The 114,652-nt window shown below is 72.9% G+C and carries 99 protein-coding genes and 1 pseudogene (1 of these 100 only partly in view); 56 read left to right on the forward strand and 44 right to left on the reverse strand.

What is annotated here, in order from left to right; all coding sequences use genetic code 11:
• Positions 1–32: 32 nt before the first annotated feature.
• Entirely contained in the window at positions 33–758 is a 726-nt protein-coding gene (locus tag ACFQRF_RS01845) for a 3-keto-5-aminohexanoate cleavage protein (protein ID WP_379868242.1), read from the reverse strand.
• A 103-nt stretch (positions 759–861) separates the two neighbouring features.
• Between ACFQRF_RS01845 and ACFQRF_RS01850 the strand changes: the two genes are divergently transcribed.
• Positions 862–1,914 carry a hypothetical protein gene (locus tag ACFQRF_RS01850; protein WP_379868244.1) on the forward strand — a complete coding sequence of 351 codons (1,053 nt, stop codon included), beginning with the start codon at positions 862–864 and terminating at the stop codon, positions 1,912–1,914.
• Positions 1,915–1,934: 20 nt separating this feature from the next.
• Here ACFQRF_RS01850 and ACFQRF_RS01855 read toward each other — a convergent pair whose 3' ends face one another.
• From ACFQRF_RS01855 to serC, 3 genes are all read right to left on the reverse strand, one after another.
• Positions 1,935–2,564, reverse strand: coding sequence for a Uma2 family endonuclease (locus ACFQRF_RS01855; protein WP_379868245.1), 630 nt, complete (start codon positions 2,562–2,564; stop codon positions 1,935–1,937).
• A 245-nt stretch (positions 2,565–2,809) separates the two neighbouring features.
• A complete protein-coding gene (locus tag ACFQRF_RS01860; protein ID WP_379868246.1) occupies positions 2,810–3,802 on the reverse strand; it encodes a glycerophosphodiester phosphodiesterase family protein in 993 nt (330 codons plus the stop codon).
• 99 nt (positions 3,803–3,901) lie between these two features.
• Positions 3,902–5,023: a phosphoserine transaminase gene (serC, locus tag ACFQRF_RS01865; protein ID WP_379868248.1), complete on the reverse strand. Its 1,122-nt coding sequence runs from the start codon at positions 5,021–5,023 to the stop codon at positions 3,902–3,904.
• 600 nt (positions 5,024–5,623) lie between these two features.
• Here serC and ACFQRF_RS01870 point away from each other — a divergent pair.
• Complete coding sequence (locus tag ACFQRF_RS01870) at positions 5,624–8,878, forward strand: type 1 periplasmic-binding domain-containing protein (RefSeq protein WP_379868249.1); 3,255 nt, start codon at positions 5,624–5,626, stop codon at positions 8,876–8,878.
• A 137-nt stretch (positions 8,879–9,015) separates the two neighbouring features.
• Here ACFQRF_RS01870 and ACFQRF_RS01875 read toward each other — a convergent pair whose 3' ends face one another.
• Positions 9,016–10,122 carry a citrate synthase 2 gene (locus ACFQRF_RS01875; RefSeq protein WP_379868250.1) on the reverse strand — a complete coding sequence of 369 codons (1,107 nt, stop codon included), beginning with the start codon at positions 10,120–10,122 and terminating at the stop codon, positions 9,016–9,018.
• A gap of 141 nt (positions 10,123–10,263) precedes the next feature.
• Between ACFQRF_RS01875 and pdxH the strand changes: the two genes are divergently transcribed.
• From pdxH to ACFQRF_RS01890, 3 genes are all read left to right on the forward strand, one after another.
• Positions 10,264–10,941: a pyridoxamine 5'-phosphate oxidase gene (pdxH, locus tag ACFQRF_RS01880; RefSeq protein ID WP_379868252.1), complete on the forward strand. Its 678-nt coding sequence runs from the start codon at positions 10,264–10,266 to the stop codon at positions 10,939–10,941.
• A 278-nt stretch (positions 10,942–11,219) separates the two neighbouring features.
• Positions 11,220–11,930, forward strand: coding sequence for a metal-dependent transcriptional regulator (locus ACFQRF_RS01885; protein WP_379868253.1), 711 nt, complete (start codon positions 11,220–11,222; stop codon positions 11,928–11,930).
• 194 nt (positions 11,931–12,124) lie between these two features.
• Entirely contained in the window at positions 12,125–14,395 is a 2,271-nt protein-coding gene (locus tag ACFQRF_RS01890) for a SpoIIE family protein phosphatase (protein ID WP_379868255.1), read from the forward strand.
• An 88-nt stretch (positions 14,396–14,483) separates the two neighbouring features.
• Here the strand turns inward: ACFQRF_RS01890 and ACFQRF_RS01895 are convergent, their stop codons facing one another.
• On the reverse strand, positions 14,484–14,642 hold the full coding sequence (locus tag ACFQRF_RS01895; RefSeq protein WP_379868256.1) for a hypothetical protein: 159 nt from the start codon (positions 14,640–14,642) through the stop codon (positions 14,484–14,486).
• A gap of 378 nt (positions 14,643–15,020) precedes the next feature.
• On the opposite strand from ACFQRF_RS01895, the gene ACFQRF_RS01900 reads away from it, so the two are divergent.
• Positions 15,021–16,163 carry an acetyl-CoA C-acetyltransferase gene (locus tag ACFQRF_RS01900; protein WP_379868257.1) on the forward strand — a complete coding sequence of 381 codons (1,143 nt, stop codon included), beginning with the start codon at positions 15,021–15,023 and terminating at the stop codon, positions 16,161–16,163.
• 260 nt (positions 16,164–16,423) lie between these two features.
• On the opposite strand, the gene ACFQRF_RS01905 is transcribed toward ACFQRF_RS01900, so the two are convergent.
• From ACFQRF_RS01905 to ACFQRF_RS01915, 3 genes are all read right to left on the reverse strand, one after another.
• A complete protein-coding gene (locus ACFQRF_RS01905; protein WP_379868259.1) occupies positions 16,424–17,221 on the reverse strand; it encodes a phosphotransferase family protein in 798 nt (265 codons plus the stop codon).
• A 101-nt stretch (positions 17,222–17,322) separates the two neighbouring features.
• Positions 17,323–17,775, reverse strand: coding sequence for a lamin tail domain-containing protein (locus ACFQRF_RS01910; protein WP_379868260.1), 453 nt, complete (start codon positions 17,773–17,775; stop codon positions 17,323–17,325).
• Between the two features lie 273 nt (positions 17,776–18,048).
• Positions 18,049–19,269 carry a winged helix-turn-helix domain-containing protein gene (locus ACFQRF_RS01915; protein ID WP_379868262.1) on the reverse strand — a complete coding sequence of 407 codons (1,221 nt, stop codon included), beginning with the start codon at positions 19,267–19,269 and terminating at the stop codon, positions 18,049–18,051.
• A 302-nt stretch (positions 19,270–19,571) separates the two neighbouring features.
• On the opposite strand from ACFQRF_RS01915, the gene ACFQRF_RS01920 reads away from it, so the two are divergent.
• A complete protein-coding gene (locus tag ACFQRF_RS01920; RefSeq protein WP_379868264.1) occupies positions 19,572–19,886 on the forward strand; it encodes a hypothetical protein in 315 nt (104 codons plus the stop codon).
• Between the two features lie 558 nt (positions 19,887–20,444).
• Here the strand turns inward: ACFQRF_RS01920 and ACFQRF_RS01925 are convergent.
• The 3 genes from ACFQRF_RS01925 to ACFQRF_RS01935 form a co-directional block, all read right to left on the reverse strand.
• Complete coding sequence (locus ACFQRF_RS01925; RefSeq protein WP_379868265.1) at positions 20,445–21,074, reverse strand: hypothetical protein; 630 nt, start codon at positions 21,072–21,074, stop codon at positions 20,445–20,447.
• Positions 21,075–21,260: 186 nt separating this feature from the next.
• Positions 21,261–22,664 (reverse strand): sensor histidine kinase, encoded by a 1,404-nt coding sequence (locus ACFQRF_RS01930; protein WP_379868267.1) that lies wholly within the window; start codon positions 22,662–22,664, stop codon positions 21,261–21,263.
• Complete coding sequence (locus tag ACFQRF_RS01935) at positions 22,665–23,396, reverse strand: response regulator transcription factor (RefSeq protein ID WP_379868268.1); 732 nt, start codon at positions 23,394–23,396, stop codon at positions 22,665–22,667. It lies immediately after the preceding gene.
• Positions 23,397–24,270: 874 nt separating this feature from the next.
• On the opposite strand from ACFQRF_RS01935, the gene ACFQRF_RS01940 reads away from it, so the two are divergent.
• Both ACFQRF_RS01940 and ACFQRF_RS01945 read left to right on the forward strand, forming a co-directional pair.
• Positions 24,271–25,059 (forward strand): exodeoxyribonuclease III, encoded by a 789-nt coding sequence (locus ACFQRF_RS01940; protein ID WP_379868270.1) that lies wholly within the window; start codon positions 24,271–24,273, stop codon positions 25,057–25,059.
• A 68-nt stretch (positions 25,060–25,127) separates the two neighbouring features.
• Positions 25,128–26,036, forward strand: coding sequence for a ribokinase (locus tag ACFQRF_RS01945; RefSeq protein ID WP_379868271.1), 909 nt, complete (start codon positions 25,128–25,130; stop codon positions 26,034–26,036).
• Positions 26,037–26,053: 17 nt separating this feature from the next.
• Here the strand turns inward: ACFQRF_RS01945 and ACFQRF_RS01950 are convergent, their stop codons facing one another.
• On the reverse strand, positions 26,054–26,668 hold the full coding sequence (locus ACFQRF_RS01950; protein WP_379868273.1) for a YceI family protein: 615 nt from the start codon (positions 26,666–26,668) through the stop codon (positions 26,054–26,056).
• Positions 26,669–27,052: 384 nt separating this feature from the next.
• Between ACFQRF_RS01950 and ACFQRF_RS01955 the strand changes: the two genes are divergently transcribed.
• The gene (locus ACFQRF_RS01955; protein ID WP_379868275.1) at positions 27,053–27,754 is read left to right on the forward strand and encodes a hypothetical protein; all 702 of its coding nucleotides are present in this window, start codon (positions 27,053–27,055) and stop codon (positions 27,752–27,754) included.
• Positions 27,755–27,764: 10 nt separating this feature from the next.
• Here the strand turns inward: ACFQRF_RS01955 and argS are convergent, their stop codons facing one another.
• Together argS and plsX are read right to left on the reverse strand one after the other, a co-directional pair.
• Positions 27,765–29,498, reverse strand: a complete 1,734-nt coding sequence (argS, locus tag ACFQRF_RS01960; RefSeq protein WP_379868276.1) for an arginine--tRNA ligase — start codon at positions 29,496–29,498, stop codon at positions 27,765–27,767.
• Between the two features lie 333 nt (positions 29,499–29,831).
• Positions 29,832–30,923: a phosphate acyltransferase PlsX gene (gene plsX, locus ACFQRF_RS01965; RefSeq protein ID WP_379868278.1), complete on the reverse strand. Its 1,092-nt coding sequence runs from the start codon at positions 30,921–30,923 to the stop codon at positions 29,832–29,834.
• 538 nt (positions 30,924–31,461) lie between these two features.
• On the opposite strand from plsX, the gene ACFQRF_RS01970 reads away from it, so the two are divergent.
• From ACFQRF_RS01970 to ACFQRF_RS02010, 9 genes are all read left to right on the forward strand, one after another.
• Positions 31,462–32,739: a KamA family radical SAM protein gene (locus ACFQRF_RS01970; RefSeq protein ID WP_379869002.1), complete on the forward strand. Its 1,278-nt coding sequence runs from the start codon at positions 31,462–31,464 to the stop codon at positions 32,737–32,739.
• A gap of 225 nt (positions 32,740–32,964) precedes the next feature.
• Positions 32,965–33,915: a hypothetical protein gene (locus ACFQRF_RS01975; protein WP_379868280.1), complete on the forward strand. Its 951-nt coding sequence runs from the start codon at positions 32,965–32,967 to the stop codon at positions 33,913–33,915.
• Between the two features lie 34 nt (positions 33,916–33,949).
• Positions 33,950–35,035, forward strand: a complete 1,086-nt coding sequence (locus ACFQRF_RS01980) for an ROK family glucokinase (protein ID WP_379868282.1) — start codon at positions 33,950–33,952, stop codon at positions 35,033–35,035.
• 144 nt (positions 35,036–35,179) lie between these two features.
• Positions 35,180–36,190 carry a Gfo/Idh/MocA family protein gene (locus ACFQRF_RS01985; RefSeq protein WP_379868284.1) on the forward strand — a complete coding sequence of 337 codons (1,011 nt, stop codon included), beginning with the start codon at positions 35,180–35,182 and terminating at the stop codon, positions 36,188–36,190.
• A gap of 54 nt (positions 36,191–36,244) precedes the next feature.
• Positions 36,245–37,120 (forward strand): sugar phosphate isomerase/epimerase family protein, encoded by an 876-nt coding sequence (locus tag ACFQRF_RS01990; protein ID WP_379868286.1) that lies wholly within the window; start codon positions 36,245–36,247, stop codon positions 37,118–37,120.
• 27 nt (positions 37,121–37,147) lie between these two features.
• On the forward strand, positions 37,148–38,143 hold the full coding sequence (locus tag ACFQRF_RS01995; protein ID WP_379868287.1) for a substrate-binding domain-containing protein: 996 nt from the start codon (positions 37,148–37,150) through the stop codon (positions 38,141–38,143).
• Positions 38,143–39,582, forward strand: a complete 1,440-nt coding sequence (locus ACFQRF_RS02000; protein WP_379868288.1) for an ABC transporter permease — start codon at positions 38,143–38,145, stop codon at positions 39,580–39,582. The genes ACFQRF_RS01995 and ACFQRF_RS02000 overlap by 1 nt, the downstream gene beginning before the upstream one ends.
• Positions 39,583–39,605: 23 nt before the next feature.
• Positions 39,606–40,379, forward strand: coding sequence for an ATP-binding cassette domain-containing protein (locus ACFQRF_RS02005; RefSeq protein WP_379869003.1), 774 nt, complete (start codon positions 39,606–39,608; stop codon positions 40,377–40,379).
• A 105-nt stretch (positions 40,380–40,484) separates the two neighbouring features.
• Complete coding sequence (locus tag ACFQRF_RS02010; protein WP_379868290.1) at positions 40,485–41,258, forward strand: SDR family NAD(P)-dependent oxidoreductase; 774 nt, start codon at positions 40,485–40,487, stop codon at positions 41,256–41,258.
• An 81-nt stretch (positions 41,259–41,339) separates the two neighbouring features.
• On the opposite strand, the gene ACFQRF_RS02015 is transcribed toward ACFQRF_RS02010, so the two are convergent.
• Complete coding sequence (locus ACFQRF_RS02015; protein ID WP_379868292.1) at positions 41,340–41,867, reverse strand: LPXTG cell wall anchor domain-containing protein; 528 nt, start codon at positions 41,865–41,867, stop codon at positions 41,340–41,342.
• Positions 41,868–42,232: 365 nt separating this feature from the next.
• Between ACFQRF_RS02015 and ACFQRF_RS02020 the strand changes: the two genes are divergently transcribed.
• From ACFQRF_RS02020 to ACFQRF_RS02035, 4 genes are read left to right on the forward strand one after another with little or no spacing between them, the layout of a single operon-like run.
• Positions 42,233–43,426: an ABC transporter ATP-binding protein gene (locus tag ACFQRF_RS02020; RefSeq protein ID WP_379868293.1), complete on the forward strand. Its 1,194-nt coding sequence runs from the start codon at positions 42,233–42,235 to the stop codon at positions 43,424–43,426.
• Positions 43,426–44,691 (forward strand): polyamine ABC transporter substrate-binding protein, encoded by a 1,266-nt coding sequence (locus tag ACFQRF_RS02025; protein WP_379868295.1) that lies wholly within the window; start codon positions 43,426–43,428, stop codon positions 44,689–44,691. Before ACFQRF_RS02020 ends, ACFQRF_RS02025 begins: the two co-directional genes overlap by 1 nt.
• Before the next feature lie 5 nt (positions 44,692–44,696).
• Entirely contained in the window at positions 44,697–45,551 is an 855-nt protein-coding gene (locus ACFQRF_RS02030; RefSeq protein WP_379868296.1) for an ABC transporter permease, read from the forward strand.
• Positions 45,548–46,378, forward strand: coding sequence for an ABC transporter permease (locus ACFQRF_RS02035; protein WP_379868297.1), 831 nt, complete (start codon positions 45,548–45,550; stop codon positions 46,376–46,378). The genes ACFQRF_RS02030 and ACFQRF_RS02035 overlap by 4 nt, the downstream gene beginning before the upstream one ends.
• A 51-nt stretch (positions 46,379–46,429) precedes the next feature.
• On the opposite strand, the pseudogene ACFQRF_RS02040 reads toward ACFQRF_RS02035, so the two are convergent.
• A pseudogene (locus ACFQRF_RS02040) lies at positions 46,430–47,314 on the reverse strand (sporulation-delaying protein SdpB family protein); the annotation flags it as partial.
• Between the two features lie 4 nt (positions 47,315–47,318).
• Positions 47,319–47,939 (reverse strand): SdpA family antimicrobial peptide system protein, encoded by a 621-nt coding sequence (locus tag ACFQRF_RS02045; protein ID WP_379868298.1) that lies wholly within the window; start codon positions 47,937–47,939, stop codon positions 47,319–47,321.
• Positions 47,940–48,589: 650 nt separating this feature from the next.
• Here ACFQRF_RS02045 and ACFQRF_RS02050 point away from each other — a divergent pair.
• The 4 genes from ACFQRF_RS02050 to ACFQRF_RS02065 all read left to right on the forward strand — a co-directional run bounded on the left by ACFQRF_RS02050 (position 48,590) and on the right by ACFQRF_RS02065 (position 52,435).
• Positions 48,590–49,579, forward strand: a complete 990-nt coding sequence (locus tag ACFQRF_RS02050) for an ABC transporter ATP-binding protein (RefSeq protein WP_379868300.1) — start codon at positions 48,590–48,592, stop codon at positions 49,577–49,579.
• Between the two features lie 52 nt (positions 49,580–49,631).
• Complete coding sequence (locus ACFQRF_RS02055; RefSeq protein ID WP_379868302.1) at positions 49,632–50,477, forward strand: ABC transporter permease; 846 nt, start codon at positions 49,632–49,634, stop codon at positions 50,475–50,477.
• A 117-nt stretch (positions 50,478–50,594) separates the two neighbouring features.
• A complete protein-coding gene (locus tag ACFQRF_RS02060; protein ID WP_379868304.1) occupies positions 50,595–51,833 on the forward strand; it encodes a sensor histidine kinase in 1,239 nt (412 codons plus the stop codon).
• The gene (locus ACFQRF_RS02065; protein ID WP_379868305.1) at positions 51,830–52,435 is read left to right on the forward strand and encodes a response regulator; all 606 of its coding nucleotides are present in this window, start codon (positions 51,830–51,832) and stop codon (positions 52,433–52,435) included. Before ACFQRF_RS02060 ends, ACFQRF_RS02065 begins: the two co-directional genes overlap by 4 nt.
• A 9-nt stretch (positions 52,436–52,444) precedes the next feature.
• On the opposite strand, the gene ACFQRF_RS02070 is transcribed toward ACFQRF_RS02065, so the two are convergent.
• The 3 genes from ACFQRF_RS02070 to ACFQRF_RS02080 form a co-directional block, all read right to left on the reverse strand.
• A complete protein-coding gene (locus ACFQRF_RS02070; RefSeq protein ID WP_379868307.1) occupies positions 52,445–52,660 on the reverse strand; it encodes a type II toxin-antitoxin system HicA family toxin in 216 nt (71 codons plus the stop codon).
• Positions 52,657–52,887, reverse strand: coding sequence for a type II toxin-antitoxin system HicB family antitoxin (locus tag ACFQRF_RS02075; protein ID WP_379868308.1), 231 nt, complete (start codon positions 52,885–52,887; stop codon positions 52,657–52,659). The genes ACFQRF_RS02070 and ACFQRF_RS02075 overlap by 4 nt, the downstream gene beginning before the upstream one ends.
• A 136-nt stretch (positions 52,888–53,023) precedes the next feature.
• Positions 53,024–55,267 (reverse strand): SpoIIE family protein phosphatase, encoded by a 2,244-nt coding sequence (locus ACFQRF_RS02080; protein WP_379868309.1) that lies wholly within the window; start codon positions 55,265–55,267, stop codon positions 53,024–53,026.
• 433 nt (positions 55,268–55,700) lie between these two features.
• Here ACFQRF_RS02080 and ACFQRF_RS02085 point away from each other — a divergent pair, with 433 nt between their 5' ends.
• Genes ACFQRF_RS02085 through ACFQRF_RS02095 form a run of 3 tightly spaced genes read left to right on the forward strand, consistent with a single transcriptional unit; the run spans position 55,701 to position 60,889 of the window.
• Positions 55,701–59,972 (forward strand): HAMP domain-containing protein, encoded by a 4,272-nt coding sequence (locus ACFQRF_RS02085; protein WP_379868311.1) that lies wholly within the window; start codon positions 55,701–55,703, stop codon positions 59,970–59,972.
• 53 nt (positions 59,973–60,025) lie between these two features.
• The gene (locus tag ACFQRF_RS02090) at positions 60,026–60,667 is read left to right on the forward strand and encodes a response regulator (protein WP_379868312.1); all 642 of its coding nucleotides are present in this window, start codon (positions 60,026–60,028) and stop codon (positions 60,665–60,667) included.
• Between the two features lie 57 nt (positions 60,668–60,724).
• Entirely contained in the window at positions 60,725–60,889 is a 165-nt protein-coding gene (locus ACFQRF_RS02095; RefSeq protein WP_379868313.1) for a hypothetical protein, read from the forward strand.
• A gap of 1,055 nt (positions 60,890–61,944) precedes the next feature.
• On the opposite strand, the gene ACFQRF_RS02100 is transcribed toward ACFQRF_RS02095, so the two are convergent.
• Positions 61,945–63,195 carry a GAF domain-containing protein gene (locus ACFQRF_RS02100; RefSeq protein ID WP_379868314.1) on the reverse strand — a complete coding sequence of 417 codons (1,251 nt, stop codon included), beginning with the start codon at positions 63,193–63,195 and terminating at the stop codon, positions 61,945–61,947.
• A gap of 594 nt (positions 63,196–63,789) precedes the next feature.
• Here ACFQRF_RS02100 and ACFQRF_RS02105 point away from each other — a divergent pair.
• Both ACFQRF_RS02105 and ACFQRF_RS02110 read left to right on the forward strand, forming a co-directional pair.
• Positions 63,790–64,542: an ANTAR domain-containing protein gene (locus tag ACFQRF_RS02105; protein WP_379868316.1), complete on the forward strand. Its 753-nt coding sequence runs from the start codon at positions 63,790–63,792 to the stop codon at positions 64,540–64,542.
• Between the two features lie 226 nt (positions 64,543–64,768).
• A complete protein-coding gene (locus ACFQRF_RS02110) occupies positions 64,769–65,119 on the forward strand; it encodes an STAS domain-containing protein (protein ID WP_379868318.1) in 351 nt (116 codons plus the stop codon).
• Between the two features lie 100 nt (positions 65,120–65,219).
• Here the strand turns inward: ACFQRF_RS02110 and ACFQRF_RS02115 are convergent, their stop codons facing one another.
• Together ACFQRF_RS02115 and ACFQRF_RS02120 are read right to left on the reverse strand one after the other, a co-directional pair.
• Positions 65,220–66,179: an anti-sigma factor RsbA family regulatory protein gene (locus ACFQRF_RS02115; protein WP_379868319.1), complete on the reverse strand. Its 960-nt coding sequence runs from the start codon at positions 66,177–66,179 to the stop codon at positions 65,220–65,222.
• 311 nt (positions 66,180–66,490) lie between these two features.
• Complete coding sequence (locus ACFQRF_RS02120) at positions 66,491–67,735, reverse strand: glycosyltransferase (protein ID WP_379868321.1); 1,245 nt, start codon at positions 67,733–67,735, stop codon at positions 66,491–66,493.
• Between the two features lie 937 nt (positions 67,736–68,672).
• Here ACFQRF_RS02120 and ACFQRF_RS02125 point away from each other — a divergent pair.
• Entirely contained in the window at positions 68,673–69,569 is an 897-nt protein-coding gene (locus tag ACFQRF_RS02125; protein WP_379868322.1) for an SDR family oxidoreductase, read from the forward strand.
• 216 nt (positions 69,570–69,785) lie between these two features.
• Entirely contained in the window at positions 69,786–70,553 is a 768-nt protein-coding gene (locus tag ACFQRF_RS02130) for a PP2C family protein-serine/threonine phosphatase (protein ID WP_379868324.1), read from the forward strand.
• A 166-nt stretch (positions 70,554–70,719) separates the two neighbouring features.
• Here the strand turns inward: ACFQRF_RS02130 and ACFQRF_RS02135 are convergent, their stop codons facing one another.
• The 3 genes from ACFQRF_RS02135 to ACFQRF_RS02145 form a co-directional block, all read right to left on the reverse strand.
• A complete protein-coding gene (locus ACFQRF_RS02135; protein WP_379868326.1) occupies positions 70,720–71,397 on the reverse strand; it encodes a copper resistance CopC family protein in 678 nt (225 codons plus the stop codon).
• On the reverse strand, positions 71,394–72,020 hold the full coding sequence (locus tag ACFQRF_RS02140; RefSeq protein WP_379868327.1) for a hypothetical protein: 627 nt from the start codon (positions 72,018–72,020) through the stop codon (positions 71,394–71,396). The genes ACFQRF_RS02135 and ACFQRF_RS02140 overlap by 4 nt, the downstream gene beginning before the upstream one ends.
• 77 nt (positions 72,021–72,097) lie before the next feature.
• Positions 72,098–72,361: a WhiB family transcriptional regulator gene (locus tag ACFQRF_RS02145; protein WP_379868329.1), complete on the reverse strand. Its 264-nt coding sequence runs from the start codon at positions 72,359–72,361 to the stop codon at positions 72,098–72,100.
• A gap of 846 nt (positions 72,362–73,207) precedes the next feature.
• Between ACFQRF_RS02145 and ectA the strand changes: the two genes are divergently transcribed.
• The 8 genes from ectA (at position 73,208) to ehuA (ending at position 80,151) form a co-directional block, all read left to right on the forward strand.
• Positions 73,208–73,693, forward strand: a complete 486-nt coding sequence (ectA, locus tag ACFQRF_RS02150) for a diaminobutyrate acetyltransferase (RefSeq protein ID WP_379868330.1) — start codon at positions 73,208–73,210, stop codon at positions 73,691–73,693.
• A gap of 114 nt (positions 73,694–73,807) precedes the next feature.
• The gene (gene ectB / locus ACFQRF_RS02155; protein ID WP_379869005.1) at positions 73,808–75,073 is read left to right on the forward strand and encodes a diaminobutyrate--2-oxoglutarate transaminase; all 1,266 of its coding nucleotides are present in this window, start codon (positions 73,808–73,810) and stop codon (positions 75,071–75,073) included.
• Between the two features lie 107 nt (positions 75,074–75,180).
• Positions 75,181–75,585, forward strand: a complete 405-nt coding sequence (locus tag ACFQRF_RS02160; RefSeq protein WP_379868332.1) for an ectoine synthase — start codon at positions 75,181–75,183, stop codon at positions 75,583–75,585.
• Positions 75,586–75,694: 109 nt separating this feature from the next.
• Positions 75,695–76,603 (forward strand): ectoine hydroxylase, encoded by a 909-nt coding sequence (gene thpD, locus ACFQRF_RS02165; protein ID WP_379868334.1) that lies wholly within the window; start codon positions 75,695–75,697, stop codon positions 76,601–76,603.
• Between the two features lie 388 nt (positions 76,604–76,991).
• Complete coding sequence (ehuB, locus tag ACFQRF_RS02170; protein ID WP_379868336.1) at positions 76,992–77,903, forward strand: ectoine/hydroxyectoine ABC transporter substrate-binding protein EhuB; 912 nt, start codon at positions 76,992–76,994, stop codon at positions 77,901–77,903.
• Positions 77,904–77,934: 31 nt separating this feature from the next.
• Positions 77,935–78,657: an ectoine/hydroxyectoine ABC transporter permease subunit EhuC gene (gene ehuC / locus ACFQRF_RS02175; protein WP_379868338.1), complete on the forward strand. Its 723-nt coding sequence runs from the start codon at positions 77,935–77,937 to the stop codon at positions 78,655–78,657.
• A gap of 29 nt (positions 78,658–78,686) precedes the next feature.
• Positions 78,687–79,307: an ectoine/hydroxyectoine ABC transporter permease subunit EhuD gene (gene ehuD, locus ACFQRF_RS02180; RefSeq protein WP_379869007.1), complete on the forward strand. Its 621-nt coding sequence runs from the start codon at positions 78,687–78,689 to the stop codon at positions 79,305–79,307.
• A complete protein-coding gene (gene ehuA / locus ACFQRF_RS02185) occupies positions 79,294–80,151 on the forward strand; it encodes an ectoine/hydroxyectoine ABC transporter ATP-binding protein EhuA (RefSeq protein ID WP_379868339.1) in 858 nt (285 codons plus the stop codon). Before ehuD ends, ehuA begins: the two co-directional genes overlap by 14 nt.
• 72 nt (positions 80,152–80,223) lie before the next feature.
• Here the strand turns inward: ehuA and ACFQRF_RS02190 are convergent, their stop codons facing one another.
• Positions 80,224–81,504, reverse strand: a complete 1,281-nt coding sequence (locus ACFQRF_RS02190; protein ID WP_379868340.1) for a DUF418 domain-containing protein — start codon at positions 81,502–81,504, stop codon at positions 80,224–80,226.
• A 269-nt stretch (positions 81,505–81,773) separates the two neighbouring features.
• Here ACFQRF_RS02190 and ACFQRF_RS02195 point away from each other — a divergent pair, with 269 nt between their 5' ends.
• The 7 genes from ACFQRF_RS02195 to ACFQRF_RS02225 all read left to right on the forward strand — a co-directional run bounded on the left by ACFQRF_RS02195 (position 81,774) and on the right by ACFQRF_RS02225 (position 89,097).
• Positions 81,774–82,238, forward strand: coding sequence for a flavodoxin family protein (locus ACFQRF_RS02195; RefSeq protein WP_379868341.1), 465 nt, complete (start codon positions 81,774–81,776; stop codon positions 82,236–82,238).
• A gap of 139 nt (positions 82,239–82,377) precedes the next feature.
• A complete protein-coding gene (locus ACFQRF_RS02200) occupies positions 82,378–83,286 on the forward strand; it encodes a CPBP family intramembrane glutamic endopeptidase (RefSeq protein WP_379868342.1) in 909 nt (302 codons plus the stop codon).
• Between the two features lie 70 nt (positions 83,287–83,356).
• Positions 83,357–84,292, forward strand: coding sequence for a CPBP family intramembrane glutamic endopeptidase (locus ACFQRF_RS02205; RefSeq protein ID WP_379868343.1), 936 nt, complete (start codon positions 83,357–83,359; stop codon positions 84,290–84,292).
• A gap of 182 nt (positions 84,293–84,474) precedes the next feature.
• On the forward strand, positions 84,475–85,134 hold the full coding sequence (locus tag ACFQRF_RS02210; RefSeq protein ID WP_379868344.1) for a GOLPH3/VPS74 family protein: 660 nt from the start codon (positions 84,475–84,477) through the stop codon (positions 85,132–85,134).
• A gap of 232 nt (positions 85,135–85,366) precedes the next feature.
• A complete protein-coding gene (locus ACFQRF_RS02215) occupies positions 85,367–87,433 on the forward strand; it encodes an RNA degradosome polyphosphate kinase (RefSeq protein ID WP_379868345.1) in 2,067 nt (688 codons plus the stop codon).
• A 2-nt stretch (positions 87,434–87,435) separates the two neighbouring features.
• Entirely contained in the window at positions 87,436–88,431 is a 996-nt protein-coding gene (locus tag ACFQRF_RS02220) for an NUDIX hydrolase (protein WP_379868346.1), read from the forward strand.
• Positions 88,432–88,644: 213 nt separating this feature from the next.
• The gene (locus ACFQRF_RS02225) at positions 88,645–89,097 is read left to right on the forward strand and encodes an SRPBCC family protein (RefSeq protein ID WP_379868347.1); all 453 of its coding nucleotides are present in this window, start codon (positions 88,645–88,647) and stop codon (positions 89,095–89,097) included.
• 472 nt (positions 89,098–89,569) lie between these two features.
• On the opposite strand, the gene ACFQRF_RS02230 is transcribed toward ACFQRF_RS02225, so the two are convergent.
• The 5 genes from ACFQRF_RS02230 to ACFQRF_RS02250 all read right to left on the reverse strand — a co-directional run bounded on the left by ACFQRF_RS02230 (position 89,570) and on the right by ACFQRF_RS02250 (position 94,190).
• Entirely contained in the window at positions 89,570–90,703 is a 1,134-nt protein-coding gene (locus ACFQRF_RS02230) for a hypothetical protein (RefSeq protein WP_379868348.1), read from the reverse strand.
• A 333-nt stretch (positions 90,704–91,036) separates the two neighbouring features.
• Positions 91,037–92,173, reverse strand: a complete 1,137-nt coding sequence (locus ACFQRF_RS02235; protein ID WP_379868349.1) for an ABC transporter ATP-binding protein — start codon at positions 92,171–92,173, stop codon at positions 91,037–91,039.
• Entirely contained in the window at positions 92,155–92,985 is an 831-nt protein-coding gene (locus ACFQRF_RS02240) for an ABC transporter permease (RefSeq protein WP_379868350.1), read from the reverse strand. The genes ACFQRF_RS02235 and ACFQRF_RS02240 overlap by 19 nt, the downstream gene beginning before the upstream one ends.
• The gene (modA, locus tag ACFQRF_RS02245; RefSeq protein ID WP_379868351.1) at positions 92,972–93,787 is read right to left on the reverse strand and encodes a molybdate ABC transporter substrate-binding protein; all 816 of its coding nucleotides are present in this window, start codon (positions 93,785–93,787) and stop codon (positions 92,972–92,974) included. Before modA ends, ACFQRF_RS02240 begins: the two co-directional genes overlap by 14 nt.
• A complete protein-coding gene (locus tag ACFQRF_RS02250; protein ID WP_379868352.1) occupies positions 93,780–94,190 on the reverse strand; it encodes a TOBE domain-containing protein in 411 nt (136 codons plus the stop codon). Before ACFQRF_RS02250 ends, modA begins: the two co-directional genes overlap by 8 nt.
• A 258-nt stretch (positions 94,191–94,448) precedes the next feature.
• On the opposite strand from ACFQRF_RS02250, the gene ACFQRF_RS02255 reads away from it, so the two are divergent.
• On the forward strand, positions 94,449–95,417 hold the full coding sequence (locus ACFQRF_RS02255) for a DUF4097 family beta strand repeat-containing protein (RefSeq protein WP_379868353.1): 969 nt from the start codon (positions 94,449–94,451) through the stop codon (positions 95,415–95,417).
• A 56-nt stretch (positions 95,418–95,473) separates the two neighbouring features.
• On the opposite strand, the gene ACFQRF_RS02260 is transcribed toward ACFQRF_RS02255, so the two are convergent.
• Positions 95,474–96,010, reverse strand: a complete 537-nt coding sequence (locus tag ACFQRF_RS02260) for a hypothetical protein (protein ID WP_379868355.1) — start codon at positions 96,008–96,010, stop codon at positions 95,474–95,476.
• An 81-nt stretch (positions 96,011–96,091) separates the two neighbouring features.
• Entirely contained in the window at positions 96,092–97,084 is a 993-nt protein-coding gene (locus ACFQRF_RS02265) for an endonuclease/exonuclease/phosphatase family protein (RefSeq protein WP_379868356.1), read from the reverse strand.
• A 145-nt stretch (positions 97,085–97,229) separates the two neighbouring features.
• Between ACFQRF_RS02265 and ACFQRF_RS02270 the strand changes: the two genes are divergently transcribed.
• Positions 97,230–97,940, forward strand: a complete 711-nt coding sequence (locus tag ACFQRF_RS02270) for a M50 family metallopeptidase (RefSeq protein ID WP_379868357.1) — start codon at positions 97,230–97,232, stop codon at positions 97,938–97,940.
• A 22-nt stretch (positions 97,941–97,962) separates the two neighbouring features.
• Here the strand turns inward: ACFQRF_RS02270 and ACFQRF_RS02275 are convergent, their stop codons facing one another.
• The 5 genes from ACFQRF_RS02275 to paaI form a co-directional block, all read right to left on the reverse strand.
• Positions 97,963–98,328 carry an STAS domain-containing protein gene (locus ACFQRF_RS02275; RefSeq protein ID WP_379868358.1) on the reverse strand — a complete coding sequence of 122 codons (366 nt, stop codon included), beginning with the start codon at positions 98,326–98,328 and terminating at the stop codon, positions 97,963–97,965.
• A 498-nt stretch (positions 98,329–98,826) separates the two neighbouring features.
• Entirely contained in the window at positions 98,827–101,148 is a 2,322-nt protein-coding gene (locus ACFQRF_RS02280; protein ID WP_379869009.1) for a hypothetical protein, read from the reverse strand.
• A gap of 144 nt (positions 101,149–101,292) precedes the next feature.
• A complete protein-coding gene (locus ACFQRF_RS02285) occupies positions 101,293–101,940 on the reverse strand; it encodes a TetR/AcrR family transcriptional regulator (protein WP_379868359.1) in 648 nt (215 codons plus the stop codon).
• 80 nt (positions 101,941–102,020) lie between these two features.
• Positions 102,021–103,373 (reverse strand): AMP-binding protein, encoded by a 1,353-nt coding sequence (locus tag ACFQRF_RS02290; protein WP_379868360.1) that lies wholly within the window; start codon positions 103,371–103,373, stop codon positions 102,021–102,023.
• A gap of 66 nt (positions 103,374–103,439) precedes the next feature.
• Complete coding sequence (paaI, locus tag ACFQRF_RS02295; RefSeq protein WP_379868361.1) at positions 103,440–103,907, reverse strand: hydroxyphenylacetyl-CoA thioesterase PaaI; 468 nt, start codon at positions 103,905–103,907, stop codon at positions 103,440–103,442.
• A gap of 229 nt (positions 103,908–104,136) precedes the next feature.
• Here paaI and paaN point away from each other — a divergent pair, with 229 nt between their 5' ends.
• Positions 104,137–105,819: a phenylacetic acid degradation protein PaaN gene (paaN, locus tag ACFQRF_RS02300; RefSeq protein ID WP_379868362.1), complete on the forward strand. Its 1,683-nt coding sequence runs from the start codon at positions 104,137–104,139 to the stop codon at positions 105,817–105,819.
• Between the two features lie 215 nt (positions 105,820–106,034).
• Here the strand turns inward: paaN and ACFQRF_RS02305 are convergent, their stop codons facing one another.
• On the reverse strand, positions 106,035–107,348 hold the full coding sequence (locus ACFQRF_RS02305; RefSeq protein WP_379868363.1) for an aminotransferase class I/II-fold pyridoxal phosphate-dependent enzyme: 1,314 nt from the start codon (positions 107,346–107,348) through the stop codon (positions 106,035–106,037).
• A 61-nt stretch (positions 107,349–107,409) separates the two neighbouring features.
• Complete coding sequence (locus ACFQRF_RS02310; RefSeq protein WP_379868364.1) at positions 107,410–108,366, reverse strand: bifunctional helix-turn-helix transcriptional regulator/GNAT family N-acetyltransferase; 957 nt, start codon at positions 108,364–108,366, stop codon at positions 107,410–107,412.
• Between the two features lie 167 nt (positions 108,367–108,533).
• On the opposite strand from ACFQRF_RS02310, the gene ACFQRF_RS02315 reads away from it, so the two are divergent.
• Positions 108,534–109,307 carry an SDR family oxidoreductase gene (locus ACFQRF_RS02315; protein WP_379868366.1) on the forward strand — a complete coding sequence of 258 codons (774 nt, stop codon included), beginning with the start codon at positions 108,534–108,536 and terminating at the stop codon, positions 109,305–109,307.
• A gap of 450 nt (positions 109,308–109,757) precedes the next feature.
• Here ACFQRF_RS02315 and ACFQRF_RS02320 read toward each other — a convergent pair whose 3' ends face one another.
• Complete coding sequence (locus ACFQRF_RS02320; RefSeq protein ID WP_379868368.1) at positions 109,758–110,531, reverse strand: class I SAM-dependent methyltransferase; 774 nt, start codon at positions 110,529–110,531, stop codon at positions 109,758–109,760.
• A gap of 488 nt (positions 110,532–111,019) precedes the next feature.
• Between ACFQRF_RS02320 and ACFQRF_RS02325 the strand changes: the two genes are divergently transcribed.
• From ACFQRF_RS02325 to ACFQRF_RS02335, 3 genes are read left to right on the forward strand one after another with little or no spacing between them, the layout of a single operon-like run.
• Positions 111,020–112,045 (forward strand): FecCD family ABC transporter permease, encoded by a 1,026-nt coding sequence (locus ACFQRF_RS02325; RefSeq protein ID WP_379869010.1) that lies wholly within the window; start codon positions 111,020–111,022, stop codon positions 112,043–112,045.
• Positions 112,042–113,139, forward strand: coding sequence for a FecCD family ABC transporter permease (locus ACFQRF_RS02330; protein ID WP_379868369.1), 1,098 nt, complete (start codon positions 112,042–112,044; stop codon positions 113,137–113,139). The genes ACFQRF_RS02325 and ACFQRF_RS02330 overlap by 4 nt, the downstream gene beginning before the upstream one ends.
• Positions 113,140–113,190: 51 nt before the next feature.
• Positions 113,191–114,087, forward strand: a complete 897-nt coding sequence (locus ACFQRF_RS02335; RefSeq protein ID WP_379868370.1) for an ABC transporter ATP-binding protein — start codon at positions 113,191–113,193, stop codon at positions 114,085–114,087.
• Positions 114,088–114,107: 20 nt separating this feature from the next.
• On the opposite strand, the gene ACFQRF_RS02340 is transcribed toward ACFQRF_RS02335, so the two are convergent.
• Positions 114,108–114,652, reverse strand: partial view of a molybdopterin-dependent oxidoreductase gene (locus ACFQRF_RS02340; protein ID WP_379868372.1) — the final stretch only. The gene runs 1,804 nt beyond the window's last position; 545 of the gene's 2,349 nt are visible here — the last part of the coding sequence; the start codon falls outside the window, past its right edge — the gene reads right to left on this strand; the stop codon is at positions 114,108–114,110.

Genomic DNA, 114,652 nt, shown 5'->3' on the forward strand with positions numbered 1-114,652 from the left:
GCGAGGCGGTGAGCGCGACCAGGTGATCGCGCTCACGCGTGGGCGGATATCCGCGCCACCGCCGCCGAGACCAGCGCCGCGTTGTCCTCGGTCTCCGTTCCGTCCGGGCCGAGTAGGGTGTCCTCCAGCCCGATGCGGATGTCCCGGTCCGCGGCGATCGCGGTGTCCAGAAGCGGCCACGCCGTGCGCTCGGTCCCGTGCAGGAGGCGGGGCAGCGTCACGCCGGCCCGGTCCAGCACCGCCTCGATCGCGGTCACCGTTTCCAGCGCCTGGGCCACCGTGGGTTCTCTCGGCTCGATCACCACGTGCGTGAACTCCTCGGCCAGCCCGCTGACGGTGAGGATCCGGGCCGCCTGCACCGAGCGAAGGGCCGCTTCGAGGTCCACCTGCCGGTCGATCAGCAGCCGGGCCACCTCCATCGCGCCCGGCTCGTCCAGGTGGACCGTGGCCGAGTCCGGAAGCGCGCCCCAGCGTTGCACGAGGTCGTAGCGCCGCCAGGGGTCCGGCTCGGCCGACAACCCCGTGGTCACGCTGATCGGCACGCCGGGGACCGCAGCCCGCAGCTTCTCCAGCAGCGGGGTGAGCACCTGCGGCTCCAGTGCCTGGTCGCCCCGGCCGTCGCGCGGGTGGACGTGCACCTCGGTGGCACCCGCCGCGACCACCCACCGCGCGTCCGCGGCCACCTGGTCCGGTGACACGGGCAGCGCGGGGTGCGCGCCCGGCCGCCGGTCGCCGTTGAGACAGGCGACGATTCTCATGGAGTTCCTCTCGCCTCGGGGGCGTTCGCTTGTGCGGAACATGCCCACCCGGCGTGCGCGACAAGCGCTCCACCGCGAGAGACCGGGTGGCACGATGGCGTCCATGACGAGCGCACGCACGGTCCCGGCGGGCCGAGATGGCGTACTGGCGGTGCTGCTGATGCTGCTGCCGGTCACCCTGGGCGCCACCCCGTCGCCGGACGAGTCGGCGGCCGCGGGCGCGCCGGAGGGGTCGGAGGTCGCGTTCCGGCTGAGCGATCCGCGGATCGCCGAGTCCAGCGGGCTCGTGGCGTCGCGGCTGCACGACGGCGTGTACTGGACGCACAACGACAGCGGGGACCAGTACGGCCCCGACGTCTACGCGGTGAACGAACGCGGGGAGACGCTGGCCGTCGTCCGGTTGACCGGGGCCGGGGTCGAGGCCCGCGACTGGGAGGCGATCAGCATGGGTGCCGACGACTCCGGGGCACCGGCTGTCTTCGTCGGCGACATCGGGGACAACCTCGACGGCGGCTGGCCGGACGTGCGGGTCTACCGGTTCGCCGAGCCCGCGGTCCTCACCGATCAGACGGTGGCGGCCACCACCTTCACGCTCCGCTACGCCGACGGCGCCCGCAACGCCGAAGGCATGATGATCGACCCGCGCGACAACCGGCTGTACGTGACCAGCAAGGAGGTCGGCGGGGGGCTCTACGCGGCCCCGGAGCAGCTCACGCCCGACGGCGTGAACGAGCTGACCCGTGTCGCCTCGGCCCCGTTGTACGTCACCGATGCCGCCTTCTCCCCCGACGGCTCCCGGTACGCCATCCGTACCTACTGGAACGCCAACGTCTACGACGCCACCGACGGCGTGCCCGGCCGCATGGTGGAACGCGTGACCCTGCCCCGGACCGACCAGGGAGAGTCGCTGGCATTCACTCCCGAGGGAACGGCGCTGATGGCCGGCACCGAGGGCGGCGACAGCCCGGTGTGGCGGGTGCCGCTCCCCTCAGCGCCCGAACCGAGCCCGGCCCCGAGCCGCGAACCGGCCCCGGTCACCGCCTCCCCGGACCGCCCGTCCGCGGAGGAGGGCAGCGCCCTACCCCTCATCCTGGGTGGTGGACTCGGCGCGGCGGTGGTCATCGGCGGAATCGTGTGGTTGGCGAGGCGGGGGTGACCGGCATCAGGGGCGTGGGGTCAGAGCCACTTCTCCACGGGGGGCAAACTGGCGGTGTCGAACTCCACGTCGAACGGCTCGGGCAACCGAATCGACTTACCGAACGGCACCGTGGTGGTCTTCATGTATCGCCCGTTCTCTGGCTGCTCGTACAGGGTGACGGAGGGTTCAGGCCGAGCCCACCGGTCCACGAGCAGGTAGAGAGGGACTTGGCCATGAACGTAGCCGCGCAGCTTTATGACGCGGTCGCGGTAGGCGTTGTTTTTTGCGGCAACCTCTACGGCGAGAAGCGCGTCCTCCGCACGGGCGGGATCGGCCGATCCGTCGAACGCCAAGTCCTCAGGCATGACCACCAGACCAGGTGTGTACACTTCGTTCAATTGCGCGATGATAATCCCGGGCGTTGGGTAGCAGAGCCACTCGTCGGGGATGACCCGCTCTAGGGCCCGGGCGATACGGGCGACGGCAACGTTGTGTGCTTTGGACGGCGGGGCCATAAGCCTGATTTCCCCATCGATGATCTCGGCCCGCCAGCCGTCGGGCACATCCAGCTCTTGCCAGGTGCGCAGCAGGTTCCCGTTCTGTCCCGCCGTGGGAGTGGGCTCGCCGGTCTCGGGAGTGGAATCGGCTTCCATCACAGCGACGCTCACTTCGCTACGTCACCTCCAGAACCGGAAGTGTGATCAATTTTTTTCAGGTCGCGCGCCGTTTTTCAAGAGTAGGGAGATCTTCGGAGTCTGAGTGGTTCACGCGGCCGGTGTCGGATAAATTCCGGGTCAACCTGCTTGAAATTCGGCGGTCAGGTTGCTGTTTCCCGGTCGACGTCCGCATTCCGCGACTACTGTCCGAAAAATAGGTGAATTCCGCAAATATTGGTGTTTCGGGCTGGTATTAGTCATTCTGCGAAGAAGATCTCCCGAGCCAGGAACGCGTGCCGCGAGTGGTCGGTGAACACCCCGTCCACCCCCAGCGCGAAGAACGCCTCGTACTCCGCCGCGAAGTCGCCGTAAGCCGTGGGGTCGTCACCCGACCGCAGCGTGGCGGGCAGGTAGTGGTTCTCGCTGCGGAAGGTGTACGGGTGCACGAGCAGCCCCAGCGCGTGGGCGTCCGCGACCAGCGTCGTGGGTTCCACGAGGTCGCCGTCCTTGTCGCGGGGGATGATGCGTGCCTTGTCCGGCCCGATCGCGTGGGCGTACTCGGCGACTTCGGCCAGGCCGTCCGGTGTGGCCACCGGATCGAAGGCCGGTCCGCCGTGCATGAGCTGCACCAGGGGGAGCTCCAGCTCGGTCAGCTTGCGGAGGCTGTCGGCCTCGAAGGACTGCAGGTAGACGGGTACCTCCGGCTCCGGGCCGGCCAGGCCGGTGTCGCGGAGCAGAGCGATGAGCGGCGGCTCCAGCTCCAGGCCGGCCGCCGCGTGGTAGGCGGGGTGCTTGGTCTCGGGGTAGACGCCGATCGGCCGGCCCAGCTCCGCGGTGAGGCGCTTGGCGAGGTCGATGATCTCCGCCATGGTGGGGATCTGGTACCTGCCGTCGTGCGGCGCGTTCTCCGGGCGGATGTCGGGTATCCGCTCGACCGCGCGCAGGGTTTTGATCTCGGCCAGCGTGAAGTCCTCGGCGAACCAGCCGGTGACCTCCCGGCCGTCGACCGTGCGCGTGGTGCGGCGGTCGGCGAACTCGGGGTGGCCGGCGACGTCCGTGGTGTGGCCGATCTCGTTCTCGTGCCGCGCGATCAGGTGGCCGTCGGCGGTGGCCACCAGGTCGATCTCGATGAAGTCGCCGCCGTGCCGTGCGCCCAGCTCATAGGAGGCGAGCGTGTGCTCGGGCCGGTGCCCCGAGGCGCCGCGGTGCGAGATGATGGTGACCGGGTGTTTCCGCTGCTTTCTGCGCACTTGGAGGATCCGTCCAACCGGGTCGGTGGGTCTGGGCACGAAACGGGCCGGTCCGGGAGCCGGACCGGCCCTGAGGTCGTCGCGGCGACAGGCGGCGGGTCAGGCGAGCTGCGCGACCACGTGGTCGATGCACGCGGTGAGCGCCTGCACGTCGCCCGGCTCGATCGCGGGGAACATGCCGATGCGGAGCTGGTTGCGGCCGAGCTTGCGGTACGGCTCGGTGTCGACCACGCCATTGGCGCGCAGCACCTTGGCGACCGCCGCGGCGTCGACGTCGTCGGCGAAGTCGATGGTGCCCACCACCTGCGAGCGCTGGGCGGGGTCGGCCACGAACGGGGTGGCGAACGCCGACTTCTCGGCCCAGGTGTACAGGGTGCCGGCGGACTCGGCGGTGCGGCGCACGGCCCAGTCGAGGCCCCCCTGCGTGTTCAGCCACTCGATCTGCTCCGCGAGCAGCAGCAGCGTCGCCACCGCCGGGGTGTTGTACGTCTGGTCCTTGCGGGAGTTGTCCACCGCGGTGGGCAGGGAGAAGAACTCCGGGACGTAGCGGTCGCCCGCGGCGATCTCCGCGACGCGCTCCAGCGCCCTGGGCGACATGACGGCGATCCACAGGCCGCCGTCCGCCGCGAAGCTCTTCTGCGGGGCGAAGTAGTAGACGTCGGTCTCGGCGATGTCCACGGGCAGGCCACCGGCTCCGCTGGTGGCGTCGACGAGCACGAGGGCGTCGCCGTCGGCACCGGCGACCCTCCGGATGGGTGCGGCGACACCGGTGGAGGTCTCGTTGTGGGTGAGCGCGTAAACGTCCACACCGGCCTCGGCGCGCGGGGTGCCGTGCGTGCCGGGCTCGGAGGTGATGACGGTCGGCTCGGCCAGCCACGGGGCGCCTCGCGTGACCTTCGCGAACTTCGAGGAGAACTCGCCGAACGAGAGGTGCTGCGACTTCTCCCGGACCAGGCCGTGTGCCGCGATGTCCCAAAAGGCGGTGGTGCCGCCGTTGCCGAGCACCACCTCGTAGCCGTCCGGCAGCGCGAACAGCTGGGACAGCCCGGCGCGCACGCGGCCGACCAGCGACTTGACCGGCTTCTGGCGGTGCGAGGTGCCCAGGTAGCCGGATCCGGAGGCGGCGAGGGCGCTCAGCTGCTCGGGACGCACCTTCGACGGTCCGCAGCCGAAGCGGCCGTCTGAGGGCAGCAGGTTCGCGGGAATCTGGATGTCGGTCACCTGGCCAAGCGTACTCAAGTCGGGGACACGTGCGCTGGTGGAGGGCGGAGTTGCGCGGAGCGCGAGCCGCCGAGCGTCCGGAGCCGCCGACGCCCTTGCGCGTAGCGCCTTTTGCGTTGGCGGTGGAGGGGAGTGAGGTGGTGAGTGCGACCAGGGGCACAGGGCGCGAGCCGCCGAGCGTCCGGAGCCGCCGACGGCACGGCCGAAGGCCCACCGCGTTGGCGGTGGAGGGGAGTGAGGCGGTGAGTGCGACCGAGTGGCACAGGGTGCGAGCCGCCGAGCGTCCGGAGCCGCCGACGCCTGCCGTCGGAGGCCGATCCGCGTTGGCGGTGGAGGGGAGTGAGCCGGTGAGCGCGACCAAGGACATGGGGACGGGTGGCGCCCGGTACGGCCGGGGGTGCGGTGTCGCGAGGGACTCGATTCTGTGGTTAGTCGAATCTGACCGGTTCGTCATAGTTGGTGGCCACTTCGGGTCTTCGTGTGGTTGAAGCGGCCGGAAACCGGTGGGTAATGGCATTTTGGCGCAAAAGAGTGGCGCTGAGCCACGAGTGACGGTCCCCCGGTCCCCCCGACCGGCCCGATTCCGACAGCGGAGGACCCATGAGCAGCCAGCGCACCGGCGCGTCGGCCGAGGAGTTCCTGACGGAGTTCCTGGACGCGTTCGCGCGGTTGCGCGAACGTCCCAGCGCCCACCGGATCCGGGAGCAGCGCCGATTCGCGCGTCGTGCCGCCCATCGCCGGTTGTACCGGTTCGACGACGGTGGCGCACCGGAGGACCTGGCCGCTCCGCCGCCGGTACTGAACGTCCGGGTCACCGATCAGCGCGAGGCGGAGGAACTGACGGAACTGCTCCGCAGGAGATCCTGGCCGCACCCCTTCGCGGTCCTGCACGACTGCGAGGACAGGGCGGCGGAGCGGCGGGCGCGGTCCGTCGCGGACGCGGGCGGGCGGCCGGGGGCGAACGCCTCCTGGAGGGGCAGGGGAGCCGAACGGCGGGCGAGTGACGCGGCCACCACCGCCGAGGTCTACGACGTGGTGGGCGAACTCGCCGCCACCATCCAGCTGGATCGCGGCCCGGAGGGCGGTCCGGCACGGGCCGCCGACGTGGCGGCCGGCCCGGAGCCCGGGACGGACGGGCCGCGCCGATGGGCCGCCGGTGTGCGCGCGTGGGCGTCCGGGCGCCGGCCGCCGCACCCGCCGCGCCTGCCGAGGTGGGACTCGCTGGAGGCGCTGGCGGAGATCGACGTCCAGGACGTGCTTCAGAGGCTCAACCCCGAGCACGGCGGCGAGCGCGGGACGCTCGTCGCCGAGCCGCGCACCCACCTGTACGTGACCGAGAAGCTGCGCGAGCACCGCGCCCGGCGGCGGCGGGGCGGCCGGAAGAGCGTCACCGACCGGCCGCCGCCCGCCTTTCTGCGCAAGGCCAAGGACGAGGCCTACAGGTTCATCGCGTTCTGCTCGCGCAAGCTCAACTTCAGCTGGCTGGACCACAGGATCCTCACCCCGGTCGGATTCCTGCTCTCGACCGTGCCGCTGCTCGGCTTCCCGCTGCTCGCGATCCTCGCGGGGTGGCTGGACAACGCGCTGACGTTGACCATCTTCGGGCTGCTGGCCGTCGCCTACGGGCTGGGAGCCCTTTTCTACCTGCCGTGGCGGCGCTACCTGTGGCTGCTCCGCCAGCCCTACCAGCCGACGCCGGGCGACCCGTCCTCCAGTGTGCCGCGGCGAATCCGGGACATCGGCATCGCGACGATCAACGCGGTCTCGGACGCCCGGTCACGGACGGAACCGCTGTCGCGGCAGGAGCCGCCGATCGTGCACCTGCTGGCCGTGAACGCGCTGCTCGACGACCTCAACGCGAGCTACGGGACGAGTCTGGTGCGGCACCGGCTGCGGTACGCCTGGCTGCCCCAGCGCGGACGGACCCGGCTCCCGGTCCTGGTGGTGAACGAGTGGCGGCTCCGCCGGGTGGGCCGGCACGTCGTGGCGCTCATCGAGGACATCCGCCGGAAGCACCGGTTCCCCGACCCTCTGGTGGTCGTGCGGATCGGTCCGCGCTCGGCCGCCCGGAAGCCGCGGGCGGAATCGCCGCCGGAGCACGCGCTGAAGGACTGGCTGCACACTCGCTTCGAGGTCGGTCGGCTGGGACCGAGCCGAGAGGTGCGGTTCGAGGCACCGGCACCTCTGAAGTGGGACGAGAACGTGCGGCGGGAGCCGGAGCTCGCCGAGGCGGACACCGTCCTCACCACCCGGGCGCTCGCGGTCCGCTGGCTGGTGGGGATGGCCGCCGCGGCGGCGCTGCTGCTGACGGCCGCCTCCGGTGTGGTGGCGCTCGCGCACGTGGTGGACCCCTGTGTGCAGGGCGCGAGGGCGCTCCCGCCGCAGGGCATCGTCACCGAGGACGGGCAGTGCGTCGGCTACACGGACGGCTCGTTCATCTTCGACGAGCGGCTGAGGCCGGTGCAGCGGCGCATCGCCGAGCAGAACGCCGACGCCGAGGAGGCCGGGGGCCCGGTCGTCACCGTGGTGTACTTCGGCGCGCTCTCGGTGCCCGCCGGGTCCGGGGACTCCGTGAGCTCGGGCGTGTACGGGGAGCTCGTCGGGCTCGCGCACGGCCAGAACGAGTACAACCGGATCTATCCCGACCAGGGCTACGCCGCGATCCGGATTCTGATGGCGAACACCGGGGCGTCCTGGCGGCATGCCGTGCGCACGGCCGGGCTGGTCGCCGGCGAGATGCGGCGCGACCCCACTCTGCTGGCGGCGGTCGGGTTCGGCAGCAGCCTCGGGGAGACGCGCGCCGCCATCGGCGAACTCACCCGCGCCGGGCTGCCGATGGTCAGCACCGCGGCCACCTTCGACAACCTCAGTGAGCTGCAGCCGCACCGGCACAGCGAGTTCTTCTTCCCGATCGCGCCCGCCAACACCCGCATCGCCCGGCAGGCCGCCGCGTGGGCCTACCACGGCGCGGAGAGCGGGGGCCGGACCCTCGAACCGGCCCGCACCGCGGTGGCGCTCGCGGACGACTCCCCAGGGGAGCTGTACGGGGTCGACCTCGCGACCACCTTCGCCCGCCAGTTCACCGATGAGGGCGGGATCATGAAGCCGTTCCAGCCCGTCCACCGCAACTCCAACGGACTCAACCCGGATCGCGGCGTCCTCACCTACGGCGGGCCGGAGCAGCCGGATATCCTCCTCCGCGCCGCGCAGATCTGCGCGGACCCCCCGGACCTCATCTACTACGCGGGACGTTCGGACGAGTTCGGGCCGTTCTACGACTACCTCCTCTCGCACGGTGACTGTGCCAGCGGTGTCACCATCCTGGCCGCCGACGACATCAGCAAGTACGTCACCGACAACATCGCCCACCTGACCGACAACGCCGGCCGCAGCCCGGTCTTCTACACCCCGCTGGCCGCCACCGGGGCGTGGGGGGTCACCGGCGGTCGCGGCGCCCCGGCGTTCTACCGCCAGCTGAACCGGCTGGAGGACGAGCTGGGCCTGCGTTCCGGGCCCGAAGGGCCGTCGCGGGCGCACGAGGTGATGGCGTACGACGCGCTGCTCGTCGTCACCGACTCCGTGCGCCGTGCCCAGAACGCGCAGCGGGTCGGCACCGAGGAGCGGCGGCCCGTACCGGCGGACCTGCGGCTGCCGATCAGCGAGACGAGCGGGCTCGGTGGAGTAAGCGGCCTCATCGATTTCGGCCCGCCGGCCGAGGGCCACTGGTACGACGAGCGGGTGGTCCAGCTCGTGCTGGCCGGCCCGGTGGGGCCCGGCAACATCGCGCAACAGACCATCGCGGTGTGCGGCCGGGTCACCACCTCCGGCCCTCTGTACCGCGACGGATGCGTCTGATCCGGCCGCGGGCCGCGTCCCCGGGCGCCCCTTCCCGGCCCCGGAAACGACGATGACCCCGTGAACATGTCACGGGGTCAGGCGTTCGCGAACCCGCGACCGGGCGCGTCCCGGTCGGCGGAGCGTGGGAAACCCGGTCAGACGCCCGCGGAGAGCGCCTCGGCCGCGCCGTCGACCTGGTTGATGTCCCGCTCGGCCGGGCCGGTGTAGCGGGCGCTGGGGCGCACCAGACGGCCCGTGCGCTTCTGCTCCAGGATGTGCGCCGACCACCCCGCGGTGCGGGCGCTGGTGAACATCGAGGTGAACATCGACGAGGGGATCTCGGCGAAGTCCAGCACGACCGCGGCCCAGTACTCGACGTTGGTGGCGAGCACCCGGTCGGGCTTGCGGGCGTGCAGCTCGTCCAGTGCGGCGGTCTCCAGTGCGGCGGCGACCTCGTACCGCGGCGCGTCGAGCTCCTTGGCGGTACGGCGCAGCACCCGGGCCCGCGGGTCCTCCGCGCGGTACACGCGGTGCCCGAAGCCCATGAGCCGCTCACCCCGGTCCAGCGTCTGCTTGACGTACTGGCGGGCGTCGCCGATGCGCTCGGTCTCGTCCAGCATGTGCAGCACGCGCGCCGGAGCGCCGCCGTGCAGCGGCCCGGACATCGCGCCCACCGCGCCCGAGAGCGCGGCGGCCACGTCGGCGCCGGTGGAGGCGATGACGCGCGCCGTGAAGGTGGAGGCGTTCATGCCGTGCTCGGCGGCCGACGTCCAGTAGGCGTCCACGGCCTTGACGTGCCGCGGGTCGGGCTCACCGCGGAGCTGGATCATGAAGCGCTCGACCACCGTCGATCCCTCCGCGACCCGGCTGTGCGGTACCTGCGGCTGGTCGCCGCGCGCCGACTGGGCGATCACGGAGAGCGCCGCCGACGCCGCGCGGGCGACGTTGTCGCGCGCCTCGGCGTCGTCGATGTCGAGCAACGGCTTGAAGCCCCAGAGAGGTGCCAGGGTCGCCAGCGTGCTCTGCACGTCGACACGGACGTCACCGGTCGAGACCGGCAGGGTGATCGGATCCGCGAAGGGAAGTCCGGGGTTGAAGCTGTTGTCGACCAACAGCCCCCAAACACGCCCGAAGGTGACCTGGCCGACGAGATTCTCGATGTCGACGCCCCGGTACCGGAGGGCACCGCCCTCCTTGTCCGGTTCGGCGATCTCGGTCTCGAACGCCACGACTCCTTCGAGCCCGGGTTTGAAGTCCGACATACCGGCTTCCTCCGTCTCCTCGGTCCTGGAAAGGGTGCATCCATTAGACCGGTTGGGGTTTTTTCGATGACACGCGAGGTGTCCCAATGGCTGAGCCACCGGCTGGCGCGTACCCCACAGGTCATGTGAGGATGCACCACTGTGAACCATTGTGACCCCGCTGAGCTGCGCGAACCTTATGACGGTACGTCCCTCCGCCGCGCCGACCTGTCCGCGCACCCCATGAAGCAGTTTCACATTTGGTTCACACAGGCGCACACGGCGGGGCTGCCCGAGCCGAACGCCATGGTGCTGGCGACGGTCGAGCCGGACGGCGCGCCGCGCGCCCGGACCGTTCTCCTCAAAGGCTACGACCGCACGGGCCTGCGGTTCTTCACCAACTACACCTCCCGCAAGGCGCGGGCGCTGCGGGAGAACCCGCGGGCCAGCGTGGTGTTCCCGTGGCACGCCATCCGGCGGCAGGTGATCGTCTCCGGCCGTGTGGAATGTCTCAGTACCGAGGAGAACGACGCCTACTTCGCCTCGCGGCCGCACGGCTCGCAGATCGGCGCGTGGGCGAGCGAGCACCAGTCGGCCCCGGTGGCCGGCCGGGCGGAACTCGACGCCCGCTATGCGCGGTTCGAGGCCATGTGGCCGGACGGCGAGCCCGTGCCGCGCCCCGAGTACTGGGGCGGGTACCGCCTGCTGCCGGTCGAGGTGGAGTTCTGGCAGGGCAGGCCGGACCGGATGCACGACCGGTTCCGTTACCGGCGGGTCGGCCCCGATGTCCCCGAGGCCGAGCCGGCGGCGGTCTGGGACATCGAGCGGCTCTCGCCCTGAGCGCCGCGCGTCAGGGCGGGCGCGCCCTGCCGTGGCCGGGTGCGGATATCCCGCGATCCTTCCGAATGGGAGTGATCTCCGGCACATTGCACAGAGGTGAGCCCGCCGTTGCCACGCTATGATTGATGCCATCGGTGGCCGCTCCCGCGGCCAGTGCCGCCGGCCCGGTGGGTGTCGCCCCTTCCCAGGCGCGCGACTCCGGAACAGCAGCGCGCTGGCCTGTGTTGAGAGATCTGCCGTTGACTGCTCTCAACGGGCCCTTGAGGGGAGGGGGAGCCTTGACCGCACACGGGCTTATCGACACCACGGAGATGTACCTCCGTACCATCTTCGAGCTCGAAGAAGAAGGCATCGTGCCGCTGCGCGCCCGGATCGCCGAGCGGCTGCGCCAGAGCGGGCCGACGGTCAGCCAGACGGTCGCGCGGATGGAGCGCGACGGACTGCTCCGGGTCGAGAACGACCGCCATTTGGTGATGACCTCCGAGGGGCGGCGGCTGGCCACGCACGTCATGCGCAAGCACCGCCTCGCCGAGCGCCTCCTGGTCGACATCATCGGCCTGCCCTGGGAGGACGTCCACGTCGAGGCGTGCCGCTGGGAGCACGTCATCTCCGAGGCCGTCGAGGAACGGCTCGTCCGGCTGCTGAACGCCCCCTCGGTCTGCCCGCACGGCAACCCCATCCCGGGCCTCGACGAGCTGGGCCTGCGGGACTACGTGCCGGAGCCCTTCTCGGACGACTCGATCGTGCCGATGGCCGACGTCGCCAACGCCACCGAGGTCCGCGTGGTCGTGCGCCGGATCAGTGAGCAACTGCAGGCCGACCCGGAAGTGATGCTCGCTCTCAAGGACGCCGGGGTACAACCCGAACATGAGGTGACGCTCGTCGCGAGCGAGGACGGTGTTCGGGTGATTGGTGGGACGCACAGGGATGGGGAGCCAAGCGAGCTGTCGCGGCAGATCGCCAGTCACATCTTCGTCGCCAAGCCGTAGACGGGGGAAGGGGCGCCTGACCGGGGGTCCCCGAGTAAATGTCGCGTTGCTCTGCGGATACGATTCGGCTGTTGCTACGCTCGGCTCATGGCGTGGGCCGGTCGACATGAAGCTCCATATGCCCATTGCGCGGGGGCGATATGGGTCGCGTGGGTCATCATGAGTACGGTCCGTGACGGCGAGGTGGCGGCTTTATGAAGCGGTGGGGGGAAGCCTTCTACGACGAGAACGCCCTGGCCGGGACCGACGTTCTGGAGCAGGCGCAGATCGCCGTCGTCGTGGTGGACCGCTTCAGTAACCTGCTGTACTGGAACCCCTCCGCAGTGGAGCTGTTCGGCTTCGTCGGCGGCGACGACCATCGCGGCACGTCCCTGCTGGACCTCGGCATCCACGAGGCCGACCACGAACTCGCCGGCCAGCTCGCCCGCCGGGTGCTCAAGGGCGAGAACTGGGACGGCACCTTCGCCGTCCGGCGCGGCGACGCCACCTGGGTGCACGTCCGCGCGCAGGCCGTCCCGCTCAAGCACAGCTCCGGAGCCGTCGACGGCGTGGTGATCTTCGCCCAGGAGGCCATGCGCGACGGCCGGGCCGAGGACCAGTACGGGCTGCTCGACCGCATCGGCGCGCGGCTCGCCGGCTCGCTGGAGACCGAGTCCACCGCGCGCGCGGTCGCCGAGATCCTGGTGCCGCAGTTCGCCGACCACTGCTTCATCGACCTCATCGACAACGACCGCCTCATGCGGCGCGTCTCGCTGCACGCCGAAGGCTGGACCCCGCCCCCCGCGAGCTGGTTCGAGGTCGGCGAGGAGGTCCATTACCCCGATCACCACTTCGTCGTCAAGGCCATGCGCCGCCTGGAGACCGTCGTGGTCGGCGACTACGTGCACGCCACCAACGTCGCGCCGAACGAGCGCTCCGCCCGCGTCTCGGAACAGGTCGGGGTCACCTCGGCCATCGCGGCGCCGCTACGCGCCCGCGGCGAACTGCTCGGCGTCATGACGCTCGCCCTCTCCCGGCTGACGCCGCGGCGCAAGACGCACTACGACGGCTTCGACCGCGACCTCATCGGCGCCATCGCCTCGCGGGTGGCGCTGGCCATCGACAACGCCCGGCTGTTCGAGGAGGAACGCAGCACCGCGCTCGCCTTCCAGAACAGCCTGCTGCCGCGCAGCTTCCCGCCGTTCGACGGGCTGTCCATCGCGCACCGTTACATCCCGGCCAAGCCCCTGGAGACCCACGGGCACGGCATCCAGACCCAGGTGGGCGGCGACTTCTACGACGTCATCCCGCTGTCCGCGGGCCGGGTCGGCATCGTCATCGGCGACGTCGAAGGCCGTGGTCCGCACGCCGCCGCCGTCATGGGCCAGCTGCGCGCCGCCCTGCGCGCCTTCGCCCAGGCCGACCGCGAACCGGCCGACATCCTCCGCGAGCTCGACGAGTGGGTCCGCCAGCTCGGTCAGCCCGACGAGGAGGGCGGCACCTGGGTTCCCAGCGTCAGCTGCCTGTACATGGTCTACGACGCGTGGTCCCGCGAACTGTCCTACGGCAACGCCGGCCACCAGGCGCCGCTCCTCATCTGCGACGGCCGGGTCGAGGAACTCGCGCTCGACATCTCCGACATGCTGCTCGGGGTCAAGGTCAAGGGCGTGCCCTACGACGACGCCGTGTACCACCAGTCCACGCTCACCCTCCCGCCCGGGGCCACGCTGCTGCTGTACACCGACGGCCTGGTCGAGCGCCGGCCGCTCGGCGGGACGGTCAACGTGCAGCGGGCCTTGGAGCAGCTTCACGAGCGGGTCCGCGAGGTCGCCAACAAGGACGTCGAGCAGATCGCCGAGGGCGCCGTCATGGCGGTGCCCGGCGAGATCGACGACGACACCGCGCTGCTCGTCGTCCGGTCGCACCCCGAGGAGCTGGCCCTGCAGGAGGGCTGGTTCCCCGCCGAGGCGCCCACCGTCGGTGAGGCCCGGCGGCTGGCCGCCACCACGTTCGCCGACTGGGGGATGGACCGCGACCAGGCCGAGCTCGCCTGCCTGCTCGTCTCGGAGATCGTCACGAACGTCGTCATCCACGCCACCCCGCACCCCGTGCGCCGCGAGTTCACCGCCGAGGGCGTGCGGGACTCCGACGGCCCGGCGCCGGTGTCCGCGGACTCCGCGGGCGGGCTGGACGAGTTCGACGAGGACTGGTCCGACCTGCTGGACGAGGTCACCGCCGCCTCCGCCGAGCCCACGGAGGAGGCCACCGGACGGGAGTTCCTGCTGCGGCTGCGCCGTGGGGCGTCCTCCGTCTGGGTCGAGGTGTTCGACCACGACCTCCGCCTGCCCCGGATCCGCAGTGCGGGGGCCGACGACGAGGGCGGCCGCGGCCTGTACCTCGTCGACCAGCTCGCCTCCAGATGGGGCTCGCGCCCCACTCCGGACGGCAAGGCGGTCTGGTTCGAAATCTCGATGCAGGCGGACTGACACACCGTGGGCTCCCGCCGCGCCGGGGGGCCCTTTCGGGTTCGCGGCCGCGGCCACGAGCCCCGGGCGGCGGATCACCGCCCGGCGGTCACCGCCACGACCACGCCCACAGCAGCAGCACCAGGAACACGAAGAACACCACCAGGCCACCGGTCGCCCAGGGGACGTGCATCCTGCGGCGGAGCTTGCGTATGCCGATCACCAGCAGGATGACCAGCAGCCCGAGGACGATCAGGCCGTCGTACACGCCGTGATCCTTTCGCCGTTGCCCGTCGGGGGGTGGCCGCCGTCCGGCGGACGGTCCGCCGTCTCCCGGCGGCCCGCGCCACCGCTGGAGACCGGCGGCGGGGATCCGGCGGGCGGCGCCACGGGTCAGTCCATCATGTCGTACCCACGGCCCGGTGTGGGCGCCCACACCGGGCCGCCATGCTCTGCTACCGCGCGGCCGGCCGGGCCCGCCGGACGGTGAGCCGCGTCGCCGCCGCAGACCGCCGCGACCACGGCCGCCGCCGCGAGCGCCGTGACCAGCGCGGCCATGGCCGGAACCGGGCGGGGGTGGACGGATCGGCCGGACCGAATATCGTTCGGTCTAGGACGTAGGACCGACGCGCCGCAGGAGGGCACCGTGGCTGAGGCATACATCGTCGGGGCGGTTCGCACCCCCGTGGGGACGCGCAAGGGGGCGCTGGCGGGCGTGCACCCCGCCGATCTCGGGGCGCACGTGCTCAGGGAGCTGATGGCGCGCACGGGGGTCGACCCGGCGGCGGTCGAGGACGTCGTCATGGGGTGCGTGAGCCAGGTGGGGCCGCAGGCGGTCGACCTCGCCCGCACCGCGTGGCTGTCCGCCGGGCTGCCCGAGAGCACGCCCGGCGTGACGATCGACCGGCAGTGCGGCTCCTCCCAGCAGGCCGTGCACTTCGCGGCCCAGGGGGTGCTGTCGGGGACCCAGGACCTCGTGGTGGCCGCCGGGGTGGAGAACATGGGCATGGTGCCGATGGGCTCCAACGTCCAGCCGGCCCTCGACGCCGGGCTGTCGCTGTACGGCGAGGGGTGGACGGAGCGGTACGGGACCCAGGAAGTGTCGCAGTTCCGTGGCGCCCAGCTCATGTGCGAGCGGTGGGGGTTCAGCAGGCGCGACCTGGAGGAGTACGCCTTGGAGAGCCACCGCCGGGCCGCAGCGGCGATCGAGGCCGGCGTGTTCGACGAGCAGGTGGCGCCGCTGGCCGGGGTCGCCCGGGACGAGGGCGTGCGCCCGGACACGTCACTGGACCAGATGGCCGGCCTGAAGCCGCTGCGGGAGGGCTGGGCCATCACCGCGGCGGTCGCCAGCCAGATCTCCGTGGGGGCGGCCGCGCTCCTCGTCGCCTCGGAGCGCGCCGTGCGGGCGCACGGGCTCACCCCGCTGGCCCGGATCGTGCAACTGGGCCTGGTCGGCGACGACCCGGTCGTCATGCTCACCGCGCCCATCCCGGCGACCCGGACCGCACTGCGCAAGGCCGGGCTGTCGGTCGAGGACATCGACGTGTTCGAGGTGAACGAGGCGTTCGCCACGGTCCCGCTGGCGTGGGCCAAGGAGACCGGTGCCGACCTGACCCGGACCAACCCCAACGGCGGCGCCATCGCGCTCGGGCACCCGCTGGGGGCGACCGGTGCCGTCCTCATGACCAAGCTCGTCCACGAGCTGCGGCGCAGTGGCGGCCGGTACGGCCTGCAGACGATGTGCGAGGGCGGCGGCCAGGCCAACGTGACCATCGTCGAACGCGTCTGAGCGCCGCCGTCCGGCGCCCGGAGACGGGCACGGGAGCATTCGCGCGAGGTGTCCGGCGTGCCGGGGTCCGTCCGGTCCCGCCGGGCCCGTGTCGCGGCCCTGAGCGGCGGACCGCCTGGCGAAAACCGGAGTTCCGCCGTCGGCCGCCCGCGAAGAGTGTTAGTTTTCCCAGGCCGGGAGGGCATCCCGCCGCACCCGCCCGGGTGCGGCGGGGTTCGGCCGTTCGGGGCCGTGGTCCGCCGGGGCGTGCGGACGGCATGTCACGACGGCACCGGAGGCGACAGCCGCCGTACGGCCCCCTCCAGCCCCGACCGGACGTCGGCCGGCCGGTCGTGCTCCAGACCGTGCAGGACCTCGTACCACGGGCCGAGGCGGTGCCAGAGGAGGGCGCGGTCGCGCAGTTCGGTGGTGACCCCGTAGCGGGCCGCGAACTCGGCGGCGAACTCCGTGGGGGTGCCGAACAGCGCCCAGGCCAGGTCGATGGCCGGGTCGCCCACGTGGGCGTCGGAGAAGTCGATGACCCCGGTGAGGCCGCCGGAGTCCGACAGCAGGTGTTCGGGCCCCAGGTCGCCGTGCACGACCGTGTCGGTGGGGCACAGCGGGATCGCGCCGAGGAGCGCCCGCGCGACCTGCCGCCGGTCGGCGGGGAGCAACGGCAGCACCGAGGCTCGAAACCGGTCCGCCGTTTCGAGACGGTCGAGCACGGTCGCCCGGGCGTCGGGCAGGCCGTGGCCGACCGCGGCGGCGGCGTCGGTCGCGTGCAGCGCCCGGAGGAACGCCGCCAGTTCCCGCGCGTGCGCCGCGGTGGGCCGTTCGGTCGGTTCCCCGGGCACCAGCGCGTGCCGGACGACGAGCGGCTCCGCGCGAACCACCTGCGGCTCGGGCACGCGGAGCGGCAGCCGTGCCGCCAGCCAGGGCATCAGGCGGGTCTCCATGCGCAGCCGCTCGCCGACCTCGGCGCGCCGGGGCCGCCGCTCGATCCAGCGGCCGTCCACCAGTGTGGCGGTGCTGTCCCAGCCGCCGGGCAGTTCGAGTGCGGGAGTCGCGTCGTCGGGCATGGGACGAGTACACCACGCGCCCTCAGGTGCCGGGGCGGCCACGCTCGGCCGTGGCCGCCCGAGGATGGCCGAGGCCGGTGAGCCGGCCCGCGGCCGACGGTCTAGCAGTTGAGGTAGCCGCGGCCGGCCGAGCGCCAGGTGCAGGAATCCACGCTCGCTCCGGCGGCGTTGCGCAGGGTGGCGGTGTCGCCGGTGTTGTTCCAGATGTAGGCGCCGGATCCCCAGTACCGGTGGGCGGAGCCGTTGGTGCCGCGCCCGGTGTGGATCCGCACGGAGGCGCCGGCCGCGAGCGTGTAGCCGCCGAACGTGTAGACGTGCCGTTGCGCGTCACGCAGTGTGTAGCCGCGCAGACTCACCGCCCGGCTGCCCGAGTTGCGGATCGTCACATATTCGGCGTTCAGCGAGCCGGCGCTGCGGTCGTCCGTCCCGGGGCTGTCGTACTGGATGCGGGTGAGCTGGACGGTGGACGCCGCTTCGGCCGGCGTCGCGACCGCCAGCGTGGAGACGAGTGCCAAGGCCGCGGTCGCGGTCGCGGCCAGAGGGCGGATGCGCATGTGCGATTACCTCTCAGGAGTGTCCGGAGGGCCGGGGCGGCCCGGGTGTCCCGGGCGAACCGTGTGTCCCGGGCGAACATGGACGTTTCCTGAGATCTGGTGGTTCACGGAGTGTGCTGGGCGGACGAGGATTGGCCGGATGCGGCAACGGCCGCCACCGACGTGCCGTGCTCCCGGCAGGCGACGCGGGCGCACGGGCTCGGCCACGGGCGTCCATCCGGCCGGGTCCGTGCCGACGGTGCCGCGAGCGGGCGAGGAGGGGGAGGAACCGGCTCAGCTCTCGGTCGGGCCGACGACACCGTTGTCGAGCCCGAGCCATTCCGCCATGAGCAGCAACTCGGCGGTCAGCTCTTCGTGGGTCTCCGGAGGGGCGTCGGCCTCCAGCGTGGTGCGCTGTACCCGGAGCACGCCGGACGGGCGGTCGGCCTTCAGATCGACACGTGCCACCAGGCGGTCGCCGAGCAGCAGCGGCAGCACGTAGTAGCCGTGCTCCCGCTTGGCCGCGGGGACGTAGATCTCCAGGCGGTAGTCGAACCCGAAGAGCCGGCGCACCCGCTCGCGCTCCCAGACCAGTGAGTCGAACGGGCTCAGCAGCGCCCGCGCGGTGATGCGGCGCGGGATACGGGCGTCGCGGTGCAGGTAGGCGGGCCGGCGCCAGTCCTGCACCGTGACGGGCACCAGTTCGCCGGAGTCGACCAGGTCGGCCAGTCCGGCGCGGGCCTCGGCGGGACGCAGCCGGAAGTAGTCGCGCAGGCACTGCTCGGTGGCGACGCCGTGCGCCCGGGCCGCGATGCGCAGCAGCTCCCGGCGCGCCTCGTCGGGGTCAGGGTCCGGTGCCGCGTGCACCTCGCGGGGCAGCACCCGCTCCGGGAGGTCGTAGCGGCGCTCGAACTGCCGGGTGCGCCCGTCCGTGGTCACCTCGCCGGCCCAGAACAGGTACTCCAGGGCCCGTTTCACCATGGACCAGTTCCACCCCCAGTGCTCCCGGGCCCGCGGCCGGTCGTGCTCCAGGGCCGCCTCGATCTCCCGGGAGGTGGCCGGGCCGCTGCGCTCGACCTCGGCACGGACCGCCTTCACCAGGTCGGGCTGCTCGTCGGCGATCTGCCGCATACCGCCCCACGCCTCGTCGCGGGCGCGGGCCATGCGCCAGCGCAGCAGGCGGTGCGTCTCCGGTGGCAGCAGGCTGGCCTCGTGTCCCCAGTACTCCACCAGGTGCCGGCTGCGCGCGGTGGTGGCGCGGTCCAGCAGCTCGGGATCGTACCCGCCGAGCCGCGCGAACACCGGCAGATACTGGCTGCGGACCAGCACGTTCACGCTGTCGATCTGGATCACCCCGACGCGGTCGATCACCCGGCGCAGGTGCCGCATGTTCGGCGTCCCGGCGGGCCGGCGGTCGGCGAACCCCTGCGCGGCCAGAGCGATCCGGCGGGCCTGGGCGCGGGAGAGGGCGGAGTCACGGCGTGGAGCGGGAGGCGAAGGGGTGGCGTCGTACATGCGTACCAACGTACTGGTGGCGGGCGGTGCGGTGCCAGCCGTGCGTGGGGGAGGGCCGCCGGGCGTTCCCCCTGCCCGCGTAGCCGGACGTCGCCACCGACGGCGGCCCGGTCCGGCCACGACCTCCCGATCGGCCCACCCGGCCGACGCCTGCCACACGACCCCGGCCCCGGGAGCGGCGCGGACGCCGCCGCACGCACCGGCCGGTCCGGCGGGACCATGTTCGGGCCCGCCCTGCTCATCTCATGGAGCATGCTCATCCAACGGTGGCTCTACGGCGTGCGGGGGCCTCACCGCACTCGGTGGTGTCGGGCTTCCGGTTCGGCGTGTTCGGCAGGGCGCTCCTGCTCATCGGCCCCGTCCGGCTGATCGCCACGATCGTCATGAACGTCGCGATGCCCGCCCAGCAGACCTACCGGCCCATCGCCGACCTGGTCGCCATCCTCGCCACCACCCTTCTGCTGACGCCGCTGCAGGCCGCCGGAGAGGAATACGGCGTTCGCGCATCACGTGGCGCACATGCGGCATCGAGACCGCCATCGTCCTCCATGCGCTGCTCAACACGGTCACCTTCCTCCTCGTCACCGCCGTGCACCGCCGAGCACGGCTGGATCTGAGGGGGAAGCGGTCCGAGGTCCAGGGATGCCCGTGGAGCCTCGTGAAGGAGCGCCGGTACCCACGTTCCGCCGGGGGCCGTGCTTCCACCGGACGCTCCCGACGCTGCCGACGGCCGAACCGCTCCGCGCTTCGGTCGGCGACCGTAAGGCCGATTTCTCCTGGTCCTGAGAACGCCGGGCGCGGATCGCGCGGCGCAGCCCCCGGGGCTGGCCGGTGGTCGCCCTCGCGGTGGATTCCGCCGTGTCGCCGAGCAGCCGGCCGGGCCGGGTGCGGGGACGGCCGCTCGTGCGGGGGCGCGGACCGGTCATCAGCGGGGGCGAACGGCCGCAACGGCTTTCGCCGGACTCGCGCCGACCGGCTCCAGGCCAGCGGCAAGACCGAACGCTTCGGCCGCACCCCGCTGGACGAAGGGGCCGACCATCAGCCCCGCACCTCGGAATCCGCACGCCGGGCCGCGTTCCCCGCCGGCCGGACCGGTACGACCACCACCGGCCGCGCACCGGAATCAGCGGCCCCACCCCGGTCGGCCGCGTCACCGACCTCCCCGGACAACCGACCTAGGGCGTGCCGCCGTTCTCGCGCAGGTACTCCTCCCAGGCCTCTTCCAGCCGTTCGCGGTACTCCGGGTCGTTCGGGTCGAACGGCCACGGGACCTCCTCGGCCGTCTCGTCCTGCTGTTCGCCGTCGCCGGAGGTGTCCTCCTGCGCCGGTGGTTCCGGGGAGGGGGACGGGGCTAGGGTCTCGCTCGTGGTGGTGGCGGATCCGGTGCGCGTCGGCTCGGCGTCGGGCGGCTCGGGGCTCGCGGCCGGGGACGGCTGGGCCGACGCGCTCGGCGACGGCGAGGGGGCGGGCTGCCGTTCGGTCGTCGAGGAGGTGAGCTGATCCGGCGTCTCCTCGGCGCCGCCGAGGCTCTCACCGATCACCAGGGCGCCGTAGACGAGGCCGCAGGCGAGCAGTCCGCCGGCCAGGCCGAGGACGGCCCGCCGACGGCGGCCGGCCGTGCCAGCGCCGGGGCCCGGCGGGATCTCGGCGCCGCGCGGCACGTCACGGGAGACCGGCGATTCCGGTGCCGAGGGAGCGCCGCTCGGGGCGGTCGGCGCGCCGGTGCCATCGGGGCTCGGGGTCGAGGTGTCCTGCTCCGCGGCGTCCCCGGAGGAGGACGCACCGGCCGGGGGATTGGGCTGCACGAGGGTCTCCTCGTCGAGAGAGAGGCCACGGGCCGGCCCGGCTGAGTGGCGGGCGAAGCGGCGGGTGGCCGAGAGGGACGCCCGAATACTAGTCGCGGTCGCCCGTGTCAAACAACCGCTCTGTGGGGGTTTCCGGCGTTCGTCCGGCCGGCCAGGGCGCCCGGCCGGCCGGGCGGTGCGGCCCGATCAGGGCGGCGCCGCGCGCAGGGGGATTCGGACGCGGACCCGGACTCCGTCGCGCGGGCGGGAGGTCAGCAGCACGTCGCCGCCGTGGGCGGTCGCGATCGCCTGCACAATGGCCAGCCCGAGACCGCTCCCGCCGCCCGGTTCCCGGGTGCCCCGGTAGAACCGGTCGAAGGCGCGCCGCACGTCCTCGGCCGCCATCCCGGGTCCCTCGTCGGCGACCTCCAGCACCGCCATCCCGTCCGCCGCGGCCAGCCGCACCCGGACCGGGGTCTGCTTCGGGGTGTGCTCCCGGACGTTGCCGAGCAGGTTCGCGAGCACCTGCCGGAACCGTGTCTCGTCCACCTCGGCCGCCAGGGAGTCGGGGATGGTCAGCTCGATCGGCCGCTCCGGCTCCAGCGCCCGGGCGTCGGCCACCATGTCCCGCACCATGACGGCGAGGTCCCCGGTGCCCAGTTGCAGCGACCCGGTACGGTCCAGCCGGGCCAGCTCCAGCAGCTCCGCCACGAGCCGGCTCATCCGCTCCGCCTCGTTCTCGATCCGCCGCATCGCCCCGGGCAGCTCCTCCGGTGGGATGGCGCCCTGGCGGTACAACTCGGCGTAGCCGCGGATGGTGGTGAGCGGGGTGCGCAGCTCGTGCGACGCGTCGGCCGCGAACGCCCGCACCCGCTCCTCCGAGGCCCGCTGGGCACGGAAGGACTGCTCGATCCGCGCCAGCATCGTGTTGATCGCCATGCCGAGCCGTCCCACCTCGCTGTAGGGCTCGGCGTCCGGCATCCGGTCGGCGAGGTCGGAGCCGGTGCTGATCTGGTTGGCGGTCGTCGCCATGCGGTCCAGCGGCGCCAGTCCGCGGACGATCAGCCAGCGCCCGGCCCAGGTGAGGCCGGCCAATAGCAGGCCGGCGGTGATGAGCTGGGTGAGGACGAGCTGCCACGGGTACGCCGCGCGGTCCTCGGTGGGCACGCCGCTGATCATCACCGCGTCGGCCCGCAGCCGGACGGTGGCCCGGTGCGGCGGGACGCCGGAGTCGCCGCCGTCCAGCTCGAAGATGCGCTCGTCCCGGCCGTACTCGCGCAGCCGCTCCAGCGGGATCGACGCGATCCGCTCCAGCACGATGTCCTCACGGAGCGTGTCGCCGTAGATCTGGTTGACCTCGCCGGTGTCCGGGTTGAGCAGCAGGACGAAGTACGGCGACGGGCTGGGCGCGTCCACGCCCACCGGCGGCGTCCCGTTGTCCAGCCGCACCATGGCGCGCTCGGCGGTCAGCACCAGCTGCGCGTCCAGGCGCTCGGTGATGAAGGCGCGCAGCGTCAGGAACCCCACCACGCAGGTGACCAGCAACCCGACGGCGGTCACGCCGAGCAGCCCGAGCAGCAACCGGGACCGCAGCGGTCTGCCGTGCGGCATCTACGCCGGGTCCTGCGAGCGCAGCGCGTAGCCGACGCCCCGCTGGGTGTGGATCAGCGGCGGGCCCAGCGGGTCGAGTTTGCGGCGCAGGTAGCTGACGTAGGTCTCGACGATCTGCGACTGGCCGGCGTAGTCCCACCCCCACACGTTCTCCAGCAGCTGGGCGCGGGTGAGGACCTGACCGGCGTTGTTCATGAGGTAGGCGAGCAGCCGGAACTCGGTGGGCGACAGCTCCAGGGGTTCCCCGGCGCGGCGCACCGTCCAACTGCGCTCGTCCAGCTCCAGGTCGGCGAAGCGCAGCACGCCGTCCTCCGCCTGGCCGTCGGCGGTGGCCGGCGGCGTCTCCTGGCGGCGCGCCCGGCGCAGCAGCGCGCGGATCCGGGCGACCAGCGCCTCCACCGAGAACGGTTTGGTGACGTAGTCGTCGCCGCCGAGCGAGAGCCCGGTGACCGTGTCGGACGGAGTGTCGCGCGCGGTGAGGTAGATGACCGGAACGTCGTCGCCGCCCTCGCGAAGCTGACGGCACACGTCGAACCCGCTGATGTCGGGCAGCAGGACGTCGAGCACGATCAGGTCGGGCCGCCGGGACCGGGCGGCGGCCAGGCCCTCGCTGCCGCTCTGCGCGGTGCTGACGCCGAACCCGTGGAAGCGCAGGGCCGCCTGCACGAGATCCCGGATGTTGGGCTCGTCGTCGATCACGAGCACGTGGGGCGGCGTCGCGGTCTCCGTCATCGAATCACCTCGCGAGGTCGGGGGCGGGGCCGGCCGGCGACGGCCTTGGCCCGCGGTCCGGTCCTGGGGCGCCGTGGGGCCGTTGGTCCTCGCGGAGTCCCCGTCCCGGCACGCCCCAGCCCCATGATGCCGCAGGCAGCGCCCGTGCCCGCGCGTCCGGCGCGTCCGAATGCGCGTTCACGGCGCCGGGACGGTGGGGGCGCCGACGCGCCGGCCGCGCGCCGCCACCAGCGGGCCGTGTGCCCCGCGACCGGCAGACCGGCGCCCCGCGCGGGCCCGGCACGTCGCGCGCTCGTCCGCCGCCCGCCGCACGGCCCGGGGCAACCGGACGAACTCCCGGATCGGCACGGCGGCGGTGCGGTTCGCGGAGAGCGGCGCGGTCCGCCGGCGGCAGGGAACACGATTCGCTGGTGACGCGGTCAGCGCGGCCTGTGCACCTGCGCACCCCAGCAAAGCCCGCGATCCTGAGATGTCGCCCGGTATCGGCTGGGAAATGGCTGAGACCGCCCGTGACCGGCCGCCGGCGGCGCTCTCGTGGACGGCGCCGCCCGCCGCCGGACCGGCCTCCGGCACCGCGCCGCAGGTCGCGATGCGGCGAATTTTGGGGAAAACATGTGAACCACGGGTCGGGTGTGGTCATCTAACGGGAGCGACCACCGTGTCGGATCGTCGAGCCGACCGTGCCGTGAGTCGTGTACGGGCCCTTGGCGCGGAGGACGGCCGCGCCAAGGGCTCTTCGGAGCCGCCCGTTCGCGTGCCGCCGAACGGGGACGCCGGTCCCGCGTCACGGGAACCGGGTGCCTCCGGAGGCCACCCGCCACGGGTGGCCGGAGAACGTCCCCATCGCCCGGCGCGGGCGGTTAGCCTGGCGGATGTGCGAGTAGCGACGTGGAACGTGAACAGCGTCCGGGCCCGCGGCGACCGGATCGCGGCCTGGCTGGAACGCGCCGATGTCGACGTCGTCGCGATCCAGGAGACCAAATGCCGCGACGACCAGTTCCCCGAGTCGGTGTTCACCGGCCTCGGCTACGAGGTCGCCCACCACGGCCTGTCGCAGTGGAACGGTGTCGCCGTCGCCTCGCGGGTGGGCCTGACCGATGTGCAGGTCGCGTTCCCCGGCCAGCCGGGGTGGGGCGACCCCGCCGCCGCGGAGGCCCGCGCCATCGGCGCCACCTGCGGCGGCGTGCGGGTGTGGAGCCTCTACGTCCCCAACGGCCGTGAGGTCGACGACCCCCACTACGTCTACAAGCTGGAGTGGCTGGAGCAACTGCGCGCCGCTGCCCGCGACTGGCTCGCCGAGGACCCCGGTGCGCAGATCGCGCTGTGCGGCGACTGGAACGTCGCCCCCGAGGACGGCGACGTGTGGGACATGGCCGAGTTCGAGGGCAAGACGCACGTGACCAAGCTGGAGCGCGACGCCTTCCGCGCCGTGGTCGAGGCCGGCTACACCGACGTCGTCCGCCCGCACGCCCCCGGCCCCGGCGTCTACACGTACTGGGACTACAAGGGGCTGTCGTTTCCCAAGCGCAAAGGGATGCGGATCGACTTCCTGCTGGCGTCCCCCGCGCTGGCCGCGCGGGTGAGCGGGGCCCGGATCGACCGGGACGAGCGCAAGGGCAAGGGCGCCTCCGACCACGCGCCGGTGATCGTCGAACTCGCCTAGGCCACCGCGGATCCCGCGGATCCGGGGGGCCGGGCTCACCGGTGCCGGTCCCGGATAACGTACTCCTCGTGACTCCAGCATCGGCACCGCGGATCGCGGTCTTCGGCAGCATCAACATGGATCTCGTCGCCTACGTCGGCACCGCGCCGTCCCGTGGCGAGACCGTCACCGGCACCGAGTTCCGTCAGGTCCCCGGCGGCAAAGGCGCGAACCAGGCGCTCGCGGCCGCGCGGGCCGGCGGGGACGTCGCCTTCCTCGGCGCCGTGGGAGACGACGCCTTCGGCACCCAACTGCGCACCACCCTGGTGGAGAACGGGATCGAGGTGTCGGGGCTGCGGATGGCGAACGGCGCGTCGGGAGTGGCGCACATCGTCGTGGAGGGCGACGGCGGCAACTCCATCATCGTGATCCCGGGCGCGAACGGCACCGTCACCGGCCTGGAGGACGACGACGTCCAATTGCTGGAGGGCAGCGCCGCGCTGCTGCTCCAGCTGGAACTCCCCATGGAGGGGGTCATCGCCGCGGCCCGCGCCGGCCGGGCCGCCGGCGTGCCGACCGTTCTGACCCCGGCGCCGGCGCAGCCGCTGCCGGACGAACTGCTCGACAACGTGGACCTGCTCGTCCCCAACCAGCACGAGGCCGCCGCGCTCACCGGCCGGCAGGACCCGGAGGAGGCGCTGACCGCGCTGCTGGCCCGGGTTCCCGAGGTCGTCGTCACCCTGGGCGAGGCCGGATCGCTGTACGGCGCCCGAGGGTCGGCGCCGGTCCGGGTGCCGGCCCGCCAGGTCGCCACGGTGGACACCACCGCCGCCGGCGACACGTTCTGCGGTGCGTTCGCGGTCGCCCGGGCCGAGGGACGCGATCCCGAGCAGGCGTCCCGCTTCGCCGCCGCCGCGGCGTCGCTCGCCGTGCAGCGGCACGGGGCGAGCACGTCGATGCCGGCCCGGGCGGAGATCGACGCGGTGCTGGCCGGCTGACCACCGGCCGGATCGGGTCAGACGTGCCCGATCTCACGGAGGAACGGCAGGGGGTCCAGGTTCTGCAGCCGGACCTCCAGCACCACGTCGACGGTGTCGCCGACCAGGCGGCCGCCCCACGGCACCGCACCGCCGTCACCGACGCCGAAGTCGGCGAGCCGGAGCTCGGTGGTGGCGGCGAAGAAGTGCCCGTAGCCCTGGTCGGGGTTGACGTAGTCGGGCGCCTCGCCGACCCATCTGCCGTCCAGGGTGACCGGGCGGGTCGTGCCGTGGATCGTCAGGTCGCCGTGCAGCAGGAACGAGCCGTGCCCGCGCCGGGTCGGCTCGATCCCGGTGCTGACGAAGCGCAGCTCCGGGTATCGCTCGACGTCGAGGAAGTCGGCGGAGCGCAGGTGGTCATCACGCGCGGTGACTCCGGTGTTCAGGCTGGCGGCCTGGATCGTGACGTCGACCTTGGAGTCCGTCGGGTCCTCGGTCACCATGGCCACGCCCGAGGCGTCGCCGAACGTTCCCTGCACCCGTCCGTACCGCAGGTAACGGGCGACGAAGATCAGGCTGGAGTGCAGCGGATCGAGGTACCAGGTGCCCGGGGCGGGCCCTCTGGCACCGTCGTTCTCCATGGCGGGTCGCATGTCGTGTTTCTCCTTGATTGACAGCCTCGCCACCCTAATGTCGTGAGACGGCGAGGGGATGCGGCCGCACCGGGGTGACCGATCCCGGCAGCGGCCGGATACGGCCACTCCGGCGTGGCCGTATCCCCGCCGGTCACGGTGTTTCCGGATGGGGGCGCCGTTACCAGGGCCGATCGGCCCTCGATGATTTGTCGGCTTTGTCACATTGGCGGTCCGGGATCCGCGCCGAGGGCGGTGTCGGCCGCCCGGCAACGTCACGCAGGTGACAAAACGGGCAAATCGTCTATCTACCGTGGTGGGTGGCAGACAGCACCGCGCCGCCGTCCCAGGAGCCCAGCGCCGGAGCCGGCGGCGCGGTCCCCCATCAGGGACGGGACGATCGCAATGACCGGTGATCCACGGGTCGAGCAACTGAGCCGCAGCGCCCGCCGCCGACTGGCGCGACGCCGCAGACGGCTGCGGCTGGCCGCCGGCGCGCTGGCCGGTGGACTCGCCGCCGCGGCCGTGGCCGTCGTCGCGGTGAACTTCGGCGACACCCCGGCAGAGGTCCGAGTGGACGAGGCCCCGGACCCGGGCGGAACCACGACCGGCTCCGCCGAACCGCGTCCCTCCGTCGGCCCGCGGCCGTCCGTCGAGTCGCCCGCGGTGGGCAGCGCGGGACTGGCGCCGTCCGCCACCGACTCCGGCGGCTCCACCGAACCCGAGGACGACCGTGCGGCCGATCCGGGCGGCGCGGACGGCGATTCGGGCCCTGGCCGGGCCGACGACCCGGCGCCGGACGCACCGCCGCCACCCCAGGCCCCGCCGTCCCGGCCCACGCCCCCGCCGACGCCGTCAGCACCGCCGACGCCCGAGCCGGAACCGTCCGCGGAACCGTCCGACCCGGACGAGGACGACGACCGCGGCGGCCGGCCGCGCGATGACGCGCGGACCGCCACGGCGTACGAGGATGCCGGGCCGCCCACGAGCGAGCCGACTCCGTCTCCGTCCTCGTCTCCGGCACCGGAGGAGCCGGAGGCCGCTGGGGAACCTACGCCCAACGGTGCGACGGCGGACCCGTCCGGACCCGCCGCTCCGTCCCGCTGATCCGGCCCGGCTACATCTGCTCCGGCGCGCGGACGCCCAGCAGGGCCAGCCCCTGCACGAGCACCCGCAGCGTGGCGGCCGTCAACGCCAGCCGCGACTCGCGGACCGCCGGATCCTCGGCCTTGAGCACCGGGCAGTTCTCGTAGAACGCCGTGAACGCCTGGGCGAGCCCGAACAGGTACCCGCAGAGCCGGTGCGGCTCCAGGGTGTCGCCGACCTGCGCGACCACCGGCCCGAAGCCCAGGAGCGTCAGCGCCAGGGTGCGCTCCGCGGCCTCGGTCACCACGACGGGACCGGCCGCCTGGTCCGGCGACAGACCGCCCTTGCGGAAGATCGAGCGGATCCGCGCCGCGGCGTACTGCAGGTAGGGGCCGGTGTTGCCGCTCAGCGCGAGCATCCGGTCGAAGTCGAACACGTACTCGGAGTCGTGCGAGACCGACAGGTCGGCGTACTTCACCGCGCCGATCCCCACGTCGCGCGCGATCGCCGCGCGGGTGGCGTCGTCCAGGTCCGGCCGGGTCTGCGCGACGACCTTGGTGGCGCGCTCCACGGCCTCGTCCAGCAGTGCCATGAGCCGGATCGACTCGCCGCTGCGGGTGCGCAGGATCTTGCCGTCGGTGCCGAGCACGTTGCCGATCTGGACGTGGACCGGGGTCACGCCGTCCGGCAGCCAGCCCGCCGTACGGGCCGTCTCGTAGATCATCTGCAGGTGCAGGTGCTGCGGCGCGCCGATGACGTAGAGGATCCGGTCGGCCTTGAGATGCTCCACCCGGTACCGGATGGTGGCGAGGTCCGTGGTGCCGTAGCCGTAGCCACCGTCGCTCTTGCGGATGATCAGCGGGACCGGCTTGCCCTCGCGGCCGGTGAAGCCGTCGAGGAACACGCACAGCGCGCCGTCGCTGATCTGTGCGATGCCGCGCTCCTCCAGTTCCGCGCAGATGGCGGCGAGCTGGTCGTTGTACATGCTCTCGCCGGCGAGGTGCTCGTCGGTGAGCGTGACGTCGAGCGTGTCGTACACGCGGTTGAAGTAGACCTTGGACAGGTCCACCAGTTCATGCCACAGCTTGAGCGTTGCGGGATCCCCGCTCTGCAGGGCCACGACCCGCCGGCGGGAGCGGTCGGCGAACTCCTCGGAGGAGTCGAACTTGGCACGGGCGGCCTGGTAGAACGCGTTCGGGTCGCTCTCCAGCAGCTCCGCCTCGGGGGAGTCCTCGCCCACCTCCAGCAGATGCTCGATGAGCATGCCGAACGGCGTGCCCCAGTCGCCGATGTGGTTCTGCCGGATCACGTTGTGGCCGAGGAACTCCAGCGTGCGGGCCAGCGCGTCCCCGACCACCGTGGTGCGCAGGTGCCCGACGTGCATCTCCTTGGCGACGTTGGGCGCGGAGTAGTCGAGCGGGATGTTCTGCCGCGGCTGCTCCGGCACGCCCAGCCGGGGATCGGTGAGCAGCGACTGCGCCTCGCGGGCGATCCAGTCGTCCCGCAGGGTGAGGTTGACGAAGCCGGGGCCGCTGATCTCGATCTCGCCGACCACGTCGTCGGCGTCCAGGTGCGCGACGATCTCGGTCGCGACCTCGCGCGGCTTGCGGCGGAGGCGCTTGGCGAGGGCGAGCGCGGCGTTGGCCTGGAAGTCGGCGAACTGCGATGGGCGGATGACGGGGTCGGTCTCGGCGTACTCGGCGCCGAACGCGGCGGCGAGGGCGGACTGGACCCGTCGCGAGAGTGTTTCCTGCGGGTCGGCCATACCGAAGAGCCTACCGAGGTCCGCAGGTCCCGGTGGTCGGCACCGGAACCTGCCCGGTCCGCCGGGCGCCCCCGCCCGCCGGACCGGGAGGAGCGGTGCCGTGCCGGGGGAGGGACGTCCCGGGGAGCTTCTGGTGGCGCTTGCCGTCGTGCTTTTCTCCGCCGTCGACGCGGGTGGCCTTCGGTGGTGGGCGTCGGTGGTTCGGGAAGCTCGACGGTTCGCCGCTTGGTGTTTCTGGTCGCGCTCGCCGTCTCGTCTTCCTCCGCCGCCGACGCGGGTGGCCTTCGGCAGTCGTCGTCGACGGCTCCGGAAACTCGACGGCTCGCCGCTCCGTCACTCCTCGTTCGGGGACAACCGCAGCCACGCCGGTGCGCGGGTGGTGGTGGCGACCCGGCGGCGCACCTGGTCGATGATGCGGCCGGTGACGAGTTCGTGGGCGAGCAGACACGCCCGCTCGATCCCCTGGGCGTGGCTGGCCCCGTGCGCGATCACCACCGTGCCGTTCAGGCCCAGCAGCACCGCGCCGCCGTAGGTCTCGCTGTCCACGCGCTCCCGCAACCCGCGCAGTTGCCGGCGCTGCAGGAGGGCGCCGGCTCGCGCCACCGGGCTGGAGGTGAGCGCGGTGCGGACCTCCTCCAGCGCGAACCGCACCGCTCCCTCGACCGACTTGAGGGCGACGTTGCCGGTGAAACCGTCGGTGACCACGACGTCCACCAGGCCGGCCAGCAGGTCGTGGCCCTCGATGTTGCCGCGGAAGTCCAGCCGCGGCGAGGTGTCGGCCGCGGCCGTGAGAAGTTCGGCCGCGCGGCGGGCCAGCTTGTTGCCCTTGCCGGGTTCCGACCCGATCGTGAGGATGCCCACCCGCGGCTCGGCGACGCCGTGCGCCGTCTGCGCGTAGGCGGCCCCCAGATGGGCGAACTGCACCAGCATCTCGGGCTTGGCGTCGGCGTTCGCCCCGGCATCCAGCAGCACCGTGGGGGTCGGGAGGGTGGGGAACAGGACGGCGAGCGCCGGGCGCAGCACGCCGGGCTGGGTGCGCAGCCGGACGGTCGAGGTGGCGACCACGCCGCCCGTGGAGCCCGCGGAGACGAGCGCGGCGGCGTCGCCCTGCCGGATCAGCTTGCAGGCGACCGCGACGCTGGAGCGCGGTCGCCGCCAGCTCGCGAGCGCGCCCTCGTGCATGGCCAGCGTGTCGTCGGCGTGCACCACCGGGATCTCGCCGGCCGCGCCCTCCTCGGCCAGCAGCCCCGTCAGCTCTGCGGTCCGCCCGACCAGCACCAGGTGCAGTCCGTGCGTGCGGACGGCGCGGACCGCCCCCCGGACGATCTCGCGCGGCGCGTGGTCGCCGCCCATGGCGTCGACGGCGATCACGTGGCCGGTGCCCGTGGGCGGGGTGCTCCGCCTCGTGGAAAGTGCGCTGGTCATCGGGCTCCTCGCTCGAAGGGCGGTCGTCGGGACGGGCGGCACGCGGCGGCGTGGCGTTCCCAGTGTCGTCCGGGGCGAAGGCGGATCCGTCTCGGGGCGCGTCGCCGGCCGTGGGCTCGTCGTTCCCCGGCTGCGGAGGGTAGCTCCGATCGGAGCGGAGCGCGCCTCCACGCGGCGAGCGGCGGCGGTTCCCGGCGACGTGGTGCCGCAGGACCGGCCGGTCGGGGGTGGCGCCCGGTGCGGGCAATCGTGATACTTGCCAAAATAGCAGGTCAGAATGGGATTTCTCGGAAGGTGGGGGTGAAAACGGCAAGATCGGGTACATCCGTCGGCTAGCCGGGTGAAAGATCACTTTCTCAGGCATGCCAACTGTTCCATCCTCATATGTCCCCGAATGGGGTGCTCGGCGGCGTGCTTCTGAGCCGTCCGCCCCCCATGGTTGGAGGAAAGGAGACGCGTGAGCCTGACGCACGAGGCGGCACTGTCCCCGTCCGCAGGACGTCGGTTCCGGGCCTACACGACGAAACACCTGGACGAGCTGGCCGGCCGGGCCGGACTCGACGAGCATGAGCGGCTCGCGGTCCGCGCGGTCGCGACGGTGCTTCCGTTCCGGGTCAACAGCTACGTCGTCGACGAGCTGATCGACTGGTCGGCCGCGCCCGACGATCCGATCTACCGGCTGACCTTCCCGCAGCCCGACATGCTGCCCGAGCGGGACGTCGCCCGGATCGCCGACCTGCTGCGTGCGGACGCCCCCCGCAAGGAGATCAACCAGGCCGCCAACGAGATCCGCGCCCGGCTGAACCCGCACCCCGCCGGGCAGCTCGCCCTCAACATCCCCAAGCTCGGCGCCGAGGAGCCGCTGTCCGGTGTGCAGCACAAGTACCCCGAGACGGTGCTGTTCTTCCCCAAGCAGGGCCAGACGTGCCATGCCTACTGCACGTACTGCTTCCGGTGGGCGCAGTTCGTGGGTGAGCCGGACCTCAAGATGGCGACCGACGACATCGACGCGCTCGTCGGCTACCTGCACCGCCACCCGGAGGTCACCAGCGTCCTGCTGACCGGCGGCGACCCGATGATCATGGGCGAAGGGGTGATCTCGCGCTACATCGAGCCGCTGCTCAAGGTGGAGACGCTGGAGTCGATCCGCATCGGCACCAAGGCGCTCGCCTACTGGCCGCAGCGCTTCGTCACCGACCCGGACGCCGATGACACCCTCCGGCTCTTCGAGAAGGTCGTCGCCTCCGGCAAGAACCTGGCGTTCATGGCGCACTTCTCCCATCCGAACGAGATGGCCCCGCCGCTCGTGCAGGAGGCGGTGCGGCGCATCCGCGGCACCGGCGCGGTCATCCGCACGCAGGCGCCGCTGATCCGCACGATCAACGACGACTCCGCCACATGGGAGAGCATGTGGCGCACGCACGTGCGGCACGGCATGGTGCCCTACTACATGTTCGTCGAGCGGGACACCGGGCCGCAGGACTACTTCGCGGTGCCGCTCGCCCGCGCGTACGAGATCTTCCGCGGCGCTTACCAGAACGTGTCAGGTCTGGCCCGCACCGTGCGCGGACCGTCGATGTCGGCCACCCCCGGCAAGGTGTGCGTCGACGGGATCGCGGAGATCGCCGGCGAGAAGGTGTTCGTGCTGCGATTCATCCAGGCGCGCAACCCCGACCTGGTGGGCCGGCCGTTCTTCGCCCGGTACGACGAGTCGGCCGTCTGGCTGTTCGATCTGGAACCCGCCCTCGGCGCCGCCCGGTTCCCCTACGAGGCGGCCCCGCCCGACGATCCCGCGGCACTCGTCGCCGGCGCCTAGCCTGGGTCGGGGGCGTCCGGGGGCGTGCAGCCCCGCGGGCGCCCCCGAACGGCCGGCCGTGCCGTCGGCCGTCCCGGCCGCGCGCCGCCCGGCGCCGGAGGGCGTCACCCTGAGCCGCCGCGGAGCACGAAGCGGGATAATCGGCGGCACCGCGCCCGGGCTCCTCCGGTGCCGCGCGATCGGCAAGGCACCGCGCCTGCGGGCGCGGTGCGGGAAGAGACGCCTATGGCTGAGTGGTTCGTCACGCACGTCGTGCAGACCGGCCGGCTGCCCCTGTTCAGCTTCTTCGTCGCGTTCGTGGCCGGATTCCTGCTCATCCGGGTGAGCGTGCGGATGATCCGCGCGCAGGTCCGTTGGTGGCCCGGCAACGTCCGCCCGGGCGGGCTGCACATCCACCACGTCGTGTTCGGGGTGGCCTTCATGCTGCTCGGCGGCGTCGCGGGGCTGCTCATCACGGAGCGCGAGGGGCCGGCCATCGTCATCGCCGCCGCGACGTTCGGGTTCGGGGCGGCCCTGGTGCTGGACGAGTTCGCGCTGATCCTGCATCTGCGCGACGTCTACTGGACCGAGCAGGGGCGCGCCTCCGTCGACGCGGTGTTCGTGGCGATCGCGCTGACCGGGCTGCTGCTCACCGGCATCCGGCCGTTCGGCTGGAGCGAACTGCGCGGCCCCGACCCCGAGAGCTGGCTGGTGCACTCCGGCCTGGTGCTCATGGTGCTGGTCAACCTGGCCGGATCCGTGGTCAGCCTGCTCAAGGGCAAGATCTGGACCGGGATCACCGGCGTCTTCGTGCCGGCCATCTCCGTGATCGCGGCGATCCGGCTCGCGGTTCCCGGCTCGCCGTGGGCACGCTGGCACTATCCCGCCGGTTCCCGCAAGCTGGACCTCGCGCTGCGGCGGGACCGCCGCCTGCGCCGCCCGATCATCCGGGCGAAGATCCGGGTCCAGGAGATCATCGCCGGCCGGCACGACCTCATCCTGGAGCGGCCCGTCGACCCGCCCGCACCACCGCGGCGGCTGCCGGGTCCGCAGGCCGGCGACGGCCAGGGCGCGGCGGCGGACCCCGCGGAGCCTTCAACCGACGCCGGCCCCGCCGCCGCGGAGCGGAACACCTTCCGCGCGGGCTCCTCCGCGCGGCCGGGCGGGGCCACTGCGGTTCGCGGGCCTCGCCGATAAGTCGGGCGAACCGGTCGAATAGGGTGACGCAGCTATGGAACTTTCCGCTTTTTCCCGGCAGGCCGGCCGCCACCAGCGCGGACTCACCATCGGGATCGACATCGGCGGCACCAAGGTGGCGGCCGGCGTCGTCACCCCGGCCGGGCGGGTGCTCTCCCGGCTGCGGACCGAGACCCCGGACCGCAGCAAGAGCCCCAAAGTGGTGGAGGACACCATCGCCTGGGTCGTGGAAAGGCTCCGCGGCGACCACGTCGTCAACGCGGTCGGCGTCGGCGCCGCCGGATTCGTCGACGAACAGCGCGCGAACGTGCTCTTCGCGCCCCACCTGGCCTGGCGGAACGAGCCGCTGCGCGATGCGCTCAAGGAGCGGCTCGGGCTGCCGGTGGTGGTCGAGAACGACGCCAACGCCTCCGCCTGGGCCGAGGTGTGCGTGGGCGCCGGCCGGCACTCCGACAACGTCGTGGTGGTCAACCTCGGGACCGGCATCGGCGGGGCGGTGGTCATCGATGGCCGGCTGCACCGCGGCCGGTACGGGCTGGTCGGCGAGTTCGGGCACATGACGGTGGTGCCCAACGGGCACCGCTGCGAGTGCGGCAACCGCGGCTGCTGGGAACAGTACGCGAGCGGAAACGCGGTGACCCGTGACGCGCGCGAACTGGTCGCCGCCGACTCGCCGGTGGCGCGGGGCCTGGTGCACGAGGTCGGCGCCGACCCGTCGCGGATCACCGGGCCACTGGTCAGTGAACTGGCCCGCGCCGGCGACCGCGCCTGCGTGGAACTGCTGGAGGACGCCGGGACCTGGCTCGGCATCGGCCTGGCCAACCTGGCCGCCGCCTTCGATCCCGAGTTGTTCATCATCGGCGGCGGCGTCTCCGAAGCCGGGGACCTGCTGCTCGGCCCCGCCCGCCGTGCCTTCCGCCGCAACCTGACCGGGCGGGGATACCGGCCGGAGGCGCGGATCGTCGCCGCCGCGCTCGGCAACGAGGCCGGGCTGATCGGTGCGGCCGACCTCGCGCGCGACACCCTGCCACGCTGGCGGCAGGGCCGCCGCCAGACCCGGCTGCGCCGCGGCACCGGCCGTGCGGCCACCCGGCGCGGCGGGTTCGATGGGCGCGGGTGACCCGCTCCACGGCACGGTGGTCGCTTCATCTTAATGTCCGGACAAAATCTTGACGCGAACCGGTGCGGCGACGTAGAAAGTTCCGCAGATGTGACGCACGGAACACTCGGGCGTGCGCGACGTGCGGACCTGCGGAGGAGAGACATGCGGATCGGCCTGGTCGGAACCGGCAGGATCGGAGCCGCGCACGCGGCCGCGCTCGCGGCGCATCCCGAGGCCACCGAGGTGATCCTGGCGGACGCGGACGCCGAGCGGGCCCGCCAGGTGGCCGCCCGGCTCGGGGTCCGGGCCGCCGGCGACGTCACCGAACTCTTCGTTCCCGGCACCGTGGACGCCCTCGTCATCGCCGCCGCCACCAGCGCGCACCCCGAGCTCATCATCGCGGGCGCGCGGGCCGGCCTCCCGGTGTTCTGCGAAAAACCGGTGGCCCCCGACGTCCCCGGCACCCTGGCGGTGCTGGCCGAGGTGGAACGCACCGGAGCCGACGTGCACATCGGCTTCCAGCGGCGGTTCGACGCCGGGTACCAGCGCGCCCGCCAAGCCGTCCACGACGGCGAGATCGGCGAGGTGCACCGGGTGCACGCCATCACCGCCGACCCCGAGCCCCCGCACGCCTCCTACATCCCGGCCTCGGGCGGCATCTTCCGTGACTGCCACGTGCACGACTTCGACATCGTCCGCTGGGTCACCGGCCGCGAGATCGTCGAGGTGTTCGCCATCGGCAGCAACCGGGGCGCCGCCTTCTTCGCCGAGGCCGGCGACGTCGACAACTCCGCCGCCCTGCTGCGGCTGGACGACGACACCCTGGTCACCCTCCAGGGCTCCCGGTACAACGGCGCCGGCTACGACGTCCGCATGGAGATCGCCGGCACCAGGGGCACCGTGGTGGTCGGGCTCGACGACCGCACCGCGGCCGGCTCCGCGGAGCCGGGCGTCGCCTTCCCCGAAGGACTGCCGCACCCCGACTTCTGGTCCCGGTTCTCCCCGGCCTACCAGGCGGAACTCTCCGCGTTCTTCCGGATGGGGGCGGGCGCCGCCCCCAGTCCGTGCACCGTCGCCGATGCCCTGGCCGCCGTGCTGGCCGCCGAGGCGGCCGACCGCTCCATGCGCGAGCGCCGCCCGGTCAGAGTGGCGGAGGTCGCGCCGGTGCCGTGACCCCGGCCGCCCCCGATCCCCACCACCGTCCCGATCGCCGGAGGAGCCGCCCCGATGACCAGTCCCCGTATCGCCGGCGCCCCCATCTCGTGGGGGGTCTGTGAGGTCCCCGGCTGGGGACACCAGCTCGCGCCCGAGGTCGTGCTGCCGCAGATGCGCGCCGCCGGCCTCACCGCGACGGAGTTCGGCCCCGACGGGTTCCTCCCGGACCCGCCGGCCGCCAAGGCGAAGGTGCTCGCCGAGCACGGGCTGGCGGCGGTCGGCGGCTTCGTCCCCGCCGTCCTGCACGAGGCCGCCGTGGACCCGCTGCCGGACGTCGACCGCGCCATCGACGGATTCCGCGCGGCCGGCGCGGAACTCCTGGTCCTCGCCGCGGCCACCGGCCGGTCCGGATATGACGGCCGCCCCGAACTGGACGCCGGCCAGTGGTCCGTGCTCCTCGGCAACCTGGACCGCCTCGCCGCGCACGCCGCCGGGCGCGGGATGACCGCGGTCCTGCACCCGCACGTCGGCACCCTGGTCGAGACGCGGGCCGACGTCGACCGGATCCTGTCCGGCAGCGGCGTCCCGCTCTGCCTGGACACCGGGCACCTGCTGGTGGGCGGCACCGACCCCCGGACGCTCAGCCGCGAGGCCGCCGGACGCGTCGCGCACACCCACCTCAAGGACGTCGACGGTGCCCTCGCCGAGCGCGTCCTGGCCGGTGCGCTGCCGTACAGCACCGCCGTGGCCCGTGGCCTCTTCCGGCCGCTCGGCCGCGGCGACGCCGACATCGCGGGCATCCTCGGCGACCTGGCGGCGGCCCGCTACACCGGCTGGTACGTGCTGGAACAGGACGTGATGCTGCCCGCCGCCCCCGAGGACGAGGGACCGCTGGCCGACGTGCGCGCCAGCGTGGACTTCCTCCGGGAACACCTGGGACGACGGTGACACAGGAACGGATTGGCGGAGACGAGGATGGGACTGCAGCGAAGACGGCGCCGGTCCGCGGCGCTGCTGGCCGGAGGGCTGCTGCTGCTCGCCGGCTGCACCAACGGGCGGCCGGCTGACGGCACGGCGGTGAGCGACGCGGCACCGGTCCAGCCGGTGGACGCGCCGATCACCGTCGCGGTGATCAGCCACAGCCGCCCCGGCGACATCTTCTGGGACGTGGTGAAGAGCGGCGCCGAGGAGGCGGGCCGGCAGCAGAACATCACCGTGAACTACGCCGGGGACGGCGACCCCACTCAGCAGAGCCAGTTGATCGACAACGCCGTGGCGCAGGGCGTCGACGGCCTGGTCGTCTCCATGGCCAACCCCGAAGGCGTGCGGGCCAGCGTGGAGAGCGCGGTGGCGGCCGGCATCCCCGTCATCACCATCAACTCCGGCATGGCGGAATCGGCCGAGTACGGGGCCGTCACCCACGTCGGCCAGAGCGAGCACATGGCGGGCGAGCAGGCCGGCGAGCGGCTGCGGGAGGCCGGGATGGAGCACGTGCTGTGCGTCATCCACGAGGCCGGCAGCGTGACGCAGGAGGAGCGGTGCGCCGGCGCCGCCGAGGGGTTCGGCGGCACGGTGGAGAACATCCAGGTGGACATCTCCAACACCGCCGACGCGCGCACCACCATCCAGAACAAGCTGATGTCCGACGACTCCGTGGACGGCGTGCTCACCCTCAACCCCGCCGTCGCCACCAGCGCACTCGGCGCGATCCGCGACGCCGGCTCCGGCGCCGGCCTCGCCACCTTCGACGTGTCGGCCGACATCATCGACGCGGTCGAGGCCGGCGACATGCTGTTCGCCATCGACCAGCAGCCGTACGCGCAGGGCTACGTCGGGGTGACCCTGATGGGGCTGAAGGTCCGCAACGGCAACGACGTCGGCGGCGGGCAGCCCGTCTACTCCGGCCCCGCGTTCATCACCGCCGAGAACGCCGACCAGGTCGGCCAGTACGCGGAACGGGGGACCCGCTGATGACCGAGGCGCCCCCCGCCCCCCGCACGCCCGCCGCGGCCGGCACCGTTCCCCGGGCCCCGCTGCGGGTCCGGGTGCTGCGCCGCCCCGAGGTCGGCGCCCTCGTCGCGGCGCTCGCCGTGTTCGTGTTCTTCTCGCTGGCCACCGACGCCTTCCTCACCCCCCGCGGCGTGGCCTCCTGGCTGGAGTCCGCGGCGCTGTTCGGCATCATGGCGGTCGCCGTTTCGATGCTGATGATCGGCGGCGAGTTCGACCTGTCCACCGGCGTCATGGTCGGCTCCACCGGCCTGCTCACCGGCGTGCTCGCCACGCACGCCGGGGTGAACGTGTGGGTCGCCGTGCTGGTCTCGCTGGTCGCGGCGCTCGCCGTCGGCTTCCTCAACGGGCTCATGGTGACGCGCACGGGCCTGCCCAGCTTCATCGTCACGCTCGGCACCTTCTTCATCCTGCAGGGACTCAACCTCGCGGTCACGAAGGCCGTCACCGGCCAGGTCGCGGTGCAGGGCATGACCCAGGTGCCCGGGTTCTGGGACGCGCGCTGGCTGTTCGGCTCCAGCATGGCGGTCGGGCCGGCCATGCTCGACGTCCCGATCCTGTGGTGGGTGCTGTTCACCGCCCTGTGCACGTGGGTGCTGCTGCGCACCCGCGTGGGCAACTGGATCTTCGCGGTGGGCGGCGACGCCCGCAGCGCCCGGCAGACCGGCGTCCCGGTGGTGCGCACCAAGATCGGCCTGTTCATGACGACGGCGTTCGCCGGGTGGCTGGTCGGGATGCTGTCGCTGTTCGGCACCACCACCGTGCAGGCGTCCACCGGGGTGGGCGTGGAGTTCGTGTACATCATCTGCGCCGTGGTGGGCGGCTGCCTGCTCACCGGCGGAGTGGGCTCCGCCCTCGGCGGCGCGCTCGGGGCGCTCATCTACGGCATGGCCTACCAGGGCATCGTGTTCGCCGGGTGGGACAACAATTGGCTGCGGGCGTTCCTCGGCGCGATGCTCCTGGCGGCCGTGGTCGTCAACACCTACGTCCGCCGACGGGCCGAGACCGCCGGAGCGGCGAGCACGAAGCACACGGAACCGGAGAACGGCCATAGGCACGGAGCGGCGAGCCGGGGAGCGTCCGGAGCCGTCGGCGTCGATGGCCGTAGGCCTGATAGCGCCGGCGGTGGAGGGGAGCGAGCCGGGGAGCGCGACCATAGGCATGGAGCGGCGAGCCGGGGAGCGTCCGGAGCCGTCGGCGTCGATGGCCGTAGGCCTGATAGCGCCGGCGGTGGAGGGGAGCGAGCCGGGGAGCGCGACCATAGGCATGGAGCGGCGAGCCGGGGAGCGTCCGGAGCCGTCGGCGTCGATGGCCGTAGGCCTGATAGCGCTGGCGGTGGAGGGGAGCGAGCCGGGGAGCGCGACCAGAAGCACGACCCGGCGGAAGGCGGTGACCCCCAGTGACCACGGGGACAACGGCGGCGGGCATGGTTCCCATCGTGGCGGCGCGCGACATCGGGAAGTTCTACGGCAACGTCCCCGCGCTCACCGGCGTCAGCACCACCGTCGAGGCCGGGCGGGTCACCTGCGTGCTGGGCGACAACGGGGCCGGCAAGTCCACCCTGATAAAGATCCTGTCCGGTGTGCACCGGCATGACGGCGGGGAACTTCTCGTCGACGGCGTGCCCACCTCGTTCGGCGGGCCGCGCGAGGCACTGGACGCCGGAATCGCCACCGTGCACCAGGATCTCGCGATGGTGTCGCTGATGCCGATCTGGCGGAACTTCTTCCTCGGCTCCGAGCTGACCCGGGGGCGCGGGCCGCTGCGCCGGCTGGACGTCGCGGCGATGCGTGCCACCACCCGCGCCGAGTTGCTGCGGATGGGCATCGACCTGCGCGACGTGGACCAGCCCGTGGGCACGCTCTCCGGCGGCGAGCGGCAGTCGGTGGCCATCGCCCGCGCCGTGTACCTGGGCGCGCGGGTGCTCATCCTGGACGAGCCGACCGCCGCACTCGGGGTCAAGCAGGCCGGGGTGGTGCTCCGCTACGTCGCGCGGGCCCGCCAACTCGGTCTCGGCGTCGTGTTCATCACCCACAACCCGCACCACGCCTATCCGGTGGGCGACCGGTTCCTGCTGCTCAACCGGGGGCGCAGCCTCGGTGAGTACCGCAGGGACGAGATCGACCGCGCCGAGCTCACCCGGCTCATGGCGGGCGGATCGGAGCTGGAGGAGCTGGCCCACGAGCTCGACCGCGGGTGACGGCCGCGGCGTGGCGCGCATCGGCGGGTCCGCGGCCGGTTCGGGCCGCCGGGGAACCGAACGCGGTTCTGGTCGGCCGACCGGCCGGTCGGTAGAGTGCCGCGCATGGAGCTGAATGGAGCGGCCGCCCTGGTCTCCGGCGGCGCGAGTGGACTGGGTGAGGCCACCGTCCGGGAACTGGCGGCGGCGGGTGCGACCGTGGTCGTCGCCGACCTCAACGCCGAGCGCGGCGACGCGCTCGCCGCGGAGGTCGGCGGCGTGTTCGTGCGGACCGACGTCGCCGACGAGGAACAGGTGGCGGCGGCGGTGCGGGCCGCAGAGGAGACCGGCCGGCCGCTGCGGGCGGCGGTCTCCTGCGCCGGTATCGCCTGGGCCGCCCGCACGGTCGACCGTGAGGGCACGCCGCACGATCTCGCCGCCTACCGCAGGATCATCGACGTCAACCTGATCGGCACCTTCAACGTGCTGCGGCTGGCGGCCGCCGCCATGGCGCGCACCGAACCGGCCAACGAGGACGGCGAGCGCGGCGCCATCGTCAACACCGCGTCGCTCGCCGGAATCGAGGGGCAGATCGGCCAGATCGCCTACTCCGCTTCCAAGGGCGGGATCATCGGCATGACGGTCCCGGCCGCCCGGGACCTCGCCGCCGTCGGCGTGCGGGTCAACACCGTGGCGCCCGGCATTCTGGACACCCCCATCTACGGCCAGGGCGCCGAGGCCGACGCCTTCAAGGAGCGGCTGGCCGCGCCCGTCCCGTTCCCCAAGCGGCTCGGCACGCCCGCGGAGTTCGCCCGGCTGGTGCGCGCGCTCATCGAGATCGGTTACCTCAACGCCGAGGTCGTCCGCATCGACGGCGGGCTGCGCATGCCGCCGAAGTAGCCCGGCGACACCCCCGGAGAACGCCCGCACGGGCGGAACGACCTCGTCGTCCCGCCCGCGCGGTGTGATGGGCTGCGGCCGTCAGAGCTCGCCCGCCGCGTCGCGGCGCCGGCGCATGATCAGCATCAGGCCGCCGCCGAGCACCGCCGTACCGGCGGCCATGGCGGCGAGCGCCTCCACCGGAGCGCCGGTGACGGGCAGAGCCTGCTCCCCACCACCGACTTCCTCCTCCTCGCCGCCGCCACCACCGCCGCCGCCGCCGGCACCACCGCCGGCACCACCGCCGATGCCGCCGACCTCTTCCTCCTCGCCGAAGCAGTTGATGCCTTCGGCGCAGTCGAGGAAGCCCTCCTCGCCTTCCTCCTCTTCGAAGCCCTCTTCCTCGAAGCCGAAGCCGTCCTCGAAGCCCTCCTCCTCGGCGAACTCGCCTTCGCCCTCCTCCTCGGCGAACTCCTCCTCGGAGACCAGAGCGATGTTGTCGAGCCGGACGACGTCACTTTCGGGCCGGTCGCCGATGGCCGCGTCCGCTGCCCAGGCGATCGACGTGCTGGGAATGAGCAGCGCAGCGGTGATCCCACCCACGGTCATCCCGAATGCAAGTTTCTGCAATTTCCCCTCCTAGTGGGCGAACGCCACATCGGCGTTGTCCTGGTCCGGAGCCGTACCACGAAGAACGGACTCCGGTGCGTAATCAGTGAAACACGTGCCGTACCCGATTTCCGGGATATCCGCCCCGGATGTGTGCGTCGCATCCGGTTCCCGTATATGGCGGGGCGATTCGGGCATGCTGCACGGCGTGTTGCGTGTCGCCCCACGGCATGTCACAGCGGGGCATCACGGACTATCCACAGGTTCCTGTCGCATCCGACATCTCGCCGAAGGGTGCCGGCCGGCGCCTGCGGAACGGAAGATCACCGCGGTGCGCTACGGTCTGGCGTGCAGGGACGCGACACGGACACAGGGGCGGGCAGGCCATGGCGAGCACCACCGAGCGGTCGCCGCGCACCCGGCCGCCGGACCCCGGCCGGGACGCGGACGGCGCCCCCGCGATCGCGCTGGAGCACGTCGCCAAGACCTACCGCACGGGCCGCCGGGCCGTCACCGCGGTGCGGAGCCTCGACCTCGCCGTCACGCCCGGCGAGTACTTCGCGCTGCTCGGCCCGTCCGGGTGCGGCAAGACCACGACCCTGCGGCTGATCGCCGGATTCGAGGAGCCGACGGCCGGCACCGTGCGCCTGGCCGGCCGGGACGTCACCGGCGTGCCGCCGAACCGCCGCGACGTCAACACGGTCTTCCAGAACTACGCGCTGTTCCCGCACATGACCGTCGCCGACAACGTCGCGTTCGGGCTGCGCCGCCGCAGGGTGCCCACCGCCGAGATCCGGCGCCGGGTCGGCGACATCCTCGATCTCGTCGAACTCACCGGCGCCGCGGACCGGCGGCCCGCCCGGCTCTCCGGCGGCCAGCAGCAGCGGGTGGCGCTCGCCCGCGCCCTCGTCAACCGGCCCGGCGCGCTGCTCCTGGACGAACCGCTCGGCGCGCTCGACCCGGTGCTCCGGCACACGATGCGCGCGGAACTCAAGCGGGTCCAGCGCGAGGTCGGGGTCACGTTCGTGCACGTCACCCATGACCAGGGCGAGGCGCTCGCCATGGCCGACCGCCTCGCCGTCATGGCCGACGGAGAACTGCGGCAGACCGGTGCCCCCGCCGAGGTCTACGAACGGCCGGCCGACCGCTTCGTGGCCGGGTTCGTCGGCGCCGCGAACCTGCTCACCGGCACGGTGCGCGCCGCCGCGGACGCCGACGGCTACGCCCTGGTCGGCCTCGACGGCGGCCCGCAAGTGCGGGCGGCCACCACCGCCGCGCCCGGCACGCGGGTGGATCTCACGGTCCGCCCGGAGAAGATCCGGATCAGCGCCGTCGAGCCGGACACCGCCGCCGACCGCCTCCGTGGGACGGTGCGCGACACCGTCTACCAGGGGCCGGTCACCCAGTACACCGTTGTGGTCGCCGGTACCGGGGGCGCGACGGAACTCGTCGTGCACCGGCAGAACGCCGGAGTCCCCGCGGCGGGAACGGAGCGCACGGAACCGGGTTCCCCCGCCCGGGGCGACGAAGTGTGGCTCGCCTGGCCGCCCCGGCACGCCCACGTGCTCGGACGTCCGTGATGGCGGTCCGCCCCACCGCGCCGGCACCCGGCCGCGCGGCGCCGCTCCCGGCCGGGTCGGCCCGAGGCCTGACCCGCGCCCGGATCGGCCGGCGCGGCGCTCTCGCCCTCGCCGGGGCGGCCGCGCTGTCGAGCGCCGCCGCACTGGCCGGGTGCGGCATCCCCGCCCGGGAGCGGCCCGCCGTCGACCCGGACGCCTTCTGGGCGGACAAGCGGAGCAACGGGCGCCTCACGTTCGCCAACTGGCCGCTGTACATGGACCCGGACCGCACCCCGCTGCGCCGATTCAGCGACCGCACCGGCATCGAGGTCGACTACCGGGAGCCCATCCAGGACTCGCCCTCCTACTTCGGGCAGATCCAGCCCCGGCTCGCCGCCGGCGACTCCGTGGGCTGCGACCTGATGGTGCTCACCAACGACCGCGAACTCAGCACCCTACTGCGGCTCGGCTACCTCGCCCCGCTCGACCACGACCTGCTGCCGGCCTTCGCGGCGCACGGCGCGGACGCCCACCGGCACGCGCCCTACGACCCCGGAAACGCCTACTGCCTGCCCTACGCGTCGGGCATCACCGGCATCGCCTACGACCCCGAACGCGTCGGCCGCGAGATCACCGCCATCGCCGACCTGTGGGACCCCGCCTTCCGCGGCAGGGTCGGCATGATGCGCGATGCCCCCGAGATCGCCAACTTCGCGCTGCTGCTCAACGGGGTCGCGCCCGCCGAGTCGACGCCCGCCGACTGGGACGCCGCGGCCGAGCGGCTCCGTGCCCAGCGCGACGCCGGAATCGTGCGCGGCTACTACGAGCAGGACTACCTGCGGCCGCTCACCAACGGCGACGTTCTGCTGTCGATGGCGTGGTCCGGGGACGTCTTCCAGCAGAACCTGGAGGAGGGCACCCGGCTGAGGTTCGTGATCCCGGACGAGGGCGCGACGATCTGGACGGACAACATGATGATCCCGATCACCGCGGAGAACCCACTGGACGCCCTCATGCTGATGGACTTCCTGTACGAGCCGGACATCGCCGCGGACCTCACCGAGTACATCGCCTACGTGTCGCCGGTGCCCGAGGCGCGGGAGCTCATCCAGGAGCGGGCCGAGCAGGCGAGCGGCGCCGAGGCGGCGCGACTGGCCGAGCTCGCCGGCAGCCCGCTCGTGTTCCCGTCCGCGGACGACCGCGCCCGGCTGCACTCCTACGTGGTGCCGCCCCCCGGTGAGGACCAGGCGTTCAGCGAGCGCTTCCTCGCGATCACCCAGGGGTAGCGGGCGTGCGGTCCCGAGTCGTTCCCTACCTGCTGGCGCTGCCGGCCTGGCTGTGGCTCGCCGCGTTCTTCGTGGCCCCGCTGTGCGGCATGCTCTCGGTCTCCCTCATGACCGGCGACCTGGTGCACGGCTTCCGGCAGACCTTCCATTTCGCCACCTACGCCGAAGCGGTGCGACGCTACCCGGAGCAGTTGCTGCGCTCGCTGTGCTACGGCGGCGCGGCGACCGCGTTGTGCCTGGCGCTCGGCTATCCCGTTGCGTACTGGATCGCCCGGCGCGGCGGGCGGGCCAGGGGCGGGTACCTGCTGCTGCTCGTACTGCCGTTCTTCGTGCCGTTCGTGCTGCGGACGGTGGCCTGGCAGTTCCTGCTCGCCGACGACGGCCTCGTGCTCGGCGCGCTCAAGGACGCCGGCCTCCTCCCGGCCGGCGCGGGGGTGCTCAACAGCGCGCCCGCGGTGGTGCTCGGCCTCGCCTGCAGCCACCTGCCGTTCATGGTGCTGCCGATCTACGCGGTCCTGGAGCGGCTGGACCGTGGGCTGGTCGAGGCGGCCCGCGACCTGTACGCGGGACCGGCGGCCGCGTTCCTGCGCATCGTGCTGCCGTACTCGCTGCCCGGCGTCTCGGCCGGCGTCCTGATGACCTTCGTGCCGGCCAGCTCCGACTACGTCACCGCCGCACTGCTCGGTGGCACCCGCACCACGATGATCGGCAACGTGATCCAGACCCAGTACCTGGTCAACAACGCCTACCCGACCGCCGCCGCGCTCACCTTCATCCTCATGGCGCTGCTGCTGCTCGGCGTCCTCGGCTACGCCCTGACGGCCGGAATCGGGCGCGTCACCGGGGAGCGGGTGCGATGAGCGGCCGCGCGCCCCGGCGCCACCGGCGCACCCCCGACTGGGGCAGGTACCTCACCTGGGCGGTGCTGTGCTGGCTGTTCACCCCGGTGGGCTTCGTGGTGCTGTTCGGCTTCAACGACATCACCGGCCGGCAGAACGTCACCTGGCAAGGCTTCACGCTGCGCTGGTACGGGCGGGTGTTCGACTACCCCGACCTGACCACCGCACTGCTCGCCACCGCGGCGGTCGGGGCGCTGACGATGGTGATCTCCGGTGTGGTCGGCGGACTGCTCGGTCTCGCGCTGGGCCGGCACCGGTTCCGTGGCCGGGGCGCCACCGATCTGGTGCTGTTCCTGGCGATCTGCGCCCCCGAGGTGGTGATCGGCGCCGCGCTGCTGTCGCTGTTCCTCACCCTGAACATCGCCACCGGCTTCGCGACGGTCGTCGTCGCGCACGTCGCGTTCACCGTCTCCTACGTGGCCGTGACCGTCCGGGTGCGCGTGATGACGCTCGACCCCCGGTTGGAGGAGGCGGCCCGCGACCTCGGCGCCGGGCCGTGGACCACCTTCCGGCTGGTCACCCTCCCCGCGCTACTCCCGGCCGTCACCGCCGGCGGCCTGCTCGCGCTGGCCCTGTCGGTGGACGACTTCGTCATCACCTCGTTCGTCCGCGGTGACGTGACGACCTTCCCCCTGTGGGTGTGGGGGGCGACCCGGGCCGGGGTCCCGCCCCAGGTGAACGTGATGGGCACGGTCGTGTTCGTGGCCGGCGTGCTGCTCGCCGTCGGGAACGTGCTCCTCCCGTTCACTCGCCACGGAGGCTCCCTGCCGGCCCGCCGCCGGCGCTGACCCGCGCGGCAGCCATCGGGGCTGCGGGTCGCCGGGGCGGACCAGGTAGAGGACGAGCGCCCCGGCCATGACGAGCGAGAAGCCCGGCAGGCCCAGCAGCACGGCGATCACGGAGTGCAGCGCCAGGCCGATCGGCAGCGCGGCCCGCCGCCACGAGACGCGGGCGAACAGGCAGCAGGCCAGCAGGAACTCCACCGCGAGGGTGCCCCAAGTGGCGGTGAGGACCACCGGGCCGGCGGTCAGCAGCCACCCCGCCGGTTCGCGCAGGTAGCCCGGCGCGCCGAACGGCGGGGACACCACCCAGTACCAGACGGCCGAGCCGTCCCGCCACTCCGGCACGTCGAGCTTGGTGACGGCGGACTGGAGGTAGATCACGCACGTCTGCCCCCAGACCGGCACCAGCCCCAGATGGGCGGCCACCCGGGCGGCGGGCGGCACCGCGCGCGGTGCCGGTGCCGCCTGCCAGTGCCAGCGGCGCGGATCGGTGAGGCACACCGGCAGCAGCGCCAGGGTGAGGACGGCGGCCACATTGTCGCCGCCGTCCATGGCGGTGCTGGACGAGGCGAACGAGAACGCCACCCACCAGTGCGGCAGCGCGGTCAGGCGCGGCCGCCACCCGGAGGCGGCCAGCAACAGCACGGCCACGCAGACCCAGCGCGCCCACTCCAGCCGGTCGGCCGGGACCACGCAGAACAGCCCCACCGTGCCGGCGAGCCCGTCGCAGATCCGGCCGTCGGGGCGCTCCGCGGTGCTGAAGAAGAGATGCGCGACCGGGGTTGCCGCGATGCTCAGGGCGCTGCCGAGCGCCAGCAGCGTGCGCGCGACACCCGTCACCGCGGTGTGCGGCGAGTAGCGGAGCAGGTGGCGGATCCGCTCGTCCCGCCACCGCGCGAGCGGACCCGCGGTCCGGGCGGCGTCCGGATCCGGTGTCGTCATCCCCTCACCCCTGTCGTGGCGGCTCCGAGCAGCGGACGTGCAGGATCTTCACGCTCGACGGCGTCTCCTCGGCGGTCCGCGCCCGCGCCCACGGAACCGGCTCCCAGCGGACCAACGCCACCGCCCCGCAGAACCGTGGCCGGGTGCCGTGGGCCGTGACGGAGGCGGCCGGTGCCGGCACGTCGGGCAGGCAGTCGGTGACCGGAGCGCGGGCACATTCCGTCCACGACACGTCCTCGGCCTGACGCGCCAGCGCCGCGATCTCGGTCCGCTCGGTGCGCGCCGTGCGGTCCAGCCCGAACATCCGGCCGGGCTCCCCGGCGGAGGAGGCCGAGACCTGCCGCCATGCGCCGTCCACCTGCTGGTAGACGAGGAGCACGGGCCCACGCGGACTTCCGGTGAAGAAGGCCCACTCCTGGGGCGCGAGGTCCCGCAGCGCGCGGAGCGGATCCGAACCGTCGCGGGCGAACAGCGCGTTGGACGGTACCGCGGCGAGCAGCGTCAGCAGGACCAGCCCGCCCACCACCAGCACGCCGCCGGTGAAGACCCGCCGGACACCGGGAGAGGGCACCGGGCACGTCTCGTCGGCGTCCGGGTGTGCGCCGACACGCGGTCGCGCGGTCACCGGGCGGGGCTCCCGCCGGGTAGCCGTGCGTCCGAACGACCCGGCCGGGCACGTCCGCCGGTTCGCCACGGTGGGCGCCTTCCGGCCAGGGAAGGACGGCCTCGTCGCCGCACCGTGCGGACCGCCCATGGTGCGCTGCCGTCCCTTCGGCGCACCGGAGGGATCGGGCGGTGGCCGTGCCGCCCCCCGCGAACGGCATCGCGCCGTCCGGCGGTTCGAAGGCTCCGGAGAAGTGCACCACGGCGTTGACGGCCCGTTCCCAGTCGGCGACCTGCGGCCACAGCCGCCCCCCGTCCAGTTCGAAGGTCAACGTCGACAGCGGTACCACGCGGCCGGACATCCCCGAACCGGGTGCGCGAGGTGCGCGCCAGGCAGGCAGCCGTTCCGGGCCGTCCCGTGTCCCCTACTGCGGGCGTCGCCGTCCCGCTCAGTGTGGCATGTGCGGCGAACCGGGCGACACGCTCGGCGCCCGTCCTGTCGCAGCGCGGAATCGGGCACGAGGTGCTGGACGGGCGGGCTCCGCACCGAACCGCCACGCCGGGTGCGCGGCCCCGGATGACAGATGTCATGGTCCCGGTCCTGACAACTCACGGCCGTCCGGTGACATCGGCGGCTACCGCCGGGCCCCGCCGTCCCGGAGGCTGGACGCCATGAGCACGGCACCCTCCGCCCCCGGACCCGCGGGCGTCCGCGGCCCCGCCATCAGCGTCCGCGATCTCCGGCAGAGCTACGGCGACTTCGAGGCCGTCCGCGGAATCTCCTTCGACGTCGCCCCCGGCGAACTGTTCGCGCTGCTCGGGACCAATGGCGCCGGAAAGACGACGACGATCGAGACGCTGGAGGGGTTCCGCCGCCCCGCCGCCGGTACGGTGCGGGTCCTCGGCCGCGAGCCGCACCGCGAGGCCGTCGCACTTCGTGGCCGCGTGAACGGCGTCCTGCAGCACAGCGGGGTCTTCGGCGAGCTGACCGTCGCGGAAACGGTCGACCTCGCCCGCGATCTCGCCACGGACCCGCGGGACCGGGCCGAAGTGCTGGACATGGTCGACCTCGCCGACCGGGCCGGTGTCGCCGTCCGGGCGCTCTCGGGTGGGCAGCGCCGGCGGCTCGACCTCGCGCTGGCGGTGCTGTCCCGTCCCCGGGTGCTGTTCCTCGACGAGCCCACCACCGGCATGGACCCTGAGGCCCGCCGCGGCACCTGGAAGGTCGTCTCCCGGCTCGTCGCCGAGGGCGCGGCGGTGCTGCTCACCACGCACTACCTGGAGGAGGCGGAGCGGCTCGCCGACCGGCTGGCCATCATGCACCATGGCCGGATCCGGGTCACCGGCACGCTGGACGAGGTTCTGGACGGGTGGGGCGACCGGATCAGGTTCCGGCTGCCGGCCGACGTGCGCACCGAGGACCTGCCGGAGCTGCCGGGCGCCACCGTGACCGTGGAGGTGCGTGACGCGGTGCCGTGGGCGGTCTACACGGTCGGCGGCGTCTCCGCGGCGGACCGCGCGCACCGCGCCATGGCCGCCCTGCTGAGCTGGGCCGACGGCCGCGCCGTCTCCCTGGACCGTCTGGAACTGCGCGGGGCCTCGCTGGAGGAGGTCTTCCTCGGCGTGGCCGACGAGACCGCCCCCGAACCCGTCCCCGCCTGAGACGCCCACAGCGCGCCGCCGCCCCCGACCGCCACACCACCGAGGACTCCGCATGACAGCCCCCGCCGCCGCACCGGCCGCCCGCCGGGCCATCCGCCCACTGGCCGGGACGGTCCGTCAGACCCTGCGGCTCACCCGCACCGAGTTCGTGCTCTTCTACCGTTACCGCATGGCGCTGTACGTGGCGCTGCTGCCGGTGGCCTTCCTGCTGCCGGCGTTCATCACCGAGGGCGGCGAGATCCGGCCCGGGGTCGACGCCGGCGCCTACTTCCTGGGCGGGGCGTTCCCGATGCTCGCCGTGACGGTCGGGATCGTGCACGTGTCCAACGTCTACGCGGCCCGCCGTGAGTCCATGATCCTGAAACGCTTCCGGCTCAGCGGTGTCGCCCCGGCGGCGCTGTTCGGCGCGACGACGCTCTCCGTGCTCGGCGTGGTCGCCGTCCAGTCGGCGGCCGTCATCGCGGTCACCGCCGCGCTGTTCGGCACCCTGCCGGCGGATCCGGTGCTGCTGGTCGCGTCCATCGTGCTCGTCACCGTGACCATGTCGCTGCTGGGCGCGGTCCTGTCGAGCGTCGCCCGAAATGCCGAGAGCGCGCAGATGATCAGCATGATCCCGTTCTTCGGCCTGCTTGCGGTCAGCGGGCTCTACCTTCCGGCGGAGCTGCTGCCGGGCTGGGCGCTCACGATCACGGGGCTGCTGCCGATGGCACCGGCGGTCGACCTCGCGCGCAGCGCCTACTTCGGCCGGGACTTCGTCGCCGGGGCGGACGGCGCCGTCGCCACCGGCATCGACCTGTGGCTGATCGCCGCGCCCGGGCTGGCGGTCCTGCTCGCCTGGACCGCCCTCTCGATCGTGCTGCTCCGCTTCGTGCGGTGGGACCCGCGCCGGGCGAAGTAGCCGGAGCGGGGCCGGAGCAGCGACCGGACGGCGCCGACGGCGGCCGGCGGCGGACCACCCGGGGGCGGCCCGCCGCCGGCGCCGTTACGCTGGCCTCGCGGAACAGAGGAGGACGAGATGACGGACCGGTCCGCCCCGACGGCCGGCGTGGACGACCGGGTGGTCCGCAGGCTCACACTGGCGCGCTGGATCGTCGTGGGGTCGTTCGGGTTCCTCGCGCTGATGGTCCCGGCGTTCGTCGCCGTCACGGCGATCAGCTCGGTGCAGAACGGACACCGTCCGATCGAGGTGGCGGTGCTCGCCGTCGTCCTCTCCCTGCCGCTCGGCTGGCAGTTGCTGCGCATGGTGCAGCATCGCCTCGGAAGCCGGAAGACGCGATCGTCCTTCGCGTTCTGGTCCTCCCTCGGCCTGCTGGCGGCCGTCGCGGTGTGCCTGGACCTGGAGGTCCTGACGCTGATGGCCGTCGGCCTGTGGTGGTCGGTCGCCGTCCTCGTCGCCGACCGCCGCCTCATGATCGTGGTGAGCGCCGTGCTGCTCGTACTCCCCTGGGTGCGGTTCGCCACCTTCGAGGAGCGCGATCCGTGGCTGATGCTCGTCATCTGGACGATCCCGGTGGTCTGGGCGCCGATCATGCTGGCCGCCAACCACGCCGTGCTGCTGCTGTGGGACGTCGCCAACGAGGCGCACGCCGCGCGGGAGGCCCAGGCGCGGCTGGCCGTCTCGGAGGAGCGCCTGCGCTTCGCCCGCGACCTGCACGACCTGCTCGGCCACAGCCTGTCCGGCGTCGCGGTCAAGAGCGAACTCGCGGCCCGGCTGGCGCAGCGCGACCCCGACCGCGCCGCCGCGGAGATGGTGCAGGTGCAGCAGCTGGCGCGTGAGGCGCTGCGCGAGGTACGGGCCGCGGTCAGCGGATACCGGGACGTGGACCTCGCCGCGGAGCTGGCCAGCGTCCGCGCCGTGCTGCAGGCCGGCGGGACCCGCTGTACCTTGACGGGGGCCGACGTCGGCCTGACCCCCGAGCAGCGCACCACGGTCGCGTGGGTCTGCCGGGAGGGGGCCACGAACGTGCTCCGGCACAGTTCGGCCCGGCGCTGTGACCTGTCCCTCGCACGCGAGGAACGGGCGGTCGTGGTGGAGATGTTCAACGACGGGGCGCGTGGCTCGGCCGGCCAGGTCCAGTACGGCAATGGGCTGACCGGACTCACCGAGCGGGTCGCCGCCGTCGGCGGCACGCTGTCGGCCCGCCCCGTGACCGGCGGGGGCTTCCTGCTGCGGGCGGTGCTGCCCGCCGAACCGGCCGGCGCGCCGGAGGCCCGGCCGGCGGCCGGCACGGAACGAAAGGACGTGGCGGCGTGATCCGCATCGTGCTCGCCGACGACGAGCATCTGGTGCGCGGCGCCATCGCGGCGCTGCTCGGGCTGGAGGACGATCTCACCGTGGTGGCGGAGGTCGGCCGCGGCGACGAGGTGCTCTCCGCGGTGCGCGATCACCAGGCCGACATCGCCGTGCTGGACATCGAGATGCCCGGGGCCGGCGGCCTGGAGGTGGCCGCTCAGGTCCGGGACGCCGTCCCGTCCTGCGCGGTGCTCATTCTCACCAGCTTCGGCCGCCCCGGCTACCTGCGCCGCGCCCTCGCGGCCGGCGCGCGCGGCTTTCTGGCCAAGGACGCCCCCGTGGACGAGCTCGCCGGCGCCATCCGCCGGGTGCACGCCGGAGGCCGCTACATCGACACCGAGCTGGCCGCCACGGCGATGACCGCAGGGGACAGCCCGCTGACCGCCCGCGAGGCCGACGTCCTGCGCGCCGCCGCCGACGGCGCATCGGTCGCGGCCATCGCCCGCACCCTCCACCTGAGCGAGGGCACCGTCCGCAACTACCTCTCCAGCGCCATCACCAAGACCGGTACCGGCAACCGGATCTCGGCCATCCGCACGGCGGAGGAGATGGGGTGGTTGTGAGCGCGGGTGTCACAGCGAGTACGGATCGATTCCGGCTGCGGAGAGGATCGCATTCTGCGTCCCGATCCGGAGCGGATCCCGCCCCAACAGGACCACGACCGACCGGCCGCCGCGCCGAAGTTCGAGATGATCGCCGCGAGTGGACACGCGCTCGGAGCCCTCGGCTTCGAGCAGCTTGACGATTTCCTTTTCCTTGCTGGAGAGCCTGCGAGCACGAGGGCTCATGCGCTGACCCGGACGTCGAAGGGAAGTACCGCTGCCTCGGGATGGATCAGGGAGAAGTCGGCGTCCTCGTCCTCGTAGTACAACTCCACGGCCTCCTGGATGTTGTGGAGCGCCTCCTCATAGGTGTCGCCTTCGGTGGTGACCCCGTTCTCCACGCACTGGATGACGAATCCGCCCTCCTCAGGCCAGATCCGGGCGGTGAGCCGCAGCGTCGCCGATTGAGCCATGTGCCCCTCCCATGCCACGAAACCCTGACAACCTGCAGAGTAGAGGTCTTCTCAGCCGACGACCGGGTCATCCACAGCCAAGAAAGGGCGATCGGAGAATGACCAGACCGGGTACCGGCCGAGTCCCCCCACTGACTCAGACGAACCGCAGCACCAGCATCGCCGTGTCGTCGGTGTGCCCGCCCGGGGCGAACTCCTCCAGGTCGCGGTCGATGCGGGCGATCACCGCCTGCGCGGTCAGGCCGGAGCAGCCGGAGAAGATCTTCAGCAGACCCTCGTCACCGAGCATGTCGGCGTTGTTGCGGCGCTCGGTCACACCGTCGGTCACCGCGAGCAGGACCTCGCCCGAGGTGACCTCGACGGTCTCGGTGAAGAACTCCACGTCCTCGAAGGCGCCGAGCAGCGGCTGGGAGGTGCCCACCGGCTCCACGGCGCCGTCGCGGCGCAGCCGCATCGGCAGCGGGTGCCCGGCCGAGACCAGCCGGATGCGCATGCCGCCCGGTCCGCCCTCCGGCCCGCTGATCGGCGTCATCTCGCCGTACAGCATGGTGAGGAACCGGGTGGAGGTGTTCTCGTCCAGGATCGCGAGGTTGAGCCGCCGCATGATGTGGTCCGGCGGGAACCCCTCCCGCGCCAGGGCGCGCAGCGTGTGCCGGGCCAGGCCGGTGACCGCCGCGGCCTCCGGGCCGGTTCCGCAGACGTCGCCGATGGCGAAGCACCAGCGGCCGTCGGTCGCGAACAGGTCGTAGAAGTCGCCGCCGACCACGGTCCGCTCGTCGGCCGGGCGGTAGAACACGGCGTGGTCCACCCCGGGGATCCGCGGCACTTTCTCCTTCGCGGGGAGCAGACTGCGCTGCAGCGCCTCGCTCATCGAGGTCTGGTTGGAGTACAGCCGCGCGTTCTCCAGCGCCGACGCCACCCGCTGCGCCAGATCCTCGGCGACGTTCACGTCCTCGTTGGTGAACTCCTCCGGCGCCTCCTTGCCGATGGTCAGCCGGCCCAGCACCCGGCCGCGGCCCACCAGCGAGATGCTGATCGCCGGGCTTTCCGCGAGCTCAAGGGTCAGCTCGTCGTCGAGACCGGCCGCCGACAGCATCGACCTCGTCCACAACGGCGCGGGTTCGCGCTGCTCCTGCGGCGGCAGCGCGGTCACCAGGTTGCGGAGCACGTCGGTGTAGTTCTCGTTCGCGTGCGTGGCGTAGGTGAGCCGGGACACCCCGAGCTCGTTCGTGCTGTGCACCACGCACCAGTTCCCCAGCCGGGACGTGGTGAGCTGTGCCGCCAGCGCGGCCGTCATCCGCTCGTCCAGCGTGCCCGCGAGCATGTCGCTGGCCTCGGCGAGGAAACTCAGCGAGGCACGGCGCGCCAGCTCCACCTCGGCCAGCCGGGCTCGCTCCACCGGCAGCGCGATGCGGTCGGCGCCCTCCTGCAGGCGGCGGGCGGCCGTGCTCCCGAAGTGTCGGATGCGCCGCGAGGCCACGCCGATCAGCCCGGTGATCCGGCCCTCCACGATCAGCGGCGCGGTGACCAGGGACCGCATCCCGGCGGCGGCCAGCCTGCCGCGATGGGCCCGCGCGATCACGATGTCGTCGTTGATGACGGGCCCGGGTTCGGGCGCCGCCGACGGGAACGTCTCCTCGGTGCGGCTGCGGAACGGCCGCCACGGGCCGCTGGTCAGCCCGACACCGGCCCGCATCTCCCACTCGGTCTCGTCGGTGGTGGCCAGCGCGATGTAGGCGGCGTCCCCGCCGAGTGCCGTACGGGCGTAGTCGACCGTGCGGTCCAGCAATTGGCGCAACGGGAGCCGGGCCGACAGGGCGGCGTCCAGCGGTGCCCACGGGTCGCCGCGCCCCGGACGCCGGGAGCGGCGCAGCGGCAGCGGCGGCGCGAGCGACGGCCGGTCGCCGGCCGACGTCGCCACCTCGGCCCCATGCTCGGGGCCCGGCCCGTCGGCCGTGGCGAGCTCCTCGTCCTCGATCCGGAACCAGACGGCCTTGTCGTCCTTGCTGTAGCTCACGCCCCAGCTCGACGCGATGGCGCCGGCGAGGGCGAGGCCGAGACCGCCGCTGCGGGCGTTCTCGGTCGAGGGAGAGACGTCGACCGCCAGCGGTCCCGCCTTGGGGACCGCCCGCTCCGGCACTCGGTCGGCCACCACCACCTCGACGGCCCGCGGCAGCCGGCGCATCGTGAGTTCGAGCCTGGTCTCGGCGTGGATCACCGCATTGGTCACCAGCTCGCTGACCAGCAGGACGATGTCGTCCGACTGCCGGCCGACGTTCCATTCGCGCAACGTGTCACGGACGAACAGCCGAGCCTCGCCCGCGGTCTCGGGGGCGGCGGAGAACTCCTGGCGAGCGACCTTCATCGCGTCATGTGGCATCGTGAAGTCATACGGTTTCTCTGAGTATGGGATGGGTATGCGGGTCGCACATCGGCGTGATCACCGCGGACCCCCGTCTCTCGTTCTTCCGGCCCCGCCGATTCGTCGTACTCCCGCATGGGCCATGGTGGGGGAACCGTCGAGGTCACGGCGGGGGACACCCCATGCGGCGTGCAGGGAACACAATCATGATGTCAGAACGTCCACCTATTGAGCAGCCCAGCCAATTAACGTAATGCACCGTGGTTCACCTCTTGTGGGTGGAATCTCCGGCGCCGCCGCCGTGCCGTGGGAGTGACGCGGGGGCGGGCTCACCGGCGGTGCGGTGGGAATCACCCCCGACCGGAAGCGCGGATCCGGGGCCGGACGGGACGGCGCCCCTCCTCGTCGCGGAAGCGGGGAGAGCACGCCGGCCAGCAGCGGAGGAGGGGATATGGCGACCAGCACAACGACGGCGGACGACGCCAGGCTCGACGAGCTTCTCGACGCGCTCTACAGCGTCCGGGACGGCGATTTCAGCGTACGGCTGAACGCGCGGGCCGAGGGCAAGCACGGCGAGATCGCCGGCGTGTTCAACCAGGTCATCGACCACTGGGAACAGCTCAGCGACGGGCTGCAGCGGGTCGGTGAGGTGGTCAGCACGGAGGGCCGTCTCACCGAGCGGGTCTCCGTGGTACCGGCCAAGGGCGCCTGGGGCAAGAGCGTCTCCTCCCTCAACCAGCTCCTCGACGAGATCAGCGAGCCGATGACCTCCGTCGCGCACATGCTCGACGCGGTGGCCAACGGCGACCTCTCCCAGCGGGTCGACCTCAACAGCCGGCACGGCCGGCTGCACGGCGACCTGCTCCGCCTGGCCACCTCCGTCAACCGGATGGCCGACCAGATGTCCGGGTTCACCATGGAGGTGACCCGGGTGGCCCGTGAGGTGGGGACCGAGGGCAAGCTGGGCGGCAGCGCCCGCGTCGAGGGCGTCTCGGGTGCCTGGCGGGACGTCACCGAGGCCGTCAACCAGATGGCCGCGCGGCTGACCGCCCAGGTGCGCGACATCTCCACGGTGACCGTCGCGGTGTCGCGCGGCGACCTGAGCCGCAAGGTCACGGTGGACGTCCAAGGCGAGATGCTGCAGCTCAAGGACACCGTGAACACCATGGTGGACCAGCTGTCGACGTTCGCCGACGAGGTGACCCGGGTGGCCCGCGAAGTGGGGACCGAGGGCAAGCTCGGCGGGCGGGCGAACGTCAAGGGCGTGTCGGGCATCTGGAAGGACCTGACCAACAACGTCAACTCGATGGCCGACAACCTCACCAACCAGGTGCGGGACATCTCCCAGGTGACGACGGCCGTCGCGCGCGGCGACCTGAGCCGCAAGGTCACGGTCGACGTCCAGGGCGAGATGCTCGCCCTGAAGAACACGGTCAACACCATGGTCGACCAGCTCGACTCCTTCGCCGACGAGGTGACGCGCGTCGCCCGCGAGGTAGGCACGGAGGGCAAGCTCGGCGGGCGGGCCAACGTCAAGGGCGTGTCGGGCATCTGGAAGGACCTCACCGACAACGTCAACTCCATGGCGAACAGCCTCACCTACCAGGTCCGCAACATCTCGCAGGTCACCACGGCGGTCGCCAAGGGCGACCTGACGAAGAAGATCACCGTGGACGCCCAGGGCGAGATGCTGCAGCTGAAGGACACCGTGAACACGATGGTCGACCAGCTCGACTCGTTCGCGGACGAGGTCACCCGCATGGCGCGCGAGGTGGGCACCGAAGGGAAGCTGGGCGGCCAGGCGCACGTGCGCGGCGTGTCCGGGGTCTGGAAGGACCTCACGGACAACGTGAACTCGATGGCCAACAACCTGACCCACCAGGTCCGGCAGATCGCCGTCGTCACCACCGCGGTGGCGCGCGGCGACCTCACCAAGAAGATCGCCGTCAACGCCAAGGGCGAGATCCTGGAGCTCAAGGACACCATCAACGTCATGGTGGACCAGCTCTCCGCGTTCGCCGACGAGGTCACACGGGTGGCCCGCGAGGTGGGCACCGAGGGCAAGCTGGGCGGCCGCGCCAATGTCAAGGGCGTCGCGGGCATCTGGAAGGACCTGACCGAGAACGTCAACTCGATGTCGCACAACCTGACCTCCCAGGTGCGCAACATCTCCCAGGTGACGGCCGCGGTCGCCGCCGGCGACCTCAGCAAGAACATCACGGTCGACGCCCAGGGCGAGATGCTCGAACTGAAGGACACCATCAACACGATGGTGGCGCAGCTGTCGACCTTCGCCGCGGAGGTGACACGGGTCGCCCACGAGGTGGGCAGCGAGGGGCAGCTCGGCGGCCAGGCCAAGGTCGACGGCGTCTCCGGCACGTGGAAGCAGCTCACCGACAGCGTGAACGAGCTGGCCCTCAACCTCACCACTCAGGTGCGCGCGATCGCGTCCGTCGCCAGCGCCGTGACCCGCGGCGACCTGACCCAGTCCATCCAGGTCGAGGCGAGCGGCGAGGTCGCCACCCTGAAGGACAACGTCAACCTGATGGTCGCCAACCTGCGTGAGACCACCGCCGCGCAGCGCGACGAGGACTGGCTGAAGAGCAATGTCGCCCGCATCTCCGGGCTGATCCAGGGGCACCGGGACCTCAACGACCTGGCCCGGCTCATCATGACCGAACTCACCCCACTGGTCGAGGCCCAGCACGGTGCCTGCTTCCTGCCCGAGGACGAGAACGACGAGGGCACCTTCCGGCTGTTCGCCGGATACGGCTACCAGCCGCCCGAGCCGCGCCGCCGGGTGCGGTCCGGCGTCGGACTCGCCGGTGAGGTCATCGTGCAGAAGAAGGAGGTGATCCTGCACGGGGTCCCCGGCGACTACGTCACCATCGAGTCGGGTCTCGGCTCCGCTCCGCCGCTCAGCCTCGCGATCTTCCCCATCCTGAGCGACGACCGGGTGCTCGGCGTCATCGAGCTCGCCTCCTACAGCCCGTTCCGCGAGATCCACATCAACTTCCTGCGTCAGCTCATCGGGCTGCTCGGCACCACGATCAACACGATCCTGGCCAACTCCAAGACCGAGTACCTGCTGGCGCAGTCCCAGCAGCTCACCACCGCCCTGCAGGAGCGGTCCAATGAACTCCAGCGCCAGCAGGAGGAGCTGCGGCGCAAGAACGCCGAGCTGCACAGCAAGGCCGGGCAGCTCGCCAGCCAGAACCGCGCGATCGAGCTGCAGAACCGGCAGATCGAACGCGCCCGCCGGTCCCTGGAGGACCGCGCACACCAGCTCCAGGTCTCGTCCAAGTACAAGTCCGAGTTCCTGGCGAACATGTCGCACGAGCTGCGCACGCCGCTGAACAGCCTGCTCATCCTGGCGCGGCTGCTCGCCGACAACACCGAGCAGAACCTCACCTCCAAGCAGGTCGAGTTCGCGCAGACCATCCACAAGGCGGGCAGCGACCTGCTCCAGCTCATCGACGAGATCCTGGACCTGTCCAAGGTCGAGGCCGGGCGCATGGAGGTCAGCCCGTCCGACGTCTCCATCAGCCAGCTCGTCGACTACGTCGAGGCGGCGTTCCGCCCGATGGCCAGCGACAAGGGCCTGGCGTTCGCGGTCGAGGTGTCGCCGGACATCCCCAACTACCTGTGGACCGACGAGCAGCGGCTCCAGCAGGTGCTCCGCAACCTGCTCTCCAACGCCGTCAAGTTCACCAACACCGGCGAGGTCCGGCTGCTGATCGAGCCGGCCTGGGCGCTGGAGGACGCCGATCTCGACACCTTCGGCGAGAACGAGGAGATCATCGCGTTCTCGGTCGCCGACACCGGCATCGGCATCCCGAACGACAAGCTCCAGGTGATATTCGAAGCGTTCCACCAGGGCGACGGCGGCACCAGCCGGCGCTTCGGCGGGACCGGTCTGGGGCTGTCCATCAGCAGCCAGATGGCCGAGCTGATCGGCGGCGAGATCCGGGTGCAGAGCACGCTCGGCGAGGGCACCATCTTCACCCTGCTGCTGCCGGTGCGGCTGCCCGAGAACGGCAACGTCCGGGTGGAGGAGTCCGGCGACGGGACGCCCGGCGCCGCCTCGGAGCTCCCGGCCGGGAGCGTGCAGTTCACCGGCCTGGAGTCGCTCTCCGAGTTCTCCGACACCGAGGACTACGGCGATCTCGGCGGCTTCGACGACCTGGAGCCGGCCGAGACCGCCGAGTCGGTACCGGCGCTCCGCGAGCCCGTACCGGCCCCTGAGGGCGCCGACACGACCGCCACCGGGGCCCGCACCGACCCCGAGCGCGACGCCGTGCTGGAGGGGCGCCGGGTGCTGATCGTGGACGACGACGTCCGCAACGTCTTCGCGCTCACCAGCGCGCTGGAGGCGCACGGCCTGGAGGTGCTCTACGCCGACAACGGGCACGCCGGCATCCAGAAGCTGGAGGCCAATGAGGACATCGCCCTCGTCCTCATGGACATCATGATGCCCGAGCTCGACGGAAACGCCACGACCCGGGCCATCCGCGAGATGCCGCAGTTCGCGGACCTCCCGATCATCTCGCTCACCGCCAAGGCGATGCAGGGCGACCGGGAACGCAGCCTGGACGCGGGTGCGTCCGACTACGTGACCAAGCCGGTCGATCTCGACCACCTGCTGGACGTCATGCGCACGTGGCTGGATCGGAGTGCCGCGGGCGAGGTCTCCGGCGGCCGGCGGGATCGGGCGACGGAGTGAGGACCAACGAGCGGGCCGACGCGCGCCGGCCCGGAAGAGAGTGAGCAGCGACCGTGCCCCACAAGGCCAACATCCTCCTCGTCGACGACCGCGACGACAATCTGACCGCCCTGGAGGCCATCCTCACCTCGCTCGACCAGAACCTGGTGCGGGCCACCTCCGGCGAGGAGGCCCTCAAGGCGCTCCTGACGGACGACTTCGCGGTCATCCTGCTCGACGTCATGATGCCGGGGATGGACGGTTTCGAGACCGCCGCCCACATCAAGCAGCGCGAGCGGACCAAGGACGTCCCCATCATCTTCCTCACCGGCACCGACATCGACCGGCATCAGGTGTTCCGCGGCTACGCCTCCCGGTCGGTCGACTACCTCACCAAGCCGTTCGACCCGTGGGTGCTGCGCGCCAAGGTCGAGGTGTTCGTGGAGTTGCACCACACCAAGCAGCAACTGGCGGAGCAGTCGCGGCTGCTGCGGCGGGAACTGAGCGAGGAGACCGGCGGCGCCTCCACCGGATCGGTGGTCGGCAACCTGTCCAAGCGCGTCGCCGAGATCAACGCGAGCCTGGAACTGCTGCGCAAGCGCATGGCCACCGACGACCGCGACGCCGACAGCCAGACGGTCGCCGCGATCCGGGACCTCGACCGTTCCGTCGCGCAGCTCACCACCCTCGTGGAGGCGATGCGCGGCCCCGCCTGATCCGCCGAGCCGGCGCGGCGCCGGCGACGGCGATCCGGCGGGCCCTACGCTGACCCTATGGACATCGCGATCGTGTGCCTCGACTGCCTCGGGACCGGTTTCCGGGTCACCGTGGTCGGCTACGCCGGCGACGACGCGACCGGCGAGATGGTGGTGCCGCGCAAGTGCGGCGGCTGCGACGGCAGCGGCCGGGTCCGCACCTCAGGCTGGTCGGACGGCTAGGAACGTTTCTGGAACGTTCAGGGCCGGCATCGCCGATGCGGGGTGGAGCGGCCGGGGTGCGTGCCGCTCCGGTTCGGCCGGCTCGTGATTTCGCCCGCCCCCTCTTTTCGCCCCGTCGGCGGTGGGTGCGCGATCGCCTGGTCGACGTCGGCCTGCCAGCGGATCGGCCCGGCGCATGAGGGCGGGATCGCGGGTGGCCAAGGCTTGGGCGTGGCTCCCGGCCTGAGTCCAGCGGCGGCACGGGTCGTGGGCGGTCGGCCAGAGGGCCGTGGCGTTCGCGGAGGGACGTCACGCCGGGGCGCGTCGGTTCGGGGCAGGCGCCGGCGAGGTCGCCGCGTGGGCGGAGTCGGCACCGGGCCTACGGTGCATGGGATCTGCCCGGTCGTCGGTTCAGGCACTGCGGGCTTTTCTGGTGTGTGGGGGACACGCTGGGCGATGCCGATTCGGCACTGATCGCCTCTCCACGCCGAGATCGGAAAACGCCATGGCCGTCCGTGGGACGCCGCATGGTGCCGGGCGCGCATTGGTGTTGGCTGGTGGTGGTCGTCGCTTCGCTTTCCTGTGCTGTCGATGCGAAGTGGCCTTCGGCAGGGGTGTCGGCGGCTCCGGGCGCTCAGCGAGTCGCACGGGTGTTGGCTGGTCGTGCTCGTCGCTTCGCTTTCCTGCGCCGCCGATGCGAAGTGGCCTTCGGCGGTGGGCATCGTCGGCTCCGGGCGCTCAGTGACTCGCGCGGGTGTTGGGTGGTCGTGCTCGTCGCTTCGCTTTCCTGCGTCGCCGGTGCGGTGGGGCCTCCGGCGGTGGGCATCGTCGGCTCCGGGCGCTCAGCGAGTCGCACGGGTGTTGGCTGGTCGTGCTCGTCGCTTCGCTTTCCTGCGCCGCCGATGCGAAGTGGCCTCCGGCGGTGGGCATCGTCGGCTCCGGACGCTCAGCGACTCGCACCGGTGTTGGCTGGTCGTGCTCGTCGCTTCGCTTTCCTGCGCCGCCGATGCGAAGTGGCCTCCGGCGGTGGGCATCGTCGGCTCCGGACGCTCAGCGACTCGCACTCTGTGCGCGGGTCAGTCCTTTGGGCCCGGCGGCAGTGCGAGCCCGATGTGCTCGCCGATCTCCTCGATCAGCCCCAGGTCGGCGAGCCGGAACGACCCGCGATTGCTGCGGCGGACCAGCGTGAGCGCCCCGCGCACCCCGCGGCTGCCGCGGAGCGGGACGCTGAGCAGCGACCCGGCGCCCAGGGCGCTGAGCACTGGAACGCCGTCGGCACCGTGACCGAGCAGTCCCTCATCCTCGATGAGTTGGTGCAGCACGGATTCGCCACTGGCCAGCACCTCTCCGGGCACCTCCGAGGCGAGCGGGTCCAGCGCGGCTACGAGGGCGCGCGCGGACTCCGTCCCGTCGAGGGTGTCCTGCCACGGAGCGTCGCCGGCTCCGGTGTCGCGACCGCCCACCTCGTTCGCCTGATCGTGTCCCCGTGGACCGGCGACCACGGCGCGGCGTGCGCCGCGCGGGTCGTCGGGCAGGTCGCAGACGTCGATCAGCACCCAGTCCGCGTAGGAGTCGGCGAGCAGGGCCGCCGCATCGTCCAGCGCCAGCGGCCGGCCGGCGCCGCCCGGACCCGCGCTGCGCAGCAGCAGCCGCGTCATCCGGGTGAGGACGTCGAGCCGCCGGGCGGCCAGGACCACCACCTGGTCCTCCACCTCCGACTCCAGCGGTGCCGGGCCCTCGCCCTCGTCGGCGCGCGGCATCGGCGGTGACATCACCACCAGGACCAGCGGGTTCGCCTCCGTCGGCACGTCCAGCCGGGACAGGGTGAGGTGGACGTCCTCGGCCCAGCCGCGCCGCGCCAGCCGGGAGTCGAACGACGCGGGCTCTCCGCCGCGCAGCACGGCGGCCAGCCACGACCGCATGGCGGCCCGGCGCCGCAGGTCGACGAAGATCGAGAAAGGCTTGCCGGTGAGGTAGCCACTGGTGCTGCCCAGCCGCTCCGCGCCGACAGCGTTGATCCGCCGGATGTAGCCCTCGTGGTCGAGCAGCGCCACGGGGACGCCCAGCTCGGTGAAGACCGCGCGCAAGACGGCGCGCTCGTCGTCGTTGGCCATCCGACGCGGCGCCGCGGTGTCGGCACCGGCGGTCAGCCGGTCCTGGCATTCGGCCAAGAGCTGCTCGGCGAAACCGAGTTCGGCGAGGGCCGCCTCCGCGGTACCGGCCGCGTCAGCGGGGTAGGCCACATGGGTGCTGCGCAACGCGGCCACGCGTCCGCTCAGGTCGGCGATCTCGCGCTGGAGGTCGGCCAGATTGTCACGCTCGGACAAACCGTTGGCTCCTGACATCATGTGGGCGTGGATGTTCGGCGAATCCGCCGGTCGTGCCCCTGTTTCTGACGCTAACGCATCCGGATCCCCGGTCGTGCTCGCCGGAACACCGCCCTTCATCGGCGGGACGGATCGGGCTACGCCAAGCGGCACCGTCGGCTTCGGACGCTCTCCGGCTCGCGCGCGGGTGTTCGCCGGTGGCGTTCGCCGTTTCGCTTTCCTGCGCCGCCGGTGCGGTGGGGCCTTCGGCGGTGGGCGCCGTCGGCTCCGGGCGCTCTCCGGCTCACGCGCGGGTGTTCGCCGGTGGCGTTCGCCGTTTCGCTTTCCTGCGCCGCCGGTGCGGTGGGGCCTTCGGCGGTGGGCGCCGTCGGCTCCGGGCGCTCTCCGGCTCACGCGCGGGTGTTCGCCGGTCGCGTTCGCCGTTTCGCTTTCCTGCGCTGCCGGTGCGGTGGGGCCTTCGGCGGGGGGCACCGTCGGCTCCGGACGCTCACCGGCTCACGCTTCCGTGGAGGCGTGGTCGTCGTGGCTGCCGATACCGTGGAGTGTCGGCGAAGTACGAGTCGGCTGCACGGACGGGGGAGGCGGATCAAGGCCGTGTCCACATGGGTGGAACGTCTGGCGCGGGAGATCGGTGCCCTCGGACAGAGCGAGAGCAGCACGCCCGAGCGTGCGCTGGACCAGATGAGCGTCGCCGCGGCCCGCGGAGTGCCCGGGTGTTCCGCCGCGCTCGTGGTGATCTGGCGGGACGTGCGCCCGGAAGAGGAAGAGGCCGCCGAGGTCGCCGGCCGGCACGTCGTGGTGGACTACGGGGCGTCGCACCCCGACCTCGCCACCGCGTTCGAGCACCAGTACGCCACTGACGAGGGGCCGACGGTGCAGTCCGTGCGCACGGGGCGCCCGGTGACGGTGGGGGACGTCCTGCGGGAGGACCGCTGGCCGCGCTACACCAGCATGGCCGTCCAGTGCGGTGACCGTTCCTCGGTGACCTACCCGTGCGCGCTGGACGGCGAAGTCGTGACCTTCGGCGTGCACTCCGGCCGCGCGGACGCCTTCGACCACACGGTCGTCACCCCGCTGGTGGCGGTGCTGGCGGAGCACGCCGCCGCGGCGCTGCACAGCGCCGGCCGCTACACCGACGTCGCCCGCGAGGCCGCGCACATGCGCCGCGCCATGGACGCCCGGGGGGTGATCGACCAGGCCAAGGGCATCATCATGCACGCCAAGGGCTGCGACGCCGCGGCGGCGTTCGAGGAGCTGCGCCGGGTGGCCCAGCGCAACCGGATGAAGGTCGCCGAGGTCGCGCGTCGCCTGGTGGCGGAGAACGCGGGCGCCGGCGGACGGGGCTGAGGCGCACGGCCGCCCGCCGTGCGGTGAGGGGGCCGTCCCCCGCACGGCCAGCGGAATCGATCGTGCAGCGCACCGGCGGTATCGGTGCGGTGACAGCAGGATCGCGATTCTGTCAGGGCGTTCCGAATGGCGCTATGGTGACGGGCATGGGGTGCACGTCTACCGGAGTTCGGCGGCGACCGGCGGGCGGCACGTGTCGGCGGCGAAGCGAGCGAGGAGCGCGAGCTTGAGATCCGACATCGTGGTCCGGACCGACGGCGAGGTCGTCATGGTGACTCCCACCGGCGAGCTCGACGCCGTGACGTCCCCCGATCTCGCCGCGGTGCTCGACGACGTGCTCGGCGCGGCCGATCCCTGCCGCGGCGTCGTCATCGACTTCTCCGGCGTCCGGTTCTGCGACTCTCGGTGCATCGGCGTCCTGGTCGCCTCCTACCGCCAGGCCCGCGACCGGGGGATCGGGCTCGCCGTGGCGGCGCCGCAGCGCACCGTGCACCGGCTTTTCACGATCGCCGGGATCGACCAGTTCCTCACCATCGAGGACGATGTCCAGCGGGCCATGAAGCTGGTCCTCGCCTGAGCCGGTCCGGCGCCGCCGGACGGTACGGGCGCGCCGGTGCGGGGACGGCGGACCGCGGTCCCGCAGGCCCTGGAAGCGCTCGCCGGTGGCAGGAGAGCCGTCAGTTCCCGGCACGGAAGTACAGCCGGACCAGGGTTCCGTCCGGGCCGCCGCTGACCTCCATGAAGTCGCACACCTGCCGGGTGATCCACAGCCCGTACCCGCGCACCCGCAATGGATCGGCCGGAAAGTAGCCGCTGAGCGGGTCGGTGAGCCCGCCGCCCTCATCGAAGACGTCGCACACGACGTGCCCCGGCGTCCGCCACAGTGAGATCGAGCCCTTGCCCGCGCCGTGCTCCAGCACGTTGGCGGCCATCTCGTTGACGCACACCACCAGGTCCTCGACCCGCTCATCCGGCATTCCGATCCGGTCGGCGACGCCGAGCAGCCGCTCCCGCAGGCCGGGCAGGTCGGCGGCGATGTCCAGCGACTCGGTCCGGCCCGAGGGCGGTGGCAGCCGGCGTCCGGCGTCGGCGGCGCTGTAGGCGCCCGGCGTCCGGTAGTGGCGGCTGGGGGCCGAGCCGGTCGAGCGGGCGACGAGCACCGGGTGGGTGCGGGCGATCTCGCGGCGGACGCCGGCCGGCAGCGTCCGCTCGTCGTGGACGCAGATCAGCCGAAGTGGCGCCGTGGCCAGCGCGGCGCCCAGCACGGAATCCAGCCGGTGCCACTCGCGGAGCGCCAGCGGCTCGTCGAGCGGGAGCAGCGGCTCGCCGACCACGGTGACGTGCCGCCCGGCATGCGTCAGGCCGAGCCGGTGCAGCGCGGCGAGAGTACGTCCGGGCGCGTCGTACCACCGCGCCCGCTCGACGAACCGGACCGCCCCGGCCGCGGCGCCCAGACCGGCCCGCACGGCGTCGGCGTGCCCGTCCCCCATCGCGATGACGACGTGGTCGCCCGCAGCGACGGCCGCGCGGATCCGGGGCACCACCACCTCGGCCAGTTCCGCGGACGAGGTGAACAGCACCCCCTCATGGCCGAACGCCGGTACGTCGGATTCGTCCGGGTGCGCGGCTGGCATCATGACATGGCTCCGGGCTCCTGTCCTCCCAGGCGAGTACGGCTTCGTGGCGCCCGCGGTGGCACGGCGCCCCACGGCCCCGCCTGGTGCGTTGGGGCGGTGTGAGCGGCCCGGTACGCGGTGCGCGCCCGCGGCACGGGCGGCGCCGAAGGCGCTCCCGGGCCCGGCTCCGGTGGCCGGTCAGGCGTCCCGTGGCGCGGGGCTCCGGTGCCGGCCGGGCACCCGCCGAGTGGCGGTGGTGGCGCCCATCCGGCACACGCGGGCGCTGCCACCACCGGGCGGCCGGTGCCATCGGCCGGGGTGCGGGAGAACGATCAATGCGCATCGTCGCCCGCCGCAAGGGGCAGGTCGCCCTCTCGCGGCAGCGTCCGCCGGTAGACGCGTTCGGTCTCCGTGGCCACCCGCTGCCAGGTGTACCGGGACGCGGCGCGGTCGGCGGCGGCGATGCTGAAGGCCGTGCGCGCGGTGGAGTCGGCGGCGAGCTGGCGCAGCGCCCGGCCGAGCGCGTCGGGACGCGCGTACCGCAGCAGCAACCCGGTGGTGCCGTCGAGCACCGCGTCGGTGACTCCGCCCGCCGCGCGCGCCACCACCGGAAGGCCGCAGGCCATGGCCTCCAGCACCGCGCCACCGTACGGGTCGTAGTCGGCCGCCGACACGAAGAGGTCCGCCGAGCGCAGCAGCCGGGGCAGCTCCTTGCGGTCCACGGCGCCGCTCAGCGTCACCCGGTCGTCCACCCCGTGCTCCTTCGCCAGCAGCTCCAGCCGGCGCGCGTCAGGGTCGATCGCCAGGTCCTCGCGGGCCGGGCCGCCGGCGATGACCAGCTCGGCCTCGGGCACCCGTGCCATGGTCTCGACGAGAGCGTCGGCGCCGCCGCCGGCACCGAGCCGGGTGACGGAGACGATGCGGACGCGTTCGTCGCGACGTCGTCGCCATGGGCTGCTCGCCGCAGCGCCTTCCACGCTGAAGTGCTCGGTGTCCACCCCGAACGGGATCACGCCGACGCTGCTGCGCGGCACGCCCATGCGGGCGAGTTCGAAGCGCTGTTCGGCGGAGGTGACCACCACGGCGTCGGCGCGGCCGGCCAGCGCCGCCTCCAGCCGCACCCGGTCGGTGCGCCGCGGCAGGCCGGCGCGCTGCTCCGCGGAGTTCAGCGAGTGGAAACTCTGCACCACTCGCGGCGCGGGTTCCGCATCCGAGCGGCGCACCGCCGAGAGTGCCGCCAGCCCGCTCGTCCACCCGATGGCGTGCACGACCTCGGGGGTGTCGTCCGCCAGGGCCTCGGAGAGCGCGGTGGCGAAGGCGCCGGTGTGCTCGGCGCTCTCGGATTCGGTCAGCCGGCGGGGCGGACCCGCGGTCAGGTGGGCGACCGCCGCGCCGCGCCCCATGCGCGCACGATCGGGAAGATCGGCATCGCCGCGGCGCGTGTACACGGTGACACGGTGGCCGAGCCGGGCGAGCTGGCGGGCGAGGGCGGAGACGTGGACGCTGCCACCACACGTCGGCTCGCCCTTGTGTGCGGCGAGTGGCCGGGTGTGCTCGGATACCAAGGCGATCTTCACGTGCGACTCCTCCTGGTGCGGCTGCGACCTGCAGGATCTGCGTCTCTCCGGTCATGCGCGGCGGTGGCCGCGTGCCCCCCTTCACGCGCGGCGGTGGCCACGCTCGCGCACTCCCGGAACCGGACGCGCGGAGGGGCCGCGCGGTGCTGCGCGCACGCCGAAGACGGCCCGGTGAGCGGGGACGGATGAAGCGGTACGGGGAGCTCCGGGGCGACGGAACGGAGGACAGCAGAAGCGGGCGGACGCATACGAATCACACCTTCAGGGCCGTTCGGGATGGGACGTGTCCGGAAAACACGAACAGCGCTCGAATCAACTCCGGCCAGCGGGCCAGGCACGAGCGCGCGAAGGCGAAGGCGTGTCTGCGTCTTAGACACCCAACTGCCGGACATTCTGCCAGAAGTCCGGTCGACTCAACAATGGCGGGTCTTCTGGAGTGGGTCCCGATCTCGCCCTTCTTGTCCCTTGAGATGGCCATGACGATGCGTCCCGCCTGGTGCTCCGGACACCGGGAAGTCCCGGCGGGGGCGCTCCGCCGCGGGTTTGCGGGAGATCATCACGGGCAGAGCTGCTGGAACCCCTCCTCCCGTACGAGGACTGCGGGGGACGCCGGAATCCACCGGTCGCCCGGTGCGCGATCGGCCCCCTCGCGATCACCACCGGCCGGGCCGGCCGCGGCCCGGTGCCGCCGAACGAGTTTGGAGGTGGCGTCCGTGGCGAGTGGACGAGGGGACGGCGCAGTGCCGTCCCGGCTCTCGCCGACCACGCCGCACGCTGACGTCCCGCGCCGCAGACGGCGCCGCACACCGGCCGACCGCCGTCTCCCGCTCCACCGCACGATGCGCCGGCCTCCGCCCCGGCTCGCCGGCCCGAGCCTCCGGGAGAACGGGTGACTCCGACGGACCGTCGGCGCCCCGGACGGGTTGCCGAAGGCGGCGTGGCGGCCGACCCCGTCCCACGCCACCACGGGACCGGGCGGTTGCGCGGCCGGCGGGCGCTGGTCGTCGGGGGCGTCAGCCGCGGCGGCCGGCTGGGAAGGACCGTTGCGGTCGCGCTGGCCAAGGAGGGCGCGGCCGTCGCCGTCGCGGACCTCGGATACCCGGCCGACCGCGCCCGGCCCCCCGCCGGGGCCTGGCCGCTCACCCGCGACCTTGACGATCTCCTGGGCCGTGCTCGTACGGCGGGCGGCACGCCCGCGCCGCCGTACCTGGCCACCCGGACGCCGGCCGCCGCGCGGCCGGAACCGGCCAGTGGACCGCCGCTGCCGCGCGACCCGGCGGACGGTGACGCGGTGCGCGCCACGGCGCGGCTGCTCGCCCGCCTGGGAGCCGACGCGCTGCCGCTGCACTGCGACACCGGTGCGGAGACCGGCTGCCGGAGCGCCGTCGCGCACACCACCCTGGAGTTCGGCGGGATCGACGTCCTCGCGGTGTGCGGGCGGGGTACCGCTGCCGCCGACGGGCTCACCGACCTCACGGCGGGCGACCTCGACCGCGCCTTCCGCGACACCCTGTACAGCGCGTTGTGGCTGGTCCAGGCGGCACGGATCTTCATGGAGCCGGGTTCGTCGGTGGTGCTGACCGGCGCCGCCTCGGGACGTTCGGGGTCGGCCGAGCACATCGGCCTGGCGGCCGGCGCGGCGGCCGTCATGAACCTCGCGCACTCGCTCTCCGCCGCCCTCGACACGCGCGGCATCGCGGTCAACTGTGTGGTTCCCGAGGACGGCGACGACCCGCACGACGTGGCGGCCGCATACGTCCGGCTGGCCCGTAGCGGCAGCGACGCGCGGACCGGCACGGTGCTGCCGGTGGCGGATCTCGTCCGGTCCGGCTGACTCCGGTCACCCGGACCGGCTGCGCACGCGCGGCGGGCCGGGGCAGTATGGGAACTGCGCATCTCGGGGATTTCCGTCATGATGTACGCGGGTTTTGACCATGGTCGACCGTCCCCCGATACGGTTACATGATCAACGCGCCTCGCCCACCGTCCGGGTGGGGCGCCGCTTGGGACTGTTCGGCACGTGTTGCCGATGAAACAGGAGGTAGGGCGCATGGGTGTCGATGGCGGGGCAGTGTCGGTAACGGCCCTCACGCACCGGGGCGCTGTTCGCCAGGCCAACGAGGACGCGGTCGTCCTGGGCGCTCTCACCGTGGCCGGAGCGGACATGAACGCGCCGGCGCGCTGCGTGCTACCCGTGACCGACCCGGTGGTCGTCGCGGTCGCCGACGGGCTCGGCGGGCACGCGGCGGGGGAGATCGCCTCCGAACACGCCGTGCACCGCATGGCCGAGAGCGGCCCACAGCTCACCGGACCCGACTCGATCGACCTCCTGCTCAAGCACATCGACGAGGAGATCAAGGAGCACGCCGGCCAGCACGCCGAGTTCTCCGGTATGGGCACCACGGTCGCGGGCGTGCTGCTCACCGCCGACGGGAACTTCTGGTTCAACGTCGGCGACTCGCGCACCTACCGGCTCCAGGACGGGCGGCTGATCCAGCTCTCCGAGGACGACTCGCCGGCCCTGCCCCCGTCGGAGGACGGCAAGCCCGTCACCACGAACTTCATCACCCAGTCGCTGGGCGGCAGCGGCGCCAGCGCGATGGTGCCGCACGTCGGCCGCGACCCGGAGCCGGGCCCCGGCGCCTGGCTGATGTGCAGCGACGGGCTGTCGGACCTCGTGACGCTGGAGGAGATGGAGCGCATCATCGCCGCCGCCGACAGCGACGAGAGCGCAGTACAGGAGCTGTGGCGCGCCGCCATGGACGCGTCCGGGCGCGACAACATCAGCGTGCTCCTCGTCCGCCGGAGCACGAACTGACGAGCGTCCGGAGCCGTCGACACCCATGGCCGTAGGCCGGTTCGTGTCGGTGGTGGAGGGGAGCGAGTCGGTGAGTGCGACCGGATAACGCGACCCGTGCCGAAGCATGCGCCGGCCCCGGGAGCGCGCCACCGCTCCCGGGGCCGGCCTGTGCGTGTCCGGCGGGTCAGCCGTCCTGCCGGTTCGGCGCGTCCGGGCCGCCGTGTCCGTCGCCGTCCTCCGGCCGCTGGCCGGGACCGCCGGGACGGCGGTACCGGATCAGCAGGATCACGGCGAGTGCGATGATCGCGATGCCGACGACGGCCGCCGCGACGGGGCCGGTGGCGGCCAGCGGGTTGGTCGGCTCGCTCTGCCCGCCCGGGTCCTGGCTGCTGGAGCCGGCGGCGCCGCCCTGCGAGGGACCGGCCGGGGCCGAGCCCTCGGGGTCCGGGCTGGGCGCGGCCGACGGCAGCGCGTCCGGGGTGAGCGTGTAGGCGATCTCGCCGTCGATCGGGTGGCCGTCGGCGGAGATGATCCGGTAGTTGACTTGGTACTGACCGGCCTGTTCCGGAGCCCGCAGCGCGATCGACGCCTGCTCGGCGTCGACCCGCACCTCGCCCTCCTCGTACTTCTGGCCGTCGGGTCCGGTGACGGTGATCCCGTTGCCGCCGCTGCCGACCGTGGTGTTGAAGGTCAGCCTGATTTCGTCGGGTGCCTGCGCGGGAGTCGATCCGTCCTCCGGAGAGGAGCTGATCAGCACGTTGTGCGCGTGCGCGGCCGGCGCGGTGCCCAGCCCGAGCAGCAGTGCGGTGAACAGGGCGGCCAGGAGACCGGCCCAGAGGCGATGGCGCTTGCGGGTGTTCATGTGGGGGACCTTTCTGCGAAGAACAGCGGAAGTTCGGATCCGGCACCGCACACGCGTCGCAGCGTGTACGTTCCGCCGAACGGAGGTCCCCGTGACCGGAGCCGGTGCACCGCTCCGCGTACCCGCCGGCCGGCCGGCCGCCGCGCGACCAGCGGCCGCGGCGCGGCCGGCGGGGCCGCGGGCGTCAGCAGGCGGGGAAGCGCGTTCGTGAGCAGGGCGAGCAACGACCACACGGCGGCCTCGCCGCGGCTCAGCAGCGCGGCGGCGAGCAGCGCCGCCCACAGGTGGCCGGCCAGCATCCCGGGTGAGTAGCCGAGCAGGCAGGGCCCGACCTCGGCGAGCACGGTGTCCGGATGGGCGTCGGCGGGGTCGGCGGAGACGAATAGGACGTGCATGGCGGCCTGTGCGGCGGCCAGCACCCCGAAGATCTCGCCGAACCCCCGCTGCGAACGGGTGAACGGAGCCAGTACCAGCGCCATGAACGCCGTGGCGAGCGGGAAGGACCGCGCCGGCGCCGTGCCGTCGGCCCACAGGGTGTGCCCCGCCCAGGCGATACCCGTACAGGCCACGGCCAGTACGGCGGTACGGACCAGCCACAACGGTCCCCGGCTTGGTAGGTGCACGGCTACGAATCTAGTAGACGCAGGTAAAGCCCTTCCCAAGAGCCACGGGCCGCGGCCGGGCGTGGGTCAGTGAACGGTCAGCTCGCCGGTACGAGTTCCCGCCGCAGGTAACGCCGCTCCTCCGGAGTGGTCGCCCCCCACACTCCGTGCGCCTCGCCGGCACGCAGCGCCCAGCGCAGGCACTCCTGACGGACCGGGCAGGTGCGGCAGATGGCCTTGGCCAGGTCCGCGTCCTGGCGTCCGGGGCCGGTGGTGCTCACCGGAAAGAAGATCTCGGGGTCGTACCTCCGGCAGGCTCCCTGCGCGACCCAGTCTTCGCTCTCGTGGTAAAGGCGGTTCACCAGGCGCCTCCGATCCCTGGCTCGTGTCCCTTGTGTCCCATGGCTTCGCGCCGTGGGGGCGTCTCCCACCGCTTCTCGGCCGCTCGGGCCGAGCACACGCCGGTGGTGCGGGGTGGACGTCACGTTCTCGCTGTACGGAGTCGCGCCGGCGCCGCGGCGTTGTCCGGGAGATCTCGCGCGAGAGGGCCGTCCATGGATGCGCACGGGACGCCGCTTCGCGACTCGACCGATTGTAGTACTACACGGGGTCGTACTACGCGAAGTCTGCTAAAAAACCGTCCGCGTTTCAAGTACCGGCGACCGGCCGTTCGGCCGGCCGGGTCCGCGCAGGCGGGTTCTTCACGGAGTCGGCCCGCCCGGGGCCGCGCCATCGCGGCGGTACATGCACCCTGTTGCCGTTCGCGGAACGGCCGGGCGCCGGATTTCGTGATGACAGGCGTCGATCGTCCGAATTCATGTGACATGCGCCACGCTTAAAATTCGGTGTGTCAGCCCCTATGTTTGGCTGTGCGACCGTCCGGGTGCGTGATCTTCCCGCTCGGACCACCGTCCCGCCCGTGCCGGAACGTCCCACCGAATCTCCTGGTGGACACGGCGGGTGCGGAGCCTCCCCGCCGTCCTCCTGCGGGCCGCTCGACGACGACGGAACGTGACCGCCGCTGTTAAGTAAACGGGCCCTACCCGGCGAAACCCCCGCGAAACATATGCCGGGAATTTCGAGAATCTGCTGTTCAGGAACGTTCGCTATCTTCCTACGACGTGCCGGTCAATCAGATTCATCCCGCGAACCGAGGCGATCCCGCCGGGCGTGATCACCGCTCCGTAACCGCCGCGGACCCCGTCGGCGTGCGGCTGGCGCCGCCCTCCATCGATGACGGACGGCACCTGTGGGCCCTGGCCCGGGATTGCGGCCTCGATGTCAACTCCCCCTACGCCTACACGCTGTGGTGCCGCGACTTCGCCGCGACATCGGTCGTCGCGCGCGGCCCCTCAGGCGAGGTGCACGGTTTCGTCACCGGTTACGTGCGTCCCGACAGCCGGGACACCTACTTCCTCTGGCAGGTGGGCGTGCACGCCGCCGCCCGCGGCCGTGGGCTCGCCCGGCGAATGCTGGACCACATCGGCGACCGCATCACCGGGGACGGCCTGGCGTTCCTGGAGGCCACCGTCACCCCCGACAACGCCGCCTCCCGCGCGCTCTTCGCCTCCTTCGCCCGCGACCGCGGCGCCCCCCTGGAATGGACTCCGCTGTTCGAAACCCGGCACTTCCCGCAGGGGCCCGCGGAGCACGCCCCCGAGGAACTCGTCCGGATCGGACCGCTGGCCGCATGATCCCGCCCACGTCCTCACCCGACCACCTGGCGCGGCCCGACCGGCCCCGTCCGTTCACGCCACGAAGGCCGTCATAAGCCCACGAACATGGGGAAAGGATCCGTGGAAACCACGATGGACATCTTCGACCGCCTCGAATCCGAAGTCCGCAGCTACTGCCGTGGCTGGCCAGTCGTCTTCAGCGAGGCGCGGGGCAGCCACGTCTACGACGAGGCGGGCCGACCCTTCCTCGACTTCTTCGCGGGCGCGGGATCGCTCAACTACGGGCACAACCATCCCGAGCTCAAAGCCGTGCTCCTGGACTACCTGGCCGGGGACTCGATCGTGCACAGCCTCGACGCCTACACGGTGGCCAAACGCGACTTCCTGGAGACCTTCGGCGAGGTCGTGCTGCGGCCCCGGGGGCTCGACTACAAGGTGCAGTTCCCCGGGCCGGCCGGCAACAACGCGGTCGAGGCCGCGCTGAAACTCGCCCGCAAGATCACCGGCCGCGAGACCGTCGTCAGCTTCACCAACGGCTTCCACGGCATGACGCTGGGCGCCCTCGCGGTCACCGGGAACTCCATGAAGCGGCACGGCGCCGGCGTGCCGCTCAACCACGCCGCCACCATGCCGTTCGACAACTATCTGGACGGCCAGACGCCCGACTTCCTGTGGCTGCGCAGCCTGCTGGAGGACAGCGGCAGCGGCCTGGACCGGCCCGCGGCGGTGATCGTCGAGACCGTCCAGGGCGAGGGCGGCATCAACGTCGCCAGCGCGGCGTGGCTGCGCGGCCTGGCCGAACTGTGCCGGGAGCACGAGATCCTGCTGATCGTCGACGACATCCAGATGGGATGCGGGCGGACCGGGCCGTTCTTCAGCTTCGAGCACGCCGGGATCGAACCCGACATCGTCACGCTGTCCAAATCGATCAGCGGGTACGGGCTGCCGCTCGCCCTCACCCTGTTCAAACGCGACCTCGACGTCTGGGAGCCGGGCGAGCACAACGGCACCTTCCGCGGCCCCAACCCGTCCTTCGTCACCGGCACCGCCGCGCTCAACCTGTTCTGGCGGGACGACCGGATGGAGAAGGAGACCCGGGTCAAGGGCGACATCGTCGAGGCCGCGCTGACGGACCTGGCCGAGGAACTCACCGGCACCGGCGCCCACGTGCGGGGGCGCGGGCTGGCGCGGGGCCTGGGCTTCACCGAGCCGGGCGTGGCCCGGGCCGTGTGCGCCGAGGCGTTCCGGCGGGGCCTCCTCATGGAGACGTCCGGGCCCGAGGACGAGGTCGTCAAGCTGCTGCCGCCGCTCACCACCACGGAGGAGGAGCTGCGCCGCGGCCTGGACATCCTCGCCGAGTCCGCCCGCGCCGTCGCCCGGGTACCGCAGCCGGTCTGACCTTCGGCCCGGCCGCCCACGAGAACGGACCGCCCCCGCCTCCGGCGCACCCGCGCCGGAGGCGGCACATCCACACCACACCATCAGCAACAGAGGAGCGCACGCACGTGATCGTTCGCAGTCTGGACGAGGTCGACGGCACCGACCGGGACGTCAGGACCGAGACCTGGCGGAGCCGCCGCGTCATTCTCGCCAAGGAGGGAGTCGGCTTCTCGTTCCACGAGACCGTGCTCTACGCCGGTACCGAGACCCGCATGTGGTACGCCAACCACGTCGAACTCGTGCACTGCATCGAGGGCGAGGCCGAGCTGACCAACGAGGAGACGGGCGAGACGCACATCATCACGCCGGGAACCCTGTACCTCCTGAACGGGAACGAGCGGCACACCGTCCGCCCCAAGAGCGACTTCCGGGTGCTGTGCGTCTTCAATCCGCCCGTGACCGGCCGGGAGGTGCACGACGAGAACGGCGTGTACCCGCTACTGCGTGAGGAGCCCGCGGTGGCCGAGTGAGCGCCGGGCCGACAGGGAACACGTACCGGCCGAGGCGGAGCCGTCCGCCGCCCCGCACCGGTGGACCGACGAGCGGACCAGGGAGCAGCCACACCAGGGAGGTAACGCCATGACCGCGTTGACGACCGACTTCGAACAGCCGACCACGGACGAGTACCCGACCAGGAAGAGCACCGAACCGGCGCTGCTGTACCGCAGGGAGCCGGTCGTCTGGGGCGCCGCCGGTGGCCCGATCGATCAGGCCACCCTGACCTCCTACGAAGAGAAGGGCTACCTCCAGGTCGAGCAGTTGCTCACGGCCGAGGAGCTGGAGGAGTGCCGCGCGGAGCTGCGCCGGCTCAGCGAGGACCCCGATCTCAAGCGCGACGAGCGCGTGGTGGTGGAGCGCAAGTCCGACGAGGTGCGCTCGATCTTCGAGGTCCACAAGATCAGCGAGCTGTTCGCCCGGGTCGTCCGCGACCCACGTGTCGTCGGACGGGCCCGCCAGATCCTCGGCTCCGACGTCTACGTGCACCAGAGCCGCGTCAACTACAAGCCCGGCTTCACCGGCACGGACTTCTACTGGCACTCCGACTTCGAGACCTGGCACGCCGAGGACGGCATGCCGCGGATGCGCGCGGTGAGCATCTCGATCCAGCTCACCGACAACCACCCGTTCAACGGGGCGCTCATGATCATGCCGGGGTCGCACCGGACCTTCGTGTCCTGCGTCGGCGAGACGCCCGAGGACCACTACCGGGCGTCGCTGAAGAACCAGGAGATCGGCACGCCCGACCAGGCCAGCCTCACCATCCTGGCCGAGAAGCACGGCATCGACGTGCTCACCGGCCCGGCCGGCGGCGCGATCATGTTCGACTCCAACTGCATGCACGGCTCGAACGGCAACATCACGCCGTTCCCTCGGTCGAACGTCTTCGTGGTCTTCAACAGCGTCGAGAACGCCTGCGGGGAGCCGTTCGCCGCTCCCGCGCCGCGGCCGCCGTTCCTCGGCTCCCGTGACTTCACTCCGGTGAGCTGACTCCGGCCGTAGGCCGGATCGCCGAACGGGGCGCCGCGGACGCCGCGGCGCCCCGGCTTTTCCGTGTTTCCGCACCCCCGGATACGGGGGCCGGACCCGCTGCCTCACCTGCGGTGACGGGGGCGGCGGGCCGCCCGTGGGAAGCGGCATTAGGTAAATACCAGGTCAGAGGTAGTTAAGGACGGCCGAACGTGGGCACGGATGGTGCCACAGCGCCGTGATCGCGTGGCCGGCGCACCGGCCACGTCACCCGCGGAGGTGTCCGGAGGCGCCCCCTGACCTGGGCGGGACCTCCTCGGGGCCGGCGCGTTCCGCACACGACACGCGGCGCTCCCCTCCGAGCCTCCAGCCGGAGGGGAGCGCCGTGCTGGTTCCCCCGAGGAGCTACATGACGAGAGCCAGACAGAGCAGTTTGGGACGGCGCCGCTTTCTCGCCCGGGCGGGCGGCGCCGGAGCGGCCGCGTTGCTCGGGCCGACGCTGCTGGGCGCCTGTACCCGGGTCGGCACCGGAAACACCTTCGACCGGATCCGCGAGCAGGGCTACATCAACGTCGGATTCGCCAATGAGGCCCCCTACGGATACACCGACCTCGCCACCGGCGAACTCACCGGCGAGGCACCCGAGCTCGCCAGGGCGATCTTCGCCGAACTGGGCGTCCCGGAGGTCCGCGGCACCCAGGTGCAGTTCAGCGGGCTGATCCCCGGCCTGCTGGGCGGCCAGTTCGACATCGTCGCGGCCGGTATGAGCATCACCCCCGAGCGGTGCGCCGAGGTCGCCTTCACCGACCCCGACTTCCTCAGCCGCACCGCGTTCCTGGTGCCGGAGGGCAACCCGAACGGGATCGAGCGCTTCGACGCCTTCGTCGACGACCCCGACCTCACCCTGTGCGTCATGAACGCCACCATCGAACAGGAGATGGCGCTGAGCCAGGGGGTGCCGGCCGAGCAGATCCAGACCGCGCCGGACACCCCCAGCGCCTACGAGCTGCTGCAGACGGGACGCATCGACGCGGTCGCACTCACCAGCATCTCGCTGCGCTGGATGCTCGACCAGCGGGGCGGGCCGTTCGAGGTCACGGAGGCGTTCTTCCCGATCGACCCCGAGACCGGGGAAGAGGTCGTCGGCGGCGGCGGATTCGCGCTGCGCCCCGACGACCACGGCCTGCTGGACGCGTTCAACGCCACCCTGGCGGAGTTCAAGGAGAGCGGCCGGCTGCTGGAGATCATCGAGCCGTTCGGCTTCTCCGAGCAGGAACTCCCCGGGGACCTGACGGCACGCCGGCTCTGCGAGGGCGCATGAGCGCCGAACCGGGGGACCAGGGAGAAACGTCGTGAACTTCGTCGTCGACGCGCTGCCGCTGTATCTCAACGGCGCGCGCTACACACTGCTGATCACCGTGGGCGGCTGCGCGGTGGCGTTCGTCATCGCCATGGCCGTGGGCATCCTGGGTTCGACGCGCAGCGCGCTGCTGCGCGCCGCCGCGAGCGTCTACGTGGAGGTCTTCCGCGGGGTCGCGGCGCTGGTGCTGATGTTCTGGCTGTTCTACGCCATGCCGCTCGTCACCGGCTACCGGCTGGAACCGGTGTTCGCCGCCATCCTCGCGCTCGGTCTCAACGTCGGCGCGTACGGCGCCGAGAACGTGCGAGGGGCCATCAAGGCGGTGCCCCAGGCCCAGTACGAGGCCACGGTGGCGCTCAACCTGAGCTGGGCGCAGCGCATGCGGCTCGTGGTGCTGCCGCAGGCGTGGGCACAGATGCTGCCGACGTTCGGCAACCTGATCATCGAGCTGATGAAGGGCAGCGCCGTGGTCTCGCTGATCGCCGTCTCCGACATCACGTTCGTGGCGCAGCAGCTGCGGACCTTCACCGGTGAGACGCTGCTGGCGTTCGCCGCCGCCCTGGTCACCTACTTCGTCATCGCCCAGATCTTCGTGGCGCTGATGCGGCTGGCCGAGCGCAGCGCCAACCGCCGGCTGGGCCGGATCCCCGACCGCACCCGCAGGCGGCAGGCCGCGGGGGCCGGCGTCGCCGCGGCGAAGGGAGGTGCGGCGTGAACTTCGACTGGGGCTTCGTCGGCGAGGCCATGCCCGACCTGCTCACCGGCCTGCGCTACACCGTGCAGGCCACGATTCTGGGTTACGCGCTCGCGCTGGCCGTGGGGCTGGCCGTCGCCATCGTGCGCCGCGGGGCGCCACGGGCGGTGGCCGGGACCGTCCACTGGGTGATGGAGTTCATCCGGTGCACCCCGCTGCTGGTGCAGCTCTTCTTCGTCTTCTACGTGCTGCCCGGCGTGGGGATCGAACTCTCCCCGCTCACCGCGGGCGTCATCGCCCTGGGGGTGCACTACGCGGCCTACACGGCCGAGGTGTACCGCTCGGGGCTGGAGGGCGTGCCCCGCGGCCAGTGGGAGGCCACCCACGCGCTCAGCCTGCCCGTGCACCGGGCATGGCTGGCGGTGATCCTCCCGCAGGCGATCCGGCGGGTCATCCCCGCACTTGGCAACTACCTGATCGCGATGTTCAAGGACACCCCGCTGCTGTTCGCGATCACGGTGCCCGAGCTGCTGTTCGAGGCCAACCGGCTCGGCGGCCAGTACTTCAGGTACCTGGAAATGATGACGGTGGTCGGCCTGCTCTTCATCGTGGTGAGCGTGCCGTCCGCGATTGCGATCCGACTTCTGGAGCGACGCTATGCCGCAGTCTGACGAAACCGCGCCGCGAGCGGAAGCCGCGCCGGTCCCCGCCCCCGGCCCGGCGGCCTCCGCGCCCGCGGGCGGCGGGCCGCTGATCCGGTTCGAGAACGTGATCAAGCGTTTCGGCGACAACGTGGTGCTGCGGGAACTCGACTTCAACGTCGAAGCCGGCGAACGGGTCTCCCTGATCGGGCCGAGCGGGTCCGGTAAGACCACGATCCTGCGGCTGCTGATGACGCTGGAGTCGGTGGACGGCGGGGTCATCTGGGTCAACGGCGACCCGCTCAGCCACATGCGCCGGGGCGAACGGCTGGTACCGGCCAGCGAGCGCCACCAGCGCCAGGTGCGCCGCAAGATCGGAATGGTCTTCCAGCAGTTCAACCTGTTCCCCAACATGAGCGTGCGGCGCAACATCACCGAGGCGCCGGTCCACTCGCTCGGCATCTCCCGGGAAGAGGCCGACCAGCGCGCCGAGGAACTGCTGGAGATGGTCGGGCTCGCCGACAAGATCGACGAGCACCCCACCCGGCTCTCGGGAGGGCAGCAGCAGCGCGTCGCCATCGCGCGGGCGCTGGCGATGCAGCCGCAGATCCTGCTGCTGGACGAGGTCACCTCGGCCCTCGATCCCGAGCTGGTGGCGGGGGTCCTGGACGTGCTGCGCGAGGTGGCCCGGACCACGGACATCACCATGCTTTCGGTGACGCACGAGATGCAGTTCGCCCGTGACGTCTCGCACCGGGTGCTGATGTTCGACGAGGGACAGATCGTGGAGGAGGGGCCGCCGGAGCAGATCTTCAACGAGCCGCGTGAGGAACGCACCCGCACGTTCCTGCACGCGGTCCTCGAAGGCGGCTGATTCCGCCGCACCCCGCCCGCACCGGCCGGTGGCCGCCCCGGCATCCGTCCTCCGGGAGCGCCACCGGCCGGTTCAGGCTCGTTCCGCGGCGGCGTCCGGCCGCGGTGCCGGGCGCGGGTAGGCGAGCCGGCGCAGCGCGGTCTCGGCCGGCCCGCGCCGCCCCGCGCGTTCCAGCGCGTAGGCACCGGCCACGGTGACCAGCCACACCCCCACCGCGAAGGCCGCCATCTGCCAGCTCCCGAACGACCCGCCGAGCCCGAGCCCCCACGCGCTCAGCAGCGGCGCGCACAGCACCGACTGGGCGAGGTACGCCGACATGGAGCGCTTTCCCACCGCGGAGAGCGCGGTGACCACCCGGCCGTGCGCGCCGCGGGAGCCGATGCGGTGCGCCACCAGCGCGAACGCCGCCACGTAGCCGAGTCCGGCGAGCAGGCCGGTGAGGCCGAGCGGGGTGACGAAGGCCTCGGTCGCGCCGGCGGACACCTCCAGCACACGCACGTGGTCCAGGGCGTGCGGCACGGCGCTGACCCAGCCCAGGGTGATGCCGCCGGCCGCCACCGCGCGCAGCAGCGGCAGGTGCCGGCCCGGTTCCTCAAGAACCCGGTGCCGCGCGGCCCAGAAGGCGAGCAGTACCGCCACCGGTACCGCGAGCAGCACGAACCCCTGCGTCACCATGATCACCAGCCAGATCCCGATACGCCAGGGAACGGTGACGAGGTAGTCCGTGGACGAGATGTTCCCGGTCAGCAGCGTCAGCACGTCCTCCGCCTCAGCCGCGTCACCGGCGCCGCCCGCCACGGCGAGGACGGTGCTCGCCGCCGTCGCCAAGGTCAGCACGGCGACGCCGACCGCGGCCCAGGTCAGCAGGACGCGGTCGGCGCGGCGCAGGAAGAGCCAGCACAGGACGAGCCCGACCAGGCCGTACGCGCCGATGATGTCGCCCATCCACAGCAGGGCGGCGTGCGCGAACCCGAACGCGATCATCCACAGGTGACGTCGCCGCAGCAGCGCCCGCGCCGCCCCCTCGGGGGCACCGGAGGCGAGCTGGCGATTGAGCAACTGCACGATCCCGTAGCCGAACAGGAACGCGAACATCGGGTAGACGCGCTGGTCGACGGCGATGATGATGACCGCCTGGACGATCCGGTCCAGGACCGATCCGTCCGCCGGATGCACGGAGCCGCCGGAGCGCTCGGCGCCCCACAGGTAGTAGACGGTGTTGGCCAGCGCGATCAGCAGCAGCATGAAGCCGCGGGCCAGGTCGGGGGCCAGCGCGCGCTCGGTGGAGCGTGCCGGCCCGCGGATCTCGGTTCGGGCGGGGGGCGGCGTGGCCGTCTCGCCGTCCTTGTGCATGCCGTCCTCTTTCAGGGTCAGGTCGGTCGGTTCGGCGCCGCGCCGCCGGCCGGTGGGGGCGGACTCCGGCGCGGTGGTCCACGGCGGGGACCGGGGGCGCGGACACGGTTCGGGCGCCTACCTGGATTCTGGCGGGCCGAGTGGAATCGGCGGATCCGCCGATGTGCCAGAACCGGCCAACTTTGGTGCGTAATCCGGCATCGGGCCGGACAACGGGCGGGGCCGCCGGGATCGTTCGCCCACGCCGCCCGTTGTGCGAGCCTGGGCGCATGGCCCGACTGCTGATCGTGCACCACACCGCCTCACCGGTGACCCAGGAGATGCTGGAGGCCGTGCTCGCCGGCGCGCGGGCCGACGAGATCGAGGGAGTGGAGGTCGTCACCCGGCCGGCCCTCGCGGCGACGGCGCCCGACGTGTTCGCGGCCGACGCCGTCATCCTCGGCACCCCGGCGAACATCGGCTACATGTCCGGCGCGCTCAAGGTCTTCTTCGACACCGTGTACTACCCGTGCCTGACCGACACCGCCGGGCTGCCCTACGCACTCTACGTGCACGGGAACAACGACACCTCCGGCGCCGTGCGCGCGGTCGAGGCGATCGCCACGGGGATGTCCTGGAACCGGCACCGGCCACCGGTCAGCGTCGTCGGACCGCTCGGCCGTGCCGACCGTGCGGCGTGCTGGGAGCTGGGGGCGGTCACCGCGCTGGCCGCCATGGAGCGCGCCGGGAAGTGAGGGGCGCGGGACGCGGTCCGGGCAGAGCCGTCGGTGTCCCCACGATGTCATCGAGAAACGCGACATACCGTAGTCATTACGTCACTTCTGGTTTCTCCTGGGGCAGAATGAGGGTCTGAACTGGGGGGATTCCGTGGTCATGCTGCAGAGGCGGGGGCTGTGGGTGGGGATCGCCGTCTACGGTGCCGCTCTCGCGGTGACGGTGCTCACGTATCCCGTCCTGGGGGCCTGGGAGCGCGGCGAGCCGTCCGTGCTGTGGGAGACCTGGGTGCCGATCACCGTCGGCCTGTTCCTCACCTGGCTCGCCACGCTCCGGACGCCGCGGCGGGAGCTGGAGCGGCGGCTGGACGATGTGCTGGAGGGGCACCCGCTCGGTCGCGAGCTGGGCTGGCTGCTCGGCGCGCTGCTGGCCTTCCTCATCGGCGAGCAGGCCATGGCGTTCGTGTTCGGCCAGATCCACCCCGACTACTTCGGGCTCGCCGTGCCGGTCGCCCGGCTGCTCTTCCTGTTCGTGGTCCCGGTGCTGCTGGTCGACCGTGCCGGGTTCAGCATGGAGGGTTCGACCACCGGGATGCCCCGGCTGGCGATGGGAGTGACCGAGCCGTGGCGGTGGACCGGGCTGATCCCCGTCCTCGGCTGCCTGCTCGCCCTCGTGATCGGGATGGGGGAGCCGCTGACACCGGTGCCCGACGGTGTCGCGTTCGGGGTGTTCGTGGCGCTCGTCGTCATCAGCGTCCCCGAGGAGATCTTCTTCCGCGGCATGGTGCAGACCCGCCTGGAACGGCTCACCGGCCGGTGGTCCGGCATCGTGCTGACCTCGCTGCTCTTCGCGGCGACCTACGCGGTGCTCGGCGGCTATGCCGAACTGCCACGGTCGATGCCCTACGGAGGGCAGCACGACCTCGGCCTGAGCATCGCCACCTACGGTGTCTCCGGGCTGCTCTACGGGTACGTGTGGGCGTGTTACCGCAACATGTGGCTGAACATCCTGCTCCGCGGCGGAGTCATCACCCTCGTCGTCGCGCCGTCGCTGCAGATCATCGGATGAGGCGGGCCGGCACGCCGAAGGGACCTCGGGGTGCCGGGCCGGGCGTGTCCGGCCTGGTCGGGAGGGGCACATGCTCGCAACGCAGGTGCGGCGCTGGGTGCTGGTCCTCGGTACCGGCGTGTTCCTGGCGGTCGGCGCGCTGCTGTACGCCACGGGCCACACCGCGGTCCACCCCAGCGAGGACTACGCCTACGGCCGGCTGTGGTCGCTCTGGGTCCCGGTAGCGATCGGCATCCTGCTCGTCCGGCTGCTCCCGTGGCGGACGCCGGAGGAGGACCTGGACGTGAAGGTGCGGGCGGCGCTGACCGGCCATCCCATGCGGCGCGAGGTGCTCGTCCTGCTCGGCTGCGTGGTCGGCGCCCACCTCGGCGACATCGTGCTGGACGCCGCGTTCGGCATGGTCGACCCGTCGCTGCGCGCGCTCTCCTACCACACCGCCAAGGTGCTGTTCCTGCTCGTCGTCCCGCTGGCGATCATGGGATCGGCGGGCGTGATGCGGTACGGCCACGGGCCGGACATCCCGGCCGTCGCCATGCGGGTCGGCGAGGGCTGGCGCTGGGCGGGGCTGGCCGCGGTCGCCGGTTACCTCCTGCTGTCCGTGCTGGCGCCGTGGACCACGCCGCTGCCCACGCCGCGGACGCTGCCCGACGAGTACTCCCTGGCGGTGCGGCTGCTCCTCACCTTCACCACGTCGGCGCTGCTGGAGGAGGTGTTCTACCGCGGCATGCTGCAGACCCGCCTGGAACTGCTACTGGGCCGGTGGCCGGGCATCGTCGCGGCGGCGCTGGTGTACGGGATCGGGGCGGCCGTCGGCACGCACGTCTACCCCGATCCGGCGGTGAACCTCGGCATGGGGATCGCGGTGCAGGGGGTCACCGGCCTGCTCTTCGGTTACCTGTGGTCGCGGTACCGCAACCTGTGGCTGAACTTCCTCCTGCACACCGGAGTCAGCGCACTGCCCGTGCTGCCGCTGCTGTCGGAGGCCGTCGTCCTGTGGACGGGATGACCGTGAGCCGACGAGCGTGCGTAGGCGGTCCCGCCCCACGCCGCAGGCCCGCGTTCGCGCGGCCGGTGAAGCGGATGCTGCGGAGGAGAACCTCACCGGGACGGAGCCGCCCGCGGTGGACACTGGGAGGGTGACCGCGGCGCGCCGCCGGCCGCAGCGCCGCCCGACCCCCAGGAGTCCCCGTGTCCGATCCCCTCATCGCCGAGGAACTGCTGCTGCTCGCCTACCACCCCGACACCGGGCGGCCGCTGGCCACCGATACCCGCCTGACCGCCGGGCTGGCCGGCGCGCTGCTCGCCGAACTGGCGCTGACCGGCCGGGTCGCCATCGAGCGCGACCGGGTCCACGCGGCAGGCGCCTCCCAGCCGGGCGGGCACCCGGAACTCGACCTGCTCGCCGCCGAGATCGCCCGGCAGCGGCGGCCGGCCCGCGTGCGGTCGTGGGTGAGCCGGACCGGGTCCCTCCGGCTGCGCCGCGCCCTGCAGGAGTCCGCGGTCCAGCGCCGGCTGCTGAACCGCGAACGGGTCACCGTACTACGTGTCTTCCATCGGGAGGACTACCGGCCGGCCGACCCGTCGACGCGCGCCGAACTCCTGGACCGGCTGCGCGCCATGCTCATGGGCGGCCGGGCGCCGGACCCGCGCTCCACGGCGCTGCTGGGCATCCTCGGAGCCACCCGGCTGGACCGCCGGCTGTTCGCCGATCTGCCGGCCCGAGAGCGCCGGCGGCGGATGAAGCGCCTCCTGGCCGACGACCGGATCGGCCGGGCGGTCCTCGCCGTGATCAAGTCCGTCGAGTACGTGGGGGGCGGTGGCGACGGCGACGGCGGTGGCGGCGAGTGAGCGCCCGGATTCCGGACGCCCCGGGCGGGTGTTCCCGGCACGCGCGCCCCTGGCGGGAAATCACATCAGGCCGTCACCGCACTTACCGGCAAAAGCCGCCTATCATATGCTTCCAAGCTTCCTACCAGCGGGTATGAGCTAAGGGCGGGCGTCATGCTGACGCAACCGCAGAGCCCATAGGCGTTCACCGGAATGGGGGAGTCTGCGAGTCGTGAGTGTGGAACCGGTTCCTGTGACCCGAAAAGCTGACCAACTCCCCGCCGACCGATTTCTCGATCGAGAGGAAGGCTGGCTGCGATTCAACCAGCGCGTGCTGGAACTCGCCGAGGACACCGAAATCCCCCTTCTGGAACGGACCCGGTTCCTGGCCATCTTCTCCAGCAACCTGGACGAGTTCTTCATGGTGCGGGTCGCCGGGCTGAAGCGCCGCCTGGCCACCGGCGTCGCCGTCGCCACGGCGAGCGGCTACCACCCGCGCGACCTGCTGGAGCGCATCTCCGAGGTCGCCCACGAGCACATGCTGCGCCAGTCCGAGTGCTTCCACCGGTCGGTGGCCCCCGCGCTGGCCGACGCCGGCATCCGGATCGTGCGCTGGGATCACCTCGACGACGACGAGTGCCAGCGGATGCGGCGGTTCTTCCGGCGCTCGGTGTACCCGATGCTCACGCCGTTCGCGGTGGACCCCGCCCACCCGTTCCCCTACATCTCCGGCCGGTCGCTCAACCTGGCCGTGCGCGTACGCGACCCGCACACCGGCCGCCAGATGTTCGCCCGGGTGAAGGTCCCGTCCGTGCTGCCCCGCTTCATCGACCTCGGCGGGGAGCGGTTCGTGCCGGTCGAGGACGTCATCGCCGCGCACCTCCCCCAGTTGTTCGAGGGCATGGAGGTCCTGGAACGGCACGCCTTCCGCGTCACCCGCAACGCCGACCTGGAGGTGGACGAGGACGAGACCGACGACCTCGTCCAGTCGCTGGAGAACGAGCTGCTGCGCCGCAGGTTCGGCCCGCTCGTGCGCCTTGAGGTCGAGGAGACCATCACGGACCAGATGCTGAACGTGCTTCGTGAGGAGCTGGGAGCCGAGGAGGAGGAGATCTACCGTGTCCCCGGCCCGCTCAACCTGGCCGGCCTCGCGCAGATCGCCGACCTCGACCGCCCCGAGCTGAAGTACCCGCCCATGGTGCCGGTCGAGCCGCGCGTGCTGACCCAGGAGGACTTCTTCGCCGTCCTGCGGGAGCGGGAACTCCTCGTGCACCACCCGTACGAGTCGTTCGCCACCACCACCGAGCGGTTCATCGCGCTCGCCGCCACCGACCCCAGGGTGATGGCGATCAAGCAGACCCTCTACCGCACCAGCGGCGACTCGCCCATCGTCGAGGCGCTCATCGAGGCCGCCCGCGCCGGCAAGGAGGTCGTGGTCCTCGTCGAGATCAAGGCCCGGTTCGACGAGCGGAACAACATCGAGTGGGCCCGCAAGCTGGAGGAGGCGGGATGCCACGTCGTCTACGGCCTCGTCGGCCTCAAGACGCACTGCAAGATCGCCATGGTGGTCCGGCAGGACGACGACGGCACCCTGCGCCGCTACACGCACGTCGGGACCGGGAACTACCACCCCCGCACGGCGCGCGGTTACGAGGACTTCGGACTGTTCAGCGCCGATCAGGAGGTCGGCGAGGACCTCAGCGACCTCTTCAACCACCTCACCGGGTTCTCCCGTAAGAAGCACTACCGGCGGCTGCTCGTCGCTCCGAACGCGCTCCGCGACGGGCTGCGCCGCCAGATCCAGCACGAGGTCGCCGCTCACCTGCAGGGGTCACCGGCCCGGATCCGGATCAAGGTGAATTCCCTGGTCGACGAGGAGATCATCGACGCGCTGTACGAGGCGTCGCGTGCCGGTGTGCCCATCGACCTGTGGGTGCGCGGGAGCTGCGTGCTGCGTCCCGGCATCCCCGGCCTGTCCGAGACGGTCCGGGTGCGCAGCGTCCTCGGGCGGTTCCTGGAGCACTCCCGGGTGTTCGTGTTCGAGAACGGCGGCGAACCCCAGGTCTGGATCGGCAGCGCCGACCTGATGCCACGCAACCTCGACCGGAGGGTCGAGGCGCTGATCCGCGTCACCGACCCCGGCCACCGCAGGCGGCTGGTCGGCCTGATGGAACTCGCCATGTCCGACACCACATCGTCCTGGCACCTCGGCTCCGACGGCGAGTGGACCCGGCGCACCCACGACGAGTCGGGCGCGGCGCTGCTCGACCTGCAGAACACCGTCCGGGGCGACCGCCACCTCCGGCTGGTCGACGGCTGACCATGACCGGCCGCCCCGGCGGCGCACCGCCGTCGTCCACCTCCGGCGCCGAACCGCCGGAGCGGCCGGACGCGCCGGGCCCGGCGGCCGTCGGCGGGCACCTGGAGCCGACCCGGGCGGCCGGGGCCGTGCTGTGGCGGCCGTCCGGCGCGGGACCGGAGGTTCTGCTGGTGCACCGTCCCGGCCGCGACGACTGGACGCTGCCGAAGGGCAAGCTCAGGAACGAGGAACATCCGCTCACCGCCGCAGTGCGCGAGGTGGCCGAGGAGACCGGCCTGCGGCCCGTACTGGGGCGGCGGCTGCCCGGCCGCCGCTACGTCAAGGACGGCTGGCCCAAGGAGGTCGCCTGGTGGGCGGCCGCCGTGTCCGGGCCGTCCGGTGTCCCGCTGAGCGACGAGGTCGACCGCCGCGAGTGGCTGCCGCTCGCCGCTGCGCGGCGCCGGCTCAGTTACGGGCACGACGTCCGGACGCTGGACGACTTCGCCGCCGGTCCCGCCGAGACCGTGCCGGTGGTCCTGCTCCGGCACGCCTCGGCCGGTGGCAAGGACGGCTGGAACGGCGACGACCTGCTGCGCCCCCTGGACGAGGCCGGCCGGGCGGACGCCGCCCGCCTGGCCGAAGCGCTCGCCGGTTACGGCATCGGGCAGGTGGTCAGCTCGGCCACCGCCCGCTGCGTCGAGACGGTGCTGCCCTATGCCGTGCGGACCTCGGCCCGGGTGCACACCGAGCAGGCGCTCACCGCCGGGGCGGGGCCGCACGTCGGCTCCTTCGACCGCGAGGGCGCCCGTGCCGTGGTGGCCGCGCTGGTCGCCGAGCGGCGGCCGGTCCTCGTGTGCACGCACGGCGAACTCGTCGGCGACCTCATGCGCGAGGCGCTCGCCCGGCTGTCGGCCGCCGCCGTCCCGCAGCCGCTCGCCCTCGCCAAGGGCGCGTTCTGGACGCTGCACCTCGCCGCCGACGGGCGCGGGCTGGCGGCGGTCGAGCGGCACGGTCCCTGAATCCGGCCGCCCGGCGGGACGGCGCTCCACCCGGGGGTCCGCGCGGCCGACGCGGTGCCGCGTGAAGATAGGGTATGTGCCTTCCGCGGAGCGGGAAGTGTGGCACACGGCATTACGGGTGGCGGCCGCCGGGGACGGCCGCCGGTCCGCCCAAAGGCCGGCCGGCGCACTCGCCGCGCCGCGATCCCCCAACGTCGATTCGAGGACTCGCCCATGGCCCACCATCAGGTATCCCGGAGTATCGTCATCGAGGCCCCCGCCGAGCAGATCTTCGACGTTCTCGCCACGCCCGGGCGGCATCCGCTCTTCGACGGTTCCGGCAGCGTGCGCGGCGTGGTCGCCGGCCCGGAGCGGCTGTCGCTCGGTGCCACGTTCGGCATGAACATGCGCGTCGGACTGCCGTACCGCATGACCAACCGGGTCGTGGAGTTCGAGGAGGGCCGGCTGATCACCTGGCGGCACCTGGGCGCGCACCGGTGGCGCTGGGAGCTGGAACCGCAGCCGGACGGCGGCACGCTGGTGACGGAGACGTTCGACTACTCCTATGCCGGCACGCTGCTCTACCAGCTCGCGGGCGCTCCGGCGCGTAACGCGCGGGCGATCGAGCAGACGCTGCCGCGCCTGAAGCGGCTGGTCGAGGAGGGCTCGGCCGACCCGGAGCGCTAGGGCGTCTCGCACCGAAGCGGCCTGGACACGGATCGGGCCGTTGCCGCCCCGATCCGGTGGTCGTGGCCGGCGGTGTCATCGGAATGGGGGCCGAAGGGGACGATCGGGCAGGAGATGACCCGACCGGTCGGGCTCTGGGGCGCGAGGGCGGGCTCAGCTCGACGGCGCATCGGGTCGTGGAGGGCCGCGGCCGGCCGATGACGGAGCTCCTCGCCGCCGGGAACGTCGCGATTCGGCCGTTGCCGAGCGGGTCATGGACCGGGTGCGCCTTGCTCGCCTGGGCGGCGGGCCTTCGCGCGGGCCGCAGGGCCGCGCCCCGTTGTGACGAGCTCGCCGACGGGTACCGGCCAGGTGTGCCGTCGGCCGATCTCGATCTTCGGCTCCGCGAATGTCAGGACCCGCCCCGCGTGCCGCACACGCGAGGCGGGTGCCGCGCGGATCGCGCGCGACACCCGCCCCAGAGTCAGCGCGGTCAGGACGCGCGGTCGATGGCCGGGTCCTCGGCCCCCTCGATGTTCGTGAGGTCCGGGGTGGCGTGCCACTCGGCGTGCGGCCGGTCGTGGCCCTTCTTGTGCTTGCCGTGGCCCTTGTGCTTCCCGCCGTAGTAGCCGTGGTGGCCCGGCTTCGCCTGGTGCTCCGGCTCGGCGTGCCACTTCGGCTTCTTGTGCTTGTGGCCGTAGCCGTCGTGGTGGCCCGGCTTCGCCTGGTGCTCCGGTTCGGCGTGCCACTTCGGCTTCTTGTGCTTGTGGCCATAGCCGTCGTGGTGCCCGGGCTTGTGGTGGTGACCCGGTTCGGCGTGCCACTTGGGCTTCTCGTGCTTCTGCGGGCCGGAGACCGGAGCCGCGTCGACGGCCGGGGCCTGGTCGACCTGGGCGGCCTCCGGCTCGGCCGCGGGCTTCGGCTTGAGGCTGATCTCCGGGACCAGCGATGCGGGCCGCACCGGCTTCGCGGCGGGCTTCGCGGGCTTGTCCGCGGCCTTCGGGCCAGCGGGCTGCTGGGCGGCCTCCGGCTTCGGCGCCGCGTCCGGACCGGTGGCCGCGGGAGCGGTGTCCGTCTGCGGCGCCTCCTGGTCCGCCGGAGCCGCGTCGGTCCCCGGCTCGGTGCCCTCGGCCGGCTTGGGTGCGGCGTCGGTCTTGGGCGAGTCCGCCTTCGGCCGGGTCGGCTTGGCGGGCTTGGTGGCCCCCTGGGTCTTGGGGGTCTCCGTGCTCGGGGCCGCGTCGGTCTCCGGCTCGGTGCCCTCGGCCGGCTTCGGTGCGGTCTCGGTCTTGGGCGAGTCCGCCTTCGGCTTGCCGGCGTCCTTCGGAGCCTCACCCGGCGTGGGCTTGGTGGCCTTCGGCCTGGTCGGCTTGGCCGCGGAGTCGGCCTTCGGCTTCTCCGATTTCTTCGGAGCCTCGCCGGTCTTCGGGCCTTCGGTGCTGCCCGGGACCTCGGCCGTGGGAGCCTGGGCGGTCCCGGGCTCCTGACTGCTTCCGGGTGTCCCGCTGCTCTGCGTCGGTTGGCTGGTGTCGTCACCGTCCGCCTGCGCGGGGATGGCCGTGAACACACCGATGGAAGCACCGGCCACGGCGGTCAGCATGGTGGTGGCAATACCTCGTCTGAAAGACACGGGAATCCTCTCTCTGAGAGTCACCGAGTAACTACGAAGAGTGATTGCCCCTGTTCGTGGCCTTCTATGCACCCCGGGCGAGTTTTCGTGCGACCGATTTTCTCCGGTTCGCGTAGTTGATCTTGGTGCGCCGGGAAGGCGGGCTTGCGCCGGCCGCACCGGAAGCCGTGCGGCTGTGGGGGACCGGAGCCGCCGGGACGGTCTCCGGCGCGGCCGGACCCACCCGCCCGGGTTACGGACAATAGGGCGGTGCCCGATCCCCGAAACAGGCCGTCCTATATCCCGGTCCGGTTGATTCCGGGGCCGGCCGGGCACGCGGTGACCGCCGTGCGGTCAGTCCGCCGGGTAGCAGCGCACCTCCGTCGCCTTGACCCCCGCCCACACGGAATCCCCCACCACGGGCGCCAACTCCGCGAGCCCGGCCGGTGTCACATCCGCGCTCACCGCGAAGCCCGAAGCCGGATCCTCCAGGCGCACCCGCACGTGGTCCCCGAACCGCTCGACCCCCTCGACCCGCAGCCGCCACACGTTACGCGGCGTGCCCACCGGAGCCTCCCGGTACAGCGCGACCGCGCGCGGCGGGAAGGCCGCGAACACCGGCCCCGACCGCTGCTCGGCCACCTCGATGCGCGCCGGGCCGCCGGCCACCACCACGGTTCCGCCGGTGGCCTCGCCCCGGTACAGGTTCAGGCCGACCAGGCGCGCGACGTAGTCGGTGCGGGGATGCCGTGCCACCTCGGTCGGCGCGCCCTCCTGGACCACCGCGCCGTCCTCGATGACCGTCACCCGGTCGGCCAGCACCATCGCGTCCAGCGGGTCGTGGGTGACGATGACCGCCGCGCCGTCGAAGTCCGCCAGGTCGCGACGCAGCCGGGACCGCACCTCCACGCGGGTGTGCGCGTCGAGCGCCGCCAGCGGCTCGTCCAGCAGCAGCAGCCGCGGCCGGACCGCCAGCGCGCGGGCCAGCGCCACCCGCTGGGCCTGGCCGCCGGACAGTTCCCGCGGTCGCCGGCGGGCGTGGCCGGCCAGCCCCATCCGGCCCAGCAGCTCCGCGGCGCGCGCCCGCGCCGCCGCCTTCGGCACTCCGCGCGCCCGAGGCCCGAACGCCACGTTCTCCAGCGCGCTCAGGTGCTCGAACAGCAGGTAGTCCTGGAACACCATGCCGATCGGGCGCCGCTCGGTCGGCGTGACCGTCATGTCGCGGCCGTCCAGCACGACGCGGCCGTCGGCCAGGTCGGTCAGTCCGGCGAGCGCCCGCAGCGCGGTGGACTTGCCCGCGCCGTTCGGCCCGAGCAGCGCCACCACCTCGCCGGCCGCCGCCCGCAGCCGGGCGTCCAGCCGGAAACCGCCCCGCCGCACCACCAGGTGCGCGTCGAGCACGGTGAACGTACCGCCGGGCGGCGCGGCATCGGTCGCCCCGGTCACGTCCGGCTCCCTACCGGCCCGGCCCGTCACGGGGTGCCCAGCCATCGGTCACGCAGCCCCACGAGGATGGCCAGCGACACGGCCAGCAGCACCAGGCTCAGGACCACCGCCGACTCCGGGCTCCGTTGCATGGCCAGGTACACCGCCAGGGGCATGGTCTGGGTGCGGCCGGGGAAGTTCCCGGCGAACGTGATGGTCGCCCCGAACTCGCCGAGCGCCCGCGCCCAGCAGAGCACCGCCCCCGCCGCGACGCCGGGAGCCACCATCGGCAGCGTGACGCGCCAGAAGATCACCGCCCGGGTGGCGCCCAGCGTCGCCGCGGCGTCCTCGTACCGCCGGTCCGCCGCGCGCAGCGCCCCCTCCACGCTGATGACCAGGAACGGCATGGCGACGAACACCTGCGCCACCACCACCGCGGCCGTCGTGAACGGCAGCGAGTAACCGAACCAGTCGTACACGTACTGGCCGATCACCCCGCGCCGTCCCAGCACCATGAGCAGCGCCACGCCGCCGACCACCGGAGGGATCACCAGCGGGACGGTGACCAGCGCCCGCACCAGCCGGCGGCCGGGGAACTCGGTCCGGGCCAGCAGCCAGGCCAGCGGGACGCCGAGCAGCAGCGACACCGCGGTGGCGACCGTGGCGGTGCCGAGGGACAGCAGCAGCGCGTCCCGCACCTCCGGCATCAGCAGCCGGGTGCCGACCGTCGACCACGGCGCCCGGACCAGCAGCCCGAGGAACGGCGCCACCAGGAACGCCAGCCCGAGCACGGCCGGCACCGCCAGCGGCCACGGGAACCGGCCGGCGGCGACCCGGCCGCCGGTCCCACGCGACGGCCGAAAACTAGTCCGTGGCAAGGTCGAATCCCGCCGCGGTGAGCACCTCACCGCCCGCCTCCGAGCGCACCAGCTCCACCCATGCGGCGGCCAGCTCCGGCTCGGGGGCGTCGGCCAGCACCGCGATCGGGTAGGAGTTGACCGCCTCCGCGGCCTCCGGGAACTCGATCCCGCGCACGTCGTCGCCGGCCGAGAGCACGTCGGTGCGGTACACCAGCGCCGCGTCCACCTCGCCCAGCCGCACCTTGGTGAGCGCCGCCCGGACGTCGCGTTCCCGGGTGACCGGTTCGACGGCGACGCCGCTCTCGTCCAGCACCGTCTGCGCGGCGGCGCCGCACGGGACCTCCTCGGCGCACAGCGCCACCTGGACGTCGTCACCCGCCAGGTCGGCCAGCCCGGTGATGCCGGCCGGGTTGTCCGGCGGGACCGCGATCTCCAGCCGGTTGCGCGCGAACACGCGGGGTTCGCCCTCGGTGGCGCCCGCGTCGGCCACCTGGTCCATGGTGCGGGTGTCGGCCGCGGCGAACACGTCGGCGGGTGCCCCCTCGGTGATCTGCTGCGCCAGCTCCGAACTGCCCGCGAAATTGAACTCCACGACGGTGTCCGGGTGGTCGGCCTCGAACCGCTCGCCCAGCTCACCGAACGTATCGGTCAGCGAGGCCGCCGCGAACACCGTCAGGGTCCGCTCCTCGGCGCCGGCCGCCCCGTCGGACCCGGACTCCGCCACCGGCGCGCACCCGACGACGGCGAGCAGCCCGAGCGCGGCGGCCGCGACCCCGAGGCGGACCGGCCGGCGGAGTGGAGAAGGGGGGATGTCAGGCATGGCGCGCTCCCGTGGGCGAATCGCTCTCGATGATGACGTTGGTCGACTTGACGATGGCGGTGGCCAGCGCGCCCACCTCCAGGCCGAGCTCGTCGGCCGCCTCCCGGCTCATCAGGGACACCACCCGGTTGGGTCCGGCCTGCAGCTCCACCTGAGCCATGACGTCCCCGCGGATCACGTTGGTGACCAGCCCCCGGAACCGGTTGCGCGCCGAGGAACGCCCCAGGGCCGGGTCCGCCTCGGATCCCGCCCCCATGAACGCCGCGAGGTCGGCGCCGGCCACGAGCCGGTGGCCGTTCTCGTCCCGGTTCGCGGGCAGCCGCCCGGAGTCCACCCACCGGCGGACGGTGTCACCGCTGACCCCGGCCAGCTCGGCCACTTCACTGATGCGAAAGACGGTCACGGGACGACGGTACCGGTCGCATTTGCGATGGGAAAGACCTTATGTCCCCCGCAATTGCCCTACTTTCCCGGTGTTCGGTGCCGGTGCCCGCGCCTCCCCGTCGGCGCGCGGTGGTGCTGCCACCACCGTCCGGTGACGGGGACGGACGATGGCCCGGCCCGGCACCGGCCGCCTAACGTGGTCCGCGACCGGCCGGACTCCGGGCCGGTCCTCGCCCCCGGCGCCCCGCACGGCGCCGGGCCGCCCGGAAGGACCCCCATGTCGTTCACCGGCCATGGCGCCTACGCCGCCGTCCGGCGCCCCGGACCCCGCCGCCGTCGGCGGCCCGCCGTCGCCGTGGTCGCCGTGCTCCTTGCCGGTGGCGGACTGGCCGGTGCCCTCGCGCTCGTCCCGACCGGGACCGAGCAGCGGTCCGACGACGTCGCCGGGGTCACCCGGCTGACCGTGCGCAACCCCACCGGCGGCGCCGTCGAGGTACGGGCCGATTCCGGGGCCGAGGCGGTCACCCTGCTCCGCAGCCTGCGGTCCGGGCTCGCGGCCTCCCCCATGGAGACGGTGCATCAGGAGGGCGGCACGCTCAGCGTCGCCGCCGAGTGCACCGGGCCGCTCCCCGGCCCCTGCTCCGTGGACTACACGATCACGGTGCCGGAGGACATCACGGTCGTCGCCGAATCCACCTCCGGAGCGGTCGACGTGCTGGGGGTACGCGGCGCGGTGACGGTACGCGGCACCAGCGGCGCCGTCGGCCTGAGCGACGTGACGGGCGACGTCGACGTGGCCACCACCACGGGCACCGTCCACGCTTCCGGCCGCGGTGACGCGCTGGCCGCCGAGTCGTCGACCGGCGATCTCGACCTGAGCGGCTTCACCGCGGCGACGGCCGAGGCCACCACGAGCACGGGGGCGATCCGGATGGGCGCGGTCCAGCAGGCCGACGTGTCGGCCACCACCGGCGCCGTCGAGCTGACCGCTCCCGGCGGGTTCGAGCGGGTCGCGGTGGAGACCACGACCGGCTCCGTCGACGTCACGGTGTCGGCCGCCTTCCGGGAACTGGCCGTCACGACGACCACGGGGGCGGTCGACCTGCGCGTACCCGACGCCGCGTACCGGGTGACCGGCGCGTCGACCACCGGCGACCGCGCCGTCGACGTCGCGACCGCGGCCGACGCCCGCGCGGTCATCTCGGTGGACACCACCACCGGGTCGGTGGCGATCCGCCCGGAGTGAGCCGCCGGCCGGCGCGGCACCGGCCAGCGGGGGGAGGGGGACGCGCGCACTCACCCTCAGTGCAGCGACATGCCCTTCTCCGCCAGGGCCGCGGTGAGGATCCGCACGGCCTTCGGGCCGACCCCGTGCAGGGCGAGTAGTTCGTCCTCCGACCGGGTGGCGACCTGCGCGAGGCCGGTCAGCCCGGCCCCGAGCAGGGCCCGGGTGGCCGGCCTCCCGATGGCGGCCGGCAGGTCGGACGCCTCGGCTGTGACCCCCGTGTCGGCGGTCGCGAGCGCCGACGCCAGCCGCTTCGGCGCGCGGCGGAACCAGGCCGCCCGGACCAGGGCGTTGAGGTCCTTGCCGCTGATGTCGGCCAGCGGTACCCGGAAGCCGATGAGCGCGCCCGCTCGCAGGATCCGCTCCCCGGTCGGGTGGGCGGACACCGCGGCCTCGACCTCGGTGTCCGGCAGGCGGAGCCGCACCTGACCGTCCTTCGTCACCGACGCGAACCCCCGGCCGCGGACCGAGAACGCGACCAGACCGAAGTGCGTGCCCTCCTCGACCTCCGGAAGGCCGAGCGCGGCTCTGCGCAGCTGGGAGAGGGTCGTCATGCGACCGAGGCTAGCCGCCGCCACTGACACTCCGGGGAGGCCGAAGACGCGCCCGGCTCCCTTGCGCGCGGCGCTCCGGCCTTAACGCGCCCGACGCGGACCGACGTCCGGGGGGCCGGCGTACGGGTGCCGTGCCGCCTCCTGGGCGGCGTTCGGCGCGCCCGGCCGGCCGCGGCCGAGCGGCGGCGCCTCTTTCAGCGCGAAGTCCATCGGCTCGGCGTCCTTCGTGGGCCCGGTCGGCGATTCCAGCCGGAATCGGACCGGGAAGTGGTCGGCGCCCGCCAGCCGGATCACCTCGGGGCGGCCCGCCACGCGCAGGTCGCCGGTGACCAGCGCCCGGTCGATGCACCGGCCGTCGGGGGTGGTGGCGGGCGGCCGGGCGCCGAACACGTCCACCAGTTCGCGGTCACCGATCCGGCGGAAGAAGCCCGAGCAATTGTTCATGTCGCCCATCAGGACGATCGAGTCCGCGCCCCGGGCGGCGAGCCGGGCGGCCACGAACTCCGCCGTCGCCTGGCCGAACTCGCGCCCCGGGCCCCTCTCGTAGCTGTGCTCGACACCTTTCGCGTCCCGTGCCATGTGGACCGGGTGCGTGTGGATGATCCCGACGTCCAGGTGGCGGTCGTCGCCCGGCGGCTCCAGCCGTGCCACCAGCAGTCCCTTGGTGTGCCACGGCAGTTCCTCCCCGGTGCGCCAGTGCAGCAGCGGGAACGGCGGGTCGGGCAGCTCGATCCGCTCGACGTCGGCGAGCGGATGCCGGCAGGCGAGCCCGACGCCCTGCCCGGCCACTCCTGGAACGGCCGACTCGGCCAGGCGGTACTCCGCCAGATGGACGCCGGTCCGGCCGATCACCGGCTCCGCGAGCGCCGTCAATTGCCGTGACCCCGGGCTGCAGTCGAGTTCGGCGATGCCGAGCACGTCGGTGTCACCGGACCCCATCGCGGCGGCGAACTCCTCGGTGCGGTCTTCGGGGGCGTACCGGTGATCTCCCTCGCCCGGCCGGAGCATCCGGCCGCCGGCCACGTTGGCCATGGTGAAGCGCAGTGGACCGGTGCGTTCGGTTCCGGAGGTCATCGCTGCACTTTAACCGTCCGCATCCCCGGCGGGAACCGGTGCGCCGTGATCGACGTCCGAGCGGGCGGCGGGGTGCCGGACATGTCCTAGAGTTCGGTAACGCGCGACCAGCGGAGCCGAGCGGAGAGGCGAGGGCAGCGAGGACATGGAAGGTACGTCGTTCGCGGACGTCTGGCAGGACGTCTTCCTGACGCAGCCCGCGCCGCCGCAGTGGCTGGTCATCGCCACCGGGGTCATCGCCCTCGTCGTGGTCTCCGTGCGCGGCCCCTGGCGGGTGGCGCGCAACGTCGTCACGATCGCGCACGAGGGCGGGCACGCGCTGGTGGCGCTGCTCAGTGGCCGGCAGCTCACCGGCATCCGGCTGCACTCCGACACCTCCGGTGTCACCGTCTCGCGGGGGAAGCCGCACGGGATCGGCATGATCCTCACGGTCTTCGCCGGGTATGTGACGCCGTCGCTGGTGGGCCTCGCCGCGATCCTGCTGCTGCTCGGCGACCGGATCACCGCGCTGCTGTGGATCAGCATCCTCGTCCTGGCCGCCATGCTGCTGCTGATCCGCAACGTCTACGGGGTCGTCTCGGTGGTCGGCACCGGCGCGATCGTGTTCCTCGTCTCGTGGTTCACCCCGGCCGAGGTGCAGGCGGTCTTCGCCTACCTGTTCACCTGGTTCCTGCTGCTGGCCGGTGTGCGCCCGGTGTTCGAGCTCCAGGGGCAGCGCATCCGGCAGCCCTCCCCGCACTCCGACGCCGACCAGCTCGCGCGGCTGACCGGCATCCCAGGCACCGCCTGGGTGGTGCTCTTCGCCCTGGTCAACCTGGCGGTGCTGGCGCTGGGCGTGTGGCTGCTGCTGTTCTGAACCGCACGCCGGTGCGGGCCGGTCAGTTGGGGCTGGCGCTCTCCAGCGGGGCGCTGAGCGCGGACTCGACCGTGGGGAAGACGGGGATGCGGGTGTCCAGGGCCGTGACGTGCAGGATCTGCGCCACCCGCTCGGACGCGGCGGCGATCAGGATGCGGCTGTAGTGCTCGCGGCTGGCCTTGTGGCACTGGATGAGCACGCGCAGGCCGCTGGAGTCGATGAAGGACAGGCGGGCGCAGTCGAGGACCACCCGGCCGTGCGGCCGTTCGCTCACCGCCTCTCGCACGGCATGGTGGAAGTCGTCCTCGGTGGCGATGTCGATCTCGCCGTCGAGGACGAGCACGGTGCCGTCGTCATGGTTGCGGGACGTGATGGTCAGCGCGGGCATGCTCGCTCCGGGGTGGTACGCCGATGCCGTTGCCCGGCCGGAAGGCGCGGTGGTCCACGCCGCCCTGGAAAGGCGGCCGCTCGGGCCACGGGTCAACGCGTTCGTGGGCACGCCACTGTGGCAGAACTGATGTCTCATCCCTGTGCTTACCCCTCATGCCGGCAATGAGGATGTTCCAGACGCTCGCGATGGCATCGTCGTGTGCCAGGGGGCTTCGACTCTGGCTCGGGCGGCCGGGTCTGTTTCGACATCGGCGTGTGATGCACCCGACCGCTTGTACGTGACAAGCGTGTGCCCACTCATTGCTAAGACGCTTAAAACAAGCATCCGGTCCCGGACCTTACCACATGAGTCGCGATGAAATCGTGACTTCAGTGACGTGACCTGTCCTACAAGCGAAATGCCGGAAAAACGGCGTCGTACGGGAACTCTGCCATTTACGGCGCGGTCCGGCGGGCCGCTGGCATTTTCCGTCCCTCGTTCCGGAGCCGGAACCGGTCACCGGCGCCGGGGCTCGGCCGGCTCGGCCCTCCCGCCCGCGGCGGGCGCCCCAGGAGCGTCGGCGGGCACCTCCGCTGCCGCCGCGCCGTTCCGACCGTCCGGGCCGCCCCGGCCGGGCGCGCCGGCCGGCCGCGACGGGCCCTCCTGCCGCAGTACCCACGCGCACGCCGAGAGCGTGAGGGGCACGGCCACCGTGAGCGCCAGCGCCGGGATCGCGATTCCGGAATCGTTGACCGCGAACCCGGCCAGCGCGGTCACCAGCGACCCGGTCAGGCCGGCCCGCAGGGTCGGCGCGTACTCGTACGCCCGCTGCAGCGCGCCCATCCGCCAGTCGGTCGGCTTGTTCAGCACCGCGAACAGGAAGAGCAGCGCGCAGGCCGACAGCAGGGTGAGCTGCCAGTTGCCCAGCGACCCGACCATCGCGCCGAGCTTGCGCGCGACCACGGTGCCGGCCTCGCCGTCCACGACCTGCCCGGCGAACGCCCCGAAGTGGCTGCGCTGGCTCGGCGGGCGCAGGTAGTCGGCGTAGGCCATGGCGCCGATGACCACGATCGACACCGCCCCGACCAGCAGCAGCCGCGGAAGGGTCACCCGCTTGCCGGCGATCATGAGCACGGTCACGGCCAGACCGGGGATGATCGCGATGACGCCGCCGAAGTCGGTGCCCAGACCCGGCCAGCCGATCACGAACAGCGTTGCGACGCCCAGAGCGAGCGCCACCGTCACCGCCCGGCGCCGGTGGCCGCGCACCAGCGGCAGCCGCGCCACGCCCGCCACGGTCATCAGCACCCCGGTCGCGAACGTGGCGAACGCGATGTTGCCGAGACCGTAGAACCGGCCGGCGACGATCGGGCTGTACCCGGTGGGCGAGTTCATCTGCAGGTGCGCACCGGTGCACAGGTCAACGAACAGCACGCCCGTGGTGACCGCCGCGACCACCGCCGCCGGACCGATGATGTCGCGCCGCCACGGCCCGGCCAGAGCGAGGGCCACCACCAGCGCGTCGGCGAGCAGCACGCTGCCGAGCAGCGCGAGTTGCGGTTGCGCCGCCGACCACCACGGGATGAGGTTGGCCAGGTAGCTGGAGACCGGGAACGCCGCGCCGCCCAGCGCCACCGCGCGGATCACGGACAGCACCACGTCGCGCTTCTTGCGGTCCCGGCCGCCGTACCGCTTCAGCGTGTACGCGGCCGCCGCGTAGATGAGCAACTGGATGGCCACCAGCCCGCTGAAGAAGCTGGCGATGAGCGACTCCACGACCTTGGCGGCGGTGTTGAACTCGACGAGACCGTTCACGGCCTCGGTGAAGTCCGCCGGCGCCCGGACCTCCTTCCACGCCCGGCCCACCATGCTGGGCGGCGCGTCCAGCGACATGGCGTGCAGCAGCGTGGTGGTGATGTCCGTCAGCGTGACCAGCCCGGCCCGCCGGGTGGATTCGGAACTGAGGTAACCGCGGTCGAAGTCCTCACCGCCGGGGCCGACACCGTGCAGCACCGCGACGTTCAGGTTGGACGGCCCCGCCTCCACCGAGACGCCCGCGACCATCAGCGTGGCGCCGGCCGGAAGCATGTCCAGGACGGTACCGAGCTGGTCGTCGATGGCGCTGAGCCGCTCCAGGCGGTCGGCGTCCTGGATCGGGTCCGGCTCGGGCTCCTCGCGGTCGACGGCGGCGTCCTCGCCGAGTTCGGCGTCGGGGTTGGCCGGCAGGTCGAGGTACAGGTCGGCGAGGTCGTCCAGGTCGATGACGACGAGCTGGTTCTCGCGCCAGTCCCGTTCACGCAGCGCGTCCACGTTGCCGAGGTAGCGGTCCACCCGGCCGGAACCGTCCGCCGCGGCGAGTGCGGCGCCCGGGCCGACGGCCAGGGTGCTGCCGCCCGCGGCGTGCACCGTGTCGCCGAGCAGGCCGACCTGGGCGACGAACTTGGAGGAGGCGTTGTAGTCGACGTGCTGCGCGAAGTCGGGCACCGTCGCGCCGGCGCCGTCCCGCTCGGGCCGGCGGGGGAGCTCGCAGATGGAGTACGTCTGCCGCTCGCTCGCGGCGCGCTGCCCGGCGGAGATGCTGAGCCAGCCGTCGACGGGGCACGTGCGGGAGGTGGCGGTGCGGATGGACAGGTTGCCGATGGAACCGTCCTGGGCCAGCCGCCACAGGTGCGGCATGGTCTCGGGGTCGGCCTCCTCCCACATGAGGCCGGGCACGCCGACGAGCACCACCGGACCCTTGGGGCGGTCCGGGGCGGGAGCGGCGGCGGCCGGCGGCGCCACGAACCACGTCAGCGAGAGCAGGACAGCGAGCACGGCCGCGAGGCGCTGCGACCCCATCCGGTGCGCCACGGAACGATCCCCCTCTGATGCGCCGGCTGCTCCCCGATCACACTAACCGTCCAGGCGGGTCCACCGGCGGAATCGCGGCCGGACGGGGCGTTGCGGAAGGGAGGCACGGCGCCCACGGGGCGGGATCGCGGCTCAGCCTTCGCCGGCCGGCGGGCGCACGGCGGGGCGGCGGAGGCCGTCGAACGCCACGGTGGCCAGCGCCTCGGCGAGGTCGCCACCGGCCAGGCCGCGGCCGGGGCGGTACCACTCCACGACCGAGTTGACCATCCCGAACAGCAGCCGGCTCGTGAGCGCGGGGTCCACGTCCGGCCGGATGTCACCCGCCGCGACACCCTCGCGCACCAGGTCGCCGACGAAGTGGTCGAACTCCCGGCGGCGCTGCAGGGCGCCCCGTTCCACGGCGGTGTTGCCGCGCACCCGCAGCAGCAGCGTGACGTGCGGCAACTGCTCGACCAGCACCCGCACGCTGCCGCGCAGCACGTGCTCCAGCCGGTCGATCGCCGGGCCGGTGGTGGCCCCGGGCTCGCGGGTGACGGCGAACAGCGCGTCCAGCGCGCGGTCCAGCGACTGCCGGAGCAGTTCCTCCTTCCCGGCGACGTGGTGGTAGATGGCGGACTTGGTCACGCCGAGGGCGCGGGCGAGGTCCTCCATGCTGGTGCCGTCGTAGCCGCGCTCGTTGAAGACCTGGACGGCGGTCCGCAGGACGGACTCGGCATCGTGGCCGGGGCGCCCGGCGCGGCGCCGGGGCGGGCCGGGAGGAGGGGACGGCGATCTGGACACGAGGCCAGAATCTACCGGCGCCGCCGACCCTCGGCCGCCGTGCCCCGCGTCCGTCCTTCCGCCGCCGCCCGGCACGTCCCTCACCCCGGCCGCTCGTCCACGACGCGCCGGATCTTGCCCACCGAGCGCTCCAGGGTGCCGGGGGCGACCACCTCCACCTCGGCGGCGACCCCGAGGTGCTCGCGCACCGCCGTGGCCAGCAGCACACCCGCGGCGGCGCGGGCGACCGGGCCGGCGTCGGGCCGGTGCTCCACGCGGACGGTGAGCTCGTCCAGCCGGGCCGGCCGGCGCAGCAGCAGCTGGAAGTGCGGCGCGAGCCCCGGGACCCGCAGCACCTGCTCCTCGATCTGGGAGGGGAACAGGTTGACGCCGCGCAGGATGATCATGTCGTCGCTGCGCCCGGTGATCCGCGCCATCCGCCGGAACCCCGGACGCGCGGTCCCCGGCCGCAGCCGGGTCAGGTCGCGGGTGCGGTAGCGCACCACCGGCAGCGCCTCACGGGTGAGCGTGGTGAGGACCAGTTCGCCGTCCGCGCCGTCACCGAGGACCGCGTCGCCGAGCGGGTCGACGATCTCGGGGCGGAAGTGGTCCTCCCAGACGTGCAGGCCGTCCTTGGTCTCGGCGCACTCGCCGGCCACCCCCGGCCCCATCACCTCGGACAGGCCGTAGATGTCCACGGCGTCCAGGGCGAAGACGTCCTCGATCTCGGCGCGCATGTCCTCGGTCCACGGCTCCGCGCCCAGGACGGCGGTCCGCAGCGAGCTGGCCCGCGGATCGAGGCCCTGGCGGCGGAACTCGTCGGCGATCGCCAGCAGGTAGGAGGGCGTCACCATGATCGTGTCCGGCCGCAGGTCGTGGATGAGCCGCACCTGCCGCGTGGTCTGGCCACCGGAGACCGGGATCACGGTGCAGCCCAGCCGTTCGGCCCCGTAGTGCGCGCCCAGCCCGCCGGTGAACAGCCCGTACCCGTACGCCACGTGCACCTTCTCGCCCGGCCGGCCGCCGGCGGCCCGGATGCACCGGGCGACCAGATCGGCCCACACGTCCAGGTCGTGCCGCGTGTAGCCGACGACCGTCGCGCTGCCGGTGGTGCCGCTGGAGGCGTGCACCCGCAGGACGCGGTCCATCGGCACGGCGAGCGCCTCGAACGGGTAGGCGTCGCGCAGGTCCTGTTTGGTGGTGAACGGAAACCGGGCGAGATCGGCGAGCTCCCGCAGGTCATCGGGCGTCACACCGGCCGCCTGGCACTTGCGGCGGTAGAAGACCTGGTGGTCGTAGGCGTGCCGCAGCGTCCGTCTGAGCCGGACGAGCTGGTGGCGCTCGACCTCCTCTCGCGGCGCGCGCTCCATCGCGTCCAGCGATCCGGGGCCGGGGGCCGGGGCGGAGTCGGCGGCCGGGCGGGGCGGCCGCCGGGGGGAGACCTGGTCGGGCATCGCGCTGTGTTCCCTCCGCTGGTTCGGGTGCGGGCTGTGGTGGTCCGTGCGCTCACCGCGCGGTGGTCAGCGCCCCGGTCCGTTCGGCAGCGTCCGGCCGGTGCCACGGAACTCGGCCACGACCGCGCCGTCCTGGCGGGTCACCGTGACGTCGTAGATGCCGCTGCGTCCGTAGCGCACGCGCTCGGCGGCCCCGGCGGTGAGCACGTCGCCCTGCCGGGCGCTGCTGACGAAGGTGATGTCGGCCGCGGCGGCGACCGTGACCACGCCGTGGCTGTTGCCGGCGGCGGCGAACGCGGTGTCGGCGAGCAGGAACACGTAGCCGCCGTGGCAGACACCGTGGCCGTTGACCATCCGCTCGGTGACCCGCATGCGCGCCACCGCGTGCCCCGGGCGGACGCCGGTCACCTCGATGCCCAGGGCGGTGGAGGCGGTATCGGCGGCCAGCATGGCGGTCACCGCGCGCTCGGCGGCAGCCTGCGCATCGGCCGCGCCGGGTGCCGCCGGTTCGTCCGCGTGGCCGCTGTCCGTCACCGTCGGATCCGCCTCCCCACGAGCCCCGCCCAGGGACCGACGTCCCTTGAAACTGAACGAACGGTCGGTTAGGAATACCTCTAGGAACCATCACCGACCGGCGATCTGTCAAGCCTCCCGTGGCGTGAACGGGAACAGCAGCCTCCCGTGGCGTGAACGGGGAGAGCAGCCTCCCGTGGCGTGAATCGGGAGAAGAGGCGGCGCCGGACCACGAGTTGGGAGCGGATCCGTGGGCCAGGCCAGCACAGACCCGTCGGAGTTCTTCGCGCGGCACCGCGACACCCTGAAGGAGGCGGTGGCCGCCGCGCACGGCCGCTACCACTGGAGCCCGTACCCCGAATCACCGAGCCCGAAGGTGTACGGCCCGGACGCGGCGCCGCAGGGTCAGGCCGCCTTCGAGCGCTACCTCGGCGCCGACTTCCCGCTGGATCAGCCCGGCGACGGTGACCGGGTGGTCACCGAACGCTCGCCGTACGGCATCCCGCTCGGGGTGGGCTACCCGCACGCCGACGCCGGCACTCTCGTCTCCGCGGCCGCCGCCGCGCTGCCCGCCTGGCGGGACGCCGGACCCGAGGCGCGCGCCGGGGTCTGCGTGGAGATCCTCGACCGGCTCAACCGGCGCAGCTTCGAGATGGCCCACGCCGTCCAGCACACCAGCGGACAGGCGTTCGTCATGGCGTTCCAGGCCGGTGGCCCCCAGGCCCAGGATCGCGGGCTGGAGGCGGTCGCCTACGGCTACGACTTGATCGCACGCTACGCCGGCGCGGTCCGGTGGGAGAAGCCGCAGCGCAAGGGCGAGCCGCTCGTCCTGCAGAAACGCTTCCACGCCGTGCCGCGCGGGGTGGCGCTGGTGATCGGGTGCAACACCTTCCCCACCTGGAACGCCTACCCGGGGCTGTTCGCCAGCCTGGTCACCGGAAACCCGGTCATCGTCAAGCCGCACCCGCGCGCCGTGCTGCCCTTGGCCATCACGGTCGCCGTCGCCCGCGAGGTGCTGGCCGAGGCCGGATACGACCCGAACACGGTGCTGCTCGCCGCCGAGCGGCCCGACGAACGGCTCGCCGCGACGCTCGCCGTCCGGCCCGAGGTGCGGATCATCGACTTCACCGGCTCCACCGAGTTCGGCGAATGGCTGGAGCGCAACGCACCGCAGGCGTTCGTCAACACCGAGAAGGCCGGAGTCAATCCCGTCGTCCTGGACTCAACCGACTCCTACGCGGGGATGCTCGGCAACCTGGCGTTCTCGCTGTCGCTCTACAGCGGGCAGATGTGCACCACGCCGCAGAACATCTTCGTGCCGAGTGCCGGGATCAGCACCGATGAGGGGCACCGGAGCGTTGAGCAGGTCGGCGCCGACCTAGCGGCGGCGGTGGACCGGCTGCTCGGCGACCCAGCGCGGGCCACCGGTGTCCTCGGGGCCATCGCCAACGACGCCGTGCTCGCCCGCCTGGAGGCGGCCGGCGACCTCGGCGACGTCGTGCTCGCCTCCCGGACGGTCGCCCACCCCGACTTCGCCGCCGCCACGGTGCGCACCCCGGCCCTCATCCGGGTCGGCGCCGAGCAGCGCGACGTCTACGGGCACGAGCACTTCGGCCCCATCGCGTTCCTGATCCCCACGGCCGGCACCGACGACGCCCTGCGGCTGCTGCGCGAGACGGTCACCGAACGCGGCGCGCTGACCGCCGCGGTCTACGCCACGGAGAGCGACGTCCTGACCGCCGCCGAACGCGCCGCGCTGGACGCGGGGGTCCACCTGTCGGCGAACCTCACCGGCCAGGTCTTCGTCAACCAGTCCGCGGCGTTCAGCGACTACCACGGCACCGGCGCCAACCCGGCCGCCACCGCCGCGCTCACCGACCCGCGCTTCGTCGCCGGGCGGTTCACCTTCGTGCAGTCGCGCCGGCCGGCCTGACCCGGGGACGGCGCGGAGGTTCCACCACCGGCGGTCGCGGTCACCGGGCCGGGAGGAGGGGCGGCCGGCCCGCTCCGGATCGGCGGACACCGCCTCGGCCGCGGAACGGCCGGAGGTGGCGGCCCCGTGCCTGCTCGCCGCTGCCGACCCGGAGGTGCTGAGCCACACCCTGGCGCGGAATTGCCCGGCCGCCGTCCTGGGCTGACCGGCGGCCCTCACACCCGTGGCCCGCCCGGCCGGACGGCGAGCGCGATGTCGTCCGCGAGCCGCGGCAGGTCCCCCGGCTCCAGCGGGGAGACGGTCACCCGGATGCCCGGAGCCGACGCGGTGCGGAACCGGGCGCCGGGGGTCACCGCCCAGCCGCGGGCGAGCAGCCGGCCGACCGCGGTGGCCTCGTCGGTGACCGGGATCCAGACGTTCACCCCGGATCGCCCGGTCGCGGTGATCCCGTGCCGGGCGAGCAGCTCGATCAGCGCGTCGCGGCGTTCGCGGTACCGGCGGGCGGCTCGCCCGGGATCCACCACCCCCGAGCGCCACAGTTCCACGAACGCCTCCTGGAGCACGTGGCTCACCCACCCCGGCCCGAGCCGCTGCTGGGCGCGCAGCCGGTCGATGGTCGCGGTGTCCCCGGCGAGCAGCGCGAGCCGCAGGTCCGGCCCGTACCCCTTGGCCACCGAGCGCAGCACCAGCCACCGTCCGGTCGCGCCGGCGACGCAGCGGAACGGGAGGTCGACGAACCCGAACCCGTGGTCGTCCTCCACCGTGAGGACGCCGGGATGGGCGGTGAGCACCGCGCGCAGGCGATCGGCGCGATCGGCGGTCAGCGCCGCGCCGGTCGGGTTCTGGGCACGGCTGGTGAGCACGAGCGCCCGCGCTCCGGACCGCAGCGCGGCCGTGACGTCGTCCACGAGGGGACCGTCGGAGTCGACCCGCACCGGGAGCCGCCGCAGCCCGAGGGCGGCCGCGAGGTCGAGTTCGCTGGTCCAGCCGGGATCCTCCACGGCCACGGCGTCGCCGGGACGCAGGACGGCCCGCAGCGCGCGGTCGATCCCGTCCAGGGCCCCGGAGGTGACGGCGAGCGCGTCCGCCGGCACGCCGTCCGCCGTGAACGTCTCGCGGGCCACCGCGAGCAGGTCGGGGCTGACGGCGGGGTCGCCGTAGAGCGGATGCCGCCCGGCCCGCCGGGCGGCGACGGCGGCGAGCGCGGCGCCCAGGTCGGGGAGCAGCCGCGGGTCGGGGTTGCCGCTGCCGACGTCCCGCGTCCCCGGCGGCACGGCCTCGGGTTCGATGTCGCGCGGCACCGCGGCGGCCTGCGCGCGCACCCGCGTCCCGCGCCGCCCTCCGGTCTCGACCAGCCCCCGCTCGCGCAGCACCCGGTAGGCGGACGCCACCGTGTTGGGACTGACCCCCAGCCGCCCCGCGAGTTCCCGGATCGGCGGCAGCACCACCCCGGTCCCGAGATCTCCGACGGCGATCGCCCGTTCCACGCTGTCGGCGATCTCGTGCGCGCCGCGCCCGGTGATGACCATGCCCCCATTGTGCCCGCGCGGTGCCGGGCGCCGGTGCCGCGCCGGCCGCGGTCATGGACGGTTACAGGTCGCGTTCCCAGGTCTCGCCGACCAGGTCGACGCCGAAGCTGTGGTGCGGCTCCGCGCGGACCATCGTGAACCCGGCGCGGTCGTAGATTCGGCGCGCGGAGGTCAGCACGTTGTTGGTCCACAGCGTCATCCGCCGGTAGCCCGCGGCCCGCGCGAAGGAGAGGCACTCCGCCACGAGCCGGCTGCCGATGCCGTTCCCCCGGGCGGACGGCTCCACCAGCAGCAGGCGGAGTTTGGCGGTGGTGTCGTCCGCGCGGACGCAGAAGACGCAGCCTACCGGCTCGCCGTCGAGTTCGGCGATCCACGCCGTCTCGCGGCGCGGGTCGTGGGATCTGCCGTACTCGGCGACGATCTCGGCCACCAGGGCCTCGTAGCTCTGGTCGAAGCCGTACTCCGCGGCGTAGAGGACCGCGTTGCGCTGCACCGCCCAGCCCAGGTCGCCGGGGCGGAGCGGGCGCAGCAGCACGGTTGCGGGGCGCGCGGCCGGGTCGGTGGCGGCGGTGAGCAGCCGGCGGGCGGTGGCGACCGCGGTGACCAGCCGGTGCCGGTCGGCCGCGGGCAGGGGGGCGAGCTCGGCGCGCACCTGCTCGGAGGCGCGCTCGTCCAGCATCGCGGCGGCCTTCGTCCCGGCCGGGGTCAGCTCCAGGACCTGCCGCCGGCCGTCGATGGGCGAGGGCGAGCGGGTGATCAGGCCGTCGTCGGCGAGCCGGCCGACCACGCGGCTGAGCTGGCCGGCGTCGATGTCCAGCTCGCGGCGCAGGTCGGCGAGCTCCGTGCGGTCGGAGCGGGCGAGCTCGTACAGCACGCGCGCCTCGGTGAGCGACCACCTGGTGTCGAGCAGGCCGGCGCGCAGCACGCCGAGGCGGTTGGTGAAGAAGCGGCTGAAGGCGCGGATCTCGGCGATGTCCTCGGGGGAGACCGGCGTTGCGGTGGCGGGGAGCACGTCCATGATGATGTCAACAATCTTCTTGACTCCGTCAATTGATTCAGCGTACTCCCACGGCCGTGCCGCCCGCCAGGTCCGCCCCGGCGCCGGGTCCGGCGGCGGGTCCGCCACAATGGGGCGGACCGGCGGAGGCCCGCCACCGGGCGCCCGGGGAGGCGAAGGAGGAGCCGATGGACACCGGACTCGCGGGACGTACGGCGATCGTGCCGGGATCGAGCGCCGGGCTGGGGCTGGCGATCGCCCGCGCGCTGGCCGCCGAGGGCGCCAACGTGGTCATGACGGCACGCCGCGCCGACCTGCTGCAACAGTGCGCGGACGAGCTCCCCTCGGCCTTCGCCGTCCCCGCCGACATCGCCGATCCGCGGACACCGGCCCGCCTGGTGGCGGCGGCGCGGGAGCGGTTCGGCCCGGTGGACGTGTGCGTGCTCAACGGCGGGGGACCGCCGCCGCAGGCCGCGGTCGACGCGACCGACGGCGACCTCGCCTCCGCGATCGAGACCCAGTTGCTCGCGCAGCAGCGCCTGGTCGCGGCCGTGCTGCCCGGCATGCGTGAGCGGGGCTGGGGGCGCATCGTCGCGGTCGGCTCGACGTTCGTCCGGCAGCCGGCCCCGAACATGGTGGGCTCGAACACCGCGCGGGCCGCGCTCGCCAGTTATCTCAAGACCCTCGCCGCCGAGGTGGCCGCCGACGGAGTCACCGTCAACATGGTGCTGCCGGGCCGGATCGACACCGACCGGGTCGCGGAGCTGGACCGCGCGGCCGCGCAGCGGACCGGACGCACCCCCGAGGAGGTGCGCGCGGCGGCGGTCGCCCAGATCCCGGCCGGCCGGCTGGGCACTCCCGAGGAGTTCGCCGCGGTGGTCACCTTCCTCGCCGGCACCGGCGCCTCCTATGTGACGGGCACCCGGATCAGCTGCGACGGCGGACTGCTGCGCGCGCTCTGACGCCGCCACGAGACGGCGGCCACCGGACCGGACATGCGGCCCGGGGGCCGTGCGGCCGGTCCGCCGCGTCCGGTGGCCGTACCGCTGACGGATCTTGGCAGGCGGTGTGGCCCGGTCGTCCGGCCTTCGTAACACCGGCCTGCCCGGTGGCGGCCGGCCGTGTTCCCCGGCATCCCGACCTGGATCGGGGCCGAGCGCGCCATCCGCTCGGCACCCGGTCGGCGCACGCGGCCCGGCTTCGCGAACCCGCCGGCCACGGGCTCGTGCGCGGCCCCTCGACGAGGTCGCGAAGCCGGGCGGCCCGCGGGAACCTGGGACTCCCGCAACGTCCACCACGGGCGTTCCGTCGCACTCGGACCGTCAGGCTTCGCCGGTCGTCTCCCTCGAACCGGCATCCGCGCAGGTGAGCGAATCGACCCGCGTGAGACGGGACACCCGATCCGCGACCGGCTAGCCGTCCGACCCGACGGGCGACGGCGGGGCCTCAAGGACGAAGAAGAGGAAGCCGATCCGGGTCGACAGGCTCTCGAAGTCGCCGGGGAACAGCGCACGGGTGGTCGGGTCGGGCTGCGGCTCGCTGATGACGGAGAGCCGGAAACCGGCGGCGGTGAAGGCATCGGTCATCGCGTGCAACGGCCTGCGCCAGAACCTCATCGGGACGGACCGCCCGCCGAACGTGAAATCGCAGGTATAGGCGGTGGTCGCGGAATAGTCGGGCCGAGGATCCTGCAGCACATAGTCCGCGAACGGGTGCTGCACCGACACGATCAGCCGGCCGCCGGGCCTGAGGACGCGCCGCGTCTCGGCCAGGGGCGGCCCCCAGTCCTCCAGGTAGTGCAGCACCAGCGACGCGACCACGTCGTCGAACGCGCCGTCGGCGAAGGGGAGCGGGCCGCTGAGGTCGACCACGCGCAGGTCCGCGTCGTCCCCGAGCCGCCGCCTGGCCAAGGCCGGCATCCCGACGCTGGCGTCGATGCCGGTGACGTCGGCACCGCGGTCGCGTAGCGCGGCGGACAGGGGGCCCGCGCCGCAGCCGGCGTCCAGGATGCGGCGGCCGCTCACGTCTCCGGCGAGGGCCAGCATCGCGGGCCGTTCGTAGTAGGCGTTCATCAGGTTGTTCTCGTTGTCCGCCGCGTACGCCTCGGCGAAGCCGTCGTAGTCGTTCACCTGGGCCGGATGCGCGGGCCGGACGGGAATCTCGGGTACGTCGGTCTCTCGGTCCATCACCGGAGCCTTTCAGATCGCTCGCCGGACGGCCCCTGATCGCGGGCGAGCGGGACGAACGGGATCGCCGTCCGGATCGGATGAGGTGACGCCGGTCGCGGCCAGGGCGAGGTGAGAACCGGCCGGGCGGCATCTCACTCGACCCGCTATCTCCGCAGGACGGCCAAATGGGCCGCGTGCGATGGGCGACGCAGCCACGAGAACGGCTCCATCGTGCCGCGTGCGCGGTTCCCGAGCGGGACCTCGGACGTTCCTCCTGGCGGGTCGCCCGACGGCGCGGTGCCGCACACCGGGGATCCCGCCTTCCTCCGCATTCGGGGATAGGTTAGCCTCTACTAAGTTCGTACGTGGCCGAGTCGGGGTCGGAGGTTCCAGGTGTTCCACTCGCTGCGGCGTGCCCTCCCGCTGTGCCGGGTGGGCGGGCGGTGACCCCGAAAGCTCCCGTGGCGCCGGACGTCGACGGCACGGTCGGCGCCGCCGCGGCGGCGCTGGAACGGCGCACCGCGGCGCACGCGCGGGTGCACGCGGCGCGGGCCGCCGGGCTGCTGGCCGCGCTGGGCGTCCTGGTGCTGTGCGTGCTGCTCAGCATCGCGGTCGGGGCCAAGGCCATCCCGCTGTCCACCGTGTGGCAGGCCCTGTGGAACTACGACGGCTCCTACGACCACAGCGTCGTCTACGAGCTGCGGGTCCCGCGCACCATCCTCGGCGTTGCCGTCGGCGTCGCGCTGGGGCTGGCCGGGGCGCTCATGCAGGCGCTCACCCGCAACCCGCTGGCGGACCCCGGCATCCTCGGGATCAACGCCGGGGCCGCCGCCGCGGTGGTGGTCGCCATCTTCGTGTTCGGGCTGACCGACCTCAACGCCTACGTCTGGTTCGCCTTCGCCGGAGCGGGGCTGACCACCGTGGTGGTCTACGTGCTCGGCTCGGCCGGACGCGGCGCCGCCACCCCGGTGCGACTGGCGCTCGCCGGCACCGCGGTCGGCGCGGTGCTGATCGGCCTGGTGCACGGCATCATCATCCTCAACGAGTTCGTCTTCGACCAGATCCGGTTCTGGCAGATCGGCTCGCTGGTCGGCCGCGACCTCGGCGTCATCACCGCGGTGCTGCCGTTCCTGCTCGCCGGTACGGTCCTCGCGCTGCTGCTGGGATCGTCGCTGAACGCCGTCGCCCTCGGCGAGGACCTCGCCGCCGCCCTCGGCGCACGCGTCAACCGGACCCGCGCGGTCACCGCCCTCGCCATCGTGCTGCTGTGCGGGGGCGCAACGGCCGCCGCCGGGCCCATCGCCTTCGTCGGTCTCGCCGTGCCGCACGTCGCACGCCTCCTCATCGGCCCGGACCAGCGGTGGGTGCTGCCGTACTCGGCGGTGCTCGCGGCGATCCTGCTGGTCGCCGCCGACACCGTCGGGCGGGTCGTGCTGCCGACCGGTGAACTTGAGGTGGGCATCATCACCGCGCTGGTCGGCGCGCCCGTGTTCATCGCCCTGGTCCGGCGGAAGAAGGTGGCCGAGCTGTGACTGCGGTACTCCCCGGTTCCGCCGGCCCTTCCCGGCCCGGCGGCCGAGACCCACGCCCCCCGGCCGGCCGGGTGCTGCGGCTGGGCGACAGGTTCTCCGTGCGGCTGCGCCTCCGGCTGACGGTGGTGTACGCGTCGCTGGTCGCCGCCACGGCGACCGTGTTCGCGATCACCCTGATGGTCGGCGACTACGAGATCCCGCTGCCCGACGTCCTGCTCGCGCTGACCGGCCGGGGCGAACGCCTCGACGTCTTCTTCGTGCAAGGGGTACGGCTGCCGCGGGCCTGGACCGCGGTGCTGGTCGGCGCGGCGCTCGGCGTGGCGGGGGCGGTGTTCCAGAGCCTCTCGCGCAACCCGCTGGGCAGTCCGGACATCATCGGCTTCACCCACGGCGCGGCCACCGGGGCGGTGCTCACCATCCTGGTCCTCGGCGGCGGCATGCTGCCCACCTCGCTCGGCGCGGTCGCCGGCGGCGTCGGCACGGCGCTCGTCGTCTACCTGCTCGCCATGAAGCGGGGCGTGCAGGGCTACCGGCTCATCCTCGTGGGCATCGGCGTGAGCGCGATGCTGCTCGCGATGCGCGACTACCTGATCAGCCGGGCCGAACTGACCGACGCCATGGCCGCGCAGGTGTGGATGATCGGCAGCCTCAACGGCCGGACCTGGGGACAGGTCGCGGCGGTCGCCATCGGGAGCGCCGTCCTCGTGCCGGTGATCCTCGCCTACGGCCGCCGGCTGCGGTTGATGGAGATGGGGCACGACACGGCCCGGGCGCTCGGGGTCTCCCCGGAGTCGACCCAGACGATCGCGCTCGTGGCCGCGAGCGCGCTCACCGGGGTGGCCATCGCGGTGTCCGGTCCCATCTCCTTCATCGCGCTCGCCGCCCCGCAGCTGGCGCGGCGGCTCGCCCGCGCCGACGGCACCACGATCGCGGGCGCCGGCCTCATGGGCGCCTTCCTGCTGCTCACCGCCGATCTGGTGGCGCAGCGCGCGATGGCACCGGTCCAGCTCCCGGTCGGCGTCGTCAGCGCCGTCATCGGCGGCAGCTACCTGGTCTGGCTGCTGTACCGCGAATGGCGCACCGGCCGCGCCTGAGCGGCGCCCGGCAGGAATCACCCGACACCTTCAGGAGAGAAGCGAGAGATCATGTCCGAACCGGCCCGACTGTGGGGAGAGAACCTGACGCTGGCCTACGACCAGCGCGTCATCTCCCGTGACCTCGGGATCACGATCCCGGACAACTCCTTCACCGTCATCGTCGGCCCCAACGCCTGCGGGAAGTCCACCCTGCTGCGCGCGCTCTCCCGCATGCTCAAGCCCAGCTCCGGCGAGGTGCACCTGGACGGCCGGCTCATCGGCTCCTACCCGTCCAAGGAGGTGGCGCGGCGGCTCGGGCTGCTGCCGCAGACCTCCGTCGCGCCCGACGGCATCACCGTCGCCGACCTCGTGGCGCGCGGGCGCTACCCGCACCAGAAGCTGCTGCGGCAGTGGTCGCGGGCGGACGAGCGGATCATCACCGAGGCCATGGACGCCACCCGGGTGACCGACCTCGCCGACCGCGTGGTGGACGAGCTCTCCGGCGGCCAGCGGCAGCGCGTGTGGCTGGCCATGGTGCTGGCCCAGCAGACGCCGCTGCTCCTGCTGGACGAGCCCACCACCTACCTCGACATCGCGCACCAGATGGACGTGCTCGACCTGTGCGCGGAGCTGCACCACGACCGCGGCTACACGCTCGTCGCGGTCCTGCACGACCTCAACCAGGCGTGCCGGTACGCCACGCACATCATCACGATGAAGGACGGGCGGATCGTGGCCGAGGGCGACCCGTCCGAGATCATCACGGCCGAACTCGTGGAGGAGGTGTTCGGCCTGCCCTGCCGGGTCATCCCCGACCCGGAGACCGGCACCCCGCTGATCGTCGCCACCGACCGGCGCGGCGCCATCGCGCGGCGCGCCTCCCGCACGGCCGGCGGGGACGAGGCGGACGGCCGCGCCGCGGCCGGCGCACCGAAGGACGCGTCCGGAGTACCGCAGCGCGCCTGACCACGGGACCGCCCCGCGCGCTACGCCTCCCGGGCCGGTGTGATCCGCGGCGGCGCGAACACCCGCACCGGGGGCGGCGTGCCGTCGAAGCGCTCCACCTCGACCAGCGCCAGCTGGCCGGTGCAGCCGTGGCTGAGCGCCGACGTCCCCACATCCGAGGTGAGCACGTTGGGATTGCCGTGCACGCAGGAAAGGTCCGGGGCCGCCGACGGGTCGAACCACGCGCCCGTGGCCAGCTGCACCACGCCCCGGCGCAGGTCGGTGCTGGTCCGCACGCCCGCCAGGCAGCTGCCCCGGTCGTTGACCACCCGCACCACGTCGCCGTCGGTGAGGCCGCGCGCCGCCGCGTCCGCCGGGTGCATCCGGATCGGCGCCCGGCCGGCCACCTTCTCCGACCGGCTGTGCGCGCCCATGTCCTGCTGGCTGTGCAGCCGCCCGGTCGGCTGGTTGGCGATGAGCAGCAGCGGCCACCGCCGTGACCGCGCGGAGCCGAGCCGCTCCTCGGAGTCCAGCCAGGTGGGCCGGCCCGGGCAGTCGGGGTAGCCGAATCCGGCGATGGTGGCCG

It is taken from the genome of Marinactinospora rubrisoli (assembly GCF_042664915.1).
GTDB classification, from domain to species: domain Bacteria; phylum Actinomycetota; class Actinomycetes; order Streptosporangiales; family Streptosporangiaceae; genus Marinitenerispora; species Marinitenerispora rubrisoli.

What these genes read in the sequence shown, in the direction of transcription:
- ACFQRF_RS01845 (WP_379868242.1), bottom strand. Translation starts at nt 758, where the DNA reads ATGAGAATCGTCGCCTGTCTCAACGGCGACCGGCGGCCGGGCGCGCAC.
- ACFQRF_RS01850 (WP_379868244.1), top strand. Translation starts at nt 862, where the DNA reads ATGACGAGCGCACGCACGGTCCCGGCGGGCCGAGATGGCGTACTGGCG.
- ACFQRF_RS01870 (WP_379868249.1), top strand. Translation starts at nt 5,624, where the DNA reads ATGAGCAGCCAGCGCACCGGCGCGTCGGCCGAGGAGTTCCTGACGGAG.
- ACFQRF_RS01875 (WP_379868250.1), bottom strand. Translation starts at nt 10,122, where the DNA reads ATGTCGGACTTCAAACCCGGGCTCGAAGGAGTCGTGGCGTTCGAGACC.
- ACFQRF_RS01890 (WP_379868255.1), top strand. Translation starts at nt 12,125, where the DNA reads ATGAAGCGGTGGGGGGAAGCCTTCTACGACGAGAACGCCCTGGCCGGG.
- ACFQRF_RS01905 (WP_379868259.1), bottom strand. Translation starts at nt 17,221, where the DNA reads ATGCCCGACGACGCGACTCCCGCACTCGAACTGCCCGGCGGCTGGGAC.
- ACFQRF_RS01910 (WP_379868260.1), bottom strand. Translation starts at nt 17,775, where the DNA reads ATGCGCATCCGCCCTCTGGCCGCGACCGCGACCGCGGCCTTGGCACTC.
- ACFQRF_RS01915 (WP_379868262.1), bottom strand. Translation starts at nt 19,269, where the DNA reads ATGTACGACGCCACCCCTTCGCCTCCCGCTCCACGCCGTGACTCCGCC.
- ACFQRF_RS01930 (WP_379868267.1), bottom strand. Translation starts at nt 22,664, where the DNA reads ATGCCGCACGGCAGACCGCTGCGGTCCCGGTTGCTGCTCGGGCTGCTC.
- ACFQRF_RS01935 (WP_379868268.1), bottom strand. Translation starts at nt 23,396, where the DNA reads ATGACGGAGACCGCGACGCCGCCCCACGTGCTCGTGATCGACGACGAG.
- ACFQRF_RS01950 (WP_379868273.1), bottom strand. Translation starts at nt 26,668, where the DNA reads ATGCGACCCGCCATGGAGAACGACGGTGCCAGAGGGCCCGCCCCGGGC.
- ACFQRF_RS01955 (WP_379868275.1), top strand. Translation starts at nt 27,053, where the DNA reads ATGACCGGTGATCCACGGGTCGAGCAACTGAGCCGCAGCGCCCGCCGC.
- argS (WP_379868276.1), bottom strand. Translation starts at nt 29,498, where the DNA reads ATGGCCGACCCGCAGGAAACACTCTCGCGACGGGTCCAGTCCGCCCTC.
- plsX (WP_379868278.1), bottom strand. Translation starts at nt 30,923, where the DNA reads ATGACCAGCGCACTTTCCACGAGGCGGAGCACCCCGCCCACGGGCACC.
- ACFQRF_RS01975 (WP_379868280.1), top strand. Translation starts at nt 32,965, where the DNA reads ATGGCTGAGTGGTTCGTCACGCACGTCGTGCAGACCGGCCGGCTGCCC.
- ACFQRF_RS01980 (WP_379868282.1), top strand. Translation starts at nt 33,950, where the DNA reads ATGGAACTTTCCGCTTTTTCCCGGCAGGCCGGCCGCCACCAGCGCGGA.
- ACFQRF_RS01985 (WP_379868284.1), top strand. Translation starts at nt 35,180, where the DNA reads ATGCGGATCGGCCTGGTCGGAACCGGCAGGATCGGAGCCGCGCACGCG.
- ACFQRF_RS01990 (WP_379868286.1), top strand. Translation starts at nt 36,245, where the DNA reads ATGACCAGTCCCCGTATCGCCGGCGCCCCCATCTCGTGGGGGGTCTGT.
- ACFQRF_RS01995 (WP_379868287.1), top strand. Translation starts at nt 37,148, where the DNA reads ATGGGACTGCAGCGAAGACGGCGCCGGTCCGCGGCGCTGCTGGCCGGA.
- ACFQRF_RS02000 (WP_379868288.1), top strand. Translation starts at nt 38,143, where the DNA reads ATGACCGAGGCGCCCCCCGCCCCCCGCACGCCCGCCGCGGCCGGCACC.
- ACFQRF_RS02005 (WP_379869003.1), top strand. Translation starts at nt 39,606, where the DNA reads ATGGTTCCCATCGTGGCGGCGCGCGACATCGGGAAGTTCTACGGCAAC.
- ACFQRF_RS02010 (WP_379868290.1), top strand. Translation starts at nt 40,485, where the DNA reads ATGGAGCTGAATGGAGCGGCCGCCCTGGTCTCCGGCGGCGCGAGTGGA.
- ACFQRF_RS02020 (WP_379868293.1), top strand. Translation starts at nt 42,233, where the DNA reads ATGGCGAGCACCACCGAGCGGTCGCCGCGCACCCGGCCGCCGGACCCC.
- ACFQRF_RS02025 (WP_379868295.1), top strand. Translation starts at nt 43,426, where the DNA reads ATGGCGGTCCGCCCCACCGCGCCGGCACCCGGCCGCGCGGCGCCGCTC.
- ACFQRF_RS02035 (WP_379868297.1), top strand. Translation starts at nt 45,548, where the DNA reads ATGAGCGGCCGCGCGCCCCGGCGCCACCGGCGCACCCCCGACTGGGGC.
- ACFQRF_RS02050 (WP_379868300.1), top strand. Translation starts at nt 48,590, where the DNA reads ATGAGCACGGCACCCTCCGCCCCCGGACCCGCGGGCGTCCGCGGCCCC.
- ACFQRF_RS02055 (WP_379868302.1), top strand. Translation starts at nt 49,632, where the DNA reads ATGACAGCCCCCGCCGCCGCACCGGCCGCCCGCCGGGCCATCCGCCCA.
- ACFQRF_RS02060 (WP_379868304.1), top strand. Translation starts at nt 50,595, where the DNA reads ATGACGGACCGGTCCGCCCCGACGGCCGGCGTGGACGACCGGGTGGTC.
- ACFQRF_RS02070 (WP_379868307.1), bottom strand. Translation starts at nt 52,660, where the DNA reads ATGAGCCCTCGTGCTCGCAGGCTCTCCAGCAAGGAAAAGGAAATCGTC.
- ACFQRF_RS02075 (WP_379868308.1), bottom strand. Translation starts at nt 52,887, where the DNA reads ATGGCTCAATCGGCGACGCTGCGGCTCACCGCCCGGATCTGGCCTGAG.
- ACFQRF_RS02080 (WP_379868309.1), bottom strand. Translation starts at nt 55,267, where the DNA reads ATGCCACATGACGCGATGAAGGTCGCTCGCCAGGAGTTCTCCGCCGCC.
- ACFQRF_RS02085 (WP_379868311.1), top strand. Translation starts at nt 55,701, where the DNA reads ATGGCGACCAGCACAACGACGGCGGACGACGCCAGGCTCGACGAGCTT.
- ACFQRF_RS02095 (WP_379868313.1), top strand. Translation starts at nt 60,725, where the DNA reads ATGGACATCGCGATCGTGTGCCTCGACTGCCTCGGGACCGGTTTCCGG.
- ACFQRF_RS02115 (WP_379868319.1), bottom strand. Translation starts at nt 66,179, where the DNA reads ATGATGCCAGCCGCGCACCCGGACGAATCCGACGTACCGGCGTTCGGC.
- ACFQRF_RS02130 (WP_379868324.1), top strand. Translation starts at nt 69,786, where the DNA reads ATGGGTGTCGATGGCGGGGCAGTGTCGGTAACGGCCCTCACGCACCGG.
- ACFQRF_RS02135 (WP_379868326.1), bottom strand. Translation starts at nt 71,397, where the DNA reads ATGAACACCCGCAAGCGCCATCGCCTCTGGGCCGGTCTCCTGGCCGCC.
- ectB (WP_379869005.1), top strand. Translation starts at nt 73,808, where the DNA reads ATGGACATCTTCGACCGCCTCGAATCCGAAGTCCGCAGCTACTGCCGT.
- thpD (WP_379868334.1), top strand. Translation starts at nt 75,695, where the DNA reads ATGACCGCGTTGACGACCGACTTCGAACAGCCGACCACGGACGAGTAC.
- ehuB (WP_379868336.1), top strand. Translation starts at nt 76,992, where the DNA reads ATGACGAGAGCCAGACAGAGCAGTTTGGGACGGCGCCGCTTTCTCGCC.
- ehuD (WP_379869007.1), top strand. Translation starts at nt 78,687, where the DNA reads ATGCCCGACCTGCTCACCGGCCTGCGCTACACCGTGCAGGCCACGATT.
- ehuA (WP_379868339.1), top strand. Translation starts at nt 79,294, where the DNA reads ATGCCGCAGTCTGACGAAACCGCGCCGCGAGCGGAAGCCGCGCCGGTC.
- ACFQRF_RS02190 (WP_379868340.1), bottom strand. Translation starts at nt 81,504, where the DNA reads ATGCACAAGGACGGCGAGACGGCCACGCCGCCCCCCGCCCGAACCGAG.
- ACFQRF_RS02195 (WP_379868341.1), top strand. Translation starts at nt 81,774, where the DNA reads ATGGCCCGACTGCTGATCGTGCACCACACCGCCTCACCGGTGACCCAG.
- ACFQRF_RS02200 (WP_379868342.1), top strand. Translation starts at nt 82,378, where the DNA reads ATGCTGCAGAGGCGGGGGCTGTGGGTGGGGATCGCCGTCTACGGTGCC.
- ACFQRF_RS02205 (WP_379868343.1), top strand. Translation starts at nt 83,357, where the DNA reads ATGCTCGCAACGCAGGTGCGGCGCTGGGTGCTGGTCCTCGGTACCGGC.
- ACFQRF_RS02220 (WP_379868346.1), top strand. Translation starts at nt 87,436, where the DNA reads ATGACCGGCCGCCCCGGCGGCGCACCGCCGTCGTCCACCTCCGGCGCC.
- ACFQRF_RS02225 (WP_379868347.1), top strand. Translation starts at nt 88,645, where the DNA reads ATGGCCCACCATCAGGTATCCCGGAGTATCGTCATCGAGGCCCCCGCC.
- ACFQRF_RS02235 (WP_379868349.1), bottom strand. Translation starts at nt 92,173, where the DNA reads ATGGCTGGGCACCCCGTGACGGGCCGGGCCGGTAGGGAGCCGGACGTG.
- modA (WP_379868351.1), bottom strand. Translation starts at nt 93,787, where the DNA reads ATGCCTGACATCCCCCCTTCTCCACTCCGCCGGCCGGTCCGCCTCGGG.
- ACFQRF_RS02255 (WP_379868353.1), top strand. Translation starts at nt 94,449, where the DNA reads ATGTCGTTCACCGGCCATGGCGCCTACGCCGCCGTCCGGCGCCCCGGA.
- ACFQRF_RS02260 (WP_379868355.1), bottom strand. Translation starts at nt 96,010, where the DNA reads ATGACGACCCTCTCCCAGCTGCGCAGAGCCGCGCTCGGCCTTCCGGAG.
- ACFQRF_RS02265 (WP_379868356.1), bottom strand. Translation starts at nt 97,084, where the DNA reads ATGACCTCCGGAACCGAACGCACCGGTCCACTGCGCTTCACCATGGCC.
- ACFQRF_RS02270 (WP_379868357.1), top strand. Translation starts at nt 97,230, where the DNA reads ATGGAAGGTACGTCGTTCGCGGACGTCTGGCAGGACGTCTTCCTGACG.
- ACFQRF_RS02275 (WP_379868358.1), bottom strand. Translation starts at nt 98,328, where the DNA reads ATGCCCGCGCTGACCATCACGTCCCGCAACCATGACGACGGCACCGTG.
- ACFQRF_RS02280 (WP_379869009.1), bottom strand. Translation starts at nt 101,148, where the DNA reads ATGGGGTCGCAGCGCCTCGCGGCCGTGCTCGCTGTCCTGCTCTCGCTG.
- ACFQRF_RS02290 (WP_379868360.1), bottom strand. Translation starts at nt 103,373, where the DNA reads ATGCCCGACCAGGTCTCCCCCCGGCGGCCGCCCCGCCCGGCCGCCGAC.
- ACFQRF_RS02305 (WP_379868363.1), bottom strand. Translation starts at nt 107,348, where the DNA reads ATGGTCATCACCGGGCGCGGCGCGCACGAGATCGCCGACAGCGTGGAA.
- ACFQRF_RS02310 (WP_379868364.1), bottom strand. Translation starts at nt 108,366, where the DNA reads ATGGACGTGCTCCCCGCCACCGCAACGCCGGTCTCCCCCGAGGACATC.
- ACFQRF_RS02315 (WP_379868366.1), top strand. Translation starts at nt 108,534, where the DNA reads ATGGACACCGGACTCGCGGGACGTACGGCGATCGTGCCGGGATCGAGC.
- ACFQRF_RS02320 (WP_379868368.1), bottom strand. Translation starts at nt 110,531, where the DNA reads ATGGACCGAGAGACCGACGTACCCGAGATTCCCGTCCGGCCCGCGCAT.
- ACFQRF_RS02335 (WP_379868370.1), top strand. Translation starts at nt 113,191, where the DNA reads ATGTCCGAACCGGCCCGACTGTGGGGAGAGAACCTGACGCTGGCCTAC.